106 protein-coding genes, 2 tRNA genes, 1 pseudogene and 1 riboswitch (2 of these 110 running past the window's edge) are annotated in these 115,343 nt (G+C 40.5%); of the genes and pseudogenes, 63 read left to right on the top strand and 46 right to left on the bottom strand.

Annotation, left to right across the window (positions count from 1 at the left end):
• A protein-coding gene (locus tag SJY38_RS05715) for a riboflavin synthase subunit alpha (RefSeq protein WP_126007261.1) crosses the window boundary here: on the bottom strand, positions 1-53 show its 5' portion. The gene continues 574 nt to the left of window position 1, outside the view; only the first 53 of its 627 coding nucleotides appear in the window; it begins with the start codon at positions 51-53; its stop codon lies beyond the left edge, outside the window.
• 128 nt (positions 54-181) lie between these two features.
• On the opposite strand from SJY38_RS05715, the gene SJY38_RS05710 reads away from it, so the two are divergent.
• The 10 genes from SJY38_RS05710 (at position 182) to SJY38_RS05665 (ending at position 11,846) form a co-directional block, all read left to right on the top strand.
• Positions 182-1,531 carry an MATE family efflux transporter gene (locus tag SJY38_RS05710; protein ID WP_096041608.1) on the top strand — a complete coding sequence of 450 codons (1,350 nt, stop codon included), beginning with the start codon at positions 182-184 and terminating at the stop codon, positions 1,529-1,531.
• Positions 1,524-2,570 (top strand): DUF3080 family protein, encoded by a 1,047-nt coding sequence (locus SJY38_RS05705; RefSeq protein WP_286741729.1) that lies wholly within the window; start codon positions 1,524-1,526, stop codon positions 2,568-2,570. Before SJY38_RS05710 ends, SJY38_RS05705 begins: the two co-directional genes overlap by 8 nt.
• A 113-nt stretch (positions 2,571-2,683) precedes the next feature.
• Positions 2,684-2,760 (top strand) — tRNA-Val (locus SJY38_RS05700).
• Between the two features lie 45 nt (positions 2,761-2,805).
• Positions 2,806-2,882: transfer RNA gene (locus SJY38_RS05695), tRNA-Val, on the top strand.
• Positions 2,883-3,556: 674 nt separating this feature from the next.
• Complete coding sequence (locus SJY38_RS05690) at positions 3,557-5,203, top strand: diguanylate cyclase (RefSeq protein ID WP_286741728.1); 1,647 nt, start codon at positions 3,557-3,559, stop codon at positions 5,201-5,203.
• A gap of 248 nt (positions 5,204-5,451) precedes the next feature.
• Complete coding sequence (locus SJY38_RS05685; RefSeq protein ID WP_055255729.1) at positions 5,452-6,108, top strand: carbonic anhydrase; 657 nt, start codon at positions 5,452-5,454, stop codon at positions 6,106-6,108.
• Between the two features lie 420 nt (positions 6,109-6,528).
• A complete protein-coding gene (gene nirB, locus SJY38_RS05680) occupies positions 6,529-9,105 on the top strand; it encodes a nitrite reductase large subunit NirB (protein WP_286741727.1) in 2,577 nt (858 codons plus the stop codon).
• Complete coding sequence (gene nirD, locus SJY38_RS05675) at positions 9,092-9,445, top strand: nitrite reductase small subunit NirD (RefSeq protein ID WP_024033472.1); 354 nt, start codon at positions 9,092-9,094, stop codon at positions 9,443-9,445. Before nirB ends, nirD begins: the two co-directional genes overlap by 14 nt.
• An 11-nt stretch (positions 9,446-9,456) precedes the next feature.
• Positions 9,457-10,323, top strand: a complete 867-nt coding sequence (cobA, locus tag SJY38_RS05670) for a uroporphyrinogen-III C-methyltransferase (protein WP_286741726.1) — start codon at positions 9,457-9,459, stop codon at positions 10,321-10,323.
• Between the two features lie 269 nt (positions 10,324-10,592).
• Positions 10,593-11,846 carry a nitrate regulatory protein gene (locus tag SJY38_RS05665; protein WP_029771678.1) on the top strand — a complete coding sequence of 418 codons (1,254 nt, stop codon included), beginning with the start codon at positions 10,593-10,595 and terminating at the stop codon, positions 11,844-11,846.
• Positions 11,847-11,878: 32 nt separating this feature from the next.
• Here SJY38_RS05665 and lepB read toward each other — a convergent pair whose 3' ends face one another.
• From lepB to aceK, 4 genes are all read right to left on the bottom strand, one after another.
• A complete protein-coding gene (gene lepB, locus SJY38_RS05660) occupies positions 11,879-12,529 on the bottom strand; it encodes a signal peptidase I (protein WP_004586775.1) in 651 nt (216 codons plus the stop codon).
• Between the two features lie 138 nt (positions 12,530-12,667).
• On the bottom strand, positions 12,668-12,922 hold the full coding sequence (locus tag SJY38_RS05655; RefSeq protein ID WP_004586776.1) for a DUF2999 family protein: 255 nt from the start codon (positions 12,920-12,922) through the stop codon (positions 12,668-12,670).
• Positions 12,923-13,025: 103 nt separating this feature from the next.
• A complete protein-coding gene (locus SJY38_RS05650) occupies positions 13,026-13,988 on the bottom strand; it encodes a zinc-binding dehydrogenase (RefSeq protein WP_286741724.1) in 963 nt (320 codons plus the stop codon).
• A gap of 365 nt (positions 13,989-14,353) precedes the next feature.
• Positions 14,354-16,129, bottom strand: coding sequence for a bifunctional isocitrate dehydrogenase kinase/phosphatase (aceK, locus tag SJY38_RS05645; protein ID WP_286745198.1), 1,776 nt, complete (start codon positions 16,127-16,129; stop codon positions 14,354-14,356).
• 117 nt (positions 16,130-16,246) lie between these two features.
• Here aceK and SJY38_RS05640 point away from each other — a divergent pair, with 117 nt between their 5' ends.
• From SJY38_RS05640 to SJY38_RS05630, 3 genes are all read left to right on the top strand, one after another.
• Positions 16,247-17,194 carry a LysR family transcriptional regulator gene (locus SJY38_RS05640; RefSeq protein ID WP_286745201.1) on the top strand — a complete coding sequence of 316 codons (948 nt, stop codon included), beginning with the start codon at positions 16,247-16,249 and terminating at the stop codon, positions 17,192-17,194.
• 82 nt (positions 17,195-17,276) lie between these two features.
• A complete protein-coding gene (locus SJY38_RS05635) occupies positions 17,277-17,726 on the top strand; it encodes an N-acetyltransferase (RefSeq protein WP_286745203.1) in 450 nt (149 codons plus the stop codon).
• A 532-nt stretch (positions 17,727-18,258) separates the two neighbouring features.
• On the top strand, positions 18,259-18,690 hold the full coding sequence (locus SJY38_RS05630; protein ID WP_004586781.1) for a hypothetical protein: 432 nt from the start codon (positions 18,259-18,261) through the stop codon (positions 18,688-18,690).
• A gap of 12 nt (positions 18,691-18,702) precedes the next feature.
• Here the strand turns inward: SJY38_RS05630 and icd are convergent, their stop codons facing one another.
• Complete coding sequence (gene icd, locus SJY38_RS05625) at positions 18,703-19,953, bottom strand: NADP-dependent isocitrate dehydrogenase (protein ID WP_286745205.1); 1,251 nt, start codon at positions 19,951-19,953, stop codon at positions 18,703-18,705.
• Positions 19,954-20,120: 167 nt separating this feature from the next.
• Here icd and SJY38_RS05620 point away from each other — a divergent pair, with 167 nt between their 5' ends.
• Positions 20,121-20,924 (top strand): hypothetical protein, encoded by an 804-nt coding sequence (locus SJY38_RS05620; protein WP_377109378.1) that lies wholly within the window; start codon positions 20,121-20,123, stop codon positions 20,922-20,924.
• On the opposite strand, the gene SJY38_RS05615 is transcribed toward SJY38_RS05620, so the two are convergent.
• Positions 20,921-21,466: a dienelactone hydrolase family protein gene (locus SJY38_RS05615; protein WP_286745208.1), complete on the bottom strand. Its 546-nt coding sequence runs from the start codon at positions 21,464-21,466 to the stop codon at positions 20,921-20,923. The genes SJY38_RS05620 and SJY38_RS05615 overlap by 4 nt on opposite strands.
• 370 nt (positions 21,467-21,836) lie before the next feature.
• On the opposite strand from SJY38_RS05615, the gene SJY38_RS05610 reads away from it, so the two are divergent.
• On the top strand, positions 21,837-22,004 hold the full coding sequence (locus SJY38_RS05610) for a hypothetical protein (protein ID WP_024033460.1): 168 nt from the start codon (positions 21,837-21,839) through the stop codon (positions 22,002-22,004).
• A 131-nt stretch (positions 22,005-22,135) separates the two neighbouring features.
• A complete protein-coding gene (locus tag SJY38_RS05605; protein WP_138576812.1) occupies positions 22,136-22,996 on the top strand; it encodes a transporter substrate-binding domain-containing protein in 861 nt (286 codons plus the stop codon).
• Positions 22,997-23,025: 29 nt separating this feature from the next.
• Here SJY38_RS05605 and SJY38_RS05600 read toward each other — a convergent pair whose 3' ends face one another.
• From SJY38_RS05600 to SJY38_RS05580, 5 genes are all read right to left on the bottom strand, one after another.
• Entirely contained in the window at positions 23,026-23,601 is a 576-nt protein-coding gene (locus SJY38_RS05600) for a YceI family protein (RefSeq protein ID WP_248461627.1), read from the bottom strand.
• A gap of 1 nt (position 23,602) precedes the next feature.
• Entirely contained in the window at positions 23,603-24,151 is a 549-nt protein-coding gene (locus SJY38_RS05595) for a cytochrome b (RefSeq protein WP_064385009.1), read from the bottom strand.
• A 118-nt stretch (positions 24,152-24,269) separates the two neighbouring features.
• Positions 24,270-25,109: a ScpA family protein gene (locus SJY38_RS05590; protein ID WP_286745214.1), complete on the bottom strand. Its 840-nt coding sequence runs from the start codon at positions 25,107-25,109 to the stop codon at positions 24,270-24,272.
• A gap of 5 nt (positions 25,110-25,114) precedes the next feature.
• Positions 25,115-25,735, bottom strand: coding sequence for an L-threonylcarbamoyladenylate synthase (locus SJY38_RS05585; RefSeq protein ID WP_004586789.1), 621 nt, complete (start codon positions 25,733-25,735; stop codon positions 25,115-25,117).
• Positions 25,732-26,586, bottom strand: a complete 855-nt coding sequence (locus SJY38_RS05580; protein WP_004586790.1) for a PHP domain-containing protein — start codon at positions 26,584-26,586, stop codon at positions 25,732-25,734. The genes SJY38_RS05585 and SJY38_RS05580 overlap by 4 nt, the downstream gene beginning before the upstream one ends.
• A gap of 449 nt (positions 26,587-27,035) precedes the next feature.
• On the opposite strand from SJY38_RS05580, the gene SJY38_RS05575 reads away from it, so the two are divergent.
• Genes SJY38_RS05575 through trpA form a run of 6 tightly spaced genes read left to right on the top strand, consistent with a single transcriptional unit; the run spans position 27,036 to position 33,624 of the window.
• Positions 27,036-28,604, top strand: coding sequence for an anthranilate synthase component 1 (locus SJY38_RS05575; RefSeq protein WP_055255700.1), 1,569 nt, complete (start codon positions 27,036-27,038; stop codon positions 28,602-28,604).
• Position 28,605: 1 nt separating this feature from the next.
• Positions 28,606-29,208 carry an aminodeoxychorismate/anthranilate synthase component II gene (locus SJY38_RS05570; protein WP_004586792.1) on the top strand — a complete coding sequence of 201 codons (603 nt, stop codon included), beginning with the start codon at positions 28,606-28,608 and terminating at the stop codon, positions 29,206-29,208.
• Between the two features lie 11 nt (positions 29,209-29,219).
• Positions 29,220-30,257 carry an anthranilate phosphoribosyltransferase gene (gene trpD, locus SJY38_RS05565; RefSeq protein ID WP_286745219.1) on the top strand — a complete coding sequence of 346 codons (1,038 nt, stop codon included), beginning with the start codon at positions 29,220-29,222 and terminating at the stop codon, positions 30,255-30,257.
• Positions 30,250-31,614 carry a bifunctional indole-3-glycerol-phosphate synthase TrpC/phosphoribosylanthranilate isomerase TrpF gene (gene trpCF, locus SJY38_RS05560; protein ID WP_377109377.1) on the top strand — a complete coding sequence of 455 codons (1,365 nt, stop codon included), beginning with the start codon at positions 30,250-30,252 and terminating at the stop codon, positions 31,612-31,614. The genes trpD and trpCF overlap by 8 nt, the downstream gene beginning before the upstream one ends.
• 7 nt (positions 31,615-31,621) lie before the next feature.
• The gene (trpB, locus tag SJY38_RS05555; RefSeq protein ID WP_004586795.1) at positions 31,622-32,806 is read left to right on the top strand and encodes a tryptophan synthase subunit beta; all 1,185 of its coding nucleotides are present in this window, start codon (positions 31,622-31,624) and stop codon (positions 32,804-32,806) included.
• Positions 32,803-33,624 (top strand): tryptophan synthase subunit alpha, encoded by an 822-nt coding sequence (gene trpA / locus SJY38_RS05550; RefSeq protein WP_055255694.1) that lies wholly within the window; start codon positions 32,803-32,805, stop codon positions 33,622-33,624. Before trpB ends, trpA begins: the two co-directional genes overlap by 4 nt.
• 63 nt (positions 33,625-33,687) lie before the next feature.
• On the opposite strand, the gene SJY38_RS05545 is transcribed toward trpA, so the two are convergent.
• Entirely contained in the window at positions 33,688-34,266 is a 579-nt protein-coding gene (locus SJY38_RS05545) for a type 1 glutamine amidotransferase domain-containing protein (RefSeq protein WP_004586797.1), read from the bottom strand.
• 402 nt (positions 34,267-34,668) lie between these two features.
• Positions 34,669-34,938, bottom strand: a complete 270-nt coding sequence (locus SJY38_RS05540) for an HU family DNA-binding protein (RefSeq protein WP_004586798.1) — start codon at positions 34,936-34,938, stop codon at positions 34,669-34,671.
• Positions 34,939-35,110: 172 nt separating this feature from the next.
• Here SJY38_RS05540 and SJY38_RS05535 point away from each other — a divergent pair, with 172 nt between their 5' ends.
• Positions 35,111-35,686 (top strand): inner membrane-spanning protein YciB, encoded by a 576-nt coding sequence (locus tag SJY38_RS05535; protein WP_377109376.1) that lies wholly within the window; start codon positions 35,111-35,113, stop codon positions 35,684-35,686.
• A 67-nt stretch (positions 35,687-35,753) separates the two neighbouring features.
• Complete coding sequence (locus SJY38_RS05530; RefSeq protein WP_024033448.1) at positions 35,754-36,395, top strand: CPBP family intramembrane glutamic endopeptidase; 642 nt, start codon at positions 35,754-35,756, stop codon at positions 36,393-36,395.
• 69 nt (positions 36,396-36,464) lie between these two features.
• On the opposite strand, the gene SJY38_RS05525 is transcribed toward SJY38_RS05530, so the two are convergent.
• On the bottom strand, positions 36,465-37,889 hold the full coding sequence (locus tag SJY38_RS05525; protein WP_054982639.1) for a sodium-dependent transporter: 1,425 nt from the start codon (positions 37,887-37,889) through the stop codon (positions 36,465-36,467).
• A 186-nt stretch (positions 37,890-38,075) separates the two neighbouring features.
• On the opposite strand from SJY38_RS05525, the gene SJY38_RS05520 reads away from it, so the two are divergent.
• The 5 genes from SJY38_RS05520 (at position 38,076) to SJY38_RS05500 (ending at position 41,209) form a co-directional block, all read left to right on the top strand.
• Complete coding sequence (locus SJY38_RS05520) at positions 38,076-38,378, top strand: YciI family protein (RefSeq protein WP_024033446.1); 303 nt, start codon at positions 38,076-38,078, stop codon at positions 38,376-38,378.
• Positions 38,379-38,533: 155 nt separating this feature from the next.
• Positions 38,534-38,797 carry a PepSY domain-containing protein gene (locus SJY38_RS05515; RefSeq protein ID WP_121637587.1) on the top strand — a complete coding sequence of 88 codons (264 nt, stop codon included), beginning with the start codon at positions 38,534-38,536 and terminating at the stop codon, positions 38,795-38,797.
• 3 nt (positions 38,798-38,800) lie between these two features.
• On the top strand, positions 38,801-39,475 hold the full coding sequence (locus SJY38_RS05510; protein WP_004586804.1) for a response regulator transcription factor: 675 nt from the start codon (positions 38,801-38,803) through the stop codon (positions 39,473-39,475).
• Complete coding sequence (locus tag SJY38_RS05505) at positions 39,469-40,806, top strand: ATP-binding protein (protein ID WP_004586805.1); 1,338 nt, start codon at positions 39,469-39,471, stop codon at positions 40,804-40,806. The genes SJY38_RS05510 and SJY38_RS05505 overlap by 7 nt, the downstream gene beginning before the upstream one ends.
• Positions 40,793-41,209, top strand: a complete 417-nt coding sequence (locus SJY38_RS05500; protein WP_004586806.1) for a hypothetical protein — start codon at positions 40,793-40,795, stop codon at positions 41,207-41,209. The genes SJY38_RS05505 and SJY38_RS05500 overlap by 14 nt, the downstream gene beginning before the upstream one ends.
• Positions 41,210-41,319: 110 nt before the next feature.
• Here SJY38_RS05500 and SJY38_RS05495 read toward each other — a convergent pair whose 3' ends face one another.
• Positions 41,320-42,354 (bottom strand): AI-2E family transporter, encoded by a 1,035-nt coding sequence (locus SJY38_RS05495; RefSeq protein ID WP_024033443.1) that lies wholly within the window; start codon positions 42,352-42,354, stop codon positions 41,320-41,322.
• Positions 42,355-42,524: 170 nt separating this feature from the next.
• Here SJY38_RS05495 and SJY38_RS05490 point away from each other — a divergent pair, with 170 nt between their 5' ends.
• A complete protein-coding gene (locus SJY38_RS05490) occupies positions 42,525-43,418 on the top strand; it encodes a TIGR01777 family oxidoreductase (RefSeq protein WP_286745238.1) in 894 nt (297 codons plus the stop codon).
• A gap of 130 nt (positions 43,419-43,548) precedes the next feature.
• Positions 43,549-44,724 carry a GGDEF domain-containing protein gene (locus SJY38_RS05485; protein WP_286745241.1) on the top strand — a complete coding sequence of 392 codons (1,176 nt, stop codon included), beginning with the start codon at positions 43,549-43,551 and terminating at the stop codon, positions 44,722-44,724.
• 50 nt (positions 44,725-44,774) lie between these two features.
• Here the strand turns inward: SJY38_RS05485 and SJY38_RS05480 are convergent, their stop codons facing one another.
• The gene (locus SJY38_RS05480; protein ID WP_286745244.1) at positions 44,775-47,327 is read right to left on the bottom strand and encodes an exo 1,3/1,4-beta-D-glucan glucohydrolase; all 2,553 of its coding nucleotides are present in this window, start codon (positions 47,325-47,327) and stop codon (positions 44,775-44,777) included.
• Positions 47,327-48,601 carry a sugar MFS transporter gene (locus tag SJY38_RS05475; RefSeq protein ID WP_024033438.1) on the bottom strand — a complete coding sequence of 425 codons (1,275 nt, stop codon included), beginning with the start codon at positions 48,599-48,601 and terminating at the stop codon, positions 47,327-47,329. Before SJY38_RS05475 ends, SJY38_RS05480 begins: the two co-directional genes overlap by 1 nt.
• 258 nt (positions 48,602-48,859) lie before the next feature.
• Between SJY38_RS05475 and SJY38_RS05470 the strand changes: the two genes are divergently transcribed.
• From SJY38_RS05470 to SJY38_RS05460, 3 genes are all read left to right on the top strand, one after another.
• Entirely contained in the window at positions 48,860-50,191 is a 1,332-nt protein-coding gene (locus SJY38_RS05470) for a GH1 family beta-glucosidase (protein ID WP_288422404.1), read from the top strand.
• A gap of 60 nt (positions 50,192-50,251) precedes the next feature.
• Positions 50,252-51,580: a glycoside-pentoside-hexuronide (GPH):cation symporter gene (locus SJY38_RS05465; protein ID WP_286744138.1), complete on the top strand. Its 1,329-nt coding sequence runs from the start codon at positions 50,252-50,254 to the stop codon at positions 51,578-51,580.
• 63 nt (positions 51,581-51,643) lie between these two features.
• The gene (locus SJY38_RS05460; RefSeq protein WP_024033435.1) at positions 51,644-52,648 is read left to right on the top strand and encodes a LacI family DNA-binding transcriptional regulator; all 1,005 of its coding nucleotides are present in this window, start codon (positions 51,644-51,646) and stop codon (positions 52,646-52,648) included.
• 54 nt (positions 52,649-52,702) lie between these two features.
• Here the strand turns inward: SJY38_RS05460 and SJY38_RS05455 are convergent, their stop codons facing one another.
• Together SJY38_RS05455 and SJY38_RS05450 are read right to left on the bottom strand one after the other, a co-directional pair.
• Positions 52,703-53,368, bottom strand: a complete 666-nt coding sequence (locus tag SJY38_RS05455) for a DUF2987 domain-containing protein (RefSeq protein WP_031289865.1) — start codon at positions 53,366-53,368, stop codon at positions 52,703-52,705.
• Positions 53,361-54,170 carry a glucosaminidase domain-containing protein gene (locus tag SJY38_RS05450; RefSeq protein ID WP_256850276.1) on the bottom strand — a complete coding sequence of 270 codons (810 nt, stop codon included), beginning with the start codon at positions 54,168-54,170 and terminating at the stop codon, positions 53,361-53,363. The genes SJY38_RS05455 and SJY38_RS05450 overlap by 8 nt, the downstream gene beginning before the upstream one ends.
• Positions 54,171-54,435: 265 nt before the next feature.
• On the opposite strand from SJY38_RS05450, the gene SJY38_RS05445 reads away from it, so the two are divergent.
• From SJY38_RS05445 to SJY38_RS05435, 3 genes are all read left to right on the top strand, one after another.
• Positions 54,436-55,728: an anti-phage deoxyguanosine triphosphatase gene (locus SJY38_RS05445; protein WP_286744142.1), complete on the top strand. Its 1,293-nt coding sequence runs from the start codon at positions 54,436-54,438 to the stop codon at positions 55,726-55,728.
• A 217-nt stretch (positions 55,729-55,945) separates the two neighbouring features.
• The gene (locus SJY38_RS05440) at positions 55,946-56,257 is read left to right on the top strand and encodes a DUF962 domain-containing protein (RefSeq protein WP_273604528.1); all 312 of its coding nucleotides are present in this window, start codon (positions 55,946-55,948) and stop codon (positions 56,255-56,257) included.
• Between the two features lie 446 nt (positions 56,258-56,703).
• A complete protein-coding gene (locus SJY38_RS05435; protein ID WP_286744146.1) occupies positions 56,704-59,271 on the top strand; it encodes a TonB-dependent siderophore receptor in 2,568 nt (855 codons plus the stop codon).
• Positions 59,272-59,351: 80 nt separating this feature from the next.
• Here SJY38_RS05435 and SJY38_RS05430 read toward each other — a convergent pair whose 3' ends face one another.
• The 3 genes from SJY38_RS05430 to SJY38_RS05420 form a co-directional block, all read right to left on the bottom strand.
• Positions 59,352-60,395, bottom strand: coding sequence for a branched-chain amino acid aminotransferase (locus SJY38_RS05430; RefSeq protein WP_083901793.1), 1,044 nt, complete (start codon positions 60,393-60,395; stop codon positions 59,352-59,354).
• 171 nt (positions 60,396-60,566) lie between these two features.
• Positions 60,567-61,619 carry an acyl-CoA desaturase gene (locus SJY38_RS05425; RefSeq protein WP_286744148.1) on the bottom strand — a complete coding sequence of 351 codons (1,053 nt, stop codon included), beginning with the start codon at positions 61,617-61,619 and terminating at the stop codon, positions 60,567-60,569.
• Entirely contained in the window at positions 61,616-62,659 is a 1,044-nt protein-coding gene (locus SJY38_RS05420; protein WP_286744150.1) for a flavin reductase family protein, read from the bottom strand. Before SJY38_RS05420 ends, SJY38_RS05425 begins: the two co-directional genes overlap by 4 nt.
• Before the next feature lie 347 nt (positions 62,660-63,006).
• Here SJY38_RS05420 and SJY38_RS05415 point away from each other — a divergent pair, with 347 nt between their 5' ends.
• From SJY38_RS05415 to SJY38_RS05400, 4 genes are all read left to right on the top strand, one after another.
• The gene (locus tag SJY38_RS05415; RefSeq protein ID WP_286744151.1) at positions 63,007-64,161 is read left to right on the top strand and encodes a PQQ-dependent sugar dehydrogenase; all 1,155 of its coding nucleotides are present in this window, start codon (positions 63,007-63,009) and stop codon (positions 64,159-64,161) included.
• A gap of 453 nt (positions 64,162-64,614) precedes the next feature.
• Positions 64,615-64,812, top strand: coding sequence for a DUF6435 family protein (locus SJY38_RS05410; RefSeq protein WP_286745383.1), 198 nt, complete (start codon positions 64,615-64,617; stop codon positions 64,810-64,812).
• Between the two features lie 617 nt (positions 64,813-65,429).
• Entirely contained in the window at positions 65,430-65,741 is a 312-nt protein-coding gene (locus SJY38_RS05405) for a hypothetical protein (RefSeq protein WP_288422427.1), read from the top strand.
• 123 nt (positions 65,742-65,864) lie between these two features.
• Positions 65,865-66,422 (top strand): hypothetical protein, encoded by a 558-nt coding sequence (locus tag SJY38_RS05400; protein WP_377109374.1) that lies wholly within the window; start codon positions 65,865-65,867, stop codon positions 66,420-66,422.
• A gap of 382 nt (positions 66,423-66,804) precedes the next feature.
• Here SJY38_RS05400 and SJY38_RS05395 read toward each other — a convergent pair whose 3' ends face one another.
• From SJY38_RS05395 to SJY38_RS05335, 13 genes and pseudogenes are all read right to left on the bottom strand, one after another.
• Complete coding sequence (locus SJY38_RS05395) at positions 66,805-67,257, bottom strand: GNAT family N-acetyltransferase (RefSeq protein ID WP_286745374.1); 453 nt, start codon at positions 67,255-67,257, stop codon at positions 66,805-66,807.
• A 31-nt stretch (positions 67,258-67,288) separates the two neighbouring features.
• Positions 67,289-67,879, bottom strand: a complete 591-nt coding sequence (locus tag SJY38_RS05390) for a DUF2238 domain-containing protein (RefSeq protein WP_286745372.1) — start codon at positions 67,877-67,879, stop codon at positions 67,289-67,291.
• Positions 67,880-67,940: 61 nt separating this feature from the next.
• On the bottom strand, positions 67,941-68,732 hold the full coding sequence (locus SJY38_RS05385; protein ID WP_377109373.1) for an SDR family oxidoreductase: 792 nt from the start codon (positions 68,730-68,732) through the stop codon (positions 67,941-67,943).
• Positions 68,733-68,877: 145 nt separating this feature from the next.
• Entirely contained in the window at positions 68,878-69,381 is a 504-nt protein-coding gene (locus SJY38_RS05380) for a DUF962 domain-containing protein (RefSeq protein ID WP_096739468.1), read from the bottom strand.
• Positions 69,382-69,454: 73 nt separating this feature from the next.
• Positions 69,455-70,141: a Crp/Fnr family transcriptional regulator gene (locus SJY38_RS05375; protein WP_024033419.1), complete on the bottom strand. Its 687-nt coding sequence runs from the start codon at positions 70,139-70,141 to the stop codon at positions 69,455-69,457.
• On the bottom strand, positions 70,138-70,794 hold the full coding sequence (locus SJY38_RS05370) for a hypothetical protein (RefSeq protein WP_286745366.1): 657 nt from the start codon (positions 70,792-70,794) through the stop codon (positions 70,138-70,140). The genes SJY38_RS05375 and SJY38_RS05370 overlap by 4 nt, the downstream gene beginning before the upstream one ends.
• Before the next feature lie 497 nt (positions 70,795-71,291).
• Positions 71,292-74,438 carry a pilus assembly protein gene (locus tag SJY38_RS05365; protein ID WP_286743374.1) on the bottom strand — a complete coding sequence of 1,049 codons (3,147 nt, stop codon included), beginning with the start codon at positions 74,436-74,438 and terminating at the stop codon, positions 71,292-71,294.
• Positions 74,439-74,915: 477 nt separating this feature from the next.
• Positions 74,916-75,323: a hypothetical protein gene (locus tag SJY38_RS05360; protein WP_377109372.1), complete on the bottom strand. Its 408-nt coding sequence runs from the start codon at positions 75,321-75,323 to the stop codon at positions 74,916-74,918.
• 238 nt (positions 75,324-75,561) lie between these two features.
• A pseudogene (locus SJY38_RS05355) lies at positions 75,562-76,076 on the bottom strand (M23 family metallopeptidase).
• A 55-nt stretch (positions 76,077-76,131) separates the two neighbouring features.
• Positions 76,132-76,401 (bottom strand): YrhK family protein, encoded by a 270-nt coding sequence (locus tag SJY38_RS05350; RefSeq protein ID WP_004587206.1) that lies wholly within the window; start codon positions 76,399-76,401, stop codon positions 76,132-76,134.
• 438 nt (positions 76,402-76,839) lie between these two features.
• Positions 76,840-77,247, bottom strand: coding sequence for a hypothetical protein (locus SJY38_RS05345; protein WP_004587203.1), 408 nt, complete (start codon positions 77,245-77,247; stop codon positions 76,840-76,842).
• A 270-nt stretch (positions 77,248-77,517) separates the two neighbouring features.
• The gene (locus tag SJY38_RS05340; protein WP_377109371.1) at positions 77,518-78,774 is read right to left on the bottom strand and encodes a cation:proton antiporter; all 1,257 of its coding nucleotides are present in this window, start codon (positions 78,772-78,774) and stop codon (positions 77,518-77,520) included.
• Positions 78,775-78,926: 152 nt separating this feature from the next.
• Complete coding sequence (locus tag SJY38_RS05335) at positions 78,927-79,334, bottom strand: hypothetical protein (protein WP_248442100.1); 408 nt, start codon at positions 79,332-79,334, stop codon at positions 78,927-78,929.
• Positions 79,335-79,652: 318 nt separating this feature from the next.
• Here SJY38_RS05335 and sbcB point away from each other — a divergent pair, with 318 nt between their 5' ends.
• Entirely contained in the window at positions 79,653-81,098 is a 1,446-nt protein-coding gene (gene sbcB, locus SJY38_RS05330; protein WP_288422436.1) for an exodeoxyribonuclease I, read from the top strand.
• 136 nt (positions 81,099-81,234) lie between these two features.
• Here sbcB and SJY38_RS05325 read toward each other — a convergent pair whose 3' ends face one another.
• Complete coding sequence (locus tag SJY38_RS05325) at positions 81,235-82,116, bottom strand: NAD(P)-dependent oxidoreductase (RefSeq protein WP_029773952.1); 882 nt, start codon at positions 82,114-82,116, stop codon at positions 81,235-81,237.
• A 116-nt stretch (positions 82,117-82,232) separates the two neighbouring features.
• Here SJY38_RS05325 and SJY38_RS05320 point away from each other — a divergent pair, with 116 nt between their 5' ends.
• Complete coding sequence (locus SJY38_RS05320; RefSeq protein ID WP_004587708.1) at positions 82,233-82,784, top strand: glutathione peroxidase; 552 nt, start codon at positions 82,233-82,235, stop codon at positions 82,782-82,784.
• A gap of 302 nt (positions 82,785-83,086) precedes the next feature.
• Positions 83,087-84,067, top strand: coding sequence for a 2-hydroxyacid dehydrogenase (locus SJY38_RS05315; protein ID WP_286743391.1), 981 nt, complete (start codon positions 83,087-83,089; stop codon positions 84,065-84,067).
• 67 nt (positions 84,068-84,134) lie between these two features.
• Here the strand turns inward: SJY38_RS05315 and SJY38_RS05310 are convergent, their stop codons facing one another.
• On the bottom strand, positions 84,135-85,457 hold the full coding sequence (locus tag SJY38_RS05310) for a sodium-dependent transporter (protein ID WP_004587706.1): 1,323 nt from the start codon (positions 85,455-85,457) through the stop codon (positions 84,135-84,137).
• A 138-nt stretch (positions 85,458-85,595) separates the two neighbouring features.
• Here SJY38_RS05310 and SJY38_RS05305 point away from each other — a divergent pair, with 138 nt between their 5' ends.
• Positions 85,596-86,339: a 4'-phosphopantetheinyl transferase superfamily protein gene (locus SJY38_RS05305; RefSeq protein ID WP_286743395.1), complete on the top strand. Its 744-nt coding sequence runs from the start codon at positions 85,596-85,598 to the stop codon at positions 86,337-86,339.
• Positions 86,340-86,357: 18 nt separating this feature from the next.
• On the opposite strand, the gene lysC is transcribed toward SJY38_RS05305, so the two are convergent.
• Positions 86,358-87,743, bottom strand: a complete 1,386-nt coding sequence (gene lysC, locus SJY38_RS05300; protein ID WP_138684990.1) for a lysine-sensitive aspartokinase 3 — start codon at positions 87,741-87,743, stop codon at positions 86,358-86,360.
• 76 nt (positions 87,744-87,819) lie between these two features.
• A riboswitch (Lysine riboswitch) is annotated at positions 87,820-87,992 on the bottom strand.
• A 290-nt stretch (positions 87,993-88,282) separates the two neighbouring features.
• On the opposite strand from lysC, the gene SJY38_RS05295 reads away from it, so the two are divergent.
• From SJY38_RS05295 to SJY38_RS05260, 8 genes are all read left to right on the top strand, one after another.
• The gene (locus tag SJY38_RS05295; protein ID WP_054983136.1) at positions 88,283-89,554 is read left to right on the top strand and encodes a hypothetical protein; all 1,272 of its coding nucleotides are present in this window, start codon (positions 88,283-88,285) and stop codon (positions 89,552-89,554) included.
• A gap of 3 nt (positions 89,555-89,557) precedes the next feature.
• Positions 89,558-90,106 (top strand): hypothetical protein, encoded by a 549-nt coding sequence (locus tag SJY38_RS05290; RefSeq protein WP_024033404.1) that lies wholly within the window; start codon positions 89,558-89,560, stop codon positions 90,104-90,106.
• Complete coding sequence (locus SJY38_RS05285) at positions 90,103-92,880, top strand: ATPase (RefSeq protein ID WP_377109370.1); 2,778 nt, start codon at positions 90,103-90,105, stop codon at positions 92,878-92,880. Before SJY38_RS05290 ends, SJY38_RS05285 begins: the two co-directional genes overlap by 4 nt.
• 108 nt (positions 92,881-92,988) lie before the next feature.
• Positions 92,989-93,540, top strand: a complete 552-nt coding sequence (locus tag SJY38_RS05280) for a DUF4136 domain-containing protein (protein ID WP_004587699.1) — start codon at positions 92,989-92,991, stop codon at positions 93,538-93,540.
• 183 nt (positions 93,541-93,723) lie between these two features.
• Positions 93,724-94,734 (top strand): hypothetical protein, encoded by a 1,011-nt coding sequence (locus SJY38_RS05275; protein WP_157742992.1) that lies wholly within the window; start codon positions 93,724-93,726, stop codon positions 94,732-94,734.
• A gap of 3 nt (positions 94,735-94,737) precedes the next feature.
• A complete protein-coding gene (locus SJY38_RS05270; RefSeq protein WP_096041531.1) occupies positions 94,738-95,604 on the top strand; it encodes an SUMF1/EgtB/PvdO family nonheme iron enzyme in 867 nt (288 codons plus the stop codon).
• Between the two features lie 9 nt (positions 95,605-95,613).
• On the top strand, positions 95,614-95,910 hold the full coding sequence (locus tag SJY38_RS05265) for a hypothetical protein (RefSeq protein WP_096041530.1): 297 nt from the start codon (positions 95,614-95,616) through the stop codon (positions 95,908-95,910).
• Entirely contained in the window at positions 95,894-96,259 is a 366-nt protein-coding gene (locus SJY38_RS05260) for a hypothetical protein (protein WP_096041529.1), read from the top strand. Before SJY38_RS05265 ends, SJY38_RS05260 begins: the two co-directional genes overlap by 17 nt.
• Positions 96,260-96,265: 6 nt before the next feature.
• Here the strand turns inward: SJY38_RS05260 and SJY38_RS05255 are convergent, their stop codons facing one another.
• Positions 96,266-96,757, bottom strand: a complete 492-nt coding sequence (locus SJY38_RS05255; RefSeq protein ID WP_286743411.1) for a peptide-methionine (S)-S-oxide reductase — start codon at positions 96,755-96,757, stop codon at positions 96,266-96,268.
• A gap of 177 nt (positions 96,758-96,934) precedes the next feature.
• Here SJY38_RS05255 and SJY38_RS05250 point away from each other — a divergent pair, with 177 nt between their 5' ends.
• Entirely contained in the window at positions 96,935-98,788 is a 1,854-nt protein-coding gene (locus tag SJY38_RS05250; RefSeq protein WP_286743414.1) for a TonB-dependent siderophore receptor, read from the top strand.
• Between the two features lie 547 nt (positions 98,789-99,335).
• On the opposite strand, the gene SJY38_RS05245 is transcribed toward SJY38_RS05250, so the two are convergent.
• Positions 99,336-99,599 (bottom strand): YkgJ family cysteine cluster protein, encoded by a 264-nt coding sequence (locus SJY38_RS05245; protein WP_029774574.1) that lies wholly within the window; start codon positions 99,597-99,599, stop codon positions 99,336-99,338.
• Between the two features lie 169 nt (positions 99,600-99,768).
• On the opposite strand from SJY38_RS05245, the gene SJY38_RS05240 reads away from it, so the two are divergent.
• The 5 genes from SJY38_RS05240 (at position 99,769) to SJY38_RS05220 (ending at position 108,895) form a co-directional block, all read left to right on the top strand.
• Positions 99,769-100,950, top strand: a complete 1,182-nt coding sequence (locus tag SJY38_RS05240) for an efflux RND transporter periplasmic adaptor subunit (protein ID WP_004588902.1) — start codon at positions 99,769-99,771, stop codon at positions 100,948-100,950.
• Complete coding sequence (locus tag SJY38_RS05235; RefSeq protein ID WP_286743419.1) at positions 100,947-104,096, top strand: efflux RND transporter permease subunit; 3,150 nt, start codon at positions 100,947-100,949, stop codon at positions 104,094-104,096. Before SJY38_RS05240 ends, SJY38_RS05235 begins: the two co-directional genes overlap by 4 nt.
• Positions 104,097-104,808: 712 nt before the next feature.
• Complete coding sequence (locus tag SJY38_RS05230) at positions 104,809-106,605, top strand: SulP family inorganic anion transporter (protein ID WP_377109369.1); 1,797 nt, start codon at positions 104,809-104,811, stop codon at positions 106,603-106,605.
• Between the two features lie 339 nt (positions 106,606-106,944).
• The gene (locus tag SJY38_RS05225) at positions 106,945-107,901 is read left to right on the top strand and encodes an alpha/beta hydrolase (RefSeq protein WP_121637627.1); all 957 of its coding nucleotides are present in this window, start codon (positions 106,945-106,947) and stop codon (positions 107,899-107,901) included.
• A 103-nt stretch (positions 107,902-108,004) separates the two neighbouring features.
• The gene (locus tag SJY38_RS05220) at positions 108,005-108,895 is read left to right on the top strand and encodes a dienelactone hydrolase family protein (protein ID WP_377109368.1); all 891 of its coding nucleotides are present in this window, start codon (positions 108,005-108,007) and stop codon (positions 108,893-108,895) included.
• Between the two features lie 45 nt (positions 108,896-108,940).
• Here the strand turns inward: SJY38_RS05220 and SJY38_RS05215 are convergent, their stop codons facing one another.
• The 3 genes from SJY38_RS05215 to SJY38_RS05205 form a co-directional block, all read right to left on the bottom strand.
• Complete coding sequence (locus tag SJY38_RS05215) at positions 108,941-109,105, bottom strand: hypothetical protein (protein WP_232510967.1); 165 nt, start codon at positions 109,103-109,105, stop codon at positions 108,941-108,943.
• Positions 109,106-109,288: 183 nt separating this feature from the next.
• On the bottom strand, positions 109,289-109,447 hold the full coding sequence (locus SJY38_RS05210) for a hypothetical protein (protein ID WP_348689288.1): 159 nt from the start codon (positions 109,445-109,447) through the stop codon (positions 109,289-109,291).
• 13 nt (positions 109,448-109,460) lie between these two features.
• Positions 109,461-110,396, bottom strand: coding sequence for a LysR family transcriptional regulator (locus SJY38_RS05205; RefSeq protein ID WP_377109367.1), 936 nt, complete (start codon positions 110,394-110,396; stop codon positions 109,461-109,463).
• 456 nt (positions 110,397-110,852) lie between these two features.
• Between SJY38_RS05205 and SJY38_RS05200 the strand changes: the two genes are divergently transcribed.
• The 4 genes from SJY38_RS05200 (at position 110,853) to SJY38_RS05185 (ending at position 114,083) form a co-directional block, all read left to right on the top strand.
• On the top strand, positions 110,853-111,959 hold the full coding sequence (locus SJY38_RS05200) for an L-dopachrome tautomerase-related protein (protein WP_377109366.1): 1,107 nt from the start codon (positions 110,853-110,855) through the stop codon (positions 111,957-111,959).
• Positions 111,960-112,011: 52 nt separating this feature from the next.
• Entirely contained in the window at positions 112,012-112,566 is a 555-nt protein-coding gene (locus SJY38_RS05195; protein ID WP_126007473.1) for a thioredoxin family protein, read from the top strand.
• Entirely contained in the window at positions 112,563-113,351 is a 789-nt protein-coding gene (locus SJY38_RS05190; RefSeq protein ID WP_377109365.1) for a glycine betaine ABC transporter substrate-binding protein, read from the top strand. The genes SJY38_RS05195 and SJY38_RS05190 overlap by 4 nt, the downstream gene beginning before the upstream one ends.
• A gap of 78 nt (positions 113,352-113,429) precedes the next feature.
• Positions 113,430-114,083, top strand: coding sequence for a nitroreductase family protein (locus SJY38_RS05185; protein WP_377109364.1), 654 nt, complete (start codon positions 113,430-113,432; stop codon positions 114,081-114,083).
• Positions 114,084-114,135: 52 nt separating this feature from the next.
• Here the strand turns inward: SJY38_RS05185 and SJY38_RS05180 are convergent, their stop codons facing one another.
• Together SJY38_RS05180 and grxB are read right to left on the bottom strand one after the other, a co-directional pair.
• Complete coding sequence (locus SJY38_RS05180) at positions 114,136-114,720, bottom strand: class I SAM-dependent methyltransferase (protein WP_377109363.1); 585 nt, start codon at positions 114,718-114,720, stop codon at positions 114,136-114,138.
• Between the two features lie 264 nt (positions 114,721-114,984).
• Positions 114,985-115,343: the 3' portion of a glutaredoxin 2 gene (gene grxB, locus SJY38_RS05175; protein ID WP_377109362.1), read on the bottom strand. Its footprint extends 274 nt past the window's final position; only the last 359 of its 633 coding nucleotides appear in the window; the start codon falls outside the window, past its right edge; its stop codon occupies positions 114,985-114,987.

The raw sequence follows: 115,343 nt of genomic DNA, 5'->3' as shown, positions 1-115,343 counted from the left end.
GTATGCGTGGTAGATACAACAGTAGCTTGAGTTTGAACGATTCCTGTAAACATAAAATCACTTAAAATTATTACAAAGTGCTAGTTTAACGTATCAACTCGTAAAATCATTCACTACAGTGATTTTTATTTGAAACACAATCGATTACAATTGCGCCCTGTTTTATCAAATAGCTGTTTTTATGACCTTTAGTAGCTGGGAAGCCAAACGTTTAATCACCCTTGCCGTACCTGTATTTTTAGCACAAGTAACACTCGTTTTAATGTCGGTGGTCGACACCATTATGGCAGGCCAAGTAAGCCCAACAGATTTGGCTGCGCTGTCGATTGCAACCGGTATATGGAACCCGTTATTACTGGCGCTGCAAGGTATTTTGCTCGCGTTAACCGGTATTATTGCCCAATTTGCGGGCGCTAACGATAAAAAAGGTATTAGCCATTATTTTCAGCAAGCTCTGTATTTAACCGCTATTTTAAGCGCAATTGGTTTTGGTATAGCCAACCTAGCCGATATAGTCATTTTAAAACTCGATACAACCCCCGCTATCGCAAGCCTTGCGTATGACTATATCCATTTTGTGAAATGGGGAGCCTTTGGCTTTTTAATTTTTACCGTTTATCGAAATATGACCGAAGGCATGGGGATGACAAAACCCGCTTTTTATATCAGCTTGTTAGGCCTTGGTGTTAATATTCCAGCTAACTATATTTTTATAAATGGTTTATTTGGCTTACCAGCCTACGGCGGTGCAGGTTGTGGTATTGCTACGGCATTGGTACTAACTGTAATGGCTGTTGCACAAGTAACGTATTGCCAGTTTAGTAAAAAAATTGATGCAAAAGCCCTGCTGGCAAATTTTGAAAAGCCCAATATTAAAACCATTGGGGTTATTACAAAACTAGGTATACCTATTTCGTTGGCCACCTTTTTTGAAATTACGCTATTTGCGTGTATACCATTATTTATTGCACACTTAGGTGCTGTTGCTGTGTCGGGTCATCAAATTGCGGGAAGCGTGACCGCGTTATTATTTATGATGCCACTGAGCTTATCTATCGCCATTAGTATTCGTATTGGTAATTTATTTGGTCAAAACCATTTAAGCCAATTAAAAACTGCTATATCAACCAGCTACATATTAGCCATTGCTATTGCGTTATTTTTAGCTTTTATAACCTTTATTGGCCGCGATTTAATAAGCCAACTTTACACCGACAGCCCAGCCGTTATTGCATTAGCGACCTCAATTATGATTTTGGCATGTATTTATCAAATTCCTGATGCACTCCAAGTCGCTGCGAACGGCATTTTAAGAGGTTTAAAACATACGCAGCCTATATCGTATATAACGTTTATATCTTACTGGTTAATCGGTTTTGCTTTAGGCTACGTATTGGGAAGAACAGATTTAATTGTGCCCGCCATGGGGCCGCACGGTTTTTGGATAGGTATTATTTTTGGTTTAACCGTTGCTGCTGTATGGCTTATGTTCACCGTTAATAAGCGATTAAAGCAGGCGCCATTTGTATAAAAATGTACGAACATTAATACCAAGCAAAACATGGTTAAGTTGTTTATTAGCTGTGTGTTGCGCCGCGCTTGCTGGGTGTTCAAAAGCGCCTAGCAACACTTATCACACATACACAGCACGCTTAAGTAATACCCTTGAAACCCAAGCACCAAGTTTAAGTAAACCTGAAGCTATTAGCCCGCTTTTACCCCCTAACACGCTTTTAAACAGCACTACCATTAGCTTGATTGAACTTGCAAGCTTAAGCCATTGTAAGCTCAGCTTACTTATTAGTGAGCACAACAATCAGCTTGGTAAAACGGCCGGACATGCCGGTGTTTTAAAGTATCAAATAGAGTTTGTGCAAAATGCACAGCAGTGCTTAAGCACGCTTGAGCCTGACTCAGCAGTTTATAAAACCCTATTAAAAGCAAAAACACATAAAGAGCAAACACTAAACCACTACTTTAATTTAATGTTGTATAACGAATTTGAGCTAAAAAACACGTGGCAAGCTAGCAGCTCAGAGCTTTCTGTCTCGCCGGCAGGTTTTAGCGACACGGTAGCGGCCATGCAGCAGCTTGCACTCATAAAACAACACATACTCAATAAACACTACTTAAAAATTAACTCCGCAGACATTTTTAACGCGTTAGAGCAGCTTAATAAGTACCGTTTTAACCAATTACTCATTTATTCTGCACGTCTGCAAATAGCGTTTAATAATTCAGCCACGCGATTTATCGAATCGCAATCCATTGATGAAATATGCCCAGCAGGAAAAAATAAAAAAATAGCCACTATCGTCAGTAACGTGTTTCAAAAGTATTTCCTTAAAGAAATACAGCCTTATCAGGCTAATTTAGCAGGCTACCTTGAAACACTTTTACCTTTGTATAACCAACTGTGGTTTGACCAAGCCATAACAAATAAGCAAATAAATACTTTGATAGCGCTGGATTCACAAAACAATCTACTAAACCAGCTTAAAGGCTCAGCCAAAAAACACGTTACCTGGTGGCAAAACTTTTATAAAACGTGTGAAATCAGCCCAATATGAATAAAAAAACGGCAAATAAACGTAAAAGCAACAAACTTGCTTGATTCACCACTCACCACGCTATATATTAGCGGCCGCTGATAATTAAATTTATCGCATCTTAATTAGGTAATACGACCGTAGCTCAGTTGGTTAGAGCGCTACCTTGACATGGTAGAGGTCGGTGGTTCGAATCCACTCGGTCGTACCAAATTTATTCTTCCCTTTGAATAAATATAATTAAGATACTCTTTGTACGACTGTAGCTCAGTTGGTTAGAGCGCTACCTTGACATGGTAGAGGTCGGTGGTTCGAATCCACTCAGTCGTACCAAAACTATTCTCCCCTCTGAATAAATATAATTAAGATACTATATGTACGAATGTAGCTCAGTTGGTTAGCGCGCTACCTACTCTCTATGCCCACGCCGAAATCACTGATTCGAATCCACTCAGTCGTACCAAAACTATACTCCCCTCTGAATAAATATAATTAAGATACTATTTGTACGAATGTAGCTCAGTTGGTTAGCGCGCTACCTACTCTCTACGCCCACGCCGAAATCGCTGGTTCGAATCCACTCAGTCGTACCAAAACTATTCTCCCCCTCTTAATAAATATAATTAACCTATTCCTATTAATCGTTAAGCCATAACTCAATTGGTTAGCGCGCTACCCACTCTCTATGCCCATGCAGAAATCGGTTGTTCGAATCCACTCTGTCGTATCAAATTTATTCATTCCACTGAATCAATTTAATTAAGCAATTAATAGTTCAATCATAGCTCAGTTGGTTAGCCCGCTACCCACCTTAAACCCTAACTAATACTGCAAACACCCGCAGTGTTTATAAATTCGTTTAAACAAAAACGCCCTCGTATTACTTATTTATTAATGCAGTTTGTTATTTAAAGCCAAATTAAGCCATTACTTAAAGGCGATAATTTTGTTTGATTTATATACTATTTGTTTACAATTTGATTATAATCGCTTAGTGGGTTTTTAAAGTGAGTTTAGGTATGGTGCGGGTTGGTATATTAACAGTATTCTTTTTCTGTGCTTTGTTTAGCCCGCTAACAACTGCTTATACACTTAATAACAACATTACCCTAGAGGATGATAACCTGTGGCGCCCTGTCATAGCATTCAATACGCCTCCTTCTGCACAGCAAGTAATTACATCTTATAAAAACGCTAGTGAAACGAGTAACCTGCTCGGTAAAAGTGGCGCTGTAGTAACAAAAATTGCGCTAAATAACCCCACCACTGGAGATTGGTATGTGCTGCCGCAAGCCAATTTTATCGACGTTGGTTTAGCCTATTGGCAAACCGAACAGGGGGATATAGTTAAGCTTGCTGATTTTTCGCAGTCTCACGTTAATCAACCGGCTATTTTAATGCATGGACAAGCATTTAAACTGCCCTTCTATGCGCCAAGCAGTGGCTATTTATGGATATATTTAGAAGCCAAACACTATCCAACGCCGGTTGATTTAAGTATTTTAAGCGAAGGTGCATTTTTGCATCATCAGTTTTATATAAACTCATTAAGCCTTATTACTATTTCTGTCATGCTTACTTTAGCAATGATGGCCTTTGTAATGTTTTTAAGAGTAAAGCAAAAAGTGGCCTTGTTTTGTGCTGGGTATGTCGGTTTGCACGGTCTTGGCTGGGCGTTTGCTTCGGGCGCTGTAAATACAATTTATGCCAGCCCCTCTTTTAATAAACATTACTTAGGTATTTATTTATTTGCCTTTGCTGTAAGTTGCGCAGCAGCATTTACCTACTACCTGTTTAACTTCGATAAAGAAAAAGCCAATAAGCTTGGGAGTGCTTTAAAATACTTTACCGTTAGTGCATTTATATGCGGTATCTGCAGCCTATTAATGCCCTTTTATTTAGTGTTTTATATCGCGCACTTTTTAGCAGCCGTATGGGTTATGCTCAGCTTAACCACCGGGTTTGCCATGCTTAGCCTGAACGATTTTAGAGCCAAGTATTTTTTATTTGGAAATATGCTCTATAGCCTGTCATTAGTAGTATTCGTTGCGTTTCATTTTGATTTAATAAATGCGACATCATCAGAAATACTTGTGCTGTTAGCCTTAGCAATAGATTGTGTGTGTATTGTGCTGTCTTTGTCTGAGTGGCTAAAGTTAAAACAGCACGAATTTAGTACCTTGTTACATGAATCTCGCTTTGATCCTCTAACCCAAGTTGGCAACCGACTACTATTAAATGATGAGCTGATTAAACTTGCACATAGTGCTTACATCATTGTGTTTATAGATTGTGATGGAATAAAAAAAATAAACGATGCGCTTGGGCACGCCAAAGGTGATGCGTTTTTAATTAATGCAGCAAAATTAATGACACAGCATCTAGCGCAAGACGGCACCGTATTTAGAACCGGGGGCGATGAATTTATTTGGTTATGTAAAGTCAAAAACAAATCACACCTTCCCCAACTAAAAACCACACTTACCCAGAAGCTCACCGCATTACATCGCACTATTCAACAGCAATGGCCGCAATCAGGTATTAGTTATGGCATAGCATCTAGCGATGAGTGCCAGAGCCATACTGAGTGTTTAACCTTAGCGGATCAGCGCATGTATAACTTAAAATCAGCCCATAAACTTAAAGCAAGTTAAGCTACTAACCTCCTCAACCACCTTTTTCGCCACTTACCGCCTTTTATTTTACTCGAAGCCTCTGCTAGGTACGCTCATGTATTCGCCAATAACTTCATGCACGTGTGTCGCCCGTTGTTCGCGAGTATGAAATTTATTAAACAGTGTAATAGTACAAAACGAACAAGAACAAAGTTATAATGGCGCTAATTTGTCAGGCGAATAAAGCTATAAATAACACGATTAAATTACACCAATAGGAGTTGTACATGGAACATATTATTTCGGGCGTGGCTAAGTTTCAAAAAGAAGTTTACCCATCAAAAAAAGCAGCGTTTCAAAAACTAGCCAATGGTCAAAACCCAGAAGTGTTATTTATCACCTGTGCCGACTCGCGTATCGATCCTAACTTAGTGACTCAAACTGAACCCGGTGAATTATTTATTTGTCGTAACGCGGGCAATATTATCCCGCCACATAGTAATCAAACCGGCGGTATGACAGCCTCAATTGAATTTGCGGTGGCTGCACTGGGCGTATCGCACATTATTATTTGTGGGCACTCGGATTGTGGCGCAATGAAAGGCGCTATAAATACTGAAGGTTTATCAAGCTTACCGCACGTTAAAGAGTGGCTTGGCCACAGCCGCGTAGCAACTGAAGTTGTAAAAGAAAAATGCGGTTGCGCAGAGCTAAACAATAACGACCACCTAGGCTTAGTAATTGAAGAAAACGTAGTACAACAACTACAGCATATAAAAACACACCCTGCTGTGGCTGCAAAAATTGCAACCGGTCAAGTTAAGCTACACGGCTGGGTATATGATATAGAATCTGCAGAAATTAAAACCTACGATGAAGCGACGGGCAGCTTTAAACCTGTTGAAGATACCGATGTAGAAACCCTGGCGAAGCAAAGCAAGTAAAGCTGTTTTACAGAATTAATGCGCTTACTGTTATTTTTATTTCAAAATAACAAAGCGCATTTTTTATTTATAGCCTAAACGCTTATCCCTAGTTTTTAGTTAACGGCACAAATGCACTTTTGTTGACTAAGCATCACATTGTAGCCTCATTTTGTGCACTCCCATAGTGCTGGCACCGCACCAAAACAACTCAAATATGCGTAAGTAAAACCATTTAAAAGTAATGTAGCTATTAAAAAACAAACACTTATAAAAATGGCCGTGTTTTTGCTTATATGATAACCATACCGTTCGTTATTAAAACGACACACATTTAGGTTGTTATGACCACAGGCAAAGAAGCCCGCTCGCAGTTGCATTAATTTGTATCTGTGGCGGGCTTTTTTGTTTTTAAATTAAACCGTCATTGAGGGGATACCAATGCAAACACCAACAAAAATACTCATTATTGGTAATGGGATGGTTGGGCACCATTTTGTAGAGCAAATGCGCCAAAGCGACGCTAACGCGCACATTACCGTACTGTGTGGAGAAGCAAATTTAGCTTATGACCGTGTTTACTTATCCAGCGTGTTTGATGGTAAAACAGCCGCCGATTTAGCCCTAACCACTTTTGATAATTATCAGCAGTTAAATATAAATGTGCATACTAACCAGTGGGTTCATGAAATAGATAAAACAAACAAGGTAGTTAGCACTCAAACCGGTGATAAATTTAATTACGATAAACTTATTTTAGCAACAGGGTCGTACCCGTTTGTGCCGCCAATTAAAGGGAATGACCAACCCCATTGCTTGGTTTACCGTACCCTAGAAGATTTAGAGCAAATAAAAGCAAGCGCTGCGCAAAGTAAAAGTGGCGTAGTGATAGGTGGCGGCTTGTTAGGGCTTGAAGCAGCCAATGCAATTAAGCAACTTGGGCTTGATACTCATGTAGTTGAGTTTGCACCCCAACTTATGGCGGTACAACTTGATGAACAAGGTGGAACGCTGTTAAAAAACAAAATTGAAAAACTGGGCGTGAGCGTGCATACCGCTAAAGCCACCAGCGAAATAGTGAAAGGCGAAACGAGCCGTTACAGACTAAATTTTTCAGATGACACGTTTTTAGAAACCGACTTAATTTTGTTCTCGGCCGGTATTCGCCCATACGATGAGCTTGGCAAAGTGGCCGAACTTGAATTAGGACAACGTGGCGGTATTGTTATTAACAACCAATGCCAAACATCAAACCCAGATATATATGCTATTGGCGAATGTGCCTTATGGGACAAAAAGCTATTTGGCTTAGTCGCCCCGGGATATAACATGGCTCGCGTGGTTGCAAGCCAACTTACAGGCGGCGAACTTGAGTTTTTAGGCGCCGATATGAGCACAAAATTAAAACTACTCGGGGTAGAGGTAGGCTCAATTGGCGATGCCCACGCTAAAACCCCCGATTGCAAAGAGTTAATTTATCAAGATCCTATTCGTGATTGTTATAAAAAAATTATTTTAAATGAGGCAGGCAACAAGTTATTAGGCGCAGTACTTGTTGGCGATACTAGCGATTACGACACACTGTTGCAGTACATGTTAAACGACATGGAATTACCCGCACACCCTGAGTGCCTCATTTTACCTGATAGCGAAGGAGCACCTGTTTTAGCGGGAAATGCCCTGCCCGATACTGCCACTATTTGTTCGTGCCACAATGTAAGCAAAGGCGACATTGTGGGTGCAATTGATGGCGGCTCATGCGATTTATCTGCAGTTAAAGCTTGTACCAAAGCCGCCAGCGGCTGTGGTGGCTGTGCCGCATTATTAAAATCGGTAGTCGACAGTGAACTTCAAAGCCGTGGGGTTGAAGTTAACAACCATGTGTGTGAACACTTTGCTTTTTCGCGTCAAGAGTTACTGCATTTAGTAAAAGTAGAAAGCATTAAAACTTTTGATGATTTGCTCACTAAACATGGCAGCGGTCATCACGGCTGTGAAATATGCAAACCTGCAGTGGCCTCTATTTTAGCTTCAACGTGGAATGAGTTTATTTTAGAACCCGCTCATGTTGGCCTGCAAGATACCAACGACACTTACCTTGCAAATATGCAAAAAGATGGCTCTTACTCTGTCGTTCCCCGTATAGCGGGTGGCGAAATTACCCCCGACAAACTTATTGTTATTGGCCAAGTTGCCAAAGACTTTAACCTGTATTGTAAAGTCACAGGTGGGCAGCGTATCGACTTATTTGGCGCACGCCTTGAAGAGCTCCCTATTATTTGGGAAAGACTTATTGCAGCCGGTTTTGAAACCGGTCACGCTTATGGTAAGTCGCTCAGAACCGTTAAATCGTGTGTTGGCAGTACGTGGTGTCGCTATGGCGTTCAAGACAGTGTTGGCCACGCGATTGCGATTGAAAACCGCTACAAAGGTTTACGCGCCCCGCATAAATTTAAAATGGCCGTATCGGGCTGTACCCGCGAATGCGCTGAGGCACAAAGCAAAGATATAGGCGTAATAGCAACCGAAAATGGCTGGAACTTATACGTATGTGGAAATGGCGGTATGCGCCCGCGCCATGCTGATTTATTTGCTACCGATTTAGATACCGAAACACTCATTAAATACATTGACCGCGTGATCATGTTTTACATTAAAACCGCCGATAAACTGCAGCGCACCTCAGTGTGGATGGAAAATTTAGAAGGCGGGCTAGATTATTTAAAAAGCGTAGTAATAGACGACAGCCTAGGTATTTGCCATGAGCTTGAAACCCAAATGGCGCTTGTAACTAAAACTTATGCCTGCGAATGGAAAAAAGCAGTCGAAAGTCCAGAGGCCTCAAAACGGTTCCGCCAATTTATTAATAGCCCAGATGCCGATAGCAATATTTTATTTGTACAAGAGCGCAGCCAAATTCGCCCCGCCACTGAGTCTGAAAAACGTAACCAGCAAAATTCGACAAACCGTATCCCCGTAATGGAAATTGAGCAGGAGCAAGCTGATGTATTGGCATAAAATTGGAACAACCGACGACCTAGTTGCTAATAGTGGCGTATGCGCATTAGTAAACAACCAGCAAGTGGCCATATTTTATGTTCCACAAAATAGTGAGCCTGTGTTAGCCATTAGCAACTACGACCCGATAGGCAAAGCCAATGTACTATCGCGCGGCATTATAGGCTCTATTGATGGAAAATTAGTAGTGGCCTCCCCTTTGTATAAGCAACATTTTTGTTTAAATACCGGCGAGTGCCTAGAAGCAGAGGCAATACAGCTCCCCGTATTTGAAGCCAAAATAGACAATGGCAATGTCTTTGTTAGCGCTGAGCCAAAAGCCATTACAGCGTTAGCATAAGGAGCAATAAAATGAGTGTTCTTTCGTATTTTTCGGGTATTGAAAGCCCATGGCTAAACAAGTTTATTAATAAGCTAACTCAAGATGCAAAGTACAAAGCTAAACATCAAAAAAACGGCCACGTGTATTTAATAGGGGCAGGCCCGGGCGATGCTGAGCTTATAACGGTGAAAGCGCAGCGCCTGATTGCAGCAGCCGAAGTAGTATTGTACGACAGCCTAGTTAGTGAAGCGCTTTTAAATACACTGCCTAAACATGCGCAGCGAGTGTATGTAGGTAAACGCGCAGGCAAGCACTCTATGCCACAAGCTGCCATTAGTGCCTTATTAGTAAAATACGCACAACAAGGGTTTAAAGTTGTTCGTTTAAAAGGTGGAGATCCGAGTATTTTTGCGCGCATTAATGAAGAAGCCAACGCCCTATCAGAGCACAATATTAATTTTGCTATTGTCCCAGGCGTTACCACCGCGTGTGCAGCTTCGGCTTATACCGGCATACCGCTTACTGCTCGCGATGTGGCCCGAAGTGTTACATTTTTAACGGCGCAATTTGCCGATCCTAATAAACTCCCTAATTGGCACAACTACACCTATGTACAATGCTCTAATAACCCCACGTTAGTCATTTATATGGGCTTAGGACGTTTAAACGCATTAAGTACTGGTTTGCAATCGGTTGGCTGGCCTAAAACAACCCCTATCGCATTGATAGAAAATGCCACCACCAACCAGCAAAAAATAATAACCAGCACGCTTGAGCAAATTATTAGCGAAAGTGCGGAGCACACATTAACGGGCCCTACGCTAATTATGGTTGGCGAGGTAATAAATCATCAAATGGCTATCAGCCCAGCGTTGCTGCAATGTAGCAACGTATAAATTCCCCCTCTGGTGTTTGCTCTGTGCAGTTTACAGAGTAAACACTTTTTTCCCCTCGTTCATGAAGGGCGCAATCGAGTGCAAAAACAACTATTTTTGCACCAAAAAGGTTTATTCCTGTAATAAGGACAGATAAGTTAAAATGGGAACAAATAACAAGTATGGCTTTAAGCGGCTGTTTTAATTTAATTTTAAATTCAATCGAAAAATTTTTAAATGATTGGAACAGTGGTTGCACTTTATATACAAAAAAGTGTGGAATAAGTCCTATGTTATCGAGCAATCCTCTCACAAAACAGTTTTTATTAGCAGCAAAATACCAAGAAATTCATGCCTTAAAGCAGCTTCAAAAAAGCTGTGCATCGCTTACTAAACTGGGCGATTTTATACATCAGTTACAAAAAGAGCGCGGCATGAGCAATATTTATTTAGCCTCTAATCGCAAACGTTTTGCCTCGCAGTTAAAACAACAAATTAGCTTAACAGAGCAAACCCAAACGCAGTTTTACCACTCAATTAAAACGACCTTTATTACCGATAACGCCGACACGGGCCACACCCGTTTGTACAATTTAATTACCCATAGTTTGCAATCGTTAGAGGCGCTGCCAGAGCTGCGACAACAAATAGCAAATCAAAAAATTACCCCAGTGCATGCAACTCAATCGTATACGCAGCTTATTTCGTGTTTGCTAAATATAATTTTAGAAGCCGCCGATGGCGCAAGCGACCCGCGCGTTACACGATTGCTAGTGGCTTATTTTAATTTTATGCAAGGTAAAGAATACGCCGGACAAGAACGTGCCTGTGGCGCGCAAGCGTTTGCATCAAGTAAGTTTACCGTGGAGCAAAAACAACAGCTTGCTCATTTTGTTCAACAACAGCATCACAGCTTTACGTTTTTTAACGAATACGCCGACGAACACGTATTAAAATGCTATCGCTCGTTAACTGATCATCCCGTAAATAAGCAAGTGGATCAGCTACGCGGGCTTTTACAAAATTTAGATGACGAAAATGCGCAGCCGCTTTCTCAGCTTAGTGAGGTGTGGTACGAGGTAACAACAACGCGTATCGATATTATGCACAAAATTGAGCAAAACCTCAGCGACTACCTTATTGACTCTGCAGCAATGCAAATTGCTCAGGCTCAGCGCACTTTAAATTCAAATAAACAAGTTATAAGCAGCCTTGAAGAACAATACATGCCAATGACCGACGGGCAACTCGCGTTTAAACAAAACACCCCCCAAAATACCGCTGCTAATAAACTCAATAGTAATAAAAGCATGTACGACCTAATCATGGAGCAAAGCCAACATATTAAGCAAATAAATCAGGCTTTAGTTGATGCTAAACGGGTAATAACAGAACAAAAAATAATACATCAGGCAAAGTATATTTTAATAGAGCAGCTAAGCCTTAGCGAAGAGCAAGCTCATAAAAAGTTGCAAAAGCAAGCAATGGACTCGCACTGCTCGCTTTATAATATTGCGCAAAAAATTGTAGAGCTAAGCGATTAAAATCGGGCGTGTGGTTAGCGCCCAAAACCGCCTTAAAGTAAGGGTTTTAAAAAGCGGTTTTTACGAGGTAAGTAATAATCGTCGTAATCAAGCGACACAATAATGCGCTCTGCTTTGCCAAGTAGTTCGCTGCGAGGGATCAAACCAATAACACGCGAGTCAGCACTGTGGTCGCGGTTATCACCCATTGCTAAATAATAATCTTCAGGAATAGTTATTTTATTAAAACCCGATAGCTGCGAAGGCGTATGCGCAACACGAATCGTGTGTTTGTGGCCATTTAAATCTTCTATTTTATCTAAAGAATCAATATTGCTTTGCAAGTTATTGTATTTAAGTTTAACGCCATTAATTTCTAGCTCGTTGTTATAAAGCGCTACCGTATCGCCTGGCACACCAATTACGCGTTTAATTAACCGGTTATCAGCAGCTTGTGAGTCAAATACAATAATATCGCCTGTTTGTGGGTCGGCTAATTTAACTAAAGGAATATGTGTAAAAGGGATGCGTATATCATAAGCCATTTTATCGGTTAAGATTCTGTCGCCTTCTAATATGGTGGGTTTCATCGAGCCTGTCGGTACTTCATACCAATCGGCAACTGCGCTTCTAAACACGCTCATCAGCGCAATAAATAAAATTAACGAACGGTTATTTTTCCAAAATTTATAAAGTGGCTTCATACCTAGTCCCTACCTATCATAAGTAATAGTATGACTAGCTTAATACCAAGCAGTTCAATGAATAATGTAACAAAAAGTGTGGTGATTTTAGGTAGAATTACCAAGGCTTATGCCTTGGTAAGGAGTAATTTGTGAAGCTTATTGCTGGTTTAGCTTGTCTTTCGCTTCTTTTACTTTTTCAAAGTCTAGGCCGAGTTCGTCTGTGGCTTCTTTAATTAAGTGCGGCTGAGTCATAACCACGGCCATTAACTGCTGAAGTTTTTCAGGCGGAATACCAAGCTCTTGTACTAATGCCATTGCCATCATTGGGTTTTGTGTAAAGGCCTCGAACAATGCTTTTACTTTTTCGTCGCTTACATTGTGCTCTTTAAGTATTGCTAGTATTGGGTTCATTTTTAACCTTGTGTGTTTTGTACGTATTTTATATTTACTAAATTATATTAGCTGAGCCATGCATTAACAACGCCAACACACGCCTCAGCGTTTCATCGGGTGGTTATTCTACAAGTAATACCGCTTTACCGGCATTTTCATTACGCTCTAAAATAGCATGCGCTTCGTTAGCATCGCTCCACGGTAGTGTTTTATACACGTTTAAGTCGTACTTTTTAGTAGCAATATCATTGTAAAAACGCGCAACTAGGTCATCGCGTAATTGGCGTTTGAACTCAATGCTACGGTTTCTAAGTGTTGATGCATGAAACGAAATACGTTTGCGTAGTAGCGCTGCAAAATCAACCTCAGCAAAACGCCCATCTAAAAAAGCGAGCATAATAATTTGGCAATCCATGGCAGCAATAGCCGCATTTTTATTTAAATAACTGCCCGATACAGGATCTACAATTGCATTTGCTAAAAGCTCATTTGCTTGCATATATTCTACAAAGTCAGTTGTTTTATAGTTAATGGCATGATCGGCGCCAAGGGCTTTTGCATGCTCGCATTTTTCATCTGAGCCGGCAGTAATAACCACCGTTGCACCTGCACTTTTAGCCATTTGAATAGCCGCACCGCCTACACCACTTGCCCCTGCATGAATAAGCGCTGTTTGGCCTTGTTGTAATTTACCAAGTTCAAAAAGCGCACCAAATGCTGTTAGGTACACTTCGCTAATAGCTGCACCTTCAACCATGGTTAAATCATCTGGCAATACCATTAATTGTTTAGCATCTATGGCAACGTATTCGCTGTAAGCCCCGCCTGCGCACAAGCTAAAAATACGTTTATTAAGCCAGCTTTTATCAACATCAAAACCAAGCTCAACCACTGTGCCTGCGCACTCTAAACCTAAAATGGGGCTATCCCCAGCTGGCGCTGGGTATTTACCTTGGCGCTGCATGCAATCAGCGCGATTTACACCTATGGCAGACACTTTTACTAGCACTTCGTGGCTTTTTAAAACCGGTTTATCGGTTTCACTAAATGCAAGGGTGCCACCCTCATGAGAAATATATTTCATTAATGCTCCGTATTTAGCCTTTTAATTAGGGCCTGTTAACCTTTCAGGATTAAAATTTGTTCAATCTAGGGGCCATTTAATCGCGGCGCGAGGTTTGTAACCTAGTGGGCTAAGTAAAAACCGAGCAAAGCTTCCGCGTCCTGCTCACGCCCCTTACCTACATCCATGTAGGCAACAAAGAGTAAATGGCCCCTAGGCAGAAACCCTTTGGGCAGCGCCTGTTTGGCATTTATGCTACGTTATCGCCTATTTATGGGGAACAACCACACTACATAGGCTCTGCCTTGCCTAATTACCAAACAGACGGCTGCAAATTTAACCTCGAAAGATAAACAGGCCCTAGCTAGACATGGGGTTAGTTATTTTTATTTAAACCGCCAGCTTTGTTTATACGGGTATACGTCAGGTAAAAAGCCTGATTTAATTTGTTGTTGGCAAGCTTGCCAAAAATCGGCTAAAAACAGATCGTTATGTTCGCAGTTAAAATAGTTAAATGCCGTTTCGTTTGCGCTAAAAAACACCTTAAACTGACTGGGGAAAATATCGTTTTCTGCTATATCAAAATAACTGTTGGCGCTTAGCTCCTCTAGGTCGTTTTGTGCGCTAGGTACATCTCTAAAGTGGCAATCAGTCAATGGGCAAATTTCATCAAAGTCGTAAAAAACAACGCGCCCCCAACGGGTTACGCCAAAGTTTTTCATTAGCATATCGCCTGGGAATATATTTGCGCCGGCTAAGTCTTTAATCGCTTTACCGTAATCGGTCATAACCTGTTGTAATGCTTTGTTAGAGCAGTGATTAATGTATAAATTAAGCGGCGTCATTTTTCGCTCAACATACACATGCTTTAAAATAAGCGCCTTACCCGATATAACCATGCTGCTGCCAATTTGTGCCTTCATTTGCTTAAGTAACTCGTCGCTAAAGCGGCTGAGGTCGAACGCTAAATACCTAAATTCGTGTGTATCTACTAAGCGCCCTACTCGGTCGGCTTGCTTTACAAAGTTGTACTTGGCTTTTACTTGCGCTTTGGTGGCTGTTTTTGGTGCACTAAATTTATCTTTTATTACTTTATAAACGTAGTCTAGCCCTTCAATGGTAAATACCAGCATAACCATGCCGGGAGTACCAGGTGCTGTCACGTATTTAAAATTAGTAGGGCTATTTTTAGTGGTATCAACTTTGTAACGATAAAACTCTGTTTTAGCGTGCTTAATAAAGCCAATGGCGTTAAATAACTCAAAGCGTTTTTTATGAGGCATCAGCACGCTTAAGTAATCTACATAGCGCGCGGGCTGGTCGGTATCGACCATAAAATAGGTACGAGCAAAACCAAACAGTAAACTTAACTGATCGGCGCCCATCATTACGGCATCAAGCTTTAACCCTTTATTAGTATTTAATATGGCGATAGCAAAAGGCATATTATCGCCATTTTTAGCAATACAGCGCCCTATTAAGTAGCAGGCTTTGTTTCTAAAAAATAATGAATTTGCGTATTCTATAAACCCGTCGTTTAAATTTATAAGCTCATACACTTGTTTACATTGCTGCTTTGCACCGGCCATTAACGTTGTTTGCAATGCCTGTAAATCGGCGTTTAATTGACTAAAAGGTACTCTAAAAGCTTGGCGGGTTATGAGCGTTTTTACAGCGTGATTAAACCCATCTTTAAACGATATTCGCCTTACTAAATTTTCATACGAACGCGGCTCGCTTCTGTATTTTGCTTTTAATACAAACAAATGTACGGTACGAATTTTTTTATCGTCCCAAATTGCACCAAAGGTAGAATTAAAAAAGGTATGTGCTATGGGTTTATTTTCATGATTTTGTACCATATCGCCGTATATATTTTTAGCTAGTTGCCATGTTTGCGGACAAGTCAGTTCAGCATAAGCAATAACTCTCACAGCTTCACTGACATTTTTTACTTCACGTTCGTACACTTGTAAGCGTTCGCGCATGGCAGTTTGCACATCGTGATATTTTTGTTGTTCAAACCGGCTTTGCGCACCTAGGGTAATATTTAAAAACTGCGCAAACATTGCTTCAAAGCCTGCAAAAACAGCGCGGGCCAACTTAGTAGCAATAACTTGCTGTAGCGCATTATTGGTTTGATTAGTTAACGATTTTGACATGGTTACAGCACTTTTATTTTTACCACTTATAGCGGTTATTTTTTATTAATTGTTTACACCTTAGCAAGCAGGCTTTAATTTAGGTAATTAATAAAGCATATAAATAAAATTGATCATATGAATATACGTAACGTCGATCTCAACTTATTAGTGTACTTAAATGTGCTCATTGATGAAAAAAGTGTTTCAAAAGCGGCTAATAAACTCGCACTAACACAACCTGCGATGAGTAACGCACTTAAACGATTACGTGACTTATTTGACGACCCACTACTTGTGCGTGCCGCAGGCTCTATGACCCCCACCAGCAAAGCACTTAGCTTAAAGCCTGAAATAGAGTCTCTTTTAAAAATGGCAGAGGCGATTACTCAGCCCAGTGAGCAATTTAACCCAGCAACGGCAGAGGTGACTTTTAGAATAATGGCAAACGACTACATGGAGTCGACCTTAATTGCCCCCTTTATTACTGAGCAGTTAACTAAAAACCCGGGGGTTAATTTTGATGTACTGAGTCCAAGCGATGTAAACCTGCAAGATATGGAAAAAGGCACTATTGATTTAGCCATAAACCGTTTTAATGGCTTGCCTCGCTCGTTTCATCAAGCCAGTGTTTGGCGCGATAATTACTGCTGTTTAACCCACCCCAAAAATACCTTTTTACAGCACTCAAGCCTTGATGATTACCTACAAAAAGAACATATTTGGGTAAACCGCGCTGGCTGGGGGCCAGAAGCTGCCGTTACCAATAAGTCAGGCAAGCAAAAACTAGGTTGGGTTGATGAAGCACTTTGGCAGCTAGAACAAACACGTAAAATACGGGTGTTTACACGCCACTACATGATTGCAAGTTTGCTATGCCAATCAGAGCAACTTATTGCCACCTTACCGCGCAGGCAGGCTAAATTATTAACCACGCATACCGATTTAGTCATTAGCCCAGTACCGTTTCAAATAGTCCCTATTGAGGTAAAAATGATATGGAGCCCACTACTTCACCATGCTCCCGCACACCAGTGGTTACGCCGTGAGTTGCTTGAGTTTGCTAAAACAATTGCGGATAGGTAGTTTGTTATTCCCAGCTCATCAGGCGCTAGCGCTTTCAAAAATTGGCATGATATTTTCGCTCAACTTTTTGCAGAAGAATACAATGATCAACAAACTTAATAATAAGAATACCGAGATAGCAAATATAATTTTTATTGTCTTTCAAAAGTCCTATGCTATCGAAGCTAGTTTGATAGAGGCACTTAACTTTCCTCCTTTGGCACGTAATACTGAAGATATTAAAAAGTCAGAAACAACCTTTTATGGCTTCACCGAAAATGAATGTTTAGCAGCGGTTATTGAAGTAGATACAAACAGCCAGTGTTTAGATATATGCAGCTTAACTGTTGACCCTAGTTATTTTAAAAAAGGTATCGCAAGTAAGCTAATAAATTATGTTTTAGAAATGAGTGATTTATCTTATGCAAGAGTTGAGACTGCGGTTGCTAATACTCCTGCAATAAATTTATATAAAAAGCATGGCTTTGTAGAGTTTAAAAGATGGACACCGTCACATGGTATAGAAAAGCTAGCTATGTCGGTTGTCACTTAAAGCATTATTAAAGAAACAGATTTATACAAATGGATAGCGCATCAATAATTGCGAGGAGTGTTATGTTTGGCGGTATAGGTATTGTGCAGCTTATTGTCAGCGCTATTTTGAGAACCATTCTCTACTTTATTAAAATTTAATATTACTGCAGTTAAATAAAATGAATGCTCAAATAAAAAAGCGCCATGGTATTCAACTTTGGGAAAATACCATAGCGCTTTTGAAATCGTAGAAATAGGAGTGAACCCTACCCTTTATATTTAGCAACCTTGATGCCAACCCACCACAAAAATAAAACAGATTTAAGATCAATCACCTAACTAAGTTATGCTTTTAATTATTATTTAGTGTGTCCCAGTTTTGTGCATTTTTATAGGTTTTTGCACCACTTTAATTAAACATGCTCAGTGGTTTTTGGTTAGTTGTCATTTACTATTGATAAAATCAATGTCAGTTATTGAAAACAACAATTTCATTAATAATACACTTAGCGCTAAAGTGAAGTTAAGCCAACAAACTAAGAGTAATGATTATGACAACATCAAGCTTCACACAACAAGACGGGTTATTTATTGATGCTAATTTACATCAGTTTATTACCCAGCAGTTATGCACTAAAACCAATGCCGCTGAGACATACCAAGCACTTGCTACCTTGGTTGATGAGTTTGGTTGTAAGTGCCGTAAAACAAAGCACCAACCCGATGATATTTTAGAAGTAGATACACTACTGCATGCGTACCAGCGTAAAAACCACCCGCTTTGCCATGTAGATGCACAAACAACTGAGGCAGTACTTGATGAATACTGCTGCCAAGTACCGGCTATTATTGTAGTTGCTTTAATGGATACGCTTAGTGGTACTCAGTGCGATGAACCTAATGCACACGATATTTACCACCGCGCTGCACAGCTTACTAATCGCCCATGTGTACACAAGGCAAAAACAGCCACAGCGGCCTAATAATGGAGTTGCTTAAAAATACTCGATAACCTTTTGTGCAAAGTCACTGCAGCTTAGGGTTGTCGAGTTATTAATATTTTGCGCTAAATCAAAGGTTACATTACCGCTTTTGAGTGCTTGTTCGAGCGCTTGTTCAATCAGCGTTGCTGCCTCATCCCAGCCCATAAACTTAAGCATTAAAACGGCACTTAAAATACTGCTACTTGGATTTGCTTTGTTTTGCCCTGCTATTCTCTCAAACGTGCCATGGGTTGGTTCAAAAAATGCCACATCGTTATTTAAATTAGCAGCCGGCATAATGCCCACTCCGCCAACTTGTGCGCTGAGCATGTCAGCTAAAAAATCGCCATTTTGGTTTGTGGTTGCCACCACATCAAATTGCTCTGGGTTCATTAAACATTGTTGCAGCATGTTATCGGCTATCACTTCTTTAATAATTAAAGGCGATTTATTAGCGCGTGCTATTTCAAGCCAGCGTCCGTTTTCGTGTGGGGTAGCGTTAAACTCATTTTGGGCTAAGGCAAACCCCCAACGTTTAAAGGCACCATCGGTAAATTTAAGTACATTCCCTTTATGCACAAGCGTTAACGATTCGCTGTTATTTTTAAGGGCGTAATTAATTGCATAGCGTACTAGGCGCTCGGAGCCTTCTTTAGATATATTTTTTATACCTATGCCACACTCTTGAGAAAACCTTAGGCGCGTTACTCCCATTTCTTCACATAAAAAGTCGAGCATTTTCTCGCTCTCTACGCTGCCAGCTTGCCACTCTATTCCTGAATATACATCTTCGCTGCTATCACGCAGCACTGTTATGTTAGTTAAAAATGGATTTTTTAACGGCGATGGCAACGCACTTAGCCCTTTAACAGTGCGCATATTTACAAATAAATCCATTTCGTGCCTTAGCGCCACATTTAATGAGCGAAAACCGCCGCCAAGAGGTGTAGTTAGCGGCCCTTTAATTGCTATTTTACACGCACGTACTGCGTTAATCGTCTCCTCTGGGAACCAATCGCCATCATATAACTTTGCTGCTTGCTCGCCGTTATATACTTGCATCCAGTGAATTTTTCGCTCCTTTGCATAACAGTGTGTAATAGCATTATTCACCACATGCTGCATGGCAGGTGTGACCTCTTGCCCAACCCCGTCACCATTAATATAAGCAATAATAGGATTTACAGGCACATGCCATTGGCCTTTAGGATCAATAGTAATATTTTGTCCGTGCTCAGGGATTTTAATATGCTGATAAGCCATGGTTAATACCTATACTAAAAATAGTGTTACCTGATTAAATCATGCTTGATTGAGCATGTATGCAATTTGCTTTTTATAATTGATATTAGTTAAAAAAATAACGAATTACGTGTGCTTAATTATGTAAATAGTGGGTCAAGTATTAAGCGCGTATTTAGGAGGTATAAATGAAATTATTTTGGCTGTTATTGCTATTAATGTGCTCTTTAAATGCCTCAGCTGTTGATGTGGTTATTCATAATTTAGACGCACTGACGACTAAGGGTCAAAAAACGGTAGCTACATGGTTAAATCAAAGCCTTGAAAAAACACAAAATACTTTAGGGCCATTACAACAAAGCACCCTCCCTATTTATTTAAAGCCACAATATTTTGCTTTTGAACCCGTGCCATGGGCTAGCGTAAAACGAAATAACCCCGATGGGTTAGAGCTGCATATTGACCGCTACGCAAGTTTAAATGCATTTACAAAAGATTGGACGCTTTACCATGAGCTTTCACATTTATATTTGCCACTACTGCCTTACTCTGGCTTTTGGTTAAGCGAGGGGTTTGCCAGTTACATGCAAAACGTAATAATGCGCAACAGCGGTGTAATTAGCCAAGCGCAATTTGTTCAGCGCCTAAACGCAGGGTTTGAGCGAGCACGCTTACAAACTAAAACAAAGCAGCAGCCACTTAATAAACTTTCAAGTGATATGTGGAAGCAACGTGCACAACAGCGGGTTTATTGGACAGGGGCAGCATTTTTTGTAGAAGCCGATCTAGCCCTTCAAAAACAAGGTAAAAGCGTTGCCGCTATAATAAAACAATACCAACTATGCTGCAGAGCTGCACGCACAAGTGCTAAAACGCTCATAAAAGAGTTAGATAAGCTCTCACGCAGTAGTATTTTTACTACCTTGTACGCGCAATATAATACGCGTACCGACTTTCCTGTTATTACTAAAACGCAGTTAAATACACTTTAAGTGCTTTTAATAAGTGCGCAATACTCATCATATGCTTTTACATTGTAATTAGTTGAGTAAGCATTCATAAAACCATGTAAAAACGGTGTTTTGTTACACGTAACTTGGCTTTTACTGGCTAAAGTACTTATCACTTCATCTACATTAAAATGCATTTCGGTATGTGGAAAAATAAACGTACAAGGTACTTTTGCCGCAATATCTAAATGATTTCTAATTTGTGAAGGGTAAAAGCCAATCAGCTTTTTTAGGTGTGGATTGCCTGTTAATAACTGTGCGCGCCACGCGGCACTTGCGCCTGCACTAAACCCTATACAGGCTGTTGGCTCTGTAAGGTTATTAAATACATTTAAGAGCTTAGCTACGTAATTGTCATGGCCACAGTCATTTATAAATTTATTATAATAATACTTTTCACTATCAATGGGTTGCATTTCTCCTTTGTAGGGGTCTATAACCTCTGTATTGGCTTGCATAATATCTAACAACCTCATTAAAGGTGCTGTTAAACCAAAAATATCGCTGACTATTATGTAATTCATACTTACCCTTTTAAGGTTAAAATCCATGCGTTTAAGCAGTTGATAAAATTAAGTATAAATAATTTTTAAATAAATAGCTTGCACACATTTTTTATTTAGGTTACCTTTCCTCTCTGGTCTTAAAAAACCACCGCGGTTAACCTTTTTACCCTGATCCAGTAAGCCCCGCAAAACGTATATTTAAAAGCTAAGTTATTGTACGGCGAGAACCCCTATTAATACCTTGATGATTTTTTTAATATCATCGCAAAAGTGTCATAAAGATCGTCAACACTGTAATGAAGCTAAACACAACATCGTTAATTTATTAACTGCATTTGGCTATAAAAAATAGCGCAGAGTAAATAACAAGAATAAAGTGAGTTTTATTATGTCTTATAAATACAATGGATCTATGATCCAAATTGCCCATCCGGTGCAATCAATTTCTGTAAACAAACAACGTGTTATTTTTAGTGATACACAAGGTTTGAAAAACGCAATGTTTCAAAAAGCAAGCGAAGCGCGCGAATTTGTAAAATGGTTAAAAGCCAACTAATCATTGCGAGCAATTAACTGCTTAAGCAGTTAATGTTAATAAAATGTGCCAGCTTTGTAGCTGGCATTTTACTTTGTTGCACTTAATTGACTACAATAGCGATACTTTCATTGTTTTAGGTAGTTGTAGTAATGCTCCGTGCATTTTTGTGTATCACCTTATATTTAAGCATTTCTTCAGTCAGTTACGCCCACACGATTAACTGGCTAACGCACGACTTTGCGCCCTATTACATTTTAAATGGAAAATACCAACACCAGGGGCGTGATGAAAGCGTTATAACCTTACTCGAGCAACAACTTGAGCACATCACGTTTAATCGCCTTGTTATCCCCTCTGGCAAAGTTACGCAAGAACTAGCCAATAAATCAGCCACACATTGTGCCCTATCACTTTATAAAAATGCATTTAGAGAAAAGTTTATTCACTTTAGCGAGCAAAGCTCAACCACGGGCCTTTCACCTTCCATTGCTATGCATAAAGGTTTGGCGCATTCGCTTGAAGTGCCTAACTCAGAGGCGGTGTCGTTGCAGGATTTACTAGCAGAAAAAAAGCTCACATTAGGTGTATCTATGAACCGCTCATACGGCGAGCAACTCGACAGCGTAATAAATAACACCCCCGATGTTGATATTGTTATTCGCCCAACGCGAAATAGTTTAGCCAGCCTTACCTATATGCTTAATTTAAAGCGCTTAGATATTTTATTAGGTTACCCAAGTGAGCACCATTACTTAGCTAAATCTATGTACTTTGAAGAAAACCTAACTCAGCGAGCGATTGTTGAAGCTCCACCGTTAAGTTATGGCTATATTGGCTGCACTAAAAATGAACAAGGTGCTAAAAATATTCAACTATTAGATGAGCAATTAAAAAAAATTAAGCAAACCGAGCAATACCACCAAGTAATGTTACGCTGGTTGCCCCCACATTTAAAACCCTTATTAGAATCAAGAATTCACGCTACAAAAAACAAAAACGCCACTAACTAAAGTGGCGTTTTAATTTAATCTACGCTTTATTATTTACGCACACCTTCAATAGACAGCCCAATATCAACATGGGTAGACGCCGGGCCTAAATTATAATCAATGCCGTAATCGGTGAGTTTTAAACTGGTTTCGCCCTCAAAACCAGCACGGTAGCCACCCCAAGGGTCTTGCCCTTCACCTACTTTATCCATTTTAAACGTAATGCGTTTAGTTACGCCATGTAAAGTAAAGTCGCCCGTTACTGTGGCTGTATCATCATCGGTAAATTTCACATTGGTGCTTTTAAATGTTGCTGTTGGGTATTTATCCACATTTAAAAAGTCTTTACCGCGTAAGTGTTTATCACGCTCAGCATGGTTAGAGTCTAAACTTGCTGTATCTATATTTACTAAAATATTAGACCCTGTTTGCGCTTTAGCGTCGTAACTGAAGCTGCCATCAAAACGGTTAAATCGCCCGTGCAGCCAGCTGTAGCCTAAATGCTTAATTTTAAAGGTAACAAATGCATGCGCCCCTTGCGTATCAATTACATAATCTGCTGCATTTGCAGTGGCCGATAACATCATTACACCCGATAGAGCTGCACTTACTAGTCGTTTTTTCATGTTAGTATTCCTTTGGTTTGATCATTCTTGTTAAGGTTTTATCTTTATCAATAAAGTGGTGCTTTAATGCCCCCAGTGCATGCAAAACAGCCAAGCCAATTAATGTACACGCACCGTAGTAATGAATTTTTCCGGCAATATCGGCTTGTCCATCAAAGCTATAATCCAAAGCAGGTACATTAAATATCGAAAAAACGGCGATTGCTCTGCCATCGGCGGTAGAAATCAAATAACCCGCCACTACAATGACTGCTAAAATTAGGTACATAACAATATGCGCGGTATGCGCAATGTAGTTTACTGTTTCATTTTGACTAAGGGGGCGAGGTTTGGGGCTGAATACACGCCACAAAATTCTAAAAATAAGCACTGCGGCGAGCGTTATACCTATACTTTTATGTAAATCCAGTGAGCCTTTATACCAGCTGTCGTAATAGGTTAGCTCAACCATGTATAAGCCCAAGCCAAATAAACCAAACACGGTAAAAGCCATCAACCAGTGTAAAATAATGGCAATAAGACCATAAGATGTGGGCGTATTTTTAAACATGTGGATTCCTCTAAATTCGATAATTTAAGAATATAGAGGGTGAAGAAAAACTAAAATAGCGTATACAAACAGCATCTGTGCATATACGCACATACAACTTGAGCTACAGTTTCACTAATTAGCTATTTGGCGTGTTGGTAAGGTTTATGTAAATTAGGCTATCAGGTGAGACTTGCAAACAGCTAATTAAGCCTTCTTTTATAAGCTCAAGCATAGCAATAAAGCTAACCACTACACCGCTGCGCCCTTCACTAAGGGTGAATAAATCGCTAAACGGCAGCGCTTTTTTTGCGTTACTCAGCTGGGCTAAAATTTGGCTCATCCGCTCACGGGTAGAGAGGATTTCTGCGGTCACTTGGTGATGCTCAAATGTTTTGGCGCGCGCCATCACGTCGCTCAGAGCTAACATTAAATCTTTTAACTCAAGCTCTGGCAGGTTTTGAGCGGTATTTTCAATAACCGGCATAGTTGCATTTGCGACAAAAATATCACGGCCTACACGGGGGATGGCATCTATATTTTCGGCTGCTTTTTTAAACTGCTCGTATTCTTGTAAACGCTTGATCAGTTCTGCGCGGGGGTCTTCCTCTTCTTCGAGCTCCTCGTGCACAGGCAATAACAGACGCGATTTTATTTGTGCCAATAACGCTGCCATTACTAAGTACTCACCGGCAAGCTCTAACTGAAACTCACTCATCATTTCTACATAACTGACATATTGCTCAGTAATGCTAAAAATAGAGAGTTCGAGCACATCTAACTTGTGCTTTTTTATTAAATACAGCAGTAAATCAAGCGGGCCTTCAAAGGTTTCCAAAATAATTTCAAGTGCATCGGGCGGAATGTATAAATCTTCAGGTTTATCTACAACGGCTTTGCCATGCAAAAAAGCCAGTGGCAGCTTTTGCTGCACTGGCTCACTTTGAGTATTTTTTTCGCCCTGTGTTGAATCACTCACCAAGGTTACTCAAACGGGCTGGTATCGCCACACCCTACACGCAAAATGTGAATATCATCTTCTGATAGGTCAATAACCGTGGTTGCTTGCTCTGCAAGGTGTCCGCCGTCAATAATTAAATCTACGTGTTTATCTAAACGCGTTAAAATTTCATCTGGATCTGATTCTGTAAACTCTTCTCCAGGTAAAATTAACGAACACGACATTAACGGCTCCCCAAGCTCTGCAAGTAATGCACATGCAATTGGATGCTCTATAACGCGCATACCAATGGTTTTTTTCTTATCGTTTAATAACCGCTTTGGCACTTCTTTTGTGCCTTTAAAAATAAAGGTGTATGGCCCTGGCGTATTATTTTTAATAAGCCTAAACATTTGGTTATCTACACGGGCATAAGTTGCCAGCTCAGATAAATCACGGCATACCAGCGTAAAGTTATGGTGTTTTTCTATTCCACGAATACGCTCAATGCGCTCTTTTGCTTGCTTATTACCTAGGTTACACCCTATTGCGTAGCCCGAATCTGTTGGGTATACAACAACCCCGCCCTGTTTAATAATATCAACCGCTTGGCTAATAAGTCGTGGCTGTGGGTTTGCTGGGTGAATATGAATTAATTGACTCATGATAATGCTCCTTCTTGCCCTTCCCACACTTGCCAAACCCCTTGGCAGTCTTTGGGTAAGTATAAGTTTTTACCTAGCTCTAAATAACTAGTTGGAAAATGAAAGTCAGAACCTTGCGAGCACAGTAAACCGTACTCTTGGCTCAATTGCCCTAAAAATTGGCGTTCAGTGGGCGCTTGTTGCGGCTGCGCAACTTCCATGGCATCGCCCCCGTCACTTTTGTATTGCACAAGTAACTTACGTAACCATTTATTAGACATTTGATAACGTCCTGGGTGTGCAAGTACTGCAACCCCGCCTGCAGCATGAATGGCGCTAATGGCTGTTTGCATATCACACCAATTGCTTGGAACATATCCTGTTTTGCTGCGCCCTAAGTATTTTTTAAATACCCCAGGAAAATTTTTAGCAACGCCTCTTTCAATCAATGCACGCGCAAAATGAGCACGGGTTATTTGGGCGTTTTCTGCCAGCGCCTTGGCTTGTTCGTAAATGCCATCAAAACCGTTTTTTGCCAGCCTTTTGCCAATTTCAATGGCGCGTTCATCACGCTTTTGCTGCTGCGCCGATAACAATGATGTAAGGGCATTGTTATTTATATCAATATTTAGCCCAACAATATGTATTTCAAAGCTTTCCCACTTGGTAGAAATTTCTACGCCAGATATAAGCTTAAGCGGTAGGTTTTCTGTTTCGATAAACGCTTTTGCCGGCGTAATAGCAGCCACAGTGTCGTGATCGGTTATCGCAAACACATCAATGTTTTTTTCTACGGCACGGTTTAATAATTGCTCAACTGTTAAATGTCCGTCTGAATGCGTTGTATGGCTGTGTAAATCGTATTTTATCAAAAGAAAACTGCTTAAATTTAAGGGTAATAGATGTTTATATAAGTATAACAACTTTTTTGACTAAATTGTTTTAAATAAACACTTGACACAAAAGCGCTAAATACGTTTTACTGTAGCCACTTTAAGACACATTAAGAATTAATAAAAATGATCAATTCAATTCAACACACTATTTGGTGGTGGCACTCATAATTTTTGGGTGATGAATTGTCGTGTCTAGCAAATATTCAAAACCCGCAATTATGCGGGTTTTTTTATAACTAAATTTTACGTATTTAATTTTTTATTTTGAGGCAAAAAAACATGAATAACGGTCTTACTCTTACACATCGTTGGTGGTGGCGCCTGATATAGCGGGACGGTAATGATCTGTTTGTAATTTAGATATCGTTATTCAAACCCCGCATTGCAAAAGCATTGCGGGGTTTTATTTTTTGAGGGAATGAGGTTTGATTTTTAGTCATATAACTACCACACCAGGCGAAGTTACTAGCATAACGCAAGTGCGCGACTACATTAGTAGCCCACTTGCACTTTATGCAGCACTTGATAAGCCTAATTCGCTACTGCTTGAATCAGCCGAAATTGATTCTAAAGACAGTGTTAAAAGCTTAATTTTAGTTGACTGCGCGCTGCGCATTGTTTGCCAAGGTAAAACCGTCACGGTAAGTGCTCAATCTAATAACGGTAAACAGTTACTGCCATATTTAAGAGCCAATGTACAAAGCTGCGATGCAACCTTAACTGACACAAGCCTAACTCTTGTTTATAAAGGCGGCTCTAATGACATTGACGAGGCAAGTAAACTGGTTGCCGATAATGCATTTAGCGCACTACGCACCTGTATAAACAGTATTAAAAGCACCACCGAAAACCCGTTTTCGGTATTTCTAGGCGGTGTATTTGCCTACGACATGGTGGCTAATTTTGAGCAGCTAAGCGACGTACCCGATGGCGAAAACACCTGCCCAGACTACGTATTTTACTTAGCCGAAACCTTAGTGGTTATCGACCATCAAAAACAAACCACCGAGCTTATTGGTAATGTGTTTAATGGCCCAGACGTACACGCTAATTGTTTTGAAGTAGGTAAAGAGCTAGAACGATTAAATGCCTTATGCGACAAAGCAGAAGAGTTTAGTGCGCCTATGCAAACAGGTACCTGCGATGTAAGTGTTGATATAAGCGATGAAACTTACTGCGAGCAAGTGGTTAAGCTTAAAAAGAACATCGTTGATGGTGATATTTTTCAGGTTGTGCCTTCGCGTACGTTTTCACTGCCCTGCCCTGATTCGTTGCACGCATATAGCCAGCTTAAAAAGCAAAATCCAAGCCCTTATATGTTTTATATGCGCGATGAAGAATTTGCTTTATTTGGCGCCTCACCTGAGTCTGCTCTTAAATACGAAGTGCAAAGCAAACAAGTTGAAGTTTACCCTATTGCCGGTACTCGCCCTCGTGGAAAATTTGCCAATGGCACAATCAACCCAGATTTAGACAGCCGTATAGAGCTTGAACTAAGAAACGATCAAAAAGAGCGTGCAGAGCATTTAATGCTGGTTGATTTAGCTCGTAACGATGTGGCACGCATTAGTGTAGCCGGCACGCGCCATGCAAAAGAGCTATTAAAAGTAGACCGCTACTCGCAAGTAATGCACTTGGTTTCTCGCGTGGTGGGCACATTAAAGCCTGAGCTTGATGCACTACACGCTTACCAAGCGTGTATGAACATGGGCACGCTGGTAGGCGCTCCTAAAGTACGCGCTGCCGAACTTGTACGCCAAACCGAAGGCAAACGCCGTGGCAGCTACGGTGGCGCAGTAGGCTATTTAACAGGCGATGGTGCAATGGATAGCTGCATCGTTATTCGCTCAGCGTTTGTTAAAAATAATACCGCGTATGTGCAAGCAGGTGCCGGTGTCGTTTACGATTCTGATCCGCAAGCCGAAGCTAACGAAACCCGCGCTAAAGCCCAAGCGGTGATCACCGCCATAAAATCGACTTATGAGGCGGTATAAAATGAGCACAGCAAACCCAATGAAAATATACTTTTTAGATAACTTTGATTCGTTTAGCTACAACCTTGTTGATGAACTAACCATGCTGGGCTGTGAGCTTGTGGTATACAGAAATAACATAAGTGCAGAGGTTATTTTTAATAAAATGCGTCAAGAACCTGGGCAAGTATTATTAGTGCTTTCGCCAGGACCTGGTGCACCCAGTGATGCAGGTTGTTTAATGGAATTAATCGAACTGGCTAAAGGCCACTTCCCTATGCTGGGCATTTGCCTGGGGCAACAAGCACTTACACAAAGTTATGGCGGAGTAATCGGCCACGCTGGCGAAACCGTACATGGCAAGTCATCAATCATTAATTTAAACCCGCACCCGGTGTTTGAAGGAATGGGCAACACCATGCCCGTAGCCCGTTACCATTCATTAATGGCAACCAAGGTACCTGAAAATATTGAGGTAATTGCACAATTTGACGATATTCCTATGGCCATATATCACCACGACGATAAAGCGTTAGGTTATCAATTTCATCCTGAGTCAATACTTACGCCAAATGGTGCAATGCTACTTCAACAAAGTGTTGCGTACTTAACGCGCACCAACTAATAGAGGACATTATGAGTACCCAAGCAAAAGAGACCATAAATGTTCAATACGCTATTGAGCAACTTATTCAAGGCAAGTCGTTAAACTATGCCCAATCAAACGCATTATTTAACCAAATAATGCAAGGTAACATGAGCGAAATAGAGCTCACTGCATTGCTAATCAGCCTTAAAATAAAAGGCGAAGTAAGCGATGAAATTGCCGGCGCTGCAGCGTCAATGCGAGAAAACGCCGTTGCCTTTACGACCGCTAGCACGCAACTTGCCGATAGCTGCGGCACCGGGGGCGATGGCTCAAACACGATTAATATTAGTACTACCGCGGCTATTGTTGCAGCTGCCGCGGGTATTAATATGGTAAAACATGGTAATCGCAGTGTATCGAGTAATTCGGGCTCTGCTGATTTATTAAAAGCATTGGGCATTAATATTGATATGAGCCCAGCACAGGCTGCACTGTGCCTTGAGCAAACCCATTTTACCTTTTTGTTTGCACCGCATTACCACAGTGGTGTACGCCACGCGATGGGCGTACGTACTGCGCTTAAAACACGTACCATTTTTAATATTTTAGGCCCACTTGCTAACCCTGCTGCACCACACGTGCAATTACTGGGTGTTTACGATGAGTCTTTATGTATGCCAATGGCGCAAACACTTAAAACATTAGGCACTAAGCGCGCGATGATAGTGCATGGTTCTGGCACTGACGAAATAGCCCTGCACGGCCCAACTAACGTAGTTGAGCTAAACAATGGCGAAATAACGCAGTACACATTAAACCCAAGCGACTTTGACCTTGCAAACTATTCACTTGAACAACTAGCCGGTGAAGGCCCACAATACAACGCAAATGCGAGCCTTGCTATTTTACAAGGTAAAGGCAGTGATGCGCACAATGCTGCAATCGTGGTCAATGTGGCTGCACTTTTATACCTAAGCGGTAAAGTACAGTCATTAAAAGAAGGCGCACAACAGGTACAAACATTACTAAGTTCAGGCAAAGCCATGAACACATTAAATGCAATTATTGAGGTAAGTCATGGCTAATGTATTAGACAAAATTGTTGCTGATAAAAAACAAGAGCTAATAGAGCGTAAAGCCGCGCGCCCACTAGAGAGCTTTAAACACCTAGCAGTGCCAACCAGCCGCAGCTTTTATAAAGCGTTAGCAAAGCCGGGTACGCAGTTTATTTTAGAATGTAAAAAAGCATCTCCTTCAAAAGGGCTAATAAGAGAGCCGTTTGATTTAACCGAGATCACCTCTGTTTATAAAAAATACGCCAGCTGCATGAGCGTACTTACAGATACTAAATACTTTCAAGGTAGTTTTGATTATTTAGAGTTTGTACGTAGCCAAGTAGAGCAACCACTTATTTGTAAAGACTTTTTTATTGATGAGTACCAAGTTTACATGGCACGTATTTATGGCGGCGATGCTATATTACTAATGCTTTCAGTGCTTGATGATGAACAATATAAAGCGCTACATGCAGTTGCCGACTCGCTTAACATGTCGGTATTAACCGAAGTAAGTAACGAAGAAGAAGTGCACCGTGCCCTTGCACTTGATGCGCAAATTATTGGTATTAATAACCGTGACCTTCGCGATTTAAGCACTGATTTAGCAACCACCGAAAAGCTACGTAAACTCATCCCACAAGATAAAGTGGTTATCTCAGAGTCAGGTATTTACACTCATCAAGATGTTAAACGCCTAGCGCCATTATGTGATGGCTTTTTAATTGGCAGTTCTTTAATGGCTGAGCGCGATTTAGAACAAGCCTGCAAAAAAGTGATTTTAGGTGATAACAAAGTGTGCGGTTTAACCCGAGCACAAGACGTACAGGCCGCTTACAACAACGGCGCAGTGTACGGTGGACTCATTTTTTCCCCTAAGTCGCCTCGTTATGTTGATTTAGATTGTGCGATTGAGCTGAGCCAAAGTGCGCCACTTAAATTTGTCGGTGTTTTTGTTAATGCAAGCCCGCAGCAAGTGGTACAATACGCGCACGAACTAAAACTTGCCGCAGTACAATTACACGGTCAAGAAAGTGACGATTACATTGCCGCATTACGTACACAGTTACCTAAAGGTTGTGAAATTTGGAAAGCACAGGCAATTAAAGATACATTGCCAACCCCAGCTAAGGGCTTAGACCGCCATCTTTATGATACCCACAGCGATACACAAGCCGGTGGTACAGGTAAAGCATTTGATTGGGCAGTACTGCGCGACGCAACAACCCCCTTTATGCTAGCGGGTGGCTTAAATCCAGACAATATAAAAGACGCGCTTTCTCAAGGTGCCCTAGGCCTTGATTTAAATTCAGGCGTTGAAGAATCTGCGGGTAAAAAGTGCCCTATCAAATTACAAAATGCTTTTACAAGCATCAGAAATTATTGAGGTTATAATGCAAAATCCAGCTTATTTTGGCGAGTTTGGCGGTATGTTTGTACCTGAGCTACTTGTCCCTGCGCTTAAGCAGTTAGAGAACGAATTTAACAAAGCACAAAAAGACCCTGAATTTCAGGCTGAGTTTACAAAATTATTAAACGAGTATGCCGGTCGCCCTACGCCGCTTACTTTAACGCGTAATTTAATTAAAAACCCTAAAGTAAAACTTTACCTAAAACGTGAAGATTTACTGCACGGTGGCGCACACAAAACCAACCAAGTACTTGGTCAAGCGTTGCTAACTAAACGTATGGGTAAAAAAGAAGTTATTGCCGAAACTGGAGCGGGCCAACACGGCGTGGCAACAGCCCTAGCCTGTGCATTACTTGGCTTAAAATGCCGCATTTATATGGGTGCTAAAGACGTTGAGCGCCAACAGCCTAATGTATTTAGAATGAAATTAATGGGCGCAGAGGTTATTCCGGTAACCGCTGGCTCTGGCACATTAAAAGATGCGGTAAACGAAGCGCTACGCGACTGGTCTGCAAACTACCAAGACGCTCATTACTTACTTGGTACCGCTGCGGGTCCTCATCCATTCCCAACAATTGTACGAGAGTATCAAAAAATCATTGGTGAAGAAGCTAAACAACAAGTACTCAAAGCAGAAGGACGCTTACCGGATGCCGTACTAGCCTGTGTTGGCGGTGGCTCTAATGCCATTGGTATGTTTACTGACTTTATTGACGAGCCAAGTGTAAAACTTATTGGTGTGGAGCCTGCAGGTAAAGGCCTAGATACCCACGAGCACGGCGCTACAATTTGTAAAGGTACTAAAGGTATTTTACACGGTACCTATACGTACATTATGCAAAACGACGATGGCCAAATAGAAGAGTCATACTCAGTATCTGCCGGTCTTGATTACCCAGCAGTTGGACCACAGCACGCGTTTTTACACGAAACAGGCCGTGCTCAATATGTGGGTATTACCGATACAGAAGCCCTTGACGCGTTCCAAGCACTGGCTAAAAACGAAGGTATTATTCCAGCTCTTGAATCAAGCCATGCCCTTGCTTATGCGCTTAAATACGCCGAAGAGCAAACAGAAGAAAGCATTTTGGTGGTTAACTTAAGTGGCCGTGGCGATAAAGATTTAACCCACGTACACAGTGTTTTATCACAAGGAGGTCAACTATGAGCCAGTTAAATACAGATCGTTACGGTAAAACCTTTGCTGCACTTAATGAGCAAAAACAAGGTGCATTTGTACCATTTGTTACCATTGGCGACCCAGGTAAAGAGCAAAGTATTGCCATTATTAAAAGCTTAATTGATGGCGGCGCGGATGCACTGGAGCTAGGTATTCCGTTTTCGGACCCAATCGCCGATGGCCCAGTTATTCAAGCGGCGAATATTCGCGCTCTCGATGTAAACATTAACACGCAAGATTGCTTTGATATTATTAAAGAAATACGCGATTACAATGCAGATATTCCAATTGGCTTATTATTGTATTCAAACCTTGTATTTAAACGCGGTTTAGAAACATTTTATAAAGATGCTAAAGCGGCGGGAGTAGACTCTATTTTAGTTGCTGATGTACCACTGCATGAGTCTAAAATGTTTAGAAAAGCAGCCATGGCAAACGGTGTTGACCCAATATTTATTGCCACACCAAATGCCGATGACGATACCCTGCGCCAATGTGCATCTTACGGCCGTGGCTACACGTATTTATTATCGCGTGCGGGTGTTACCGGCACTGATACTAAAGCGCAAATGCCAGCGGGTAACATAGTAACTAAATTAAAAGAATACCATGCAGCCCCTGCTTTATTGGGCTTTGGTATTTCTACACCCGATGATGTAAAAGCCGCCCTAAATGCCGGCGCAGCTGGTGCTATTTCAGGCTCAGCCGTTGTTAAAATTATTGAAGCCAACCTTAATGATTTAGATGCGATGACAACGCAGTTAAAAGCGTTTGTAGCTGATATGAAAGCGGCCACCGTGTTGTAAAAGCTTAAAATTTACACATTAAAAAAGGGCATTTTAAATGCCCTTTTTTATTAAGCTCTACACTTAGTGAGCTTGATGCTTACCTTCTAAAATTTCTTCAATAAATTTTGCATTAAATGCTTCTAAATCTGCAGGGCTGCGGCTTGTTACTAAACCTTGGTCTACACTCACCTCTTCATCAACCCAGTTTGCACCAGCATTGATTAAGTCACTTTTAATGCTCGGGAATGATGTAACGGTGCGGTCGCGTAATTTATTAATTTCGGCAAGTAACCAAGGGGCATGGCAAATAGCTGCGACGGGTTTGTTTTTCTCAGCGCCAAAAAAGCCATCTATAAACGCTTTTGCGTGCTTATCTTGGCGTAACGTATCTGGGTTAAATAAGCCACCTGGCAGCATAAGCGCATCGTAATCGCTGGCACTGGCATTTGTAACAAGTTTATCTACGCTTACTTTGTCGCCCCATTTATCTTCATCCCAGCCGGTGATTTCACCCTCTTTTACCGACACAATATCGATATCGGCGCCAGCATTAAGTAAAGCATCACGTGGAGATAATAGCTCACTTTGCTCAAAGCCATCGGTGGCTAAAATAGCAATTTTTTTGCCTTGTAAACGAGTGCTTGTTTGTAATGTAGACATATAGATCTCCTTATTGCGTTTAATAAAATGTTTCAATCACCCTATTAAAAGCATAACCGATGCCAAATTTAACCTATTGAAAATAATGAATAATATAAATTAAAGCTGTCAAAGCTATGTAAATCATTTAGAGGGTTTGAACAATCTACATAGCTTAATTTAAAGTGCGTATTAAAAACCAGCACACAAGCTTTGCTTACAAGATGAAGTAGTAAGGCATTATAACTAAAAACTGGGTATTTATTTTGTAGACGCACCCTATTAGCGGGGTGCGCCGAACTATAATTTTATGATTAATAGCGCTAACTAAACCTAAAAAGGTAACCGGGCTATTAGCAAGTATTGGTTGCAGGAACTAGTCGCTGGTACTGATCACTGGTACCGGTCAATGCAAGTTGCTATTTAAAGGAGATCTTTTAATGCTTTGGCTGGTTTAAATACGGGTTTGTTAGCGCCTTCTATTTCAATGCTTTCGCCTGTTTGTGGGTTACGGCCAGTGCGCGCTGGGTAGTAGCTTAAAGCAAATGTACCAAATCCATTAATTTGCACTTGGTCGCCTTCAGATAACGATTTAGTAATTACTTTTTGTAAGCTAGTAAGGGCTGCTTGTGTGTCTTTTTTTGTTAGTTCACTGCGTTTTGCTATTTGGGCAACAAGTTGTGCTTTGTTCATTGTAGGCTCCTAAATGCACACTTAATCAGTGTTGGTTAAGCGTGGGAATATGATGATGGATAATTAAAGCCACGCAGGCTAAGGCTTACAGGGCAACAAGTCAACCTTGTAGTTGCCTAGTGTTATGTGGTAAAAACTTCCCTGACTTCTTTTTGTATAATTTAGGTAGTATATGCACGCATTGATTGAATACATCCCGCTAATATTATTTTTTGCGGTATTTAAATTAGTTGATATTTACTGGGCAACAGGCCTTTTAATGGTCACTACGCTTATTCAAGTTGCGTATAGCTACTTTAAGCACGGCCATGTACATGCCCGCCAATGGCTATTTTTTGCTATTGCAGCGGTGTTTGGCACATTAACCTTAGTACTCCACGATGAGCAGTATATAAAATGGAAAGCCACGTTAATTTATGCCGGCTTAAGCCTTACCTTATTAAGTAGCCGCTACGTGCTGAATAAAAATCTTGTTAAAAAAGCCCTTAGCTCAATCCTCGAAAACGCCAACGACTCTAAACAGGCGATTGAAGTACCTGAGCCGGTGTGGAATAAGCTTAACTTAATGTGGGTTGCCATTACCGCAGGTATTGCAGTGCTGAATATTTACATTGCGTATAATTTCTCACTCGATTTTTGGGTTAACTTTAAAGTGTTTGGTTTAATGGCCATTACTTTTGTGAGTATTTTGATCACTATATTTGCTTTGTATAAGTACTTCCCTGATGAAGAAGAACCCGCAAAGTAAAACACCTTCGTCATAAAAATGTCGTCTTTGCTTGATAGCGTGTAAAAAAAATCAATCAGAGACGACCTTGAACGCCAATCAATACCGCTGGTTTGAATTTACCCTAATATTTGTTTTATTGCCTTTAATAGGCTTTACCCTTCGTAGTTACCTAGCTAACTGGCTAATACCCGCACTGATTGTTTTAATGAGTGTGTGCTGCATGTTATTACTGAACGACCCTCACTTTAAGCGATTTAGACTCACAAGCCTGGGGCAGTTTTCTGCGGTAAAGCGACGTTTATTTAGTTTCTTTTTTTTAGGAGCGCTTTTTTCAGGCGTGTTTTACGGCATTATTCACCAAGAAAATTGGTTTAGTATGCCGCTGCACTCATTTTATAACTGGTTACTTTTACTGCTTCTATACCCGCTGCTGTCGGTATTACCACAAGAGCTAATTTTCAGGACCTACTTTTTTCATCGCTATAAACGCATTATGCCCAAAAAAAGAGTGCGTATAGTGGTAAGCGCAACGGTGTTTGCCCTTGCCCATATTGTGTATGCCAATTGGGTGGCTGTAGGCTTAGCATTTTTAGGCGGGTTATTATTTTCGTTTACTTACGCGCAAAGCCGCTCAACCATAGTGTGTGTAATTGAGCATAGCTTATGGGGATTATGGATGTTTACACTGGGGATTGGCAGTTCATTAGACTCAGGAGCTATAAGCTAACAAGCTAAGCCGCTATTTTAAACACAAAAAAGCCGCGTTAATACGCGGCTTTTGAAAACTTTTTTTAGCCTAAAATCCAAATAACTTAAAGGCAAAAAACTTAGTCGCTACTGTGTTAATAAATATGGCTAATAAAATAACCGGAATAAACGTAGAAAGCGAAAAGTTAACGTATTTCTCCATAAAGCTACCGGCGTAATTTGGTGAGCCTTGGCTTAGCTCATCTGTTAGGCGCGCTTTTTTCCAGCGGTACATAACAAATAAACACACCATCAAACCATTCAGTGGCAATATAGTGTCGTAAAATACATCATAAACAATATCAAAAAAGCTTTTATTACCGCTGCCGTAACTAGTAAACGACGTTAGGCTATCAACCATACCAAACGACATAGTACATAATATAGTTAACACACCGGTGGCTAGCGTTAAAATACCTAAGGCTTTTTTACGGCTGATCCCTTTGCGGTCGCTAAGGGTCGCTGTAGGTACTTCTACAATTGATACAAGCGAAGTAATCGCTGCAAAAAACACTAATAAAAAGAACGAAAACGCCACTGCAGACGCGCCAAAGTAACCAATGTCATTTTGTAGTGCTAATAAAATTTTAGGTAAGTATACAAATATCATCGATACAGACGAATCAGAAAGTGCGGCTGGGTCGGTATTAGGATCAAAACTAAATATTGCCGGTAACACCATTAAACCAGCAACAAATGCCACTAATGAGTCGGTAATAGCCACCATTTTTGCACTGCCAACAATGTCATCTTTTTTAGATATGTAAGAGGCGTAGGTCATTAAAATGCCCATACCTAGCGATAGTGAGAAAAACGCTTGGCTTAGTGCACCATTAAGCACGCTGGCACTCATTTTAGAAAAATCAGGAATAACATAATATTTAACACCAGCCATGGCGTTATCAAGCGTTAATACATACGCTACAAGGGCAAGCAACATAACAAATAAAGCCGGCATTAAAAACTTAGCGGCTTTTTCTATGCCTTGTTTAACCCCACCCAATAAAATAAGGTTAACAATAATAACCACCACAGCCATGTAGCCAAAAACAGTGTAGCTATTTATAAAGCTGCCAAAATGGCTCGGATCTGCCAATGCATCTAAATTACCCATGGCGGTTTGGCTTAAGTAGCCAAAAATCCACACGGTAATAACCATGTAAAATACGGCAATCATAAACGGCGTTAATACAGCCAAAAAGCCTGCAAACTTCCATTTTTTGTCGTTATTTGCCAGCGCTTTGTACGAACCAAGTGGATCTTTTTGCGCGTTACGACCCATGGCCATTTCAGCCATCATTACTGGTAAACAAATAAAAGCAACAAACAAAGCGTATACAAGTAAAAATGCACCACCACCATTTTTAGTTGCCGACACAGGAAAACCTACTAAGTTGCCAATACCCACTGCCGAACCTGCTGCAGCCAGTATAAAGCCAAGACGGGAGCTAAAATGCTCTCTATTATTGCTCATGTATTAACCTTGTTATTTTTAAGTTATTCAAGCGACTCTACCAGTGTTGTGCCGCGCTTTTCAAGCAATTACACACTAAAAATAATTAATAACTGTAAACCTAGCTTTAACGGTAATTTGTTCACCAACTATCAACGTTGTGCTAGTATTTGCGTTATTAAACTTAACATTTTTTTGAGAATTACTATGTTGTACATGATTTATTCAACCGACGTTGAAAACAGCTTACCGCTTAGAAAAGAAGCCCGCCCCGCCCACTTAGCACGTTTAAGCGAACTCGACTCTCAAAACCGTTTATTTGTTGCCGGCCCACTGCCTGCAATCGACAGTGAAGACCCGCAAGATGCTGGATTTACAGGTTCATTAGTCATTGCAGAATTTGATTCACTTGAAAAAGCACGTGAATGGGCAGCCTCTGATCCATACGTTGCAGCCGGCGTTTACGCAAACACCGTTGTAAAACCATATAAAAAAGTATTACCAGCGTAACGAACACCCTGAATTTAAAACGTTATTTAATTCAGGGTTGGTTCACTGCTAATTAATTAAGCTGGCGAACGTAAAAGCGCATATTGGACGTTTTTACTTGAGTTTTAGTAGCTTAGTTAATTAGAATAGCTGGGTTTGATCTAGGAGTTCCCGTCATGCGTGTATTATTAACCCTTGGTTTAATTGCCTGTATTAGCGTCAGTGGCGCCGTACACGCAAGTACGACTGTTACCAAAGCAGTTAAAAAAACTGAGATCAGCAAAAAGAAAGCCGTAATACTTGCAAAAGAAGAAACTGACGGTAAAACCTTAAAAATTACAGAACAAGCAAAATTTTATACTGTGCGTATACTCAAATCTGACGGCCACGTCGTTGATTTACATATAAATAAAAAAACCGGCGAAGTGAAAAAGGATTAGCAAATGCGAATTTTAGTTATAGAAGATGATTTACACTTAGCAGACAACCTACGTAATGCTTTAGAGAAAGAACGTTACAGTGTTGATTTATGTCACGATGGCGAAGCTGGCCTATTCCATATTACAGAATACCCGCTAGATATGGCGGTGGTTGATTTAGGCTTACCAAAAATTGACGGTATAGAGCTAATCAATAAAGCACGTGCACAAGGCGTGACGATCCCTATTTTAATCTTAACGGCGCGCGACCGCTGGCAAGACAAAGTTGAAGGCCTAGATGCTGGTGCCGACGACTACTTAACCAAGCCGTTTCATGTTGAAGAATTAATTGCGCGTTGTAACGCACTTATTCGCCGCAGTGCGGGTAAAGCAAACCCTGAAATGACAGCGGGTCCAATTAAAATTCATACTCGCTCACAACAAGTTTGGGTTAACGACAAAGAACTTAGCCTTACGGCTTATGAGTACAAAGTACTTGAGTATTTAATGGTTAACCCGCAAAAAGTAATTTCTAAATCAGAACTTACTGAGCACATTTACGACCAAGATTTCGATCTTGATTCTAACGTTATCGAAGTATTTGTACTTCGTCTGCGTAAAAAATTAGACCCTGAAGGCACATTAAACCCAGTAGAAACACTACGTGGGCGTGGTTACAGGCTTAAAAGTCAGTGGTAGCATCGCAAATATCGCTTAAAATAAGGCAAGGATTTATCCTTGTCTTTGTTTTATTGGTGGCACTGCCTATTTTGTTTTACTCGATTGGTAAAGCGTATTACGCCTCATTAGTCGAAACCACCGAAAAAAATCTAGAAGCCCACTTATACTCCCTTATTTCTGAAGTCGACTTTACTGAGCGCGGCATTATTATGCCCAGCACAATTTTAACGCCTGAGTTAAATAACTTAAATTCAGATACCTACGCCATGATTTACCGCGATGATGTACCTGTGTGGCACTCAGAGTCGGCTGTAAACGTAAACTTTAAACCCGAGTACATAGAGCCTAAAGCAGGTGCGGCCGACTTTAGACGTGTGGTTTACAACAATGCGGTTTACTGGCAATTAAGCCTAACGGTCATTTTAAATAATATTGACCAATCTGAGCAGGCACGTTTTATATTACTCAAACGAAACGATGCATTGCTAAGGTTAATGGATGGCTTTAAACAAACCTTAGTCGATTGGATGTTTATAATGGGTATTGCGATTGCCGGTTTAATGGCAATTGGATTTATTTGGAGCGGCCGGCCGTTACAACGCCTTGATAAAGAAATAAAAGCCATTGAGTCGGGCGATATTCAAGAAATTAAAGGCTTATACCCTGTTGAGCTGCAAACAATTAAATCAGACCTAAACTTATTACTAGAGTCGCAGCAACGTCAAAAAGAGCGCTACAGAGCCTCTTTAAGTGACCTAGCACATGCATTAAAAACGCCCCTTGCGGTATTAAAATCAAGCCCGCTTGCTAATGATGCCGATGCCCAAGAGCAACTTGATAGAATAAATGTGATGATCGAGCATCAGTTAAAACGTGCAGCTACTGGCGCCTCAGATACATGGAAAAAACAAACTCCAGTTAAACCTGTGGTTGATTCTATTTTAAGTGCAATGGCCAAGGTATACCGCGATAAAGACATTATATTTAATTGTACCGTGACCGATAAAGATTACTTTTTAGGTGACCAAACAGATTTAATGGAATTACTGGGTAATTTAATTGATAACGCCTGTAAAGCGTGTCGCTCGCAAGTAGAAATACAAGTTATTCAAAGTAAAACACTGTGCATAGGCATTAGTGACGATGGACCCGGTGTACCCGAGGATAAACGCGAGTCTTTATTAACCCGTGGTACCCGCCTTGATACTTATGAAAGCGGCCACGGTGTTGGCATGGCAATAGTCTCTGACTTGGTTAAATCTTATAACGGTCACTTAACGATTAATAAGTCGGACACCTTGGGCGGCGCACAATTTATTTTAGAGTTTAATTACAATGATAAAAAATAGCCTTTTAATCACACTTGCGAGCCTATTAGCCCTAAGTGCTAATGCCAGTGCCAGTGCCAGTGCGCAAGCACAGTGTACGCTTGAGCAAAACGCAACGCCAAGCCAAACTAAACGCTATACGCAGTGTTTAGACACCCAAATAAATCAGGCTAAATACAATCAGGGTACTTGGGTTCAAAAACGTAAATATGAACTCACTAAATTAGAAGAGCAAAGCGGAAATACGCAAATACTGATGTTGTTTAAGCGCAGCGTCGACAACCACCAAAAGTATATTGAAGCAAGCTGCCAATGGCGCTATATATTAAAACTGCCAAATGCCAGCCAAGCTGCTATTGATTACAAATTATGTGAACTTGCACTTATTGAACAGTTTACTCAAGTGCTTAAAAAGCCACTTTAAACGGGGATTAACACCCATAAAAAAAGCGATTAATACTGTGTATTAATCGCTTTTTTTGTATCAAATATTTAATCAAATACGCAATTTTAAGCTATGAAAACCAATTGATATTATTTATCGTCTATCGACTCTCCAGTACCAAGTAGCGTGGCAACCCAGCGCCCTTCATCACTTGCCTCTAGGGCTATTTTAACAATCATGGTAAGCGGTACCGATAGCAACATGCCTACAGTGCCTAATAACCAACCCCAAAATATTAACGACAAAAACACCACCAAGGTAGAAAGCCCAAGCCCTTTACCCATAAATTTAGGCTCTACAATGTTACCCATTACCGTATTAATAATTAAATACCCTGCACCGACAAGCCCGGCTGTTAATGGTCCTTGTGTAATGAGTGCTAACAATACGGCAGGTACTGCGGCAATAATAGAACCTATATTAGGAATATAATTAAACATAAAGGCCAACACGCCCCACAGCACAAAGTAGTCAACATCTAAAATCCATAAATAAAATGCTGCAATAATACCGGTGGCTAAACTCACCAATGTTTTAATTGCTAAATACGAATTAATAGAAACCAAAAAGCGGTCAATTTGCTCCATTTTTCTATCTGGGTCGGCAAGTGCCATATGAATTTTTTTGCTTAATGCAGGCCCTTCAAAAAGCATAAACACCACAGTTAAAATTATTAAAAACATGTTTGCCATTACGCCACCTAAGCCGGTAAGCATATTCGTGGCTACATCGACCATTTTACCTGGGTCAAACATAGAGAGAATTTGATCTCTATCGATTAAGATATTGTATTGCGATGCAAGATCGACCAGCCAAACAAACTCTTCTTGTAACTGGGCTTTATATTCAGGAAGTTGCTGAGAAAAGTCGTTAACTGATTGTCCTACAAGGCCGCCTAAGCTTACACCTAAGCCCACAATGATAAGCACCACAATAACAACAGAAACCCCTTTAGGGATCCGATAGCGGCCAAAAAATGTGATCAGCGGGTTGCATACAATGGCAATAAACGCCGCCAAAATAAAGGGAATAATAATAACACTTGCGGCCTTAATACCGGCTAATACAACCACCAGGGCTGCAAATATTATTAAGCTTTTATTTACGCCAGTTAAACTTGCCAACGCGCCAATCCTTTTCTTATGAAATTCGCTTTAGTGTAAGGCAAAAACTAATTAAATGAAATATTTACAAAGTGATCGTTGTTTTTTAGTTAACGTAATAATTTGCATTAAGATAATTTAAATAGTATACATTTTAAACAAATCGTACACTTAAAATTGGTAAGATTTTTATGCATATTTTTTTTACAGGCGCTACAGGCCTAATAGGTAAACACTTAACGCCTTTTTTGCTGCATCATCATAAAGTAACCGTACTGAGCCGAAATAAAACCAAAGCCCATGTATTGCTTGGTCATAATATTGATGTAGTAAGCACGGTTGATGAGGTTAATTTTAACCATGTAGATACTGTGATTAATTTAGCCGGCGAACCTATCGTCAACAAACGCTGGACGCAGGCACAAAAACAAACAATTAAAAACAGCAGAATAAACCTTACCACGCAAATCAGCGATGCTATTTTAAATTGCAGCACGCCCCCTGCTACATTTATATCTGGTAGTGCCATTGGCTATTATGGCCGCCAAGGCGATACCCCGGTAGATGAAGACACCGACGATGTAAATGATGAATTTAGCCATCAGCTATGTAAAGAGTGGGAGCATGCGGCACTAAAAGCGCAAAGTGATAAAACACGGGTGTGTTTATTACGCACGGGAATTGTACTTAGCAAAAACGGCGGCGCTTTAAGTAAAATGCTTCCTGCGTTTAAATTTTTTGCAGGTGGCCCCATTGGTGATGGGAAACAAGGTATGTCGTGGATTCATATTGATGACATGATCCAACTGATTTTATTTATTATAAAACACACGTCGCTTTGCGGGCCAATTAACGCCACTGCACCCACCCCTGTTAGCAATAAAGTATTCAGCAAAAGTTTAGGTAAAGCATTGTCTCGCCCTGCGGCCCTAACCATGCCAAGCCCTGTGTTAAAAGTGTTAATGGGTGAAATGTCTGATTTGCTCACTACTGGGCAGTACGTGATACCCAAAAAAGCGTTAGCGCATAATTACCGTTTTCATTTTACGGATATAGATTCGGCTCTAAGAAGTTTAATAAAGTAGGTGTATTCAGCATAGATACACCTACTAAAGGTTATAAAAATACTACTTTAAGCTAGGTTACTGTAATTAATATAAGCTTTAGTATCTAGTCTCCATTAAAATAGTCGTTTTATAATAAAAGAACCTTTCTATGCTGCACTTACCAACCGTTATTAGCCTTTCTTTTATTTTAAACCTTATAATTGGGCTGTATTTTATCTCTATTTATCAATATAAAAAACAATCTAGTTTTTTATATTTTGGCCTAGCTTGTACCACCTTTACATTCGCCATACTATGCGCAAGCTTACGCGTGATCATTGCATGGCCGTTTATTACCCATTACTTTGCCAGTCTATTTATTATTGCTTGCCCACTTTTTTTAATTATGGGATTAAAAGCACTCAGTCCTTTAAATAAAAGCATATGCAGGCAAGTTAGCTATTTGCTCATAGTGGCTGCGGTTTTTTTACTCGTAGTTTACAACACCGCAGCAGAGCAAGTATTGGTTAGTTTAACTGTGGCAGGGTTATTTTTGTATGCCTCGTATATTGTTTTAAGCACCCGCTTTATAGCAAAATTACAACAACGTATGCTACTGCTTTGCCTATTACTGCACGCACTCGTTATGCTAATACAGGGAGTTTTATTACTGTTGCCGTTTTTTACTGCGCTCAACTTTAATTTTGCCTCTGTTTTGCAATTTACCTTGGCTGTACACTTAATACTTGCCACTAGCGCCGCCCTATTGCTGCCTTTTTTAGTGTTTGCCAATACAGAGTATACGCTCAACTCCCTTGCTAATCGCGACCCATTAACCCAGTTATTAAATAAACGCGGTTTAAATGCAGTGGCCAATACGTTATTTAATAAAAATAATGCCGAGCATCCCCTTAGCATTATTATGGTCGATATAGACTTTTTTAAGCGCGTTAACGATGAATACGGACACGATGCAGGTGATGAGGCAATTAAATGGGTTTCGCAGCATATTGCAGCGCTTTTTTCTAACAGCGCAGTTACCGCACGTGTTGGCGGCGAAGAGTTTGCAATTTTACTAAGCCACTGCACTTTAAATGAGGCACAGTGCGCTGCAAACACCCTCAGAAAAAACATTAAAAACAAGCCCTTTAGCTATTACGGCAACACCATTTATTTAAGAATAAGCGCTGGAGTGGCATGCAGCGATACTCAAACAAGCTCTTTTAAATCGCTACTTAGTGCGGCAGATAAGCGCTTGTATATTGCTAAAACCACAGGACGCGACAAAGTTATATATGAATCTGCACAAAATCCTTTTATAAATAACAAACCGGTTTGCACATAAAAAAAGCCCTTCAATTGAAGGGCTTTGACATACACACTAAAACAAAATGATTACTGACATTTAAGCCCAGCAGAGTCTGCCTTATTAGGCACAAACTGAATGTTTGCTACCGACACTGAGGTTTTACTGCTTGCATGTAAACTAAACGGGCTTGTAAGGCTTGCAAAGTCTACGCCTTGGTTAGCAAAACAACGTAAGTCTACCGACACCGACTGCCATTTATTTTTGATTGATTGATCAACCATTTTACTCAAGGCAATCGCACCACCACACTCACCTGAACAAGTCATAGCAAGGTTTACATCATCGGTTAGTGGTTCATTAAGTTTAATATCAAAACTAATAACGCCATTAGCCTCTAAATACGTAATGGTATCTTCTGCAAAGCTTGTGACTATTTCAGCACTTGCCTTTTGCTCGCCACTAAAATTAAATTGGCGCGCGTCTTCTTGAACTGTTTTATCCTCAGTACGGTATTTAAGTGCACCTAGTTGATGAGTACTGCTTGATACATCTAATAGCTCATCGCCAGATTTAAGTAATAAACGCCACGGAGCAACCGGTGCGCCAACTAAAATATCCATACTAGTGAGTGCTGAGTTATCTAATTTAGAGTCTTCGTCTAAGTTATCAGCCAATACATTTTTATCGCCATAAGTTAAACCAAAGCCGTACGGTAATAATGGGCTGTAATCGTCATCGCCTTTATTAACCGTTGCTTGTACTGCTGTTTTAGGCCATGAAAACGAAAGCTTGCCGCTAAAGTCATGTTGAATGCTGCCATCTTTGCCTTTTAAAATAACATCGGCAATACCGCCGCCCTCTGTACCTGGCAGCCATGCTGCAACAAATGCATCTGAGGCATTTAATTCACTGTTAACCCACATAGGGCGACCCGAAATAAATACCGATACAACCGCAATACCCTGCTCTTTTAACGACTTTAATAACGCGAGCGATTTTTTATTACCGCGCTCAAATTCAAGGTTATCTCTATCGCCATGGCCTTCTGCATAAGGCTCTTCACCAAATACCACAACGGCTACATCTGGGCGCTGCTCATATGAGCCATCCACACTTAAAATGGCACGTCCACCCGCCTCAGTAATTTGTTTTTCAAGGCCTGCGTAAATAGACGTGGCACCAGGAAAATCAGCATTTTTGTTATTCGTCCCTTGCCAAGTAATACTCCAACCACCCGACTGCTTACCTATGTTATCGGCTCCATCGCCGGCAATTAGTACAGTTTGGTTTGCATCAAGAGGCAAAATATTGTTTTTGTTTTTAAGTAAGACAAGTGATTCACGAACTGCCTGACGCGCAACTTCGCGGTGCTGCTGCGCACCAATTAGCTCAGTTTTACCCGAAAACTGACGCTTAGCCGGGCTTGGTTTATCAAATAAACCGGCACGCAATTTAACGCGTAAAATTCTACTTACTGCATCATCAATGCGCGACATGCTGATTTCGCCAGCTTTGACTTGCGCTATGGTGTTTTCGTACAGCGGCTTCCAAGCGCCCGTTGGCACCATAAAAATATCAAGTCCCGCGTTAACAGCCTGTGCACAGCTTTCGTTTGTACAGCCTTCAATTTGGCCGTGGCCGTTCCAATCCCCTACCACAAAACCATCAAAGCCCATGCGGGTTTTAAGCACATCGGTTAACAAGTATTTATTGCCGTGGTTTTTAACCCCATGCCAGCTATTAAACGATGCCATAACCGACTGACTTCCCGCCGATAAGCCGCCTACATAACCTTGGGCATGTATATCAAACAAATCTTGCTCACTGTCGATATTATTACCTTGATCATCGCCATCAACTGTGCCGCCATCACCTAAAAAGTGCTTAACGGTACTAATAACACGTTTATCACTTAAAAAGTCGCCATCGGCCTTGCCCTGTAAACCATTTACAATTGCAGCTGAATAATCGCGTACAATGCGGGGGTCTTCTGAATAACCTTCATAGGTTCTGCCCCAGCGGTCATCGCGCACAACAGCCACTGTAGGTGCAAATACCCAATCAATACCCGTTGCCATTACTTCAACCGCAGTGATAGCTGCTATTTGCTCAATCAATGCAGGGTTGTTTGCCGCACCTAAACCGATATTATGCGGAAATAAGGTCGCGCCAATTACATTATTGTGACCATGCACAGCATCGGTGCCCCACATTGTGGGTATTTTACTGCCATCAATAGAGTCATCTACCGACGCCTGATAAAAATCTTCAGCCAGTTTTACCCAGTCCATTGGTGTTGCGTGTTTATCACCATTAGGAAAGGCACCGCCCCCATTTAGGTATGAGCCAAAGCCATATTTGCGCATATCTTCAACGGTAATATCACGAATTTCTGGTTGAATCATTTGAGCTACTTTTTGCTCAAGTGTCATCGTTTTTAAATAATCTGCTATTTTGGCTTCAATTTCTGGGTCTTGTTTTACGGCAATATTAAGTTTTGGCCAAATTTTCTCTGTTTTAGACAACGCATTATTAGCTTCAGGAGTGGTTGTCGCGTCATTTGAACAAGCCGCTAAAATGCCTAGTGATGCAATTAATGAGGCACGTGCTATTTTATTAAGTGAAAAAGGGGTTTTCATTATAGAGTCTCCTGAGCTTGAACTGGTTTGCTTCCGCTTAAACCATAAAACGCGATAAATAAGTAACAAAAAATAGGTAAAACATACGAAAGTTGAACACCCACACTATCAGCAAGTGCACCTTGTAAAAGAGGCACTATTGCACCCCCTACAATCGCCAAGCACAAAATACCAGAGCCTTGTGCGGTATGCTTACCAAGGCCATTTAACGCTAAACTAAAAATAGTTGGGAACATAATCGAATTGAATAAACCAACCAGTAGTATTGACCACATTGCTAATTGACCCGACGTGCTCATGGCAATAACCACCAAAATAATAGCCATACTTGCGTTAAAGCCAAGTACTTTACCAGCGGGTAATTTTTGCATTACCGCTGCACCAATAAAACGCCCCACCATAGCTCCGCCAAAATAATATGTGATGTAGTGAGCGGCAACATGCTCTTTTAAACCGGCAATATTTTCTTGTGCTAAAAAGCTAACTAAAAAACTGCCAATCGCAACCTCTGCACCTACATACATAAATATACCCACAGCACCGAGTGTTAGGTGGCGGTATTGCCATGCACTACCTTCAATTGTCTCTGACTTTTCAGCGGCTTCTTTTTGCTCATTCATTATGTCTGGCAATTTAAGCCATGCAAAAATACCGGCTAGTAAAATAAGCATGCCTGCTAATAGTAAATAAGGAAGTTGTACCGACTCTGCATTTTGTGCCGGTGTTAAAAACGCTTCAGAGGCAGAGTCAAGAATCAAAAATGCACCAAATGTAGGGGCAACCGTAGTGCCTAGCGCATTAAATGCTTGCGTTAAGGTAAGGCGAGAAGACGCCGTTTTAGGGGCGCCCAATAAACTTACATAAGGGTTCGCAGAAACCTGCAATAAGGTAATACCGCTTGCCAGTACAAATAAAGCAAACAGAAATACCGGGTAATTGTGTAGCGCCGCGGCTGGGTAAAAAAGTACACAACCACATGCCGCTATAAGTAACCCTACTACAATGCCTTTTTTATACCCTAATTTTTTAACTATATAGCCACTTGGCAGTGACATTAAAAAATAAGCGCCAAAAAAACAAAACTGAACCAGCATTGCCTGAACATAAGTTAGGTTAAACACCGCTTTTAAATGCGGGATTAAAATATCGTTTAAGCAGGTAATGAATCCCCACATAAAAAATAAAGTAGTTAAAGAAGTTAATGCAAAACCATAGTTTTTATCTTGGTAGTTTTGCGACTGTGTGTGTGTCGTCAGTGGTGCTGAACTGGCCATGGGCTCTCCGCAATTTATTATTATAAATTAATGCAAAAGTCGTTATTAAAAATTGCCGTGTAACCCAGCAACATTAAAGAGTTGACCTTCGTATCAATTAACACTAATCTAAAAATGTAAGCGCTTTCACGTGTAATTAAATACGAACATGTAACATATTTCAACAAGTTTTATTTTTTTATAAACGCGCCCTTACGCTTCATCGCAGTAAATACAGTGGCTATTTATGCATTTAAGGTTTAAAAAGGTTTGTTACTAATGACAAAATTATCGTTACCATCTCATTCACCTCTATTAACAAAAAACTTTGTTTATGGTGTGGCTACGGCATCATTTCAAATTGAAGGCGGGTATGAGCATCGCCTACCCTGTATATGGGATACCTTTTGCGATACACCCAACAAAATAGCCGACAGCTCAAATGGGCATGTTGCCTGCGATCATTACAACCAGTGGCAAAATGATATTGAATTAATAGACTCGCTTGGCGTAGATGCGTATCGACTTTCTATCTCTTGGCCGCGCGTTATTACCTTATCGGGCGAGCTAAACCCTGAGGGCGTAAAGTTTTATACTAATATTCTTAATGAGCTTAATAAGCGCAACATTAAAGCGTTTGTAACGCTATATCACTGGGATTTACCTCAACATTTAGAAGATAAAGGCGGCTGGTTAAATCGCGATACAGCTTATGAATTTGCTCGCTATGTAAAGCTTATTAGCCAAGCATTTGGCGAGCGGGTATTTTCGTACGCGACCCTAAATGAGCCATTTTGCAGTGCCTTTTTAGGCTACGAAGTAGGCATACATGCCCCAGGTTTAGTGGGTAAAGAGTACGGTAAAAAAGCAGCGCACCATTTATTGCTTGCCCATGGTTTGGCAATGGATGTATTAAAGCAAACCTCGCCTAATACTCAAAATGGTATTGTGCTTAATTTTACACCTTGCTACCCCTTAACGCAGTCAGCAGAGGATATAAACGCAGCTCGTTACGCCGATGATTATTTAAATCAATGGTATATGAAACCAATAATGGATGGCCAATACCCAGAAATTATAAAACAGCTTCCTAGCAATCAGCAGCCTGAAATCCACCCAGGCGATATGGACATAATTTCACAATCTATTGATTACTTAGGCATTAATTTTTATACGCGCCAAGTATACAAAGCGCACCCTAGCGATATATACGAGCCACTTGCTCCACAAGGCCCTTTAACCGACATGGGCTGGGAAATTTACCCGCAGTCGTTTAGCGATTTACTTGTAACGCTTAACAACACCTACACCTTACCGCCTATTTATATAACCGAGAACGGCGCGGCTATGCCCGACACCATAAAAAATGGCGAGGTAAACGATGTAGATCGCGTAAACTATTATCATAGCCACTTAAATGCCGTTCACGATGCCACAGCCCAAGGGGTTAATATTATTGGTTACTTTGCGTGGAGCTTAATGGATAATTTTGAATGGGCTGAGGGCTATTTAAAACGCTTTGGTATTGTTTACGTTGATTATAAAACTCAGCAACGTACTATAAAAGCCAGTGGCCAAGCTTATAAAAGCTTGATACAAAGCCGCAAATAGCCAATAAAAGCTATTCGATTAATCGCATAAATAAAAATCAAAAAGCGAGAACCTAACATCATGATAAGTGTAAAAGAAAAAATAGCCTATGGCCTTGGCGATACGGCAAGTAATATTATTTTTCAAACAGTTATGATGTTTTTAATGCTTTACTACACAGATGTAGTAGGGCTTTCTCCTGCGGTGGTAGGCTCCATGTTTTTAGTGGTTAGATTGTTTGATGCCATCACCGACCCAGTGATGGGCAACTTAGCCGATAAAACCCAGTCGCGCTTTGGCCATTTTAGGCCCTATTTATTGTGGCTTGCCCTGCCCTTTGCGCTTATTAGTATTTTAGCTTTTACCACGCCAGAGCTTGAAGGCACTGATAAAATTATTTACGCCTTTACTACCTACACCTTGCTTATGGTGGCGTATACCGCCATAAATATTCCTTATTGCGCATTAGGTGGCGTGCTCACTAACGATGTAAAAGAGCGTGTTAGCGTGCAATCGTATCGTTTTGTGTTTGGTATGTTAGGCGGCGTTATTGTTGCGGGCTGTACAATGCCAATGGTTGAATACTTTGGCCAAGGCGATAATGCCAAAGGCTACCAATACACCATGACAGCAATGAGCTTGCTTGGCTTAGTGTTATTTTTACTGTGTTTTTTTGGTACCAAAGAGCGCGTAGAGCAACCGCCTGAGCAAAACCTGTCGTTGTTTAAAAGTTTAAACACCTTGATTAAAAACGATCAATGGCGAGTCCTGTGCGCTGCCGCGCTATTTTTACTCACTGGCCAAGTATTACGTTTAACCTTAGGTGTTTATTACGTTAAATACTATTTAGGGCAAGAAAATTTAATTACCTCCTTTATGACCCTAGGAGTGGTTGCCAGTATGGTTGGGTGTGCGTGTGCTCAGCCGTTGGCTAAGCGATTTTGTAAAATAAAAGCCTATATTAGTTTGCAGTTAATCGCTGCGGGCATATGTATTGCGAGCTATTTTATCTCCCCTGATAATATTACCTTGGCATTTGCCGCCTTTATTTTGTGGAAGTTTTTTTTAGATATGGCCACCCCGCTACTGTGGGCAAAAATGGCCGACACCATAGACTACGGGCACCACAAAACTGGGGTAAGAATTACTGGCCTAGTATATTCGGGCGTTATATTTTTTATAAAAATGGGTGTGGCGTTAGGCGGTGCAATTGCAGGCTGGCTTCTCTCTTTTTATAATTACCAAGCGCAAACAATGCAGAGCCTTGATACGCAACAGGGTATTTTATTATCGTTTACTATTATACCGGCGTTTGGTTCTTTGTTTGTTGCATTTATTATGCGTAAATACACGCTCAATAACGCACAGTTAGCCTCTATACAGGCATCGCTAAAAACTAGTGCTAGTTAACATTTGGTGGGTACGGTATTATTTGCCCGCCAAAATAAAGGATATAAGTGAGTTAACAATAACATGGCCACAATTTATGAAGTGTCGGAGCTTGCTGGCGTATCGTTAGCTACAGTGTCACGGGTAATGAATAAAAACACCCGCGTAAGTGAAAAAACCACTAAAAAAGTACTCGATGCAATGCAGCAGCTGGGCTATAAGCCCAACTCTATTGCGCAATCGCTTGCCTCTAACAGAACCAACAGCGTGGGTATTTTGGTCTCAGAGCTTCATGGTCCTTTCTTTGCTCAAATGATGGCGGGCATCGAGTCAGCCCTGCGCGCTGCGGGTAAGCACGTTATTATTACCACCGGTCACAGTGAAGACGATAAAGAAAAAGACGGCATTGAATTTTTAATTAGCCGCAAATGCGATGCGCTAATTTTACATGTAGAGTCAGTCAGTGATGACTACCTAATTGAGCTAAGTAAAGGTAAAACCCCTATTTACCTTATTAACCGATACGTACATTCACTTGAAAGTAACTGCATTAGCCTAGATAACGAACTCGGCGGCTACTTAGCCAGTAAATCTATTGTTGAACAAGGCCACACAAATATAGCTTATATCGCGGGGCCGCAAGTTAAAGCCGATGCCAGAAACCGTTTAAAAGGACATAAAAAAGCGTTGCACGAAAAAAACATCCCCTTTAATGAGGCGCTGTTTTACGAAGGTGATTTTAACGAAATTGGCGGCAGCAAAGGCCTTGAAAAACTTCTCAATACACGTATTCCGTTTAGTGCTTTAGTGTGTGCCAACGATGAAATGGCATCAGGTGCTATGAAATACGCCCGAGAGCATGGCTTTAATTTACCAAACGATTTGTCTGTTATTGGCTTTGATAACGTTATATTTGCCAATTACCTCTACCCTACACTTACCACCATAGATAACCCAGTAGAAGAAATGGGTGAAATGGCTGCAAAAATGGTGCTACAAGATGTGTATCAGTATAAAAACTTACACATAAACCGCGTGTTTGAACCCACCCTTATAAAACGTGATTCAACCCAAACACTGCCAAAATAACGCATAAAAAAACGGCGCTATATTAAGCGCCGTTTTTTATTAAACCCCAGTAACTTATTTTGCTATCCACGGGGTTACTTTAACTACGTTTTCTATATCACCAAGCAGATTTACATCATCTTCCCAGTTATCCTGTACTGCAAAGTAGCAGATTGATTTTTCGCACTGTATATGTGGGTTATTAAAGGTCACAGGCTCTTTAAATGTTACAGCAACGCCTTTTTGCTCAGGCAATAAAAACCACATAAGCTTACTAACAAAAAAGCCCGATAAATCGGTTAAAAGTTCATCTAACTCGTTATTAATTGTGTACAACGAATCTTTAGTTAAGCTAAGCCCTTCAAATTCGCTGGCCTCAATTTGCAGTTTTAACTGACAATCGTGATCAGGGTTTTGTGGCTCTACAACAATAACGGCTTTATCCGTATCGAGCTGCTTATCAAACGGTAAAAGTAACTGTGCTTTATCGGTAAAGTTGAGCGGGTATTCGTTATTTTCAGTTAAAATTGTGCCGCTTTTAATAGCACATGCCTCGTTTGTGGCAATATCGCTAATGTAAAAGTTAACCCGTGCATACTGAAAGTCGCCCTTGTTAACCACTTTTAATCTATCGTAAAAGCCATCGTACGACATAACAAACTCTTTGGCATTGACGGTACTTGCCGCCAAACTTAATAAAATGAGTATGGCGTTAATATTTATGAGTCGTTTTTTATTCATCAAAGTAAGCTCTGTTTTGGTTAATCATGGTGTTTAGCTCTTCTATGTAGGCCTCGCCGCGCTCTGAGTACGACATTAAACCATGCGTTAGTGCCGTTGCTGCAATGGGCTTTTGCTGTTGTCGTAAATCTTCGCGTATCAGGCGTAAATCTTTGTAGGCATTATGCGTGTTTATATTTCTAAAATACGAGCTTACTGCTGCGCGTACCGACTTAAATGCAGCAACTTCGTGCGCCGCTCCACTATTGCGGCGTCTTGGCACCATACCGCACCCTTTTGAATAACACCATTGGCCAAAAAAGTTAAGCCCTATGCGTGCAAAGCGCGATGTACCCCACGCCGACTCATTCGCCGCTTGCATTAGCGCAAGCTCTTTAGGAATAATATCAACACGGCGCAGCGCTTGGCTTAAAATTAGAGTGTTTACTGTTTCAGGTAAGCCATAGGCTTTTAAAATATTAACGATGTCGCGCTGTTGTTTTTTCTCGAGCGGTTCGTTGTATTCAAGCATCATACGCGCAATTTCTAACTTAGCGCGTTGCTGTAATATTTTTTTATTTTCAGCCTCAACATGTGGGCGAATAAAATCAAAAAATGCCTGTTTTTTCTCTTTTACATCAGCAAATTCAGAAAATTTAGGTAAGGTAACATTGTGCAGGGGTTTTTCTTTTTTCTTTACTGTTTTAGGTTGTTCACCTGTGGTTTGTTCTTCAACCTCTTGCTCATTACTTTGCATAAACGGATATGCAAGCGCCCATAAAAAAAATACGCTTAGTAACAGCTTTAAAATGGTTTTTAGCATGTAGTCTCTCTTTCAAACAACAATTATGCATGGGTAATACACACACATACGAAACCCCATTATACCTAAGCCACTATATAAACGCGAATAACTCCCTGTGTGTAACCCTTTAAGGGCCGCGCTTTGCTAAAAAATGCTAAAGTGGCTGCTTGCGATAAATATATTATCCACCAGCTCAGGTTATGTACTTGTTCATTCGCAATTTATTAGGGCATGGGTATACTGAGCTTATACCGTGTATAACAATGTTTTGTGAGTAAGCAGTATGGATAAGCAATGGCAAAGCCGAATAATAGAACAGTATAAAAATCGTCCTAACGATAATCGCTCCCCCTGGCAGGTAGACCGCTCTCGTATAATTCATGCCGCAGCTTTTAGGCGCTTACAAGCAAAAACCCAAATTATGGGGATAGGCTTAAACGACTTTTATCGCACACGCTTAACGCATTCTTTGGAGGTATCGCAAATTGGTACCGGCATATTACGGCATTTAAAAGCACAGCACAGCGATTTTGAACACTTCCCCTCTACCGGTTTATTAGAAACCTTATGTTTAGCCCACGATATAGGCCATCCCCCGTTTGGCCATGGCGGCGAAATTGCCTTAAATTATATGATGCGTGAGCACGGTGGATTTGAAGGCAACGCACAAACATTGCGTATAGTCGCTAAACTTGAGCCTTACTCTAACGGCCACGGCATGAACCTAACGCGCCGCACGTTGCTTGGCTTTATTAAATATCCCGCATTTATAGACGATTTATGGCACACCATTCCGAAGGTAAATAACACACGCTCATTTATAAAAGCAGATGATTGGCGCCCCGCTAAAGGCTTATACAAAGACGATGCACAAATATTTAAATGGATCATTGCCCCTTTAAGCGACAACGACAAAGCGCTATTAACTAGCCATGCACCAATAGATCAGTACCGTGCAAAAACCCGTTATAAATCGTTAGATAGCGCCATAATGGAACATGCCGATGACATAGCATATGCAGTGCACGACCTAGAAGATGCCATAGCCACTAAAGTGCTCACACTAGATGATTGGCAAACACACGCATTACCCCACTTAAACGCGCTTAATTACGATTGGTTAAACACTAAATTAGACTCGCTTACCCAACGCTTATTTTCAAAAAACGATTTTGAGCGTAAAGACGCCATTGGCGAGCTGGTAAATATGTTTATTATTCATATTCATTTAGATGTTCAGCATGGTGATTTTGAGTGCCCTATTTTAAAGTACACTGCAAAGCTAGACCCACAGTACGAGCACGTTTTACAAATACTCAAGCATTTTGTATTTAATCGCTTAATACGCGACCCTGAAATGCAGCAAATAGAGTTTAAAGGTCAAAACTTACTGATTGAATTATTTACCGCTTTTGCCAGTGACCCTCTGCGTTTATTACCCGAAACAACGCAAGCGCTTTATCTAGACGCTGAAAAACAAAACCAAGGGATGCGCATAATATGCGACTACCTAAGCGGCATGAGCGATGAGTACGCCTATAAAACCTATCAGCGTTTATTCTCACCAGTACAATAAAAAGCCAAGAGCACATCCTGCTAAGCGTTTGGTTAAAGGAAGAGCCTGTGTAAGGGGTTATTGCAAATAAATAGGCGTGAGCAAAAGCCGTTATCGAGTCCACTCGGTTACAAACCTTGCGCCGCAGTTAAATAACCTCTTGTTTGCAAAAATTTTTCCTGCAAAATCTAGCAGGTCCTTGTATATTTAATAAACTATAAAAATAAGAGCATTGACTATGAACACACCACACACTTTTAACTCCTTTAAAGCGTTTTACCCGTATTACTTAAAAGAGCACCGCAATGTAACCTGCAGAAGACTTCACTTTATTGGCAGCACGCTGGTACTTGCTGTCATCTTTATTGCATTAATCAAGCAGCAATATAGCTTGCTGTGGTTATTACCGATTATTGGCTACGGATTTGCTTGGATTGGGCATTTCTTTTTTGAAAAAAACCGCCCCGCCACTTTTAAGCACCCCCTTTATAGCTTATGGGGAGATTGGGTCATGTTTAAAGATATACTTACCGGTAAAATAAAATTTTAATTTTTATATTATTTTATTATAAAAATCACTCGCAACCTTTTTAAACGCTATACAAATTCCAGCTTAAATAATCTGCTCTTTATATGTTAATTTATTTAACATATAAAAGGTGGGTTATACACTTAATTTAAAAAAACACTGAGTAACAGCCGTTATTAAAGGCGTACACACTGCTCTTACCTGTTAACTAAAAGTAAACCTCATTATTGCCAATTATTTTAAGCTCCATCAGTTACTTACAAAACCTAGCCTATTTATAGCTTTTACCTCATTTAGTTTTATTAATTAAACCTTGTAACTATATATCCTTTAATTTTAATTGAATGTTATTCAATTGACTCATTTTGTTAATGCGGTTTATGTTCTCAAAGCAGCTCCATTAAAAAGTAGCGGCTGTAAAAACAAAAATTTTTAAATCAATGGGTGATCAGATGAGGATTAACAACATGAATAAAAGCCTACCGTTTAGGTTAAATAACTTAAAAGTGAGTACAGCAGTGGCTGTGGGTGCATCGCTTTCGCTATTTGGTGCGTTTAGTGCACACGCGGCACAGCAAACACCTCAAGCACAAGAAGATATAGAGCAAATTAGCGTTATAGGCTCACGCCGTTTAGGGCGCACAGTTGAAGACAGCGCCGTACCTATTGATATTATTGGCGCTGAGGCGCTTACCAGTTCAGGCCTTACTGAAACAAACGCGCTACTGAGCAATTTGTTACCAAGTTTTAACTTTCCACAGGCATCGCTTACCGATGGCAGCGACCATGTACGCCCTGCACAACTACGTGGTTTAGCACCCGATCATACCTTAGTGCTGGTTAATGGGAAGCGTCGTCATAGTAGCGCACTGCTTAATTTAAATGGTTCAACGGGCCGTGGCTCATCTTCTGTAGATTTAAATGCAATACCAGCTAATGCTATTGAACGCATTGAAGTTTTACGTGATGGCGCTGCGGCGCAATACGGCTCTGATGCTATAGCGGGTGTGATTAATATTGTACTTAAAAGCGCAAGCAGCGGCGGCTCCCTTGCTGCTATTTATGGGGCTAATATCACCGAGATGGATGGTGTGCCTCAGCTTGAATCGGTATCTGAGGGTAGCGATGGCAACCTAGCATTTACCGAAGGCGGCGATCGCTCTTTAACCGATGGGCAAACGCTCACTTTGCAAGGTAATATTGGTTTAGAGCTTGGTGATAATGGCTTTTTAAACATTTCGACTGAATACCGCGACCGCCACTCAACTAACCGTGCCGATTACGATCAACGCGAAAACTACGACCGATTAGAAGATGGCTCGCTCGACCCCCGCGAGTTTACAGTTAACCGTTATAACCATAACTTTGGTAATGGGGATGTAGAAGACCTATCGGTTTTTTATAATGCAGGTTATCAATTAACAAACGATATCGATTTATATTCGTTTGGCTCTTACAGCAAACGTGAAGGTGAAGGCGCTGGTTTTTATAGACGCGCAAGCGATAGCCGTAATATAGAAGAAATATACCCCGACGGTTTTTTACCTGTGATCACCTCAGATATAAACGACTACTCACTCGCGTTAGGTGTTAAAGGCTTTATAAGTGATTGGAACTACGATGTATCGGCTGTGTATGGTGAAGATGCATTTGAATTTGGTGTAACCAATAGTTTAAATACCTCATACGGCCCAACAAGCCAAACACGCTTTGATGCAGGTACGCTGACATACGATCAACTTACTTTAAATGTTGATTTAAGCCGCGAAGTGGATGTCAGCTTTTTAGAAAGCGCGGTAAGTGTTGCCATTGGGGCTGAGTACCGCACAGAAGGCTATCAAATAGAAGCTGGCGAAGAAGCCTCATACGCACAAGGCTCATTTGGCCCAGGTGGCGTAGTCACAGGCGAAGATGGCCCATTTGGTGCAGCAGGTGCGCAAGTATTTCCAGGCTTTACCCCCGAATCAGAAGGTGACAACAGCCGCCATAATGTAAGCTTTTACATAGACTTAGAAACCTACCTGACAGATGATTGGAATATAGCTGTGGCAGCCCGTTATGAGGATTACTCAGATTTTGGCGATACACTTAACGGCAAAATTGCAACGCGCTATTCGTTAACCGAAGATTTAGCCATACGCGCTTCAGCCTCAACAGGATTTAGAGCACCTTCATTACAACAGCAATATTTTACTTCGGTTGCTACCGTATTTGTTGATAGCGTTCCGACCGAAACCGGCACCTTTGCACCAAGCAGCGATGTAGCCAAAGCGCTTGGCTCACCGGGCCTTGATGCCGAAGAAGCCACTAACTACGGGGTTGGCTTTACTTGGTCTACCGATTTTAATTTCAGCTTATCGGTTGATTACTATCAAATACTAATTGATGACCGTATTGTTTTATCTAACAATTTATCGGGCGCAGCAATAGAAGAGTTACTAGCAGGTACGGGCGCTAACCAAGGCCGCTTTTTCTTAAACGCTATAGATAGTAAAACGCGTGGTGTTGATGTGGTTGCCTCGTACAACTTAATCACCGATGGCTATGGCGATATTGCCTTTAACTTAGGCTATAACTACGGCAAAAATGAAGTCACTGATATTATTGACCCGCCCGCTGAACTACAAGGTGCTGGGTTTGATCAAGACAACTTGTTCTCAGGTACAGAGCTGCGCCGCTTTGAAGTAAGCACCCCGCGCAATAAATACAATTTAAGTGCTACATGGACCCATGATGCGCTGCGTACCACACTTAGAACTACGCGTTATGGTGAAACCCAAGACCCTTCATCAACGCCTGAGCTAAACGAGGTATTAAAGCCTAAGTGGATCACTGATTTAGATGTAGCCTATGCCGCTACCGATAACCTAACGCTTAGTTTAGGTGCCAATAACATTTTTGATGTATACCCAGATCCTACCCGCGAAAATGTAGAAGAAGTCTCTACTTTTTCTCGCTTGTTTGCTTATTCGAGCTTTTCGCCTTACGGATTTAATGGCCGTTACGTGTATGGCAAAATAGAAATGAAGTTTTAAGCGCTATACATTTCAAAAAGTACTCAAAAACACAAAAGCCACCTAGTCGGTGGCTTTTTACTGCGAACTGCTCAAATCAATTAGATTTTAGTTAACCAGCCGTGTTTGTCTTCACTTTTACCCCATTGAATATCGTTCAATGCTTGGCGTAATCGCGCTGTTGTAGGACCTGGCTCGCCACTGCCTACTTTGTATTCTTTATCGTTATGAATAAACGTGCCTACCGGCGTTAACACCGCAGCAGTGCCTGAAAGCGCAGCTTCTGTGCCTGGCTTTGCAGCACGCTCTAAAAGCTCGGTAACGCTAAAGTTACGCTCGCTTACTGTCATGCCTAAGTCTTTTGCAATGGTTAAAATGCTATTACGGGTTACGCCATGTAAAAACGTGCTATCAAGCGCTTTGGTAATAATTTCGTTACCATCAATAAGAATAAAGTTAGCTGCACCTGTTTCTTGTACGTCGCCGCCAGGGCAAAACAAGATTTGATCGGCTTGGTATTTTTCGCGTGCTGCGCTAATTGGTGCAAGTGCACTGGCGTAGTTACCGCCACTTTTTACCATGCCCATGTGCGGGGCACAGCGCATGCCATCTTCTTCAAGTAATACACGCAGTGCAGTAGCGCCGCCGGTAAAGTAATCGCCAACTGGCGATAAAAGTGTATATAACAACGAGCTCATTGACGGTGCAGCCGCTTTACCAATGGCAGCCTCTGTTCCTATGTGAGTTGGGCGAATGTACATAGAGCCTGGTGGTAATGGCGTTTCATCAGCATACTCTTTAACAATCTCGATAATCATGTCTTTTAGCATTTGACCGTCAAAGCTTGGTAAGCTTAATAACGCAGAGCTTTGCTGCATACGCGCAATGTTTGCATCTATTCTAAAAATATAAATAGAGCCATCTTCGTGGCGAAAAGCTTTTAAGCCTTCAAAACACGTGCTTGAATAATGAAGGACGTGCGCGCCCGCATGAAGTTCAAGTTTATCGGAAGGGACGATTGAGCTTTCGCTCCATTGGTTATCAGAAAAACGAGCTTGAATCATCTGCGGCATAAACACGGTACCGAATGCGGCCATTTTAATCTCTCTTGTGTGGTCTATTTTTCTCCATTGTATGACATTCATGCATCATTTAACCATAGCAAAACTGAGGCTTTTTTAATTATCAAAAAGAAATTTTTGCAACTGCTGTTTATAAATTGGCCATATTGCTAAGCACATACAAAAAAGCCGATTAATGCACCTTCATTAATCGGCTTTTTAAAGGCACATTATTTATTTAAACGAGTACCTAATTTATTTAAACGAGTACCTAATAATACGTTTTAATACCGAGCTGTACTGTTTATAAAAACCACCTGTATGATAATCAATACCGTGTTTTTGCATAACGGCTTGCACTTGCGGGGCCACTTCTTGATAGCGAGAGGACGGCATATCAGGAAATAAGTGATGCTCAATTTGGCAACTTAAATGCCCAGTTAAAACATGAAACCAGTGCGGGCCTTTAATATTTGATGAGCCTAAAACTTGGCGATAGTACCACTGCCCTTGCGTTTCGTTTATGCAGTCTTCTTCTTTAAAGGTTTCGGTGTCCTCGGTAAAGTGGCCACAAAAAATAATGGTTGAGGTCCATAAATTACGGATTAAATTTGCCAGTAAGTTGCCTGCTAATACCCATAAAAACAAAGGGCCTGCCAATAAAGGAAATATCACATAATCTTTTATTAATTGGCGCGCACCTTTACTAAAAAAGCGCTGTTTTAGGGTAGAATGCGATACACCCCCTTCGCGGTTTTCTTTCTTTTTACCTATAAACACACGTTCCGCTGCCAGTTCGTGATACGACACACCCCACTGAAACAGCACACTTAAATTTATATATGTAATAAACTGCCACACATTTTTTAAGCGCCATTTAAAATCATTGCTTAAACGTAATAACCCATAACCAAAGTCTCTGTCTTTACCAATAATATTAGTGTAGGTGTGGTGCTCAAAGTTATGAACGCGATGCCAACTTTGACCATCGCAAGCAATATCCCATTCGTAGTGTTGCGAGTTAAGCTGCTTGTCGTTCATCCAATCGTATTGGCCGTGCATAACATTGTGGCCAATTTCCATGTTGTCTAAAATTTTTGCCAGCGCTAATAACAGTACACCCGCAACCCATAAAAGTGGCTGAATAAAGCCCAGCATAAGTAAAATACGGCCACTCCACTCACATAGCCGCTGCTTTTTAACAACCGAGCGAATGTAGTTTGCATCTTGTTGCCCGACTTTGCCTAGCGTATCCATTTTTATGCTATCTAAATCGTGGGCTAACTGATCAAAGTTTATGTTTTTCATAGCTGTAACTCCAAGTCGCTAACAGGTTGACTTACACACAGTTGAATTAACTGCTCGCCGTTATCACTCAACTCACCAGTTTTTAAATTACGCACCACGCCTGACTTTTTAATGCACTGGCACTGGTGGCAAATACCAATGCCACACCCGCGTTTAACCGGTAATTGTTTTGCTTCAAACTGTGCTAACAATGCGTTATTAGCATTTACGACATGAGCGCTGCTATTAATCTGTACGTTAAACAGGCTGTCGTCATTTTGGCTTGGCAGCGTTAAACCAAATGCCTCTTGGTAGTAATTTAAATGGTGTTTTTTAGCAAAGTCACACACCATTTTCATAAAGTTTGCAGGCCCACAGCAGTATATATCTGGGTTTTCCCATACATTTACATGGCGAGTAATATCATCTGATTGCTCGCGTGTGAGCAGTAAAAACGAAAAATGCGAAAACTGGTTTGCTAATGCGCTTAGCTCGTCTACACATTGGTGTGCAGCAGCTTTGGCATAATATATCAGCGATACTTTTTGTGTGGTATGTTTTAAATGCTCACTAATCATGGCAAGCATAGGTGTAATACCCGAGCCGCCCGCTATAAACGTTGCATTGTTTTGGGTGTTTTTATAAACAAAGTCGCCACTAGGTGCTGAAATATTGCACCACTCACCGACTCGTAAAGCACTACTTAAAAGGCTTGTAAAACGCCCTTGCTCATTAGTTTTAATTAATAAACGCACCAACCCCGTTTTTTTAAATTGCTCAGGGCTTGAGGCAACCGTAAACACACGTGTTAATAAACGCCCGTTTATTTCTACCGTTAAACTAATATGTTGGCCAGCAATGTGTGCCTGCCAGTGCTGAGTAGGCTTTAAGGTAATACTTAAAAAATCACCATTGTGCTGCGTCAGCTCTTCTATTTTTGCTCTATAAAGACCAGCACGCCACGCAGGCTTAACCATTTGCATAATGGGCTCAATGTAGCCTGCAAAGCTTTGATGGTGTAAAAACCACTTCGAAAATTGGTCTAATACTTTAGTAATCATCACTATTAATCTCTTGGATATTAAATATTGAATTTGAACTTACATGTGTACGCTCAAACTTCAGCGCACAAGTGTACGCCCAAAAAAATTAATTTCAATAGTATTAGAGTAAATATTCAGTTTTTTTAGCGCAATTTTTACGCAGCTCTCTAATTTAAAACGCTGTACTAAAGCCTCAATTAAGGTGTAATAAATAGCTGTTTAAAATATTAAAACCAGCCATACAGCACTTCGGGTAAACTCTTTATGATTGAAATATATATAGTTTTTATTAAAGCGCTACATTTAGCAAAATCATCAGCAACATGCTAATGTAGGTATTACTTGCTTATTTATTGGACAGGGATATGACTGCGTTTATACCTACAAAAACGATTGCTAAAACATTATCAACGGCGTTTATAGCTGTACTCGTTTCAACGCCGGTGGCAGCTGTAGATTACAAAGCCCTTGATGTATTACCGCTCAATGTAAAGGCCGTCAGTGTGACTAAAGGGGTAACTATCCCCTGGGCTATTGAGCCGTTAAGTAATGGTGATTTACTTATAACCGAGCGAAGCGGCACACTTTATTTACTGCCTAAAAACTCAGCTAACTTAACTAAGCTCTCGGGTTTGCCAAAAATTGATGCCAACGGGCAAGGCGGTTTACTAGATTTAGCCCTACATAGCGACGCAAACGATAGCCAATGGCTTTACATAACTTACTCAAGTACCCACGGCGCTAAAAGTGGCAGTAATACAGCCCTAATGCGCGCCAAGCTTAGTGACGATCGCACTGAACTTTTAAGCACACAATTACTATACAAAGGTGAGCATAACAGCACAAAAGGCCAGCACTACGGAAGCCGTATTGTGTTTGATAACCAAGGGTATGTTTACTTTTCGATTGGCGATCGCGGCTCGCGCGATAAAAACCCACAAGACTTAACCCGTGATGGTGGTAAAATTTATCGCTTACACGATGATGGCCGTATTCCTAAAGATAACCCGTTTGTAAATCAAAAAAGCGTTAAACACGCTATTTGGTCTTACGGACACCGTAACCCGCAAGGCATGTGGTTTGATAACCAAAATAATATTTTATGGTCTCACGAACACGGCCCACGTGGCGGCGATGAGCTAAACATAATTAAAGCGGGCGCTAATTATGGCTGGCCGGTGGTTAGTTATGGAGTTAATTACAGCGGTACGTCGTTTACCGACATACAAGAAAAAGACGGCATGCAATCGCCCGTACTGCATTGGACCCCCTCCATTGCCCCTTCTGACATGTTATTGGTTAGCAGCGATAAGTACCCGCAATTAAAAGGTAAGCTTTTGCTATCGTCTATGAAGTTTTCGTTTTTAAGTGCACTGGAAATATCTAACAAAGGTGTTTCAAAGCAATATAAAATTTTAGAAGGAATAGGCCGCGTTCGCAGCTTAGCACAAGGCAGTGATGGCTATATTTACTTAGGCATTGACGGACAAGGAATTAAACGCCTTGAGCCTGAGCTATAAAACCGTTAGTAACCGCAGCATAGCAAATAATGCGTTTACCTTGTTTTTATATAACAAGGTAAACGCCCTCCGGCTAAAAGAACTATTTAGCTCTTTGTAGCGTATGGTAATGCTAGGGCGTGTTGATCTTTGATGGTTGAATTTGCAGCAGTATGTTTGGTTTTTAGGCAAGGCAGAGCCTATGAAGTGTGGTTACTCCCCATAAATAGGCGATAACGCAGCATAAATGCCAAACATGCGCTGCCCTTCGGGTTCTGCCTAGGGGCGATAAACTCTTTGTTGCCTACATGGATGTAGGTAAGGGGCGTGAGCAGGACGCGGAAGCTTTGCTTGGTTTTTACTTAGCCCACTAGGTTACAAACCTCGCGCCGCGATTTAATCGCCCTAGATTGAACAAATTTCAATCCGCAAAGATCAACACGCCCTAATACTTTTATAAAACTAAGGAGCCACATGTTTTCACTATTTAAATCAGACCCGACAAAAAAATTACGTAAAGAGTACGATGCAAAGCTTGAGCAAGGCATGCAAGCACAGCGTAAAGGCGACATTAAAAGCTACGCCATGTTAAGCGCAGAAGCCGAAAAAATCTGGAGTGAAATAGAAGCGCTTGAAGCAAAAAAGCCAGATAATACCAATCGTGCTAAGTAATTAGACATTTATAGCGACGGATAAATAGAGTGATAACAAGGCATAAATTTCGACATGTAGTTGTTCTACATGAAAAATTTATAACGCAGTTAACGCTTTATTTAGCACGCGAGAAAGGCTAAATATTTAAGTCGATTGGTATAAATATCGTGTCTGTACTGTTTTAAAAGTAGAAAGACGCGTTTAGTAAATAATTCATCACCTCGTTTTATAGCCTCCACCAGCCAAAAACCACCTTTTATAATAGGCTTGCATAAACAAATGTACTTAAAGCGGTTACTTATATTTTCGATGCATTTTTTATTGGAGGTTAAATGATTAAAAAAGGGGTTTGGATGTCATTTTAAATCTTTAACTGCTGTATTTGCTTACTGCGCAGGCGTTTTACCTCCTAAGTCAGAAAATAAGGACAATTTCCTCTTTTCCACCTGCCATAAAAAGAACACCCCGCCTTAAAGTTTAATACTCGCAATGTGTTACAAGATTTGTTATTAATATTAAAAATAATTAAGAGGACGTACATTGCTCATAAAAAGAGGAAAGTGTCCTCTGATAAAGCTGTTAGCCGTATGAGCACTGTAGCTTCTGCATCATATTCATCAACTAGAGAATGTTTCATGACAAGTGTAAATTCTGAAAGGCACGTATTTTCGTTTGAAGGTGGAGATCAGTTAACCACGATTGGAGCTACCTTCTTAGTTTCGTATCTGTTTCATCAATATATTGATTCAACTCATAAGAATTGGGAAAAAATAAAAACGAAAAATTCAAGAGTTAGCACCATTAACCGATCAGAGAATTATCATCGTAATTGGCTTAATCACATAGGTAGCATGAGCGATGCTAATCTAAATAGAAATACTTTAGATCTTGATGCTCCAGTTGTAAAAAAAATGGCACTTGAAATCCAGCAACATTTATCGAAATAATACGCCTAACAAGGGTTTTCAAGTCGGACAAATTATAGTTGGCTTTTTGTTCGTTCTTCACTTATTTTAGCCAACTGAAATTTGCCGCTTAAAACGGCGTTATATCCCAAAAGGAGTACGGTTTTGAATTTTAAGTTTATATTACCCTTTTCTGTATTATTGGCAGGTTGCCAAATAACTAAAGATATTGAATACAGTTCACTTCAAACCAATAGCGCATCATGCCAAATCCCAGTATCAAGCCTTGAAATAAACTCTCCAAAAAAAGGTGAGAATGTATTTAAATTTGAAGATATTGTTAATGCTAATGTAGCTTCTGGAGGCTCGTTCATTTCAATGAGTAATGTTAAGCGTGCAGATTTCAATTACATTCTAACTCAGGACTCTGCTCCAGACCTAAAGAACCAATTGATTGATATTTACCCTGAAACAGGTAAAGAAAAAGCACAATCAGATATAAAGTTTAATTACTATTTAACTAGCTCATCTACAATGGAAAATGAAGTTGCTCTAGTAATTAACGCCTCTTTCGACTTTGCTGGCTCAACCAAGAACTATCAATCCTCTACTAAGGGTAAATATTCAACTTTCCCTGTAACTTACCCTAATCAAGAGTTTTTAAATAAATTATTAAGTAACGGTATCAATGATATTAAAAAACAGATTTGTACATCGGTGTAAATGGCTTATAACAAGTCATTTCAGCAGGTCAAATTACAGTTGGCTTTTGCTTCTGCGTCGCTATTTTAGCCAAAAATTATCTGCCTCTGAATGAGGCATTATGTGTATGAATGAGGTTATGCGAGCCGAAATTTACTGAGTGTGAATTTGAGAATAAATTATTAAGTCAGTGCTGTGAAGATCAGAAATTAGCAGTTGTTATTTATTATAAAACACAATCCAACGCTCTTAAATGGATGAATACAAATATGTCTGCACTAGGAAATCATACACCTTTAAAAAGCATCACATCTCAACCTAATAAGTAAAAATCAGTTTTAATGTCAATGGCTTATTAGTTCCATACAACTTGCTTACATAGACATTGCCCTTCCCCAATTTACTATACCTCTTTAGTATTTCCCTCATACACATTTGCAGGATTAATTTGCATTAGCAGTGCTGGATTATCTATCGGTTTAAACCCGTATTGCGCATAAAGGCCATGGGCATCAGAAGTGGCTAATAAAAAGCGCCTGAGCCCTTGCAGCTCAGGGTGTTCTACAATCGTTTTAACCAATAACTTGCACAGACCATTACCTTGCAAATCTGGGATAATAAATACATCAGCCAAATAGGCAAAGGTGGCGTTGTCGGTTACTACGCGGGCAAAACCCACTTGCTCGTTATCAGCGCTGTAAACACCAAAGCACATTGAGTTATCAATCGCTTTTTGCATAACGCTATTAGGTATTCCTTTAGCCCAATAGCTATTAGCAATAAAGTTATAAATAACGTTAAAGTTAAGCTTGCTTTTATCTGTGCTTACCGTGAAATTATGGGTATTTATAGTCATAATTTATTGTCTTTTAATCATAAAATTTGAATCAATAATCTTTAACATTTTTTAACTGTTTATCATGTACTTTTGAAAGCAGCAATATCGAGCAAATAGCGCCAAATAAGGCAATTCCCATATCAGATTGAGTATCCCATACGTACCCTTGCGTACCTAAAAATGCTTCTGAGTTTTCACCGCTTAACACTGCAACCCACCACTCTATTAGTTCGTAAAAAGCACTAAACGCTAAACATATCGATACAACAAACACATTTAGCCAGCCTTTACCATTTACTACGTTTTTACGTAGTAATATTTCACGCGCTAATAATGCAGGCACGAACCCTTGAAAAAAGTGCCCTACTTTATCGTAGTTGTTACGCTCACTGCCAAATAAGTTATCAAACCAAGGGACTTCGGCGTAGGTGTAATGCCCGCCAACCATTAGCACAATACAATGCGCTAATATAAAGCCATATAAAATGGGGGTGAGTTTAAAATGCTTATAGCTGCTTGCCATAAGCACTAAACCAATTATTGCGGGGATAACTTCAAGCAGCCAAGTAAACTGATCTTTTGGGTTAATTCCGGACCAAGTTAATACAATAAAAAACAGGCCAAGCCATAAATACTTCATTTAGAATCCTTGTCTAAATTGATTAAATTTACAGCATTTTATATCTCTAAATCGCCCGATGCTACCGATAGTTTGTTTTAGCGGTTAATCGATTAAATAAGCTAGGAAAAAACCGTTTAATGGTCGGTGCCCAGCCGCTTAAGCCTTTGCCAACAATCACTTCGTCTTTTTTATTATGAATTGCGAGGATCATTTTTTTAGCAGCTAGGCTTACATCCATGCCATTTTCTATTGAGTGCTCTGGCTTGTTTTGCGCTATGCCTTGCTCGTTTAACGAATTATGTGCAATGGCGGTTTTAATAGAGCCAGGGCAAATAGTTAAGCAATGAATATTATGCTCTGCAAGCTCTGCACGCAGGCAATCCATAAAGCCCACTACCGCATATTTAGAGCCTGAATAGCCCGTTCTAAATTTAGAGCCTACTATACCTGCAACGCTACTAATAGAGACAATTGAACCGCTTTGCCTTGCTACCATAGTAGGCGCTACCGCCTTGGTAAGTGCAATGAGGCCAAAATAGTTAACTTCCATCAACTGGCGGTAAACATTAAAGTCGTTTTCTAAAAATAGGCTGCGCTGCGACACCCCGCCGTTATTAATTAAAATATCGATAGCAGGTAATGTACTCATTAAATCAGTAACTTGAGCCAATACAGCTTCAGGCGCTGACAAATCAAGAGGCACAATAATGTGGCCATCGCCATGTAAGCTTTGTTTTAGTTCGTTAAGTTTATCAACGCTTCTGGCTGATAAAATAACCTTGGCACCCAGTGCTGCAAACTGTATTACGAGCTCTTTGCCAATACCTGATGATGCGCCGGTGATCCATACGGTTTTATTGTTGTATTGCATGGGTTATTTGCCTTTATTATTTTATCCGCTGCTAATAGCAATCGTGTTAAGTTTTATACGTTTATAACGACATATATATGATTTATAACGCGGTTAACGCTTTATTTAGTACACTCGAATAACTAAATATTTAAGCCGCTTAGCGTTATGCTTTGGTAGGGCCTGCTATGGCGTTAACTTCATGCTCTAGCGATTTATAAAGCCCCATTAAAAATAAAAACTCAACGGTTACATACAACGGGCCAATAATTAAGCCAATTAAATCATCTACAAACGCAGGCTTTTTACCCTCATAGTAATGGCCAATAAACTGCAGCACCCATCCAAATACAAACACGCCCACACCAATACTTAACCAAGGCCAAAAAGCCATAGCAGCGATTGGCTGGGCTGCTAAAAGCAATAAGGTAAACAGTACACCCATTATTAAGCCAAGTGACACGCTCAGCATTAAGTAATACACCACGCTTGCAAAAACAAAAAGCTGCGCGCCATCAATAAGCAGGCTACCAATGGGTATTTGAATACGCGCTAACAAGCACAGCACCGCAAATACAATAAGCGGAATGCCAAAAAAATGAGTTAAAACATTGCGTTTAGAGCGATGGTACAAACCGTATGTACCAAGCTGTTGCTGTAGAGTTTTCATGTGTGTGCCTTTTATTGTGTTTTTTTACACTATATCAGGCTTTTAAAATATCACTCTGTCGGGTAACCGACATTTACTGATTACAAAGTAGCTCTAAAGCAGATTGGTTTAAAATGGTCACTTTGTTATAGCCGACCTCAATGAGTTGCTGCTTTGCTAATTTTTTTAGAATTTGATTGGCGGTTTGCCGTGTAAGGTAAGTCATATCAGCCAATTGTTGCTGAGACAAAGTAAACGTATGGCCATTACTATGCGCTAAATGCGCACACAATATAAGCAAGCGTTTTGCAACGCGCTGCTCGGCACTTAATAGTGCGTGATCTTCCATGCTAGTAAACATAACCCGCAATTTTTGTGCAAGGAGTAACCCAAAGTCTTGCCAATAATGCGGGTATTGTTTTAACAGTTGCTCAAGTGCGCGTTGCCCAATAAAACACAGTGTTACATCGGTTTGCGCATAAACATCGTGGGTGCGCATTCCGCGGTCAAATAAAGTGACTTCGCCAAACCACAGCGAGGCATCAACAAAGCTTAAAACAGCTTCTTTACCATTATTACTTACCCCACTAATACGCACCACACCACTTAATACAGCATAAATACCGTCGTGTTTATCACCTCGTAAAAAAAGAGATTGGTGCGCGCTAAGGCTTAAAGTTTTTGCGTGGCTTAGTAAAAACTGTTTTAAGTGTGCATCACGCTTAGAAAACCACTGCCCTTGTTCAATAATGTTACAATGTGCTTTACTTAATCCATTCATTGCATTGTGTTTATATGTGGTTGAAGCTCTATTGCCAACGACTTAGGCAAGTCTAAATTACTGGCAATAACAAAGTCGTTATACGCTTCATTACCAGAGAAAAACTCCGCAATAAGCGTTTTATTTTTATATACGTTCACTGAAACACCACTGCCCATACCACCAGCATTAATAATGTAGTAATAGTAATTGCCTTTGTTAAAAAACAAAATACTTTCGCCTACTTTCCCTATTTGACGATAGTAGCTACCAAATGGCTGCGCGGCAGTGGCCGTATACTCTAGGCCAATTTTTTGCTCAGTGCCATAACGATAAGTAATAGCTGAGTTATCATTGGCCACACACACAGACAAAATATTATCAGTGGGCTTTAGTGTATAAGTCACTTTTGCGGTTGGGTTGCGTATAACCTTTTGCATTTTTGCATTTATATATGCTGTTTCACCACGTTTACAGTGACTTGGTACAATTCCCTCTATTAGGCCTTCTACAACAAGGTGCTTTTGCTCAATAGCAGTAGCCGGTAAATTAGCGTTTTCGTTTTTAGCCACTAATGGCGTTTTACTGCTACTAAATAAACTCACTTCCTCATCGCAACCATTTAAAAAGAGTACGGGAATACAATAGCAAAAAGAGATCAATTTGAAACTCATACTAATTCCATCTAATACAACTTAACCTTAAAATAGCGGCAAAATTAAGCACTAGCAACCATTAAAAATGGTAAGTTTTATAAATCTTTTTTTTAACCATGTTATGCAAATATTGCTTTACTATTTAGTGACTTATTTAATGTTTATTTACACATTAATTGGTTTATTTACGAACAATTCATAAACCAATTATTACCCGTATGTCTATTTTCAATATAGGGACAATAAGCCCTCTTTTTAAAATACTTAAACACAATAATTGCGAATAAATGTTGGCTTTATTAATACAAATTCGCTTGGTTAGGTAATCTATTTTAGATAGGAGGCGTGTTGAATTTTAGGCAAAAATTACATTGTTGAGCTTTCTTTAGCAGAACACTTTAACGTCGCAAGGTTTGCTTTGGGCTCTTTAGTATTAGCTAGAAAAGTTAGCGCATGCCTTTTAAAGGCATGCGCGGTAAATAATAAAGCGCTGCGACTCCTGAGCTAAGGCTAACCTAATCAGATGAAGAATCGTTTTCTTCACGCTTATATATGTAGGTTTGCTGCGTTTTAAAGCCAAAGCCTAATGTATCACTGTCATTTACAAGTTTAACTTTACCATCAACAACAGTTAGCCCTGGGCCGTTAATTTCAGGCGGTTTGATAGGGTTTACTGCACCTTCACCAGTAAGGCTCGGGCCGATTAAATAAAACTGGCTTACTTGGCTCACAGGTATTGTTTCTTCGTACTCGTAGCCACCGCCTGGGGTACCGTCATCTGGGTCACCATCATCAGGTGTTGGCACATCACATAATCCATTATTATTAGCATCTATACATGAGTCGCCTTCACCAAAATACAACTGAGCGGTATCGGGTACATCGTAGCTGGTAGTAAATTTAAGTTGGTCGTACACTTTTGTGCCATAGTGCAAATGAAAAGCGTACATTGCACCACCGCCCCCTGTTAAAGAGCACTGATTTTTATCAGACTCTAGTGCAGGTGTAAACGATGTATAATAAGCTACGCCTCCTACTACGGTGGCTGCAGCCAATGATTTTTCACCATTACTTAGCTCATATCGCCACCCTTTAAAGCCTGCTAAATCAGCTTCAAGTTCTACAAACTCATCTACATTATCTAGTGCATTGCCAAATGGGTCGTCATTCATAAGCATTAAATCACTTGGCACTATGGGCTCTGGCGTATTTTGTGAATCGAAGGTTTTAGTTACGGTTTGTTCATCGCGAATCATGTAAAGATGATCTTGCTCATTGGTTGCAAGCGGATTTGAGCGATTACCACTTCCTATAACGATTGCATCGTAAGGCGTATCTAATCGTGTGGTTATTTCTTCACCGCCATAGCTCGTTTTGCTCACTTTACTAAACATAGTACGTGCCACTAGTGGCTTGTAAAAAAAGCGTCGGTCTTGCGTTGCTAATGAACTGCCAAGCTCTGCTAATTTGTAATGAGAAAAACTATTTTTGTCAGAGCCTGGCATATCCACACGCCAAATATTACCCCCCGTATCGGTGGCATATAAACGGTCAATGTAACCATCATAATCTGAGTCAAGCGTTGCTATATCAGCAGCTATACTGTGCTTACCTTGGAAATTATTATCATCAGGCGTTAACGCCCATACTCTTTCACCGGTTTTAGCCTTAACAATGTAAATGCCCGCGCCTGATTCATCCTCGCTACGAATCGCGTTGTCTTTGTTTGTATCGTATCCGCCACCAAATACCAGTAAAGGCTCATCTCCAAACGCTTTAATATAGGCTATTTGTGGTTTTGACCAGGTTTGAGCTAGGTATTCAAACCCATCTGAGCCGCCTACAATAGGCTTACTCCAAAGCTGTTTTGGTTTATCTGGTGAGCTAATATCAAGTGCATAATAGTTTTTACCCCCACGGCGCATACCAGCAAATGCCCATACTTCATCACCTTTAGTGGCATCTATTACTCCGTCATTTAAGCCGTCACTGTTTAAACTTTTATTGTTAAAAAACACACTAATAGGCCCATCCATACCATACACTTTAGTATTGGCTTGATTTGTACGAAGTGCAGGTATGTTTTTTAACAGCTCAGCAGGCATAAACGCCCACTCCTCTTCAATGCTGTTACCTTTATCGTTAAACATGTGCAAAAAGCCAGCATTAGTGCCCACTAAAATACGTATGTTGCCATCACCATAATCAATAGATACCGGCTTAGAATGCAAAGGATCACCAAAAATATTGGCACGCTGATCTACTGATGAGCTATCGCTATCTTCGTTATCTACATCCATGCCTCTTGCCCAATTAATATCATTGCGCGAGATAGCAATATTAGTACCCGGTATGATGCCACCTATGGCGTCTGACACTATATTTAAAATTTCTTTAACTCTATCAAAGGTAAAATCAACAATACTACCGTCCGAATCTATATACAGTTTGCGGCTTTGTGAGTCTAAGCTTGAAAGTAAGTAGTTTACGCCGCCTTGTGCGACTAAATTACCATCGGCCGGTTTATTTGAAGGTAGCCAAAACGTGCGAGCGTCTTCTTTAATTAAGCCGTCATCACCTATTGCCTCACGGCCTGTGGAGTCAACTATGTTAGAGCCCGACATAACTAATTTTTTTAAATTGCCGCCCCAACGAGCCCCGGTCTCAGGATAGAACATAGCAAAATAAATTGCTTCTCGGCTGCGGGTTTGGTCAACGTTATTACTGGCAACCGTAGGCGATGAAAAGCTATCGTTTACTTCGCGTATTCTAGAAATAGTATTATTTAATGCTTCAGAGAGCTCTGCTGAGGTATCTGCGTGAAGGTACTCGCCACCACCTAGTTCAGCAGTTTTTTCAAGAAGCGTTTTACCTTTGCTACTCATGCCACTACCAAAACCAATAGTAAATACGCGGCCTGTGTCTGCTACTTCCGGTGTGTCTTCGTAAAGATCTATTTCAACGTCTTGTGTACCATGAATTATTTGCGCTAATGCTGCTAAATAACTATTACTTGTTTTGCTGGGGTTATAACCAAATTTTTGCTTGTATAAATCTTTAATATCGTCATTACGGTTATTATCCTGAGTAGGGTCGCCGTCGGTCATTAATATTAAATTTATAGAATTATCACAGCGCTCTTGCGAACCATATGCCTGTCTAAACGGCGATATATAATCAGGGGGCGTTAAAGGGTTGTCATTGGTCTCTACACTAAAGTCACGTTGATTGGTATTTTGTCCATACCAAACGGTTTGGCCTGTCATATAAAGGTAGGCTTCCCATAAGGTTTCTGTAACGGGGGTGTTTCCGCTAGCAGGTAGCTTTTCAATTTGGCCTAAAATAGTGTCATGTGATGAGCCTAAACCAGCCATAATATAACCACCGTTGTTACCATTAAAACGCATTAAACCAAAGTCAATGGCGCTATTATCATTAACCAGTTGGGTCATGGCATCTTTAGCTGCATCTATTTTTTTAGGTCCGTTGTAAGGAAGCTTACTTCCCATACTTCCGGAGGTATCAAATACAATCACAACACGGGGGTTTTCATCGGTTTCTACGTTATGGTTTACGTATAGCTCTATATCTTCGGCGGTTACAGAGAGGCTAACAGTTACTGCAAAAAAAGATGCAACAATGCGATTGAAGGTAAGTTTCATTTTAAATCCTTTTATCTGCGCTAAAATCACGCAGTTCCATTAAAAGTGCAGTTACTTATTTATTTTTAGTTTTAATTAGGAAAATGCACAAAACAGCTAAATGCCATTAAACATAAACTTATTTACAAAGATTAATATTAACTGAATTTGCTATATTTTAAGTACTTTAATGAAAATAGGCGCAAATATAAAGAAATTTAATACCCTTAGAGCATTTTATATACGCATCGCCATTAGTAAAATATCCCGTTTTTAAAAACAATTAACCCTGCAATTCTCGGTTAACCTTACTTGCAATGGTGTTATTACCATATTTTAAGTTTAAAACCCCCTATTAAAATAAGTATTTAAGTGAGAACACACGTTAAACCTGCTTAAAAATTAACAACTCACATTGGTTAATTTCAAAAATTAAAACTAAAAAGCCCCCGCGAGTTTATAAACTCGCGGGGGCTTTTTAAGTGCTAAGTAATAAATTTATAAAGATAAATCTTCTTTAGCACGCGTTAAATTATGAGATACCAGTGAGTTTTTAGAGATTTGATACGCTTCGTATAAATCTGAAAGGCCTGCGGTGTCTTTTTTGGCCATCATGCGGGCTACACCACGGTTACTTAACGCAAACGATGTAAGTTCGCGTACTTTTAAACGTGGGCCACGGCTTTCTTTTAATAAGGCAATTGCTTGTGTACAAATGGCTTCAGCTTCTGTGTAGTTTTTAGATTCTACATTAAGTGCACAGCTATTAAATGGCTGTTCAAACTCCGGCGCTGCTGTTACAGAATCTTCAATAACCATTAATTTGTAGTCACTTTGATCAGCCATTGCAGCTGAGCAAGTTAATAATGAGCCAAGAGCGATGGTTTTTAAAAGTGTACGTTTCATGATTATCTTCCTGTTTGGTTAGTCGTGCTTGTTGCCGACAACGTAACTTTAGATAAATCCTCTCCCCCCGACAAACGATAAAAACAAACCTAATAAGTGAGAAAAACTAACTTATAGACTTTAGTCTAATGCCTACTTTAAATAGCGTTTCTTTCACTCTCAAAAAATACAGCAAAAACAAGTGAGTTAACTACTTTGTCAGCTAATCAGTAAAGGCCCATCCATACATAAAACTGAGTTAGTTAGCAGTTAACTTTTTATGTGGGTTTAAAAAAACATCTTTTTCCACCCTTGGCTTTGTGTTGTAAAAAGCCACGGCATAGGCATAAGCGATAATATAGAATAATGCACATGAGGTTGCTTTCCTGCGGCATTACCGGTATCACCCAGTAAGCCAATTTGACTGTTTATGCTAACTACATCCCCTGCACTTACATTGTAGTCATTTAAATGTGCAAAATAATGCACTCGCCATTTTGCACCAAGTACCGCAACCACTTTGCCTCCTCGGTTTAGTTCACCTGAAAAAATAACAATACCGCTTGTTGCAGCAACCACAGGGGTGTTTTTAGCGCCAAAAATATCAATTCCTTTATGTACACCCGAGCGCCCCCACGGCTCATACCAAAACGTATTGTGGTTCCAATCTTTACTTGTAGCGCCTTGCACAGGAATTATTAGCTTCTCAGGAATGAGTAAACCCACTATTAATAAAATTATAACTGCGCCCAAAGTCCACTTTAGTAGTTTCAATGCATTACCTTTGCTGTGAATAGTCATTAAATTATTAATTACAATATCTGAACGCCTAGTGAGTATTGTTAGAACGAAACACTTTTTTAACGTGAACTAAACTCATTAATTTTAATACAGGTTTTATTATTAATTGCGCACTGCCAGCTATAAAAAGCCAGGTACCGCTTTCAACTAATGACTCATTTAAAAAGAAAAAGCTACCAATTAAAAACCACACCGCAATTAAAAAATCGTTAACTGCGCCTAATGCTTCATAACGGCGTTGGATAGTAATATGCTCTTGTCCTAAGTCTAAATTAAGCTGATTTTTGCTGGAGCCCATCAATACTACTCACTCTTTTTACTGTGTAATTAAAAAAACTGTTTTCACTAGCATCTAATACCAATTCGCTTAATTAAGTATTATTACGCATTGGTATAGGCTTATCTGCATAATACAATAGCAAAAAACACATAATAAAAAACGCTGGCTGATATATCAGCCAGCGTTTTTATTGGTGTAGAGTCTTTATAGCCAAAAACTCACTATTGCTTGTATATTTAATTGTTTATTTTTGGTCTTTTTCTAAACGTTTTTTAAGACTTAAAGCCGCATCTGCCGCTAATAACATTTCCAAAAATAAAGCTTTCTAAAACGGGCTTTCTCGCTTTTAAATTTACATGTGAGTTTTATAAAAAAATTTTATTACACGCACAAAAAAGCCCCTACCAAATATAAATCGGTAGGGACTTTTTTGTGACTCTCGCTAATTAAATTGCTTTATAAGGCAAGCTCTTCTTTAGCGCGAGTTAAGTTATGAGACACTAATGTGTTTTCAGAGATTTGTACTGCTTCGTATAAATCAGCTAATGCTGCTGTATCGTTATGCGCTTTTAAACGTGCAACGCCACGGTTGCTTAAAGCGTACGATGTAAGCTGGCGTACTTTAAATTTAGGGCCTTGTGCATCTTTTAATAGTGCAATGGCTTTAGTACAAATTTCTTCAGCTTGAGCGTAATTTTTAGATTTAACGTTAAGTGCACAGCTATTGAATGACTCTTCAAGTGGCAATGGAGCAGTAGCGGTTTTGATAACCATTAGTTTGTAGTCACTTGAATCAGCCATTACAGCTGCTGAGCAAGTTAGTAATGAGCCAAGAGCGATGGTTTTTAAAAGTGTACGTTTCATGGTTTGTCTTTCCTAATTAAGTTAGTCGCGCTTGTTGCCGACAACTGAACTTTAGAGTAATAGCTCAGCGCCGACAAACGAGAAAAACAAACTCAATAAGTGAAGAAAATTAACCTATAGACTTTAGTCTAATATACGTACAAATTTAAATGTTTAACAGCGTGTAAACCAGCGTAATTACTGCTTGTTTTGAAAAAGGTTTTAAAACGAATCTTATGCTGTAGCTACGCAAACAAGCCAGCGAAATGTACAAAAATCAGTCTTTATAATTTATTTTGTTTTTATGCTTTTGGCGACTTTTCCTACGCTCAAGCCTTGCACTAAAATTGAAAAAACCACCACTGCATAAGTTAAAGCCAATAATATATTACGCTGCGCTCCATCAGGGAGCTGCAACACCAGTGCCACCGAAATACCGCCACGTAACCCTCCCCAGGTTAACACTTTCCATGCACCGCTGGGCAGCTCGAGCTGTTTATTAAAAATAGTTGTTGTTAGGCCAACCACAATAAGACGTGCGCATAGCGCAATTAAAATGGTTAAAACGCCCGCCACCAGCAAATTAGCTGAGTACACAATCATTACCACTTCAAGGCCAATTAGCACAAATAAAATGGCATTTAAAATTTCATCAATTAGCTCCCAAAACAAATCAACATAGTGGCGTGTTTTATCACTCATGGCTAAATTACGGCCATGATTACCCACCATTAATCCCACCATAACCATCGCAAGTGGCCCCGATAAGTGCCAGTGACTCGCCAATGCATAACCGCCTATAACACCCGCTAGCGTAAGTAATACTTCTTCTTGGTAGCTATCTATTGCTTTTAATAAATAATTTAAAGCACCGCCCAATATTAAACCAAATATTATACCGCCCCCCGCTTCAACAGCGAGTGTATGAGCCACTGAGTATGTAGTTGGCATATCACCACTGGTTAAAATTCCTAATAAAAGCGCAAATACCACCACGCCTATACCATCATTAAATAGCGACTCCCCCGCTATTACGGTTTCAATACTTTTAGGCGCACCAGCAGAGCGTAAAATACCCATCACCGCTATCGGATCGGTTGGCGAAATCAACGCACCAAATAATAAACACCATATAAACGATAAATTAAATCCCAATAAAGGCACTACTACATATAACGCTGTAGCAATAATCACTGTTGAAACTAGCGTACCCACACACGCTAAAATACCTATGGGTAATTTATAACGTCTTAAGTCACTTACATTAACGTGCAGCGCCCCAGCAAAAAGCAGCATTGAGAGCATGCCATCGAGCAATACATGAGTAAAATTGAGTTGATCAAGTAGGCTTACTTCGTAATCAATAAGTTCATCAAACCCTAAAAAGCCCAAAAATATGGTCGCAATAGACACTAAAAGCGAAATAACCATCACCCCAATGGTGGTTGGCAGGCCAATAAACCGATGATTTATATAAGCAAGTAATGCGGTTATAGATAAAAAAATCGCGCTAATTTCAAATATGCTCAACGTACTGGTGACATCCATAATCTAGCTCTCTTAAATTTAAAGCCTAATAGGTAGTTTCCACTTTTATGATTTGCACTTTTTAACCGTGCAACGCAAAAAGCCCATGTTAAGAATAAACCTAACATGGGCTTTTTATACACTGGCTTAATTAAAGCATGTTTAGTGTTTTTTTATAGCGCAAGCTCTTCTTTAGCAAGTGTTAAATTATGCGATACCATTGTACTGTTAGACATTTGCACTGCCTCGTACAAATCAGCAATGGCTGCGGTGTCATTATTTGATTTTAAGCGCGCAACACCTCGGTTACTTAACGCGAATGACGTAAGTTGGCGTACTTTAAATTTAGGGCCGTCTGCATCTTTTAAAAGTGCGATTGCTTTTGTACAAATTGCTTCAGCTTCAGCATAGTTTTTTGACTTAACATTCAGTGCGCAACTATTAAACGACTGCTCAATTGGCTGCGGTGCAGTCGCTTGTTCGATAACCATTAATTTGTAGTCACTTGTATCAGCCATTACAGCAGCTGAGCAAGTTAATAAAGAGCCAAGAGCGATGGTTTTGATAAGTGAGCTTTTCATGATTATATTCCTGTTGAGTTAGTCGTGCTTGTTGCCGACAATTCAACTTTAGAGAATTAACACAAAACCGACAAACGATTAAAACAAAACCAATAAGTGAAGAAAATTAACTTATAGACTTTAGTCTAATGCCAAACTAGTAAGCAATTCATAGCAAGTGCTTTAATTATAATTAGTAAACACCACCTAATTTAACTCCCTTATCAATCGCAAACCTATAAACTCCCTCGCCCATATGCCATAATCTAAATAATTCATTATTTTAGTAACTTGGCGTGCATTTAGGCGTTTTTAAGTTAACTTCTCAGGGTTTTTAGCATGGCATATCAAGAGCAAAATCAAGCAACAATCTACTGGCACGATTATGAGACCTGGGGGGCGAGCCCTCAGAAGGATAAGCCGAGTCAGTTTGCGGGAATTCGTACCGATCTTGATTTAAATATAATTGGCGAGCCGCTTATTGAATATTGTAAGCCGCAAGCGGATTACTTGCCTCACCCTGAGGCATGTTTAATTACCGGTATTACGCCACAAGTGGCGATGCAAAAAGGTTTGGTTGAGGCTGAGTTTATAGCCAAAATTCACGCTGAATTTAGTGCGCCAAACACCTGTGTGGCTGGTTATAACAGTATTCGCTTTGATGACGAAGTAAGCCGTTATAGCTTTTATCGTAACTTTTACGACCCGTACGAGCGCGAATATAAAAAAAATAACAGCCGCTGGGATATTATTGATTTAGTACGTGCGTGTTATGCGCTGCGCCCTGAGGGGATTGAATGGCCGTTAAAAGAAGACGGCAGCCCGAGCTTTAAGCTTGAACATTTAACGGTAGCTAATGGCATTGAACACGCCGCTGCTCACGATGCGCTAAGCGATGTAACTGCCACTATTGCACTGGCTAAACTTATAAAAGAAAAACAACCAAAGCTTTATAATTTCTTTTTTGGGCTGCGTAATAAAAAAGCGCTTGGTGAGTTAGTTGATGTATTTAACATGACGCCGCTAGTGCATACATCATCGCGTATTCCTGCAACGCAGGGCTGTACTACGTGGGTAGCGCCTATGAGCTTTCATCCGGTAAATAAAAACGCCGTTATATGTTTTGATTTAACCCAAAACCCGCAAGTATTGCTTGACTTAAACGTAGAAGAGTTACGTAAACGTTTATACACCAAACGCGTTGATTTAGCCGAGGGTGATTTACCTGTTGGTTTAAAATTGGTGCATTTAAACAAGTGCCCTATTTTAGCGCCTGCTAAAACGTTATTGCCTGAAAACGCAGCCCGTTTAGGCATTGACCGCGAGCAATGCCTCGCTAATTTAGCTATTTTAAAGGCCAATACCGAGCTTCGCGATAAAGTAACCGAAGTGTTTAACGAAAAAGGTGATTACAGCGCAACCACTAACGTTGATTACTTACTTTACGATGGCTTTACAAGCCATGCCGACAAAGCTAAATTTGCGATTATTCGCGATGCTAAACCAGACGAGCTAGCGGGCTTAAATTTAGATTTTGAAGATAAAAAGTTCAATACATTACTGTTTAGATACCGCGCGCGAAACTGGCCTGAAACGCTCAACCAGCAAGAGCTTGACCAATGGCGTCAGTATTGCCAAAACAAGTTAATGCACGGAGAAGATCAACCCTCAATTAGCGCACAAGATTTTATGATCACCCTTGAAAACTTGGCCCATGAGCACGACGACAGCGAAAAAAACCTAACCATTTTAAAGGCTTTGTATAACTACGCGCAAAGCATGTAATTTTCTTTTAGTTTATTTGTATAGCGCATATAAAAACGCGACGCTTTAACTACTAAAGCGTCGCGTTTTTGTTTAAATTACGGGCTTTGCCCGGCACGCCAGCAAGCTGCGCGTTTACATTGATATACTCAAAACGTTATTTTTTGTGCAGTGCTTCAATGCGTGCTAGTAAGCTTGATGTATCGTATCGGCCGCCACCAAGCGCTTGTACGTCGGCGTAATATTGATCAACCGTTGCAGTCATAGGTAACGTAGCGCCGTTGTTTTTAGCTTCATCAAGCGCGATGCCTAAATCTTTGCGCATCCAATCTACCGCAAAACCAAACTCGTACTCACCTGCCCACATTGTTTTGTAGCGGTTTTCCATTTGCCACGAACCCGCAGCCCCTTTTGAAATGGTTTCAATTACTTTTTCACCATCAAGCCCTGCTTGTTTGGCAAAATGTAAGCCCTCGGCTAAGCCTTGCACTACGCCGGCAATACAAATTTGATTAACCATTTTACATAACTGCCCTGCGCCCACATCGCCTAATAACTGGCTAAAACGGCTGTATGCTGCCATTACGGGTTGCACTTTAGTGAAAACAGCTTCGTTACCGCCAGCCATGACTGTAAGCACGCCGTTTTCAGCACCTGCTTGTCCGCCAGATACGGGCGCGTCTATAAAATCTATATTTTGCAGGGCTGCTTTTTCTGCTACTTCACGGGCTACTTCGGCCGATGTAGTAGTATGGTCAACCAAAATGCTATTAACGGCCATCCCCGCTAAAACACCATTTTCGCCGTAAACAACCGCACGTAAGTCATCGTCATTACCTACACACATAAATACAATATCAGCATTATTAGCAGCTTCTCGCGGCGTGGTAGCAAAGCTTCCTGCATACTCATCTACCCAGCTTTGCGCCTTTGCTTGAGTGCGGTTATATACACACACATTAAAGCCCGCTTTTGCTAAATGCCCTGCCATTGGGTAACCCATTACCCCTAAACCTATAAATGCAACATTGATTGACATAAAAGTGCCTTATTTTCCTGCTAACTTAGAAACTATGCCCGATTATGTCAATCGGCTGCTTAAAAAGCGAATTAAGTCTTTATAAATTTCCAACGTAAGGAAATAAGTAGGTAACCATGGATAGTATTTATCAATTTAGTGCCCCTTTGTACAACAGCGAAAGCTTTGCGCTTAGCCAGCTAAAAGGCAAAACAGTACTTATTGTTAATACAGCAAGTAAGTGTAATTTTTCGGTGCAATTAAGTTCGCTAGAAAAGCTCTATCAAGAATATAAAAATAGCGGTTTCACTATTTTAGCGTTTCCGTGTCATCAATTTGGCCAAAACGAGCCGCTTGATAACCTCGCGATTAAAGACTTTTATCAAGGGCAATTTGACGTGTCGTTCAAAGTGTTTGGTAAGGTAATGGTAAATGGCCCCGAGGCGCATCCGCTGTTTAATTATTTAAAGTCGCATACCCGTGGTATTTCGCAAAACCGCGCAGTAAAGTGGAACTTCACCAAGTTTTTAATTAACCCACAAGGTCAGCTCGTTGCACGTTATGCGCCGCGCACCAAGCCCGAAACGCTTAAACAGGTCATTGAGGCAAATTTACCTAGCGCACTAAACGCTAATAATTTAAATAACGCAAAAATAATACCCAACTTTAATGCATTAAAAGGCGCTTAATTATTCTAAATCAATAAACGGGTGGTTACTCAAGCATGCTTTATTAAACTAGTTTAAGGTTACGTATAATACCAATCAGCAATAATACTTAATCATTTTAGGGGCTAAACGTGTCGCTATCTGCGTTAAAAAACTCTCATTTACGACTGCATGAATGCAGAAGGTAGAGCAATGCAGGAGCAATTGCCGAGAACAACTAAATAGCGAATTTTTTACCTTACTATCAACGCGTTTTTACATCCTCAAAATAGATCACTTGATTATACGGATTGCTATAACAGCTAGGCTTTGGAGTAAATAACATGAACATTGCTTTTTTTAGTACGCAAAAATACGAGCAGCCTTTTTTTGAGCGCAGTATTAACAAACACCCTCAAATAGAGATTTGTTACTTTGAGCAAGCACTGAACGAGCAAACAGCCCTGCTTGCTAAAGGGTTTGATGCTGTATGTGTATTTGTAAACGACACGGTTAACGCCCTCGTTATTGAGCTCCTTGCTGAGCATGGAATTAATACTATTTTACTTCGCTGCGCAGGGTTTAATAATATTGATTTAGTGGCTGCCAAAGCACACAACATTAAGGTATTACGAGTACCCGCATACAGCCCAGAAGCCGTAGCTGAGCACTGTGTTGCACTTATGCTTACCCTTAGCCGTAAAACACATAAAGCCTATAACCGCGTACGCGAAGACAACTTTGATTTAAACGGTTTATTAGGCTTTAACTTACACGGCAAAACAGTTGGCATTATAGGTTGTGGTAAAATTGGCCTTGCCATTTGTAATATTTTAAATGGCTTTGGCGCGCATGTTTTAGTGTGCGACCCTTATGCAACACCTGGCAATTACACCATTACCGATTTAGATTCGCTGCTTACTCAAAGCGATATAATTTCACTGCACTGCCCTCTGAATGAGCAAACACACCATTTAATAAATGACGATGCATTTAATAAAATGAAACCTGGGGTAATGCTAATTAACACTTCGCGCGGTGCGCTACTTAATAGCAAAGCGTGTATAAATGCGCTTAAAACTAAAAAGCTAGGGTATTTAGGGCTTGATGTGTACGAGCAGGAGTCGGAGCTATTTTTTAAAAACCACAGCGACGAGATAAACCAAGACGATATATTCTCGCGCTTAGTTAGTTTTAAAAACGTATTAATAACTGGCCACCAAGGCTTTTTTACTCAAGAAGCCCTTAGCGAAATTGCCAATACCACCATACAAAACGCTATGGAAATTAATGAACAAAGACCTTTAACCAATGAGGTTTTATAAAGCCGCGGCCCATTAATTTAGCTTTACCCGTTTTGCTATTTACATAACGGGTAAAGCTTAAAATACTTTAGCCAAACGCAACGTTTGCAAAAACAAGAGTCATTAATACTGGGCACACAAAACGAATGTATTGAGCAAACCAGTAATGCGTGCCGGTGCTGGCTTTATGAAGCTTATTACCGCGTTTCCACATCCAACCTGCGGTTATAAAATAAAATAGCCCCATAAGTGGTAGTTGGTACTGAGTAAATAGCATGATTACTAAACCAAATAACCACTCAAAATTTAATATTATTGCACTAGCGCATATTAACACCACTAGGCTAACGGCCCACGTTGCTTTAGTACGGTCTACGCGGTGGTTTTCTACTAAAAACGCTACTGGTATTTCTGTGGTAGAGATAGTAGATGTAACCGATGCAATCGACATAAGTACAAAAAACAGTAACCCAATTAGTAAACCAATTTCGCCCATGGTACTAAAAAGCTCAGGCAAAATAGCAAATATAAGCTGCCCTTCACCTATAAGTTTTCCGCCGCTAAACACCTCTACCCCGTTATGCTGCGCTACATAAATTGCAGGCACTATCAGTAAACCTGCTAAAAATGCCACACTGGTATCAAGTAGTGCAACGCTTGCAGTTAGTTTTGGCAGATTTGCATCTGGCTGCAGGTACGAGCCATAAATCATCATGCAGCCAACCCCTAATGAGAGCGAAAAAAACGCCTGCCCCATTGCAGCAATAATTAAATTTGGGTCAAGCACTTGGCTAAAATTAGGAATTAAATAAGCGGCAAACCCTTCGCTGGCGCCTTCTAAACTGGCTATATAAAAAATTAAGCCTATTAGTAGCACCAACAACAATGGCATTAAACGACGTGACCAGGTTTCAATCCCCGATTTAACCCCTTTTAAAATAATACTGGCGGTTAAAATAAGCATAAGCGGCGTAAATATAAAATTACGCACCATAGAGTCGCTGTGCAAAAATTCGCTTGCTGCGGTAAAACCAAAAAATGTAGTAATAGGCTCTATCGCGTAAGAGAGCATCCACCCAGCTACAATAGAATAAAAGCTAAGCATAACCACAGCGCCCGCAAGGCCAATATATCCTGCGGCAGCCCCTACTTTTTTGTTGGTATTTTGCCACGCATTACCCAATGCTTTTACTGGGTTTGCTTGCGCTTGGTGGCCTAAATAAAGTTCGGTATAAAGCGCAGGTAGCGCAAGTAAAAATATAACTACAAAGTAAACCAATAAAAATGCACCGCCACCATGGTTGGCCGCCTGCGTAGGAAAACCCCAAATATTACCTAAACCCACTGCTGCGCCTGCAGCGGCTAAAACAAAACCAAAACGGCTTTGAAATCCATCACGCACTTGTGCCATACATCTACAAATTCTGTTATTCTTTGATTATTGTGAATTAAACCATATTTAATGCCAACTGAGTAATAAAATTGCTTTTGGCATAAATAAGCGCTGTTAACCGCTCATAATTACAGCACTCACTTATTTTAAGCGCGTATGACTAACCACTTTTTTAAAAACACCCTAAGTATTGCTCCCTCTTTTTATAGCGATTTACCCCCTAGCAACAATACTATTTTAGTGTTTAATGCCAACACACTTAATGTAGAACACCTTGATTTAACCCAGTACCTAAGCCCATTTGAGCTAAGCGTTATAAATCGTCGTAAACGCATGCAAGCAAAGCAAGAATATCTAGCATCGCGCATATTACTAAAGCAACTTGCAAAGCATGCTCAGCCCCAATACGCACACATACCGCTTAATAAAATGAGCACCCACTTTAATGAAGAATGCTCAAAACTACAGCTCCATATAAACCACACCGTTATAAATACCTGTATTTCGCACTCGCACGGCTTAGTTGGCGTTGCACTTAATGTTACTAAGGCGGAGTTTGGCTTTGATATTGAAAAAATTAACTTAAAACGCCCATTCGAAAAGCTCGCTAAGCATTTTTATCATAAGGCTGAAATTGCCTTAATTACCGCGCCTTTGGCTATAAAAGAGCAAGCCCACCGCTTTTTTAGAATTTGGACCTTAAAAGAGGCACTCGCTAAAGCAACTAGCCGCCCAATAGCGCAATTGCTTAGCCCAAATGTATTTGATGAATTTTCTTTGTTAAACCTTACAGCATCGAGTAACACCATAACGGTTGCCAATGAGGAGTTTGATATAAGCGTGGCGCATAAAAAAAGCACCGACTGGCGGTGCTTTATACTTGATAACTTGGATACTTAATAACTTGGCTTTAAAAGCTTAAGCAGCGCTTTCTAATAATCGGCTGTGTATTGCTTGTACCACGGTATCTGATTCGCTTTGCTCTACTAAAAAGCATAAATTGTGCTTGCTTGCACCATGACAAATTAATCGAATATTAAACTCTTTTAATACGTTCATTAGGTTCATTTCGTGCTGGCGTAGCTGTATTTCAGAGCCTATAAGCGCCACTAGGGTTAAGTTATTTTCAACCGATACATGACAAAATTCGGCCAATTTATCTAAACACGCTTGCTCAAGCTCAGGTCGCGAGGCATTAGGCGCGTTATCGAGCGTAATGGCAACACTAATTTCTGAGGTAGTGACTAAGTCTACCGATATATTAAACTCACTTAAAATGGTAAATACACGGGCCAAAAAGCCACTTGCTAATAACATTTCTGGGCTTTTAAGCGTTAGCAATATTTGGTTTTTACGCTGCGTAACGGCACGAATACCTGGCTGCTGCGATTTTTCACGCTCAATCCACGTCCCCCCGCGCTCTGGCTCGCGGCTAGAGCCTACAAATACATTAATATGGCTACGGCTTGCTGGTAAAATAGTCGCAGGGTGCAATACTTTTGCGCCAAATGTCGCCATTTCTGCGGCTTCATCAAAGCTTAAACGAGCAATTGGCGTTGCCTTAGCGCATAAACGCGGGTCGGTGCTAAAAATACCCACTACATCGGTCCAAATGTGTACACTTTTAGCGTTAATAGCCTCTGCTAATAACGCCGCACTGTAGTCAGAGCCACCACGGCCAAGCGTTGTGGTTTGGCCAAATTCATCACTACCAATAAACCCTTGTGTAACTATTACTTGCTCATCTAATAACGGAATTAACAGGTCTTTAGCAGCTTGTGCAGTGGCCGCAACATCGGGCGTTGCTTTACCAAATTGGCTATCAGTTTTAAGCACTTTGCGTACATCAAACCTATCTGCATTTAAGCCTTTTAAGCGCAGCACTTGAGCAAATAAATAAGACGATAAACGCTCGCCAAAGCTAAGCAGCTCATCGTGTTGTTGATCAGTGGTGAGTGTTTCAAGGGCTAACGTTTGAAACGCTTTTAACGTCTCGTTAAAACCTACGGCTAAATCGGCATCAAGCGACAGCTCATCTAAAATAGCCTGTTGAATAGCCAATACGCCATCTATGTGTGCTTGGCGCTGCTCTTTACTAAGGTCGGGTTTGCACAGTGCAACTAAGTGGTTAGTTACGCCGGCACTGGCGCTCACAGCTACAATACGTACGCTTTTATCTGCAACAATAATTTCGCTGCAGCGACTCATCGCTTCAAAGTTTGCAACACTGGTTCCGCCAAATTTGGCAACGATGTAATCTGATTTTGCGCCTGATACTGTTTGTGGCACTGATTGGGTAGTCATTTCGTCTCCTTTCGCGGTATCCAAACCGCTAAAAAACAAGAAGAACTTGGCAAAGGAATGCAAATAAGATGTGTCCGCTGCCAGAAGCTCTCCACCTAAGTTGGTGACAGTTTTGGGGATTCAGCCCCATAAACCGAAAAACTCGGTTGACGTAACCTTGTTTTCCTCGGCGAGTACTTCCCTCTTTAATGGTTATAGGCGTTCGTCACCTACCATTAAATACCTAAGTATCGCACCTCTTCTGAATGTTGTATTAACCTGTGGCTAATAAAACAAAACCCCACTATGTAGCGGGGCTTTGAAAGTTATCGTTTAGACGTCTAGCTGTCAAGGTGTTTTAGTTAATATAACGCGAATAATTTAGCCCGGGTTTACATTGCTGGCTACTTTTACAGCGCTTAATGTAACTCGCCTGTACGCCAGCTAAAAAAATGTGTAAATTAAGCCAGTTAATAACGAGTACTTTTTATTATAAAAATATAAAAACTACGCTCTGCTTTAAGCGTAGTTAACTCATTACTAGGATGTATCACCGCATTATGATCCCAGCTAAAAAGCTGCTTAACACCCTTAGCGAACATTGGGGTGTTTTAGAGCTATTATTTAAACGTTTTAAAATGGCCGACTTTAGCCTCAAAGACGTGCAAAACGCTATTAAGCAAAAACAGCCCACATGGACAAACGAGCGCATTTACAAAGAAACAAATCGTTTGCTCAATCAAGATATACTTATTCCATTGGCTAAATCATCCCAGCTTGAAATAAACCGCGCCATTGCCGATTTTGCGACCTTTTTATTACAAGAAGAACACCTAGGTTTAGCACAAGAAATTAGCGTTTTGGTTGATGATTTAGCACGCCTAGGAAACCGATTAGATAATGCCGGCGAAATAGAAGACTATGACGATTTACGCCGCTATAGCCGCATTATGGATGATCGGGTGCGTAAAATAATGAAGCTTTACGCGCACAACGAAAACGCTATTTTAAACATTGTTGAGCAAGCTAAATCTGATCACGCGGTGCAATCTTTGCAAAAGCGCTACAAAGCGGTAATAGAAGCCTTTGACGAATACATAGAGCCGATGCTTGAAATGGTCGATATTCGCGGTGACTTTCATGCCTGTTTTACACTTATTGAGCAACAAATAAGTAAGCAAATAGAGCACATTGAACGCTCAGGTAAAGCCTACAACGACAAACGTATGCTTGAGCAATTGCGTACTCGGATACTCGAAATGCATTTAGTTGGCCGAGAAAGCTTACGCAAAAGTGCCGATATGCTTATGCCACTGCGCGAAGAGCTACGCCGTAATAACCTAATTACCCGCCAGGCAGCAAAAGTGCTGGGCCTTGTGCGTAAAAATGGCGTAGACAACATGCTAAGCGCGGTACAACCAAACTTTGTAAGCGATGCGCAGCGTTATTCGCTTGGCCAGCAGCGTCATATAGTTGCCTATATGGCAAGCTTGGTAGAATTTGAACACGAAGAATACCAGCTCCCAGAGCAACAAGACGTGCCGGCATTTGTTACGCCAAACATTCCTGATTACCACGATGTTAAAACAAGCTTTGCAAAACGCTTTAATAAAAAACGTAAAAAGCCCCAGCCATTACTGCAATTTTTAGATGAAAGCTACCCAGAATTAGACGCCGACGAAATGCTATTTTTATATCAAAAACTAGTCAGCGACAGTGAAATTCACATTAGCCAAAGCGATGAAAAAACACGCGTAAAAATTGCCGGCCAGCATTTTTCGTTATACCCATTTAATTCTGCGCCTCAGCCAGATACACAGGCAGACGAGTAACACATGACACATATAAACTTAGACGAGCTTACGCACCTACAAGCCATTAATAAAAAATTAGGTGCGGGTTACCATATTTGCGAACAAGACAACGTAATGTGGCAAGAGCTTGACCAGCACATAGAATCTTACAGCGCCTTATTTAGCGCCCTTGGCCACGATTTAAAACACGACAGCCGCGGCTTTTACTACTTTGCCAGCGACGAAAGCACGCCAAACATGGGTAAAATATCTCGTGCTATTGCACTGACTATTTACATTTTAATTGAGCACTTTGCCAATACGGGTAAAGACCCAATGCGTGCCCTATTTGATGAAGTAAACGACTTAGAACTGATGCAAACCTTAGTGCAAATTAATAAACACTTGTTTGATCAACTTGAGATATTTTCGGGCTCAGATTTACGAAAAGATGTATACCTGCGCATGGTACGTTTAGGCCTTGCCCGCGAAGTAGAAGGCGGCTTTATGCTACAAGCGCCTATTCACCGCTATATTGATGCACTTATGGAAGTAAACGAAGAAACCTACATTACAGAGGACGAGCAATGAAAAACTTATACGGACTAAGTAAACTCGCCCTACTTAATACCGCAGGCTATGCAAAATGTGTTATTCCGCTTGATAAAAGCAGCTCTATTTGTGCGCCAAACAATACCGGTAAAAGCTCGGTTATAAACGCCCTGCAATTTCCGCTAATAAACGATTTACGCTTAACCGAATGGGACGGGCACGATTTAGATGAAACCCGTAAATTTTATTTTTCATCAGATCAGTCGTACATCTTGCTTGAAGCCAACCTCCCCCATGGCTCGGTGGTTATTGGTGTAGCAGGCCTTGGTAAAATAGCCGGTTACGCGCATCAGTACTTTTGTTATCAGGGCAAACTTGATTTAGCGCAGTACACGCAAGGTAATACCATTATTAAGTTTACCAAGCTGTTTAATCATTTAAAAACGCAAGGTTACAACCCTATAGAGCTTAAAGCACAAGAGCTAAACGCCCTGCTTACCGGCGGCGCAACCCCTTTTGACGGCGACATTAATTTAAAAATGATCCCGCTAAATAACGTGCAAGACTCCGCCATTTATAAAGAAATTTTTAGGCGTATTCTTAACTTACACAAATTGGGTGCAAGCGATGTTAAACGCTTTATGCTACGTGTGTTTGAACGCCATATGTCTAACTCTAAAGTGGACTTTTACGAAGTATGGCGTCGCTCGTTTGATAAAGTAAATCGCGCTAAACGCGAATTAAAAGCGCTTGAATCAATGCAAGAGCCAATAACAGCGCTTGAATCTATGCTTGAAAACCAAACCGTGCTTAAAGGTAAGTTAGCGGCCTACGCGCCTAAAATTGATCAAGCATTAATAGACTTTGATACCTACCAAGAAGAGCAACTAAGCGAACTAGCCATTGCCCTTGAAGACATAGAGCACGAAAAACACGAGTTTGAGCAAAAGCAAAGCTTATACGTACAGCAATCGCGCGATATAGAGCGCAGGCAAACCCAAATAGAGCAATGGTTTTTAGATTACAGCGCTCTTAAAAGCGAATTTGAACTGGTAAATAAAGCCACCCTTAAAGCCAACCTTGGCCAACTTAAGCAAGACTACGAGTCACTTTCGCACTCTATTACCAGCGCACAAGGGCAAAGCCTACACACGCTTGATTACCGCATTAGCGAGACCCAAAAGCAAATTAAAAGCTTAAAACTGCAGCTTAAAAACCTTGAGTTTAATTTGTTTACTCGAATGCGCGAAGACCTATCACTTAAAGAGGTAGAAGAAATATCGCGGATTTTAAACCCCGATATTCTCTCGTTTGCCACCACCAGTAATGGCGATATAACCATTGATGATGAAGACGCCTTTGGGGAATTTTTATCGTTATTAAGCGAAAACGTTAAAGGCGGTGTACTAACCCTACCAGGGGCAAGCATTAAACTTAAAAAACTTTCCCCAGTGCAAATGCAAAGCGGCGAAAACAAAGCCCAGCTTAGCGCTCAGCTAAACGCGCTGGAACGCTCGTTAAAAGAGTTTAAACAACAGCGCGAAGTAGCCGCTAACGTGGCCGATAAACAAAAAGAAAAAGATGCGCTTTACGATGAGCTAATGAGCGCAGAGAGCGCACTAAAACGCTTAGAGCAATTCGAGGTAATGCAGCAATCGGTAGAAGCGCAATCCATGCTAAAAGAGCAGTTATTAGCAGAGCGCGAACAAGTTGACGACTACCTGCAAGACATTCAAAAAAATAGTGGCTCAATTGCTGACAGGCGCTCGTTAATTAAATCTAAGCAAGAGCAAATTAATCGCCAAACCGAGCGCCTACGCCAAGTTAAAAGCGAGCGAATCGACCACACGCTTGATTTATACAGCGGTAAAGTAACCCCGTATATGATTGATATAACAGTCGACTTTGATAACTTAAGCGACCTAGTACATCACTTTAATAAAGACTGCCAAGAGCTGCGCAACTTTGACATAAACGTGCGTAATACCTATTTGCATGTATATAACGCGGGTATTACTAAGTTCGATAACGAAAACGACGAATTTACTAAATACCAAAAGTTGATTAGCGCGTTTCATAACCTTGATAACGAACGCGATGCCGTTGAGCGCCAAGGCCGCGTAGCCCTGACCGAAGTAGCCGCCACAATTAAAGGCTTGCGCGAAGACTTAGACCGCCTTCGCCGCGAAATGAACAGCTTTAATAAAGGCATAAGCCAGCACCGTATTTCTAACCTTCAAGCGTTTAAAATTAACGTAATACCGCGCAAAATGCTGGTTGATAGTATTGATACCATTATCAGCACGTCGCATCAGTTTGAACAAGGCGACACCCTTGATTTATTAAGCCAAGAACCTTACAGCGAAAGCGCGGTAAACGAAGCAAAAGATCACCTAATAAAACTTGCCTCCGACAAAGCAGGCCTTACATTAACTGACTTATTTGATATTCGTTTTGAAGTGGTTAACCGCGCTGGCGAAACCGAACACTTTGAAAAAATAGACTCAGCTGGCTCAAACGGGACCCGTATTACTATTAAGTTATTATGTGGCATGTTGTTTATTCGTTACTTATTAAGCGATCAGGAACAAAACCTTTACCGTATACCTATTTATATTGATGAAGCGGCCGACATTGATCCGCAAAACCAAAAAGCAATCATAGAAACGGCACTGAGCTTTGGCTTTGTGCCAATTTTTGCCTCGGTTAAGCCGCAGGTAAGCTGTGATTACATTGTACCTATTCGTTCAGTAAAAGATGGCGCCCAAAACTGGGTAGACGAAAAAGACTGGATTGAAGTTGAACACAATTAATTGGCCGTTAAGGCAAACTAACTAAACTAAAATATAGGACGTTAAACTAATACACATTTAAACGATGTGTGTTATTTTAAATTAACGCATTTCATTGGAGCAAAGGTAATGAAAAATATACTTATTGTTGCAGCGCTGACATTACTTACAGCCTGTACGCAAACCCCAGACTGGGATTACGACAAATCAGCCAACTTTAGTAATTTTAAAACATTTGCTTGGGTAGAAAACGCGAGCTTAACCAAAGACACCACAAACTACCAAATTAACGGCTTAATGGAAAAACGTGTACGTACTGCCGTTAATAAAGAGCTTAGCCAAACATTAGGTATGAGCTTAGTAGACCCAGCCCAAGCTGACGTACTAGTTAACTATCATGCATCGGTAGATAAAGAGCTAGAAGTAGACAGCTTTAACGTAGGTTACGGCGCACGTTGGGGATACTGGGGTACGGGTTTTCAACGCGATATTAGCGCCCGCGAATACGAAGTGGGTACGTTAGTAATTGATATTATTGACCGCGAATCAAACCAACTTGTATGGCGCGGCGCAAAAGAAGGCCGTTTAAAGAAAAAACAATCGCCTGAGCAACGCGAAGCATCAATTAAAGAAACAGTCGCTAATATTTTAAGCAACTTCCCGCCGCAAAAGCAGCAGTAAGTTAAAATTAGCGTTAAATAAGTTTTAAAAAGCTCACATTATGTGAGCTTTTTTGTGGGTAAAAATAATACCCAGTCTTAATTAGCGCACCGTCGTTAATTTGGCAAAATATTCAAAGGAAGAAATTTAAATCTGATAAGTATTATGATAAATTGGGAACAAATATTTAAAGGAATAAATAATATGTCATTAGATCCAACCTTCGAACTTAAAATTAAAAATCTATTCCCTAAGGAAGTCTTACGTGAAATGTTTGCTTCATTAGACTCTGATCCAGAATTTAGACACGCTGGCGTTATCTTCGAGGCCGAGAAAGATAGTATTGCAAAACTCTCTGTAAATCCTGGTAGTTTACTTTTAAATCCAAGTAGCCATTATAACAGTAAAATATTAAGAGTAAGTTGCAGAGCAGATAGGAAAAATATTTATATTCGCGAATATATTTTTCCTAAACAAATGAAAGCCGATAAAAGAATAGATAAAATTAATTCCTCACTTTACGATGAATCATTTAATGCTTTTGTCTCGTGTGCCGGAGCCGCATCAGGTTGGGTGTTAGTATTTGCAGAGATGGGAGGCGGGGCTGCAAGCTTCGGTGCTACATGGGCTGCGATTCCATTAACTTTGACATCTACTACCGCCGCCACTTTTCAATGTGGAGTTAGTACTGGGCGTGTATTTAATCACCTAAGCGGCAATGCAGAATATAACCAATGGCTTGATACATCTCCTACTTTTTCAACTTTGATGGTTACATTAGATGTTATTCAAGTTGCCGACTTAACTAAAGCAGGTTTAGAAGCTGGTTCTTTACTCGTTAAATTTAGTCAAAATAAAGCTTTAGGACAGAATAAACTATTAAAAATGTATAAAGGAATGACTCGGGAAAATCGTAAAAAGCTTGCAGTAGAACTTTTGAAACTTAAAAAGCCTGAGTTAATCAAAAACCAAAAATTACTTAAGCAAGTTTTGAGAGGGCAAACTCTTCTCGATGATGGCACTAAAGCAACAAAGGTATACACTCAGGCACAAGTACAGAGGTTAATCAGAAGCTCTTTTTACAAGGCATTTCTAACTAAAACATCATTAGCTACTGGAGCAGGAACTGCAGCCACGATGTATGGAAGCGTAAATGGCTTACATAATAAAATAAGAAATTCAGCAAGCTATATTATTGGCATAACTACAGAGTGATATATGTTAAATAAATTAAAAGTTAAATATCTCGTTGTTATTTTAATTTTGATTGGGTTCAGTATCGGCTTTTTTAATATTAGCTGGCCTAGTTTTAAAATCTCTAACCATAAAATCACTTATATACAAGATAAACTTAAAAGCGGTGAATTATCACCTAAAATGGTAATAATACCGCCAGGTACAGGCACCATAGGCGGTGAAAATTTTCGCTCTTTTCAAGATGAAGCCCCTATTTTTAAAGCAGTAATAAAAGAAAGCTATGCACTAAGTGAAACCGAGATTACTTTTGCACAATATGATCAGTTTTGTAAAACCGGAATTAGGTCGTGTCCTAACGATGAAGGCTGGGGGCGTGGTAAGCAACCTGTTGTAAATATATCTTGGTTTGATGCTGTTGCTTACACAAAGTGGTTGAGCAAAGAAACTGGCAATATTTATCGCCTGCCTAGCGAAGTTGAGTGGGAATACGCAGCTCGCGCTGGATCAACGAGTAAGTTTTGGTGGGGTAATGATTATGAACAAGGCATTGATCACTGCGATAGAGATTTAGGGGGTTGTCCAAAGGGGGCTGATTTAGGACACCCTTGGCATGTAGGTATTTTAAAGCCAAACCCTTTTGGCTTATACGACGTCACTTCTAATGTCTATGAGTGGGTAGAGGACTGTTATGTAGATAATCATAACAATGCAACAAAGACTATTGCTCCTATTAAAATAATTAACTGTAAGAATAAAACGGTTAAAGGGGCTAGTTGGACCATGCCACAGCCTCATGTGCATCACTCACTTAGAATGGGTTTTACTATAAATTCGAGAGCTAACTCTATTGGTTTTAGGGTCTTAAGAGAAATTAAAAAGGTTAAATAAAGGATTAAAATGAAACCTACATGCCCTTGTTGCCATCATAAGATCAAAAGTACGGAAATAAAAAATACCAATAAAAAAGGGATATTTTTTGAAGTCGAGTGCCCATATTGTCAAACATGGATACGTTTGAATAAAACACAAGAAATTATAAAAGCTGCTGGAATATTACTTTTATTAATAACTAGTCTTCTAAATATTTTCAGTATTCAAAGTGAATATAGTTTAGTTTTCTCAACCGTAGGCTTTGTTGGAATATTTATAGCTATGATTATTACTTTTTTTGGTAAGCATGAAGCAATCAAATAATAAAAAAACAAAAAAGAAGCCAAAAATAAAACACGCTAATATTAGTAATACCAGAATGTTATTAAATAAAATAGCATTCTCCTTGTTTTTTTTAGCTATAGGCTCCTTATCCATCATAATCGCAGTAAAATCTATATACGACGGTTATGTGCTTACACCAACAGATTATCGTGTTGAATCTGAGGTTTATTTTTTCTCGACCTCTCCATTTGCTTATCTTTTTAACCTTTTCTTTTACTTAGGATGTGGGATCTTTTTTTTAGCAGTACCGTACCTAAGCAGAGAAATGTTTCCGCGTAAAAAAGAGAAAAAGCTAAGCAAAAAAGCTCAAAGAAAAAATAAACAATAGTTTTTATTAAGTCGTTTTGTATTTATACAATAAATCAAAAGGTATATGGCAATAGTCATCTGGGTGGTTGGTTAAACGGTCTTGATGCTCAGGATCGCTTGGTACGTAATTGGTTAGCGGCTCTACCTGAACTACAATTTTATCGGCATCGCTGCGCTTTTTGATATAGCTGTTTGCTGCGTCTAAATGGGTTTGGTGTTTACTGTAAATAGCACTGCGGTATTTAGGGCCTTCGTCATCCCCTTGTTTGTTAATACTGTGTGGGTCAATAATTTCAAAAAAGTAGTCAAACAGCTTATTTAAGCTAACGGCGTTTAGGTCAAAAATTACCTTTACGCATTCAGCATAACCATCATATTCGCCATCTGTAGTTTTACTTGTACCATTAGCGCGCCCTGCCTGTGTGCTAACAACACCTGGTAAGTGTTTCATAAACTCTTGTACGCCCCATAGGCACCCACCAGCAAAGTAAATAGTATTGTGTTCTTTAATATCCATTATAAATGTTACCTAATGAGAAAAGTGTGAATGGTTATCAAATGCAGATATTAACAAATTAATGTACAATCGCGCACAAAATGACTGCTGTTACATTTGGCTATTTTATCATGCTCAAATATGAGCTTTGAAATTAATTGTAACCGCAGCTACAAATAAAAAAACGACGAGAAACACATGAACCGCACACCATACATTATATTGCCTGCACTATTATGCAGCGTTACTCCATTTGCTTATGCTAATACGTTATCTGATGAGTCTTCAATCGAGCAAATAACAGTGGAGGCTTCGCCTACTGCGAATAAACTGCCTGTAGGTACATTTGACTCGCCTATTTCTAATTTAGAATACGATCCGCGTGTAGATCTTCAATCACGAAATATGGCTGAGGCACAAGCTGATGTAACTATTCGTGGCGGTATTTTTGAAAACACCGGCTTTAGAGTAGGCAGTGCTACCCTGCTTGACCCGCAATCTGGTCATTATTTTGCTGAAATTCCCATTGCACCGCAAATGCTAAGCGGCCCAGCAGTTTTAACCGGTGCCGATAACGCACTGTACGGTATGAACAGCTCTGTAGGTACGGTTTCGTTTGGTTGGAAACCGATTATTACTGGCGGTAGTGTATCGCTTGGTACTGGTACGAACGACTTTAATCTTCAAAGCATTCATGCTGCTAAAAACACACAACTTGATAGCTTAGCTGACTATACCTTAGGTTTTGAAGGTGAATATTCTCACTCGCAAAGTGATGGCACTATTGATAATGGTGACCATGACTTTTCGCGCGCCTCAGCTCGCGTGCAATTGGCAAGTAAGAATAGCCAAACCGATTTATTTTATGGCTCGCAAGATAAGTTTTTTGGCTGGCCTAACTTGTATACCCCTTTTGGCGTTAACGAAACTGAAGATTTAGAAACCCGCCTTTGGATGCTTAATCACAAACAAACCTACGCTAAAAACAGTAATTTTGAAGTATCGGCGTATTACCGCACCCATGACGATCACTATATTTACTCGCGCGAAAACCCAAGTGCATTCGAAGCGTTTCATAAAAGCGAGGTTAAGTCGCTTGCTCTTTCGGGTCGCCATGCACAAAGCAATGCGTTTGCAATCAATTACTCAGCACAATTTATTGATGACTCGATTGAATCAACCACACTTGAAAATAATTTTACCTCACGAAAATATTATAAGCTGAGCGTATTGCCCCAATACACTATGGCGCTAAAAGCTAACCAACAGCTTATATTTCGTTTAGGGGCTGCGTATGACGATACAAACCGTGATGATGCTGAAGTATCAGCCATTGGTGATATAACCTTAAATACCCAAAATAATGACGGCACAGCGCAAAGTGTTTATTTATCGTACGCGCAGGCGAGTCAAGTTGCAGGCTATACAGCTATTGGCGGCAGCGATTCTGGCGGATTATTTAGAAGTAACTACAACCTTGAACGCGAAGCTACTTCAAACTTAGAGCTAGGTTTATTACTTGAAGAGCAAAGCTGGCAGTTAAACTCGGCTATTTTTTATCGAAAAGATAATAACTTAACCGATTGGACCTTTAATTTTGACTCTACCTCGGCGCGCTTTGCAAACCCGGTTGATATTGATACTGCAGGGGTTGAATTTTTAGCGACTAAGCACTTTGATACAGCAAAACTTATTGCTAGCTACACCTATTTACATAAATCAGAGAACTACGGCGCTGCCGATATTGATGCCAGTTTTTACGCGTTAAACTTCCCCGATCACCGTTTAACACTTGGCGCTGTGTATAACCCAACTGATATTTTAGAATTTAGAATAGATAACGAATGGCGTACACAACACAAAAATGCACTTAGAAACGGCGACGACAACGCGTTATTTACCCAGCTAACGCTTAAAATAACCCCGCCTCAGTTAAGCAATTTATTTATTACTTTAGCGGCAGATAACTTATGGGATGAGTCGTTTGAAGAAATACCTGGTACACCAGGGCGTGGTGAACAATATACATTAAGCGCAACGTACAGTTGGTAAAATTAAAGCGGCGTTTACAAACTCAATTTATACTTTGGTTTGTAGACGCTGTGTTTTTTATAAAAGCTCTATATTAAGCAAAAAAGTTGCACAAAAAGAAACGAATAAGCAGTAAATGAGAAAACAAAAGCCAACCAATACTTAAAATCAATCTCTTCCTCTAAAAGCGCAGCGCCTCTTGCCCTCTTTGTGAGTTACTCACTTTATGGCCTTAAGCCAGTAAAAGCAGCGCGTTTTTATATAAAGCAAAGCTAAAAAGTTGCACAAAGAGAAGCTAATGAGTAATAAATGAGAAAACAAAAGGCAACTACTGCTTAAAGTTAATCTCTTCCTCTAAAAGCCCCGCGCCTCTTGCCCTCTTTGTAAATAATCCACTTTTACAGGCTTTGCCTGTCACGTAAGCAAGCTTCACGTCTACAAAACAACCATATATCTACACATTTGCGGTAGACGCAGAGCTTGCTCGCGTGAACAGCGCAGCTTTTAATTACTTAAAAAATTACTCAGTAATAGATAAATGTAAATATATGTGTATTGACTTCGTAAGCTAGGTTAACTGCTCAAGTTCGGTAATAAGCGCTAGAGCCTCTGCATTAGTTGACCCACATACATCGCGCGTGGCGCTAAAATCGCTACATACTTTAGGGCGGCTTTCATCGCCAAATAGTTTACATAAATTGTTCTCATCAAGCTGAATACAACGCTCTCCGGCTTTTTTACCGTTTGGCATACCGGGTATTGGCGAACTAATACTCGGTGCAATGCAACATGCGCCGCAGCCTAAGCGACATGCCATAGGCTCTGTTTTCATAAATACCTCTGTTAGTTAAAGCCAGGCCTTTGTATTTAAATTTACACCCTGCCTAGCCCATTATTTATCTGTAATACACATATGTAATGCTTTGTTACATCTTAAAACGCCTTGTAAACACTTTATTGCGTATTATTGCCTTGTCACCAAATATATGAAGGAATGCCTTGTGGCTACTAAAAAACAAATTTTATTACCAGTCGCGGTTTTAGCAGCCGGGATTGCACTCGCTTTTGGCCTTTCAGCCATGAAAACGCCACCAGAAGAAAAACCAGAGCAAGACACTCGCCCACTTGTTGCTGCGCAAAACGTAAACATTGATGCAATAACGCTCGATGTTAAATCGTACGGCGTAGTAAAACCTAAAGACCGTACAGAACTGGTTGCACAAGTAAGCGGGCAAGTTATTTCAGTAGCCGAACAATTTGTTGAAGGCGCGTTTGTTAAGCAAGGCGATATTTTAGCACGAATTGATCCAAATGATTACGAGGCTGATTTAATTGAGGCCGAAGCAGGCCTTGCCCAAGCAAGTTCAGCGCTCGAAATAGAACGCGCGCAAGCTCACGTAGCTAAAGCCGAATGGGAACGTATTAAATCAGACTCAAGCGATGCAATTGCATCGGAGCTTTATTTACGTAAACCACAACTTGCAGAAAAAATGGCAAACTTTCGCTCTGCCCAAGCCCGTGTAAAACGCACTAAACGTAATTTAGAACGCACGTACATTAAAGCTCCTTACGACGCTATAATAAACCAACGCACCATTAGCTTAGGCTCAGTGGTTAGTGCGGGTAGCAAGTTTGGCGAGCTAAGCGCTACCTCAGTTGCAGAGGTACGTTTACCGGTTGCAGATAAAGAGCTGCAATACTTAGATAACGGCGGTATTGGCGCATTGGTTACGCTTAACGCTGAATTTGCCGGCAAGCAAACAACCTGGCAAGCCAAGGTTGTACGAAGTGAAGGTGTGGTAGATCAAACCAGCCGTATGAGCTATTTAGTTGCCCAGTTACCAACTCCGTACGCTGATAACACCAAACCACTGCGTTTTGGCTCTTATATAAATGCCACCATAAAAGGCCGCGCGCTTGATAACGCGATTATAGTGCCGCACCATTTAGTTAAAAATAACAAAATTGCTATTTTAAACGACGATCACACCCTGAGTTTTAAAACGCTTAATATTGTACGTGAACAAAACGGTATGGTGATTGCGGACCAAGGCTTAAACAGTGGTGAGCAACTTATTACCTCTGCCCTTGAATACCCAACAGAAGGCATGGCGGTTAAGCTGGAAGGCACTGAGCCTAAAAGCGATGTGACTCAATTAGCACTTAAAGAGGATACACCATGAGTACCTCAGAAAAAGGCTTAATTGCTTGGTTTGCACGTAATCCAGTGGCGGCAAACCTCATCATGATTTTTATACTTATTGGCGGGCTTTTAACAGCACTGACAATTCGTAAACAGGCATTTCCGCAGTTTGAAAGTAACTGGGTGAGTATTCAAGCGGTATACCCAGGCGCAGCCCCGCAAGAGGTTGAAGAAGGCATAACCATAAAAATTGAAGAAAACCTTGAGGGCACCGAGGGTATAAAACGTTTAATCACTTACTCTAACCGAGGTTATGCGCAAGCGTGGGTAGAAATAGAAGAAAAATACGACCTACAAGAAGCCCTAGACGAAATAAAAGCGCAAGTTGACTCTATTAATACCTTTCCGGCAGGAATGGAACGCCCTGTTATTCAACGAGAAAAATTTCAGCAAGAGGTGATGATCCTCGCGCTTTATGGCGACATGAGTTACTACCAGCTTAAAGAGCTAGGTAACGACATAAAAGATGAACTACTCGCCTTACCTGGCGTTAATTTAGTCGACTTTTACAGTGGCCTAGATTACGAAATAGGCATAGAAATAAGCCCCGACAAACTACGTGAATATGGCCTAACTTTTAGAGATGTATCAAGTGCGGTGCAAAATTTTTCTACCAATATGTCGGCAGGGCAAATTCGCTCTGACACTGGCTATATTTCAATGCGTGTTGAAAAACAAGCTTACCGTGGTGGTGAATTTGCAATGCTTCCGCTTATAACGCTTGCCGATGGCGCACAGATTAACTTAGGCGATGTAGCAACGATTAATGATGGCTTTGAAGAAGGCTTACTTTACTCTAAATATAACGGTAAAAACTCACTCACGTTTGAAGTAGATGCCTCAAAAGATCAAGACATTACCGATGTAGCTAAAATTCTTAAAGGCTACATGGCAGAAAAACAATCGAAACTTCCACAAGGCGTAAAGCTCTCCCCTATTGTTGATTTAACTTACTACCTTGAAGGTCGACTCGATATGATGATCGACAACATGGTATGGGGCGGTATTTTAGTAATGATAGTGCTGGCACTGTTTTTACCGCTGCGTTTAGCTTTTTGGGTAATGATGGGCTTACCGGTGTCTTTTCTAGGTGCCTTTTTGTTTATGCCAATTGGCTTTTTAGACATCACCATAAACATGGTGTCGTTATTTGCCTTTATTATTGTACTTGGCATTGTGGTCGACGATGCCATAGTCGTGGGTGAGTCTGCCAGTGCCGAAATAGAAAAACACGGCCATAGCCTTGATAATGTTATTCGCGGAGTTAAGCGCGTTGCAATGCCTGCCACTTTTGGTGTTTTAACCACTATCGCGGCGTTTTTACCGCAAGCTATGGCATCGGGCCCAGGCGCTGCGTTTTCTAAAGCCATTGGTGTGGTTATTATATTGTGTTTGATTTTCTCGCTGATTGAATCAAAGCTAATATTACCTGCGCATATTGCAGCCATGAACCCACGTAAACCTAACCCTAAAAACCCATTACATAAACTGCGTAATGTGGTTGATAGTGGCTTAAAACACTTTGTACAAAACTATTACACGCCTTTTATAGGTCATTGTATACATTATCGTTATACCGTAATTATTGGCTTTTTATGTATATTAATAGTCAGTGCAGGTATGTTTGCAGGCGGCTTAGTTAAGTTTGTGCCTAACCCTAAAATACCGCATGATTTTCCGCGTATTACGCTTGAAATGAACCTGGCCTCTTCGGAGCAAGCCACCCTTGAAACGGCTCGTAAAATTGAAGATGTATTACTCAAAGTAGATAAAGAGCTTGAAGAGCAATACGGCCAAAGCATGATCCGCGATTTATCGGTAAGCTTACGTGGGCGTACTCAAGCAAACATTATGGCTATTTTAGTAGAGCCACACTTGCGCCCTATCGACACCTTTGCATTAAGCACCCTGTGGCGCGAACAAATGCCCCCGCTTCCAGGTGTTAAAACGCTTAATATTCAAGATAATATTTTTAGCGGCGGACGTGATGACGGCGACGTAAGCTTTAGGCTACAAGGCAAAGATGCCGATGAGCTAAAAGAAGTAGCCGGTAAATTAAAAGCTAAACTACAAAGCATGGAAGGTGTAGGCGATGTAAACGACTCACTGCAAAGTGCCACCGACGAAGTACAGCTAGATTTAAAACCACTGGCGTACAGCATGGGACTTACACTTGCCGATGTTGCATCGCAAGTAAGCTTTAGTTACTACGGATTAGAAGCACAGCGTATTTTACGCGAAGGCGAAGAAATTAAAGTAATGATACGCTACCCAGAAAGCGAGCGTAACTCAATTAGCAACATTCAAAATGCGCGTATTATTACCCCAACCGGCGCAGAAGTACCGTTAAGCGAAGTAGCCGAAGTTAGACTAGTAGATGGTGTAAACCGTATTCGTCGTGAAAACTCAAACCGTACTGTTAATGTGTGGGCAGCGGTAAATACTGACCAAGTTGAGCCGTTTGCTATTGCACAAGAAATTCGCGATACCTATTTACCTTCACTGCTTAAAAGCTACCCAGGCGTTAAAAGTAATGTGGCTGGGCGCGTACAAGAAGAAATGGACAGCGCCGATGAGCAGTTACGCGACTTTGCTATATCGCTGATGATTATATTTGCCTTATTGGCCATTCCGCTTCGCTCTTACTCGCAGCCGCTTATTATTATGTCGGTTATTCCATTTGGTGTAGTAGGTGCTATGTTTGGTCACGTAATATTAGGTATGACCATGAGCGGGCTGTCTATGTTTGGCATTATTGCCGTAGCGGGCATAGTCGTAAACGACTCACTCGTAATGGTTGATTTTGTAAACAAAGCACGCGCAGAAGGCATGGCCGTAAAACAGGCCGTTATGCAAGCCGGTGCAAAGCGCTTTAGAGCTATATTGCTTACCTCAATCACTACATTTATTGGTGTAATGCCAATTATTATGGAAACCAGCTTACAGGCTAAAATAGTTATTCCTATGGCGGTATCGCTGGCCTTTGGTGTGCTATTTGCCACGGTAATTACTTTAATACTTATACCTTGCCAATACGTAGCATTAGAAGACGCTAAGCGCCTTACCCGTAAGCTACTTGGTAAATCGCAGCCTATAAGTGTTCAACCGACACCCACTGCCAAATAATTACAGTTTCTCTCCCAACCATTAAAGCTCGGCCTAATACGCCGAGCTTTTTATTGCCTGCAAATTGCACTGCATTATTAATAGTTTTTATAAAGTGTTTCAAATAAATTATGGGTAATTATTTTAATTATATCAGCGTATTATGCGCCCTCAATTTAAAGCATCGCTAACGCATTATAATTTTATTGCTTAGCACTAAGCTCACACCGCAATGGTTTTGAGCCGCTTGTCAGTTAAGTGCCCTCCACTTAGTTCTAATAACGTGGGAGTGTTGACCTTTGGCGTTTGAATTTGCAGCAGTATGTTTGGTTTTTAGGCAAGGCAGAGCCTATGAAGTGTGGTTACTCCCCATAAATAGGCGATAACGAAGCATAAATGCCAAACATACGCTGCCCTTTGGGTTCTGCCTAGGGGCGATAAACTCTTTGTTGCCTACATGGATGTAGGTAAGGGGCGTGAGCAGGACGCGGAAGCTTTGCTCGGTTTTTACTTATTCTTACAGGGATGTAAGTCATTAGAATAACGCAGGAGCAGTTATCGAGCCCACTAGGTTACAAACCTCGCGCCGCGATTTGATCGCCCCTAGATTGAACAAATCTCAATCCGCAAAGATCAACACGCCCTATACACGTAAATTTAAAACACCTAAACATACTGCTATCCGCTTAAAGCGCTATGGCATCTAGTTTATTTATGCACCCTAAGGAACCCTATGTTTGATTTAATAAGCAAACGCAGCGCTAATTTAAAAAATGATGTATTAGCCGGCTTAACCGCCGTGCTTACGCTCATTCCCGAAGCCGTTGCGTTTACCTTTGTAGCGGGAATTGACCCAATGATGGGGCTTTATGGCTCGTTTTTTGTTGGCTTTATTACCGCCGTGTTTGGCGGCCGCCCAGGTATGATTTCGGGTGCTGCTGGCTCTATGGCTGTAGTCACCACCGCCTTTATTATTATGTTTGGGCTCGAGTACTTGTTGGCCGCCGTGGTATTAACCGGTGTGCTACAAGTAGTGTTTGGCGCTTTTAAAATGGGCAAATTTATTAGGCTGTTACCTCACCCTGTAATGCTTGGCTTTGTAAATGGCTTAGCTATTGTGATTGGTATGGCGCAATTTGGCCAATTTAAAGAAAACGTTCGCGTAGTTTACGATAAGCAACACGATATGTTTACCTACGCAGGCGATTGGATGCAACTAACCAGCCCTGCTATGCTTACCATGATGGGGCTAATTGCGCTAACCATGGCAATTGTGTATTTTTTACCGCGCTATACTAAAGCAATTCCTGCCCCTCTTGCTGCAATAGCAGTGTGTACGGCGCTGGTCACCTTTACTCCACTTGAGTCAAAACTTGTTAGCGATGTTGTGCACACGCAGCGTACTTCAATGATTGAAAAAGAGATCATTACTGAAAACTTTGCAGCTATAAAAAATCAAGTACCTCATGGGCAATACAGCGAAGTGGCGCAAAATATTGCACTTGAGCGCCCAACCGATGTGCAAATTACGGCTAAATGGCAAGCTAACGAAGCGCAAAAAGTAGCTGAGGGCTTAAAAGACACCATCGACCCACTTGATGGCAGTTTAAAAGGTGCATTACCGAGTTTTCACTTTCCGCAAATTAGCTGGGATTTAACTAATAGCGACTCGCTCGATGCACTCATTACCGTGCTCATGCTTGCGCTTATTTTGTCATCTGTGGGGCTAATAGAAACCCTTATGACGCTTTCGCTTATTGATGAAATAACACAAACCCGCGGCCAAGGTAATCGTGAGTCGGTAGCGCAAGGCTCGGGCAATATTTTAAGCGGTTTATTTGGTGGCATGTGTGGCTGCGCCATGATTGGCCAAAGCATGGTCTGTTTAAACTCAGGCGGCCGAGGGCGTGCAGCAGGTATTGCTACCGCTTTATTTATGCTGGTATTTATTTTGTTTTTTCCAAGCTTAATTGAAATGATACCGGTGGCATCTTTAATTGGCGTTATGTTTATGGTGGTTATTGCTACGTTTGAGTGGTCATCTTTGCGCTTATTTGGCCGTGTTCCAAAGTCTGAAATATTTATCATTATTGTGGTATCTACCGTTACCGTATTGCTCGATTTAGCCGTAGCCGTAGGCATAGGTATTGTTATTTCTGCCTTGGTTTATGCATGGAACTCTGCAAAAGAAATCCGTATTAAATGCAGTGATGAATCGCAAAGCGAAAAAACCTACCAAGTAACGGGTAATCTATTTTTTGGCTCAATAACCTCGTTTAAAGAAGGGTTTAATCCACATAACGACCCACAAAATGTGTGTATAGATTTTGCCAATGCCAGAGTGTGCGACCAATCAGGTATTGAAGCCATACATGGTTTAAGTGAGCGTTATAAAGCATTAGATAAAACGTTGTATTTGCGCCATTTGAGCCCAGAGTCTGCCAAGTTATTACAAAAAGCCGGTGATTTAGTTGAGGTTAACATTGTTGAAGACCCTAAATACCCTGTAACCAACGACGCTATGGCGTAACACGTCACTTAGGTAACTCACTAAAAAAGCTCGGAATTTCCCGAGCTTTTTATTTTTAAGTCAATTGTTTAAATTATTTTAAGCTGGTAAGTTAGGCACGTATATGGACACCCCCACATAAAAGGATGTAACTATGCCACTTGTACAACTTATTCTATTTATTGTTTTTGCTGTGTTAACCACACTTGGTTTAAAAAGAATAACCGTAACTTAATGCTATTTGGCTTCATTGCTATATCGTTCACATTTGTAGGGCTCGACTTTTTGATAGGCGTAGATGAAGGGAAGTCAGGCATTAATTAATCAAAAAATTTTAGCTTGAAAATTAAAGGGACTTTAATGCGCTTATACATACTGATTATTTCTTTAGTTATTTTTTTAAGTGGGTGCCAGAGCTATATTGCTTATCAAATAACTAAGCCTCCGCAGAAAGTTCTCCCTAAAGAATTTGAGAGCTCTATCGCTTTATCTGGTGTACAAACCCATTACTGTAGCAGCGAAGTAGATTGTCTTGATTTTAGGTTTATCTCACCTAAGGATATCGAAAGCTACCTACTCGATGGTAATACACTTTCGCTAAGTTTGATTGTTGAAGGAAGCACTGAAGATGAGGTTTTTGAATACCAACTTACTTCAGATAATTTATCAAACAACCAAAATAGCGGGCTTTTAATCATCTTTCCGGGGTATGGCGTAGACAGCTTGATTTACACCATGCAAGCAAGATGGCTTAGCCATGTCACTGGAAAAAATGTGATAGTGATGCCTGCAAGTAATCAATACGAGAAGTTTAGATTTGGCTTAAACTCGCTTGATGTGCTAGTCAATTATGTAAATAAAGAAAACTACACTGATATTTCCTTAATTAGTTACTCAATGGGCGCAATTGCGGGAGTTGAGTTGGCATCTAAGCTGAACATTAGTAAGCATATACTTTATGCCCCAATGATTAATTTTGAGGCCGCACTAACCACAATTGCTAACTTATCACACCCTATTTATAGCAAACTATTAGGCGATGATTATTTAAATGAAGTCGCGGCTAAGATAATTGAAAAAAGTGAAGTACCTCTTACTAAACTCGACATATTAAATAATCTAAATAAGACCCCGCATGCTAGGCAAACTTACATCTTTTCAAGTAATGCAGACAAAGTGAGTCCATATAATAGGTTGCTTACTCTTAACAACTCAAAAGTGAGCATGTATGAGGTAAAAGATTTAAATCACATTGAAATGGTTTCTTTAATTTCCACACAACAAAGGAATGTGCTCCTTTCCTTGCTTGATGGATAACTTCAACAGTCCTAATAATTGAGAAAAATATTGCTCGTTTTTTATCCCTAATACGTTATGGTATTTAAATAATAAATATACATAATAAAGTTAAGGAGCAGCCATGAATACCCCGCAATCAGATCATATCCCGCAAGAAGCCTTTGATTGGTACGACGAATACGCCCACGGTTTAATGGACCGACGTACATTTATGAAAAAACTAGGTGGGTTAGCTGCACTTGGTTTTTCAATGAGCGTACTAACCAGTGCCCTGTTACCTAATTATGCGTTTGCAGAGCAAGTATCATTTAACGATGATGATATTAAAGCCACCTACGAAGAATTTGATTCGCCAAACGGGCATGGTAAAGGCAAAGGCTACTTAGCTGTACCTAGCAAAATTGAAGGTAAACTGCCGGTTGTATTAGTTATTCACGAAAACCGTGGTTTAAACCCATATATTAAAGATGTAGCCAGGCGCTTAGCCAAAAAAGGCTTTATTGCCTTTGCACCCGACGCACTCTTTGCGCTTGGTGGCTACCCGGGCAATGACGATGAAGGCCGCGCCATGCAAAAAACCATGGACAGAGCTAAAATTCAAAACGATTTTGTAGCTGGGGCTCACTTTTTAAAAAATCATTCGAATAGTAACGGCAAACTGGGAGCTGTGGGCTTTTGTTTTGGTGGTTACATTGTTAATTACTTAGCGGCGGTTGAGAGTGACTTATTGAGCGCGGGCGTGCCTTTTTATGGTACTCCTGCCAGTGAGTCACTGCACAAAAATATAAAAGCGCCTTTAATGATTCAATCAGGTGAGCTTGATAAACGCGTTAACGCTACATGGCCTGATTATGAAAAAAGCTTAAAAGCTAACAATGTTGAGTACATTATGCACATGTACGAAGGCGCTAATCATGGTTTTCATAACGACTCTACTGGGCGTTATGATGAGCAAAAAGCAGAACTTGCTTGGCAGCGTACCTTAGCGTTTTTTAATGAAAAACTAAGTTAATAATAAGGTAATGCCACCAGCTTAAAATGGGTGGCATTTTTTAAGTTAATTGAGCTCTGTAATGTGTAAAAGCTCACCAGATGGTCCCCATAAATAAATCACTTTACCCCACGGCTCTTGTTTTATCCCTTCAAAGCGAATATCAAAGTGAGTTAACTTACTAATGGTGTTAAAGGCTTCGTTTATGTTTAATACGCACACTTGCAGCATTAAATTTTCAGCAAATTCTTGGTTGTAGTAACGCTTAATACCAATCGACTTAAATATTTAATCATTCTAGCGTGCTAAATAGAGCGCTAACAGCGTTATAAATTTCTTATGTAGAGCAACTACATGACGATATTTATGCCTTGTTATCACGCTATTTATCTGTCGCTATAAATGCCTAATAACTTAACACGATTGGTATAAAAACAAACTACATTCACCTGATGTTGCTATGCTTAAATCAGCTGATGCAGGCTCAATAGTAAAGCCAAGCGCCTGATAAAAGTCGCACGATTGCTGATAATTTTTACACGGCACAAACACTCTAATAGCATCAACTTGCATAATTATTTACCAGTTAATTTAATACGCTTTTATCAATAATCCCTTTTGCAATAAGGGCTTTTAAAATACCGGCGCTTTTTTCTCTAAAGGCATCGCGAAGTAAGCGCACTGCCGGAGTGATTGACTGCCTACTTGGGCACACCAACCAAAGCTCTGTAGGCGTGGGTTTAAAGTTTGGCATAACACTTATGACATTACCGGCAAGTAATTCATTAGACATATCTAAGCACGATTTAACCGCCAGCCCCTTGCCCGACACACACCAGCGCCTTACTAAATCGCCATCGTTAGCCGCATGGCCACCGTGCAATTTTACTTTAAACTCTTCGCTGGCATCGCTAAATACCCATACATCTTTAATTATATCTTGCAGTTGATAAAACAGCCCTTTATGTTCTGTTAAATCATGTGGATGAGCAGGCGTGCCATGTGTATCAAGGTAGCTTTGTGCTGCGCATAAAATACGCGGTACATCGCAAATTTTAAAACCGTACATGCTGGCATCGTTAGGTTTACCATAACGCAGTGCAATATCGACCGAGTCACGATAAAAGTCGATATTACTGTCGCTAATATTGGCGCGTAAGCTGAGCTGAGTGTGGGTTTGCATGAACTCGTCAAGCCAAGGGATCACAATGTTGCGTCCTAAATCAGAAGAAAGCGCAATACGCAGCTCGCCATCAATTATATCGTCATCGCTTTTAAGTGTATTTTTGGCTTGTTCAAGCATTGCCATTGCTTGTTGGCATTGTGGAATGTAACGCTCGCCGGCTGCAGAAAGCCTTAAATGGCGAGTGGTGCGTATAAATAGTTCAAAACCTAAAGCCTGCTCTACCCTTTTAACAGCAGCACTTGCTGTGGCGGTGCGCATATCTAAATTTGATGCTGCAGCAGTAATACTTTTAAACTCTGCCACTTTTAAAATTACCTGTAAGTCTTCTAAAAGCATTGTGTATTAATCCATTATCAACTTAATAATTTAATTATTATTTTTGGCAAAATTAAGCGCTTTAGGTTTGCTTACAGTGTATTGAGCAATCAAAAAGTGATTTATTGTCTATTTATATTTGACAATGCTTATCTATTGCGCGGTTTATCAATATAAAGGCAAATATTACACTGTACCCATCAGCTAGTCACTAACCACTATTTATTAAATTAGGACAATCTTTAGGGCGTGTATTAGTAAACCCAGCTTTTGGCATTAATAGTATGTTTAAAAAGCAAATTTGTTTAAAGCAAGGACTCGCCCACCCAATTAACTAATATTATTTGATAAAGATTCAATCATTACCCTGTTTATTGCATAGAAATTCTCACCTATTATTCACCTCAACGCAAGCGAAGTCATTCAGGCTATTTAAATCGCTTTACTCTATTTTTTTAGCATAACGGGTATCACAGTATGAAACGATTAAAAACCACTTTAGCAATAGCAACCCTGTCATTAGCCGCAAGTACTTTTTCAAGCGTCTATGCAGCAGAAGTTGGCCCCCTTGAAACGGTGACTACTTTTAATAAATATCGCGGCGCAGGTATAACTATAACACCTGCAGGGCGAATGATTGTAAGCATGCACCCGCTTGATGCACCGAAAACGCGAGTAGTTGAAATTATGGCAAACGGTGCTCAACAACCTTTCCCTAGCGAAGATTGGGCTGATGGCCCCGAGCTTGGCAAAGTAGGCCTTGCAGCCGTAATTGGCGTACATAGCGACAGCAAAGGTGTGGTGTGGATTTTAGACATGGGCAGCGAGCAAGTAGCTCCAAAACTAATTGCCTGGGACAGCGTTGCCAATACCTTAGTTAATACCATTGAATTAAATAAAGACGCTGTACTTGATAACTCGTTTTTACAAGACTTTGTTATTGATGAACGTAACGACAAAATTTACATTGCCGATATGTCTTTTGGTAACTTTATGGGCGCCACTAAACCTGCGTTTATTGTTGTTGATTTAAAAACCGGCGAATCAACGCGTGTACTTGAGGGCAATGCTAAGCTAATGCCAGAGGAGCGCGATATTGTCATCGAAGCCTCTCCTGTTGCATCTAAATCAGCAAAAGGTGAAACAACAAACCTACGTTTTGGTTTAAACCCAATTACTATTGATGATAAAAATGAATGGGTATACTTTGGCGCATTTACAGGCACTAGCGTGTACCGTATTCCAGCAAAAACACTTGCTAATAGTACATATTCAGATGCTAAAAAAGCAAAAAGCATTGAAGTTTTTGGCCCTAAAAACCCAAGCGATGGCATGACCTACGCGCCAGGTGGCGGTATTTTAGTAACCGACCTTGAAAACAATGCCATTGGCTTAACGACTAAAGGCCACTACGAAATAATTGTTCAAGACAAACGATTATCATGGCCTGATAGCCTAGCAGTGAGCAATGGTTGGATTTATGTAACACAAGATCAGCTCCACCAGCACCCTGCATTTAGCCAAGGCTTTGGTAATGCAAAACCACCTTACGTATTAACGCGTTTTCGCTTTAATCAAAAATAATTAATTATTTTTATAAGCCAGCCATACCCGCTGGCTTTTTAGGAGATAAGTTATGCTACTCGACACCCCTATTTGTGACTTTGGCTGGCAAGCGCCCAACTTTACGTTAAAAACCCCGCAAGGCGAGCCTTTTACCTTAGCCGACAACCTAGGCGAAAACGCCTTGTTAATCGTGTTTATTTGTAACCATTGCCCTTATGTGCAACGTATTGCGAGGCGCTTAAGCGAAGATACCGCGTTATTAATAAACGAAGGTATAAATGTGTTAGCTATTATGTCGAACGACTATAAAAGCGTCCCTGCTGACTCCCCAGCTAATATGGAAAAATTTGCTAAGCAGCACGGCTTTTTGTTTCCCTACCTTGTTGATGAAAACCAACGCGTAGGCAAACAGTATGGCGCGGTTTGCACGCCTGATTTTTTTGGTTTCAATAAACATGGGGCACTGCAATACCGTGGCCGCTTAGACGATGCAAAAATGAATAACGATGCACATCGCACTCCTGAGTTAGTTAATGCCATGCGCCAAATTGCGGCCACAGGCAAAGGTCCTGAGCAGCAAACACCCAGCATGGGCTGCTCTATAAAATGGAGTAATTCATTATGAGTACAGTACATTTAAAATTGGGCGTAACCGATTTATCGTTTCATCATGTAATGGCCTCTTTAGTGAGCCATGTTTTAACTGATATGGGCTTTACCGTTGAGCGTATTTATGCGCCGCATCAAGATAACTTTAAAAACCTTAAATCTGGTGAAGTAGATTTACTCGCCTCAGCATGGCTACCTTCAAGCCACGGTATTTATAAAGCCGATGTTGAACAAGTTATGCCACTCGTTGAGCTTGGCTTACATTATGAGCCTTATGCACACTGGGGCGTACCAGATTACGTACCGCAAAGTGCAGTGAACGAAATTAGCGATTTGTTAAAACCAGACGTGCTTACAAAAATGCAAAAAACAATTCAGGGCATTAATGCCGGTGCTGGTATTACCCGTTTTTCTATTAATATGATGAAAGAATATGGGCTGACGAGCGCAGGGTATGAGTTTTTAACCGGCACAGAGCATGACTGTTTTAGCGCGTTTGAAAACGCCGTCGCCACCCAAACCTGGTGCGTAGTGCCGTTATGGAAGCCACAATTTTTGCATTACAAGTACACAATACGTGAGCTTAAAGAACCACAAGGGTTACTAGGCGTTGTTGATAGAGCTGTTTTACTCCTAAGAGAAGATAAACAAGCGCTGTTTAACCAAGCTCAGTTAAACACCCTTGATAAATTACGCTTTTCAAATGAGATCATTGCCGAGCTTGACTATAAAGTATGCAAAAACTTACAACCCCTCGATGACGTAACGCGTAATTGGCTTAATAACAATCCAATTAAATAGTAATTTGTGCTTTGTTTTTTTTAAAAAGGCTCAATATAGACACTACTTGGCTAAAATAGCCACTTAACGGAGATAACCATGACCCATCCAATTATTAATGATTTAGAAAAACGTTATACAACTAAACGCTACACAACCAAGCGTATTCCTCAAGATGATCTAGATGTAATTTACGAAGCTATGCGTCTTTCTCCTTCATCTATTAACTCGCAGCCGTGGAAATTTATTGTTATTGAATCAGACGAAGCTAAAGAGCGTATGCACTCTACGTTTGCTAATAAATTTCAATTTAATCAGCCGCATATTAAAACTGCATCGCACGTTATTTTATTTGCTTACAACCCTAAATATAAACGCGATGACTACGCACAAGTAATTGATGCAGACATTAAAAATGGCCGTACTCAAAGTGAAAACCGCGAACAAGCATTTGGCGCGTTTGCTTTTGTTGACATGAATACCGATGAGCAAGGCAACAATGCAATGTGGACCAAAGCGCAAACTTACATTGCCCTGGGTAACACAATGCACGCCGCTGCACGCTTAGGCGTTGATTCAACACCTATGGAAGGTGTGAATGCACAGCTTATTGGTGAAGTGTTTGAACAAGAGCTCGATGGCTATATTTGTGATGTAGCGTTGGTACTTGGCTACCACGATGACACTGAAGATTATAACGCTAAGTTACCTAAATCTCGCCTAGCAAAAGAGCAAGTTATAAAGGTTTTATAAAAACCTATTAAAAAAGCTTAGCGCTAATGAGTGCTAAGCTTTTATATTCATTTTATTTTTTAGCAATAGCTTGCAGTACCGACGCTAAACCCGTGTGGTATGTGCCTTCAAACACTTCTCGCTTTAGCTCTTCTAAATGTATAAAGCTAAGCTCGGTTAAGTCATCTTGTAAGTCGCTTTTTGAGGTTTTAGTATCGACACTTGGGCCGCCTCCGGTATTATAATTTACTTGCTCAGGCGTATAGGCCTCAAGTAAAAACACCCCACCTGGCTTTAAACCTTTAACAGCGCGCTTATATACCGCTGAACGCAAGGCACTTGGTAAAGGGCAATAAATAGACACTACCGCATCCCATTTTTCTTTTCCAAAATCAAACTGCGCTAAATCGGCGTGTACAAGCTCAATGTTTACGTTGTGCTCTTTGGCAAGCTTTGCCGCTTTTTCAAGCCCTACTTTTGAGCCATCAACCGCGGTAACGCTGTAACCCATTTTTGCTAAAAATACCGCATTTCGCCCCTCACCTTCGGCTAAGCTAATAACATTGCCTTTAGGTAATTGCTTATAGTGCTCAGCTAAAAAATCGTTTGGCTGTTTGCCATAAGCATATTGCTGAGTGTTATACCTTTCATCCCACATAATAGCTCCTGGTATTATTTTGCGTATTCATAGCGTTGAATAAGCCTGCTTAATAATTCCACTAATAATATGTAGTGTAAATAGGTAACTAATTTTTTAATGTTATTAATATACTACGCAGCCATGCTCACGCACACTGCTAAGTGCTGGATTAAAAGGGGGGATTTTCAGAGCTAAATAAAAAAAGCCAGTGACGAGGTCACCGGCCAAAAGAAGGCAATACGAAGGGAGTCGTACTGGCTGTTAAAACTTTTTCAGTATTCGCTATCTTAATAATGGCACATGAGATTCTAATGCCTGATAGTTCATCCATTGGTTTAATTGCTCTGGCCAGGTAATGGTTGGCTCGCAATATAAACCGCGTAATATAGAAAAATAAATAGCGCTATCAAGCAAGCTTAATAACGTTTTACCATTATTAATATTGAGCTGCTTTTCGGTGCCAATTAAAAATTCATTTACTTGTAAAACTATCTCAGGAGTTGATGCTATTAGGTTTACAAAGTTAAGCTCTGTCGATTGCTTGTTATCTTCCCACGCTATTCGGCTAGATTCTGTTTTAAACTCTTTTAAATCCAGTAATGGCCAGCGCGGCAATCCAATTTGCAATAAAGGCGCAAACG

This window comes from Pseudoalteromonas sp. R86517 (genome assembly GCF_042466295.1).
GTDB classification, from domain to species: Bacteria; Pseudomonadota; Gammaproteobacteria; order Enterobacterales; family Alteromonadaceae; genus Pseudoalteromonas; species Pseudoalteromonas atlantica.
The sequence above is the reverse complement of the archived record's forward strand: the minus strand, read 5'-3'. Positions and strand labels throughout refer to the sequence as shown.

Bases quoted from the DNA above. Each gene is read 5' to 3' on its own strand.
- SJY38_RS05395 (WP_286745374.1), bottom strand. From the start codon at position 67,257: ATGACTATAAATACCCATAATTTCACGGTAAGCACAGATAAAAGCAAG.
- SJY38_RS05465 (WP_286744138.1), top strand. From the start codon at position 50,252: ATGATAAGTGTAAAAGAAAAAATAGCCTATGGCCTTGGCGATACGGCA.
- SJY38_RS05280 (WP_004587699.1), top strand. From the start codon at position 92,989: ATGAAAAATATACTTATTGTTGCAGCGCTGACATTACTTACAGCCTGT.
- SJY38_RS05410 (WP_286745383.1), top strand. From the start codon at position 64,615: ATGTTTTCACTATTTAAATCAGACCCGACAAAAAAATTACGTAAAGAG.
- SJY38_RS05650 (WP_286741724.1), bottom strand. From the start codon at position 13,988: ATGAAATATATTTCTCATGAGGGTGGCACCCTTGCATTTAGTGAAACC.
- SJY38_RS05420 (WP_286744150.1), bottom strand. From the start codon at position 62,659: ATGATTACTAAAGTATTAGACCAATTTTCGAAGTGGTTTTTACACCAT.
- SJY38_RS05685 (WP_055255729.1), top strand. From the start codon at position 5,452: ATGGAACATATTATTTCGGGCGTGGCTAAGTTTCAAAAAGAAGTTTAC.
- SJY38_RS05510 (WP_004586804.1), top strand. From the start codon at position 38,801: ATGCGAATTTTAGTTATAGAAGATGATTTACACTTAGCAGACAACCTA.
- trpB (WP_004586795.1), top strand. From the start codon at position 31,622: ATGCAAAATCCAGCTTATTTTGGCGAGTTTGGCGGTATGTTTGTACCT.
- SJY38_RS05615 (WP_286745208.1), bottom strand. From the start codon at position 21,466: ATGAATTACATAATAGTCAGCGATATTTTTGGTTTAACAGCACCTTTA.
- SJY38_RS05180 (WP_377109363.1), bottom strand. From the start codon at position 114,720: ATGTGGGATGAAAGGTATAACACTCAGCAATATGCTTATGGCAAACAG.
- SJY38_RS05270 (WP_096041531.1), top strand. From the start codon at position 94,738: ATGTTAAATAAATTAAAAGTTAAATATCTCGTTGTTATTTTAATTTTG.
- SJY38_RS05595 (WP_064385009.1), bottom strand. From the start codon at position 24,151: ATGTTTAAAAATACGCCCACATCTTATGGTCTTATTGCCATTATTTTA.
- SJY38_RS05200 (WP_377109366.1), top strand. From the start codon at position 110,853: ATGAAACGATTAAAAACCACTTTAGCAATAGCAACCCTGTCATTAGCC.
- lysC (WP_138684990.1), bottom strand. From the start codon at position 87,743: ATGACTACCCAATCAGTGCCACAAACAGTATCAGGCGCAAAATCAGAT.
- SJY38_RS05435 (WP_286744146.1), top strand. From the start codon at position 56,704: ATGAATAAAAGCCTACCGTTTAGGTTAAATAACTTAAAAGTGAGTACA.
- SJY38_RS05545 (WP_004586797.1), bottom strand. From the start codon at position 34,266: ATGTCTACATTACAAACAAGCACTCGTTTACAAGGCAAAAAAATTGCT.
- SJY38_RS05235 (WP_286743419.1), top strand. From the start codon at position 100,947: ATGAGTACCTCAGAAAAAGGCTTAATTGCTTGGTTTGCACGTAATCCA.
- SJY38_RS05205 (WP_377109367.1), bottom strand. From the start codon at position 110,396: ATGCTTTTAGAAGACTTACAGGTAATTTTAAAAGTGGCAGAGTTTAAA.
- SJY38_RS05375 (WP_024033419.1), bottom strand. From the start codon at position 70,141: ATGAATGGATTAAGTAAAGCACATTGTAACATTATTGAACAAGGGCAG.
- SJY38_RS05230 (WP_377109369.1), top strand. From the start codon at position 104,809: ATGTTTGATTTAATAAGCAAACGCAGCGCTAATTTAAAAAATGATGTA.
- SJY38_RS05655 (WP_004586776.1), bottom strand. From the start codon at position 12,922: ATGAACCCAATACTAGCAATACTTAAAGAGCACAATGTAAGCGACGAA.
- SJY38_RS05515 (WP_121637587.1), top strand. From the start codon at position 38,534: ATGCGTGTATTATTAACCCTTGGTTTAATTGCCTGTATTAGCGTCAGT.
- SJY38_RS05190 (WP_377109365.1), top strand. From the start codon at position 112,563: ATGAGTACAGTACATTTAAAATTGGGCGTAACCGATTTATCGTTTCAT.
- SJY38_RS05360 (WP_377109372.1), bottom strand. From the start codon at position 75,323: ATGAAACGTACACTTTTAAAAACCATCGCTCTTGGCTCATTATTAACT.
- SJY38_RS05425 (WP_286744148.1), bottom strand. From the start codon at position 61,619: ATGAAAAACATAAACTTTGATCAGTTAGCCCACGATTTAGATAGCATA.
- SJY38_RS05285 (WP_377109370.1), top strand. From the start codon at position 90,103: ATGAAAAACTTATACGGACTAAGTAAACTCGCCCTACTTAATACCGCA.
- SJY38_RS05315 (WP_286743391.1), top strand. From the start codon at position 83,087: ATGAACATTGCTTTTTTTAGTACGCAAAAATACGAGCAGCCTTTTTTT.
- SJY38_RS05260 (WP_096041529.1), top strand. From the start codon at position 95,894: ATGAAGCAATCAAATAATAAAAAAACAAAAAAGAAGCCAAAAATAAAA.
- SJY38_RS05620 (WP_377109378.1), top strand. From the start codon at position 20,121: ATGAAATTATTTTGGCTGTTATTGCTATTAATGTGCTCTTTAAATGCC.
- SJY38_RS05635 (WP_286745203.1), top strand. From the start codon at position 17,277: ATGATCAACAAACTTAATAATAAGAATACCGAGATAGCAAATATAATT.
- SJY38_RS05305 (WP_286743395.1), top strand. From the start codon at position 85,596: ATGACTAACCACTTTTTTAAAAACACCCTAAGTATTGCTCCCTCTTTT.
- SJY38_RS05540 (WP_004586798.1), bottom strand. From the start codon at position 34,938: ATGAACAAAGCACAACTTGTTGCCCAAATAGCAAAACGCAGTGAACTA.
- SJY38_RS05500 (WP_004586806.1), top strand. From the start codon at position 40,793: ATGATAAAAAATAGCCTTTTAATCACACTTGCGAGCCTATTAGCCCTA.
- SJY38_RS05440 (WP_273604528.1), top strand. From the start codon at position 55,946: ATGAACACACCACACACTTTTAACTCCTTTAAAGCGTTTTACCCGTAT.
- SJY38_RS05430 (WP_083901793.1), bottom strand. From the start codon at position 60,395: ATGAATGTCATACAATGGAGAAAAATAGACCACACAAGAGAGATTAAA.
- SJY38_RS05290 (WP_024033404.1), top strand. From the start codon at position 89,558: ATGACACATATAAACTTAGACGAGCTTACGCACCTACAAGCCATTAAT.
- SJY38_RS05445 (WP_286744142.1), top strand. From the start codon at position 54,436: ATGGATAAGCAATGGCAAAGCCGAATAATAGAACAGTATAAAAATCGT.
- SJY38_RS05455 (WP_031289865.1), bottom strand. From the start codon at position 53,368: ATGAATAAAAAACGACTCATAAATATTAACGCCATACTCATTTTATTA.
- SJY38_RS05585 (WP_004586789.1), bottom strand. From the start codon at position 25,735: ATGAGTCAATTAATTCATATTCACCCAGCAAACCCACAGCCACGACTT.
- SJY38_RS05370 (WP_286745366.1), bottom strand. From the start codon at position 70,794: ATGAGTTTCAAATTGATCTCTTTTTGCTATTGTATTCCCGTACTCTTT.
- SJY38_RS05630 (WP_004586781.1), top strand. From the start codon at position 18,259: ATGACAACATCAAGCTTCACACAACAAGACGGGTTATTTATTGATGCT.
- SJY38_RS05325 (WP_029773952.1), bottom strand. From the start codon at position 82,116: ATGTCAATCAATGTTGCATTTATAGGTTTAGGGGTAATGGGTTACCCA.
- SJY38_RS05665 (WP_029771678.1), top strand. From the start codon at position 10,593: ATGTTATCGAGCAATCCTCTCACAAAACAGTTTTTATTAGCAGCAAAA.
- SJY38_RS05490 (WP_286745238.1), top strand. From the start codon at position 42,525: ATGCATATTTTTTTTACAGGCGCTACAGGCCTAATAGGTAAACACTTA.
- SJY38_RS05185 (WP_377109364.1), top strand. From the start codon at position 113,430: ATGACCCATCCAATTATTAATGATTTAGAAAAACGTTATACAACTAAA.
- SJY38_RS05320 (WP_004587708.1), top strand. From the start codon at position 82,233: ATGGATAGTATTTATCAATTTAGTGCCCCTTTGTACAACAGCGAAAGC.
- SJY38_RS05460 (WP_024033435.1), top strand. From the start codon at position 51,644: ATGGCCACAATTTATGAAGTGTCGGAGCTTGCTGGCGTATCGTTAGCT.
- SJY38_RS05365 (WP_286743374.1), bottom strand. From the start codon at position 74,438: ATGAAACTTACCTTCAATCGCATTGTTGCATCTTTTTTTGCAGTAACT.
- SJY38_RS05520 (WP_024033446.1), top strand. From the start codon at position 38,076: ATGTTGTACATGATTTATTCAACCGACGTTGAAAACAGCTTACCGCTT.
- trpD (WP_286745219.1), top strand. From the start codon at position 29,220: ATGAGTACCCAAGCAAAAGAGACCATAAATGTTCAATACGCTATTGAG.
- SJY38_RS05215 (WP_232510967.1), bottom strand. From the start codon at position 109,105: ATGCTGCAAGTGTGCGTATTAAACATAAACGAAGCCTTTAACACCATT.
- SJY38_RS05415 (WP_286744151.1), top strand. From the start codon at position 63,007: ATGACTGCGTTTATACCTACAAAAACGATTGCTAAAACATTATCAACG.
- SJY38_RS05340 (WP_377109371.1), bottom strand. From the start codon at position 78,774: ATGGATGTCACCAGTACGTTGAGCATATTTGAAATTAGCGCGATTTTT.
- SJY38_RS05450 (WP_256850276.1), bottom strand. From the start codon at position 54,170: ATGCTAAAAACCATTTTAAAGCTGTTACTAAGCGTATTTTTTTTATGG.
- SJY38_RS05345 (WP_004587203.1), bottom strand. From the start codon at position 77,247: ATGAAACGTACACTTTTAAAAACCATCGCTCTTGGCTCATTACTAACT.
- SJY38_RS05295 (WP_054983136.1), top strand. From the start codon at position 88,283: ATGATCCCAGCTAAAAAGCTGCTTAACACCCTTAGCGAACATTGGGGT.
- SJY38_RS05475 (WP_024033438.1), bottom strand. From the start codon at position 48,601: ATGGCCAGTTCAGCACCACTGACGACACACACACAGTCGCAAAACTAC.
- SJY38_RS05485 (WP_286745241.1), top strand. From the start codon at position 43,549: ATGCTGCACTTACCAACCGTTATTAGCCTTTCTTTTATTTTAAACCTT.
- SJY38_RS05380 (WP_096739468.1), bottom strand. From the start codon at position 69,381: ATGAAAACTCTACAGCAACAGCTTGGTACATACGGTTTGTACCATCGC.
- lepB (WP_004586775.1), bottom strand. From the start codon at position 12,529: ATGAAGCCACTTTATAAATTTTGGAAAAATAACCGTTCGTTAATTTTA.
- cobA (WP_286741726.1), top strand. From the start codon at position 9,457: ATGAGTGTTCTTTCGTATTTTTCGGGTATTGAAAGCCCATGGCTAAAC.
- SJY38_RS05195 (WP_126007473.1), top strand. From the start codon at position 112,012: ATGCTACTCGACACCCCTATTTGTGACTTTGGCTGGCAAGCGCCCAAC.
- SJY38_RS05535 (WP_377109376.1), top strand. From the start codon at position 35,111: ATGCACGCATTGATTGAATACATCCCGCTAATATTATTTTTTGCGGTA.
- SJY38_RS05525 (WP_054982639.1), bottom strand. From the start codon at position 37,889: ATGAGCAATAATAGAGAGCATTTTAGCTCCCGTCTTGGCTTTATACTG.
- SJY38_RS05710 (WP_096041608.1), top strand. From the start codon at position 182: ATGACCTTTAGTAGCTGGGAAGCCAAACGTTTAATCACCCTTGCCGTA.
- icd (WP_286745205.1), bottom strand. From the start codon at position 19,953: ATGGCTTATCAGCATATTAAAATCCCTGAGCACGGACAAAATATTACT.
- SJY38_RS05210 (WP_348689288.1), bottom strand. From the start codon at position 109,447: ATGCAAGTTGATGCTATTAGAGTGTTTGTGCCGTGTAAAAATTATCAG.
- SJY38_RS05470 (WP_288422404.1), top strand. From the start codon at position 48,860: ATGACAAAATTATCGTTACCATCTCATTCACCTCTATTAACAAAAAAC.
- SJY38_RS05310 (WP_004587706.1), bottom strand. From the start codon at position 85,457: ATGGCACAAGTGCGTGATGGATTTCAAAGCCGTTTTGGTTTTGTTTTA.
- SJY38_RS05265 (WP_096041530.1), top strand. From the start codon at position 95,614: ATGAAACCTACATGCCCTTGTTGCCATCATAAGATCAAAAGTACGGAA.
- nirB (WP_286741727.1), top strand. From the start codon at position 6,529: ATGCAAACACCAACAAAAATACTCATTATTGGTAATGGGATGGTTGGG.
- trpA (WP_055255694.1), top strand. From the start codon at position 32,803: ATGAGCCAGTTAAATACAGATCGTTACGGTAAAACCTTTGCTGCACTT.
- SJY38_RS05275 (WP_157742992.1), top strand. From the start codon at position 93,724: ATGTCATTAGATCCAACCTTCGAACTTAAAATTAAAAATCTATTCCCT.
- SJY38_RS05480 (WP_286745244.1), bottom strand. From the start codon at position 47,327: ATGAAAACCCCTTTTTCACTTAATAAAATAGCACGTGCCTCATTAATT.
- aceK (WP_286745198.1), bottom strand. From the start codon at position 16,129: ATGTCAAAATCGTTAACTAATCAAACCAATAATGCGCTACAGCAAGTT.
- SJY38_RS05220 (WP_377109368.1), top strand. From the start codon at position 108,005: ATGAATACCCCGCAATCAGATCATATCCCGCAAGAAGCCTTTGATTGG.
- SJY38_RS05245 (WP_029774574.1), bottom strand. From the start codon at position 99,599: ATGAAAACAGAGCCTATGGCATGTCGCTTAGGCTGCGGCGCATGTTGC.
- SJY38_RS05390 (WP_286745372.1), bottom strand. From the start codon at position 67,879: ATGAAGTATTTATGGCTTGGCCTGTTTTTTATTGTATTAACTTGGTCC.
- SJY38_RS05385 (WP_377109373.1), bottom strand. From the start codon at position 68,732: ATGCAATACAACAATAAAACCGTATGGATCACCGGCGCATCATCAGGT.
- SJY38_RS05335 (WP_248442100.1), bottom strand. From the start codon at position 79,334: ATGAAAAGCTCACTTATCAAAACCATCGCTCTTGGCTCTTTATTAACT.
- SJY38_RS05570 (WP_004586792.1), top strand. From the start codon at position 28,606: ATGAGCACAGCAAACCCAATGAAAATATACTTTTTAGATAACTTTGAT.
- SJY38_RS05250 (WP_286743414.1), top strand. From the start codon at position 96,935: ATGAACCGCACACCATACATTATATTGCCTGCACTATTATGCAGCGTT.
- SJY38_RS05640 (WP_286745201.1), top strand. From the start codon at position 16,247: ATGAATATACGTAACGTCGATCTCAACTTATTAGTGTACTTAAATGTG.
- nirD (WP_024033472.1), top strand. From the start codon at position 9,092: ATGTATTGGCATAAAATTGGAACAACCGACGACCTAGTTGCTAATAGT.
- SJY38_RS05600 (WP_248461627.1), bottom strand. From the start codon at position 23,601: ATGAAAAAACGACTAGTAAGTGCAGCTCTATCGGGTGTAATGATGTTA.
- SJY38_RS05350 (WP_004587206.1), bottom strand. From the start codon at position 76,401: ATGGGCTCCAGCAAAAATCAGCTTAATTTAGACTTAGGACAAGAGCAT.
- sbcB (WP_288422436.1), top strand. From the start codon at position 79,653: ATGGCATATCAAGAGCAAAATCAAGCAACAATCTACTGGCACGATTAT.
- SJY38_RS05225 (WP_121637627.1), top strand. From the start codon at position 106,945: ATGCGCTTATACATACTGATTATTTCTTTAGTTATTTTTTTAAGTGGG.
- SJY38_RS05255 (WP_286743411.1), bottom strand. From the start codon at position 96,757: ATGGATATTAAAGAACACAATACTATTTACTTTGCTGGTGGGTGCCTA.
- trpCF (WP_377109377.1), top strand. From the start codon at position 30,250: ATGGCTAATGTATTAGACAAAATTGTTGCTGATAAAAAACAAGAGCTA.
- SJY38_RS05610 (WP_024033460.1), top strand. From the start codon at position 21,837: ATGTCTTATAAATACAATGGATCTATGATCCAAATTGCCCATCCGGTG.
- SJY38_RS05405 (WP_288422427.1), top strand. From the start codon at position 65,430: ATGACAAGTGTAAATTCTGAAAGGCACGTATTTTCGTTTGAAGGTGGA.
- SJY38_RS05605 (WP_138576812.1), top strand. From the start codon at position 22,136: ATGCTCCGTGCATTTTTGTGTATCACCTTATATTTAAGCATTTCTTCA.